General features: G+C 60.0%; 111 protein-coding genes, 1 tRNA gene and 1 other RNA gene (1 of these 113 cut by a window edge). 54 read left to right on the top strand and 59 right to left on the bottom strand.

Going from position 1 to position 111,196, the window contains the following annotated elements:
• The 13 genes from panF to acuI all read right to left on the bottom strand — a co-directional run.
• Nucleotides 1-1,035, bottom strand: partial view of a sodium/pantothenate symporter gene (panF, locus tag ACP39K_RS19665; protein ID WP_004936863.1) — the 5' portion only. Its footprint begins 411 nt before the window's first position; only the first 1,035 of its 1,446 coding nucleotides appear in the window; the start codon lies at nucleotides 1,033-1,035; its stop codon lies beyond the left edge, outside the window.
• The gene (locus tag ACP39K_RS19660; RefSeq protein ID WP_004936865.1) at nucleotides 1,025-1,267 is read right to left on the bottom strand and encodes a YhdT family protein; all 243 of its coding nucleotides are present in this window, start codon (nucleotides 1,265-1,267) and stop codon (nucleotides 1,025-1,027) included. The genes panF and ACP39K_RS19660 overlap by 11 nt, the downstream gene beginning before the upstream one ends.
• A gap of 219 nt (nucleotides 1,268-1,486) precedes the next feature.
• A tRNA-OTHER gene (locus ACP39K_RS19655) sits at nucleotides 1,487-1,563 on the bottom strand.
• Between the two features lie 196 nt (nucleotides 1,564-1,759).
• Complete coding sequence (locus tag ACP39K_RS19650; RefSeq protein ID WP_197818225.1) at nucleotides 1,760-2,965, bottom strand: MDR family MFS transporter; 1,206 nt, start codon at nucleotides 2,963-2,965, stop codon at nucleotides 1,760-1,762.
• A gap of 47 nt (nucleotides 2,966-3,012) precedes the next feature.
• Nucleotides 3,013-5,244, bottom strand: a complete 2,232-nt coding sequence (locus tag ACP39K_RS19645) for a cell envelope integrity TolA family protein (protein ID WP_197787783.1) — start codon at nucleotides 5,242-5,244, stop codon at nucleotides 3,013-3,015.
• Nucleotides 5,244-6,197 (bottom strand): lactate/malate family dehydrogenase, encoded by a 954-nt coding sequence (locus ACP39K_RS19640; RefSeq protein WP_033639284.1) that lies wholly within the window; start codon nucleotides 6,195-6,197, stop codon nucleotides 5,244-5,246. The genes ACP39K_RS19645 and ACP39K_RS19640 overlap by 1 nt, the downstream gene beginning before the upstream one ends.
• A gap of 25 nt (nucleotides 6,198-6,222) precedes the next feature.
• On the bottom strand, nucleotides 6,223-7,290 hold the full coding sequence (locus ACP39K_RS19635; RefSeq protein ID WP_028127541.1) for a cupin domain-containing protein: 1,068 nt from the start codon (nucleotides 7,288-7,290) through the stop codon (nucleotides 6,223-6,225).
• Between the two features lie 418 nt (nucleotides 7,291-7,708).
• Nucleotides 7,709-9,058, bottom strand: coding sequence for an acetyl-CoA carboxylase biotin carboxylase subunit (gene accC, locus ACP39K_RS19630; protein WP_004936886.1), 1,350 nt, complete (start codon nucleotides 9,056-9,058; stop codon nucleotides 7,709-7,711).
• A gap of 12 nt (nucleotides 9,059-9,070) precedes the next feature.
• Nucleotides 9,071-9,538, bottom strand: coding sequence for an acetyl-CoA carboxylase biotin carboxyl carrier protein (accB, locus tag ACP39K_RS19625; RefSeq protein ID WP_004936889.1), 468 nt, complete (start codon nucleotides 9,536-9,538; stop codon nucleotides 9,071-9,073).
• 32 nt (nucleotides 9,539-9,570) lie between these two features.
• On the bottom strand, nucleotides 9,571-10,023 hold the full coding sequence (gene aroQ / locus ACP39K_RS19620) for a type II 3-dehydroquinate dehydratase (RefSeq protein ID WP_004936891.1): 453 nt from the start codon (nucleotides 10,021-10,023) through the stop codon (nucleotides 9,571-9,573).
• 287 nt (nucleotides 10,024-10,310) lie between these two features.
• Nucleotides 10,311-10,910: a protein-methionine-sulfoxide reductase heme-binding subunit MsrQ gene (msrQ, locus tag ACP39K_RS19615; RefSeq protein WP_060445051.1), complete on the bottom strand. Its 600-nt coding sequence runs from the start codon at nucleotides 10,908-10,910 to the stop codon at nucleotides 10,311-10,313.
• Nucleotides 10,911-11,912, bottom strand: coding sequence for a protein-methionine-sulfoxide reductase catalytic subunit MsrP (gene msrP / locus ACP39K_RS19610; protein ID WP_033639286.1), 1,002 nt, complete (start codon nucleotides 11,910-11,912; stop codon nucleotides 10,911-10,913).
• Between the two features lie 159 nt (nucleotides 11,913-12,071).
• Complete coding sequence (acuI, locus tag ACP39K_RS19605; RefSeq protein ID WP_497008775.1) at nucleotides 12,072-13,049, bottom strand: acrylyl-CoA reductase (NADPH); 978 nt, start codon at nucleotides 13,047-13,049, stop codon at nucleotides 12,072-12,074.
• A 203-nt stretch (nucleotides 13,050-13,252) separates the two neighbouring features.
• Between acuI and csrD the strand changes: the two genes are divergently transcribed.
• From csrD to ACP39K_RS19555, 10 genes are all read left to right on the top strand, one after another.
• Nucleotides 13,253-15,187: an RNase E specificity factor CsrD gene (gene csrD, locus ACP39K_RS19600; RefSeq protein ID WP_033639287.1), complete on the top strand. Its 1,935-nt coding sequence runs from the start codon at nucleotides 13,253-13,255 to the stop codon at nucleotides 15,185-15,187.
• 412 nt (nucleotides 15,188-15,599) lie between these two features.
• Nucleotides 15,600-16,643, top strand: a complete 1,044-nt coding sequence (mreB, locus tag ACP39K_RS19595) for a rod shape-determining protein MreB (protein WP_003855260.1) — start codon at nucleotides 15,600-15,602, stop codon at nucleotides 16,641-16,643.
• A gap of 94 nt (nucleotides 16,644-16,737) precedes the next feature.
• Nucleotides 16,738-17,763: a rod shape-determining protein MreC gene (gene mreC / locus ACP39K_RS19590; protein WP_028127540.1), complete on the top strand. Its 1,026-nt coding sequence runs from the start codon at nucleotides 16,738-16,740 to the stop codon at nucleotides 17,761-17,763.
• On the top strand, nucleotides 17,760-18,248 hold the full coding sequence (mreD, locus tag ACP39K_RS19585; protein ID WP_004936918.1) for a rod shape-determining protein MreD: 489 nt from the start codon (nucleotides 17,760-17,762) through the stop codon (nucleotides 18,246-18,248). The genes mreC and mreD overlap by 4 nt, the downstream gene beginning before the upstream one ends.
• A 10-nt stretch (nucleotides 18,249-18,258) precedes the next feature.
• Nucleotides 18,259-18,843 carry a Maf family protein gene (locus ACP39K_RS19580; protein WP_004936921.1) on the top strand — a complete coding sequence of 195 codons (585 nt, stop codon included), beginning with the start codon at nucleotides 18,259-18,261 and terminating at the stop codon, nucleotides 18,841-18,843.
• Nucleotides 18,844-18,881: 38 nt separating this feature from the next.
• A complete protein-coding gene (rng, locus tag ACP39K_RS19575; protein WP_016930237.1) occupies nucleotides 18,882-20,351 on the top strand; it encodes a ribonuclease G in 1,470 nt (489 codons plus the stop codon).
• Between the two features lie 88 nt (nucleotides 20,352-20,439).
• A complete protein-coding gene (gene yhdP / locus ACP39K_RS19570) occupies nucleotides 20,440-24,243 on the top strand; it encodes an AsmA2 domain-containing protein YhdP (RefSeq protein ID WP_033639288.1) in 3,804 nt (1,267 codons plus the stop codon).
• Nucleotides 24,240-25,100 carry a deaminated glutathione amidase gene (gene nit1 / locus ACP39K_RS19565; RefSeq protein WP_033639289.1) on the top strand — a complete coding sequence of 287 codons (861 nt, stop codon included), beginning with the start codon at nucleotides 24,240-24,242 and terminating at the stop codon, nucleotides 25,098-25,100. The genes yhdP and nit1 overlap by 4 nt, the downstream gene beginning before the upstream one ends.
• 7 nt (nucleotides 25,101-25,107) lie before the next feature.
• Nucleotides 25,108-26,553 carry a metalloprotease TldD gene (gene tldD, locus ACP39K_RS19560; protein WP_048797193.1) on the top strand — a complete coding sequence of 482 codons (1,446 nt, stop codon included), beginning with the start codon at nucleotides 25,108-25,110 and terminating at the stop codon, nucleotides 26,551-26,553.
• A 151-nt stretch (nucleotides 26,554-26,704) separates the two neighbouring features.
• Entirely contained in the window at nucleotides 26,705-27,469 is a 765-nt protein-coding gene (locus ACP39K_RS19555; RefSeq protein WP_033639291.1) for a CDP-diacylglycerol diphosphatase, read from the top strand.
• A gap of 59 nt (nucleotides 27,470-27,528) precedes the next feature.
• Here ACP39K_RS19555 and ACP39K_RS19550 read toward each other — a convergent pair whose 3' ends face one another.
• Together ACP39K_RS19550 and uriH are read right to left on the bottom strand one after the other, a co-directional pair.
• Nucleotides 27,529-29,211 carry a PglL family O-oligosaccharyltransferase gene (locus ACP39K_RS19550; RefSeq protein WP_497008772.1) on the bottom strand — a complete coding sequence of 561 codons (1,683 nt, stop codon included), beginning with the start codon at nucleotides 29,209-29,211 and terminating at the stop codon, nucleotides 27,529-27,531.
• A gap of 691 nt (nucleotides 29,212-29,902) precedes the next feature.
• Nucleotides 29,903-30,844, bottom strand: a complete 942-nt coding sequence (gene uriH / locus ACP39K_RS19545) for a uridine-preferring nucleoside hydrolase UriH (RefSeq protein ID WP_016930231.1) — start codon at nucleotides 30,842-30,844, stop codon at nucleotides 29,903-29,905.
• A 207-nt stretch (nucleotides 30,845-31,051) separates the two neighbouring features.
• Here uriH and ACP39K_RS19540 point away from each other — a divergent pair, with 207 nt between their 5' ends.
• Together ACP39K_RS19540 and ACP39K_RS19535 are read left to right on the top strand one after the other, a co-directional pair.
• Nucleotides 31,052-31,327 carry a zinc ribbon domain-containing protein gene (locus tag ACP39K_RS19540; RefSeq protein WP_016930230.1) on the top strand — a complete coding sequence of 92 codons (276 nt, stop codon included), beginning with the start codon at nucleotides 31,052-31,054 and terminating at the stop codon, nucleotides 31,325-31,327.
• Nucleotides 31,324-31,668 (top strand): hypothetical protein, encoded by a 345-nt coding sequence (locus ACP39K_RS19535; protein WP_033639293.1) that lies wholly within the window; start codon nucleotides 31,324-31,326, stop codon nucleotides 31,666-31,668. The genes ACP39K_RS19540 and ACP39K_RS19535 overlap by 4 nt, the downstream gene beginning before the upstream one ends.
• Here the strand turns inward: ACP39K_RS19535 and aaeR are convergent.
• Entirely contained in the window at nucleotides 31,659-32,570 is a 912-nt protein-coding gene (gene aaeR, locus ACP39K_RS19530; RefSeq protein ID WP_033639294.1) for an HTH-type transcriptional activator AaeR, read from the bottom strand. The two genes, ACP39K_RS19535 and aaeR, sit on opposite strands and share 10 nt — an antisense overlap.
• Before the next feature lie 314 nt (nucleotides 32,571-32,884).
• On the opposite strand from aaeR, the gene aaeX reads away from it, so the two are divergent.
• The 5 genes from aaeX to ACP39K_RS19505 all read left to right on the top strand — a co-directional run bounded on the left by aaeX (nucleotide 32,885) and on the right by ACP39K_RS19505 (nucleotide 37,051).
• On the top strand, nucleotides 32,885-33,088 hold the full coding sequence (aaeX, locus tag ACP39K_RS19525) for a p-hydroxybenzoic acid efflux pump operon protein AaeX (RefSeq protein WP_004936952.1): 204 nt from the start codon (nucleotides 32,885-32,887) through the stop codon (nucleotides 33,086-33,088).
• Between the two features lie 7 nt (nucleotides 33,089-33,095).
• Nucleotides 33,096-34,031, top strand: a complete 936-nt coding sequence (gene aaeA / locus ACP39K_RS19520; RefSeq protein WP_028127537.1) for a p-hydroxybenzoic acid efflux pump subunit AaeA — start codon at nucleotides 33,096-33,098, stop codon at nucleotides 34,029-34,031.
• Nucleotides 34,031-35,998, top strand: coding sequence for a p-hydroxybenzoic acid efflux pump subunit AaeB (aaeB, locus tag ACP39K_RS19515; RefSeq protein ID WP_016930226.1), 1,968 nt, complete (start codon nucleotides 34,031-34,033; stop codon nucleotides 35,996-35,998). Before aaeA ends, aaeB begins: the two co-directional genes overlap by 1 nt.
• Before the next feature lie 280 nt (nucleotides 35,999-36,278).
• Nucleotides 36,279-36,746 carry a ribonuclease gene (locus ACP39K_RS19510; protein WP_004936959.1) on the top strand — a complete coding sequence of 156 codons (468 nt, stop codon included), beginning with the start codon at nucleotides 36,279-36,281 and terminating at the stop codon, nucleotides 36,744-36,746.
• Between the two features lie 5 nt (nucleotides 36,747-36,751).
• Entirely contained in the window at nucleotides 36,752-37,051 is a 300-nt protein-coding gene (locus tag ACP39K_RS19505; protein WP_004936963.1) for a barstar family protein, read from the top strand.
• 27 nt (nucleotides 37,052-37,078) lie between these two features.
• Here ACP39K_RS19505 and yjgA read toward each other — a convergent pair whose 3' ends face one another.
• Nucleotides 37,079-37,627 (bottom strand): ribosome biogenesis factor YjgA, encoded by a 549-nt coding sequence (gene yjgA, locus ACP39K_RS19500; RefSeq protein WP_004936968.1) that lies wholly within the window; start codon nucleotides 37,625-37,627, stop codon nucleotides 37,079-37,081.
• A 179-nt stretch (nucleotides 37,628-37,806) separates the two neighbouring features.
• Here yjgA and pmbA point away from each other — a divergent pair, with 179 nt between their 5' ends.
• The gene (gene pmbA, locus ACP39K_RS19495; protein ID WP_033639296.1) at nucleotides 37,807-39,147 is read left to right on the top strand and encodes a metalloprotease PmbA; all 1,341 of its coding nucleotides are present in this window, start codon (nucleotides 37,807-37,809) and stop codon (nucleotides 39,145-39,147) included.
• 138 nt (nucleotides 39,148-39,285) lie between these two features.
• Nucleotides 39,286-39,672, top strand: coding sequence for a cytochrome b562 (gene cybC / locus ACP39K_RS19490; RefSeq protein ID WP_016930224.1), 387 nt, complete (start codon nucleotides 39,286-39,288; stop codon nucleotides 39,670-39,672).
• Nucleotides 39,673-39,676: 4 nt separating this feature from the next.
• Here the strand turns inward: cybC and ACP39K_RS19485 are convergent, their stop codons facing one another.
• Nucleotides 39,677-40,459: an AraC family transcriptional regulator gene (locus tag ACP39K_RS19485; protein WP_033639297.1), complete on the bottom strand. Its 783-nt coding sequence runs from the start codon at nucleotides 40,457-40,459 to the stop codon at nucleotides 39,677-39,679.
• A gap of 283 nt (nucleotides 40,460-40,742) precedes the next feature.
• Between ACP39K_RS19485 and ACP39K_RS19480 the strand changes: the two genes are divergently transcribed.
• Genes ACP39K_RS19480 through ACP39K_RS19470 form a run of 3 tightly spaced genes read left to right on the top strand, consistent with a single transcriptional unit; the run spans nucleotide 40,743 to nucleotide 43,856 of the window.
• The gene (locus tag ACP39K_RS19480; protein ID WP_497008771.1) at nucleotides 40,743-42,197 is read left to right on the top strand and encodes an FAD/NAD(P)-binding protein; all 1,455 of its coding nucleotides are present in this window, start codon (nucleotides 40,743-40,745) and stop codon (nucleotides 42,195-42,197) included.
• A complete protein-coding gene (locus tag ACP39K_RS19475) occupies nucleotides 42,194-43,075 on the top strand; it encodes a formyltransferase family protein (RefSeq protein WP_033639299.1) in 882 nt (293 codons plus the stop codon). Before ACP39K_RS19480 ends, ACP39K_RS19475 begins: the two co-directional genes overlap by 4 nt.
• On the top strand, nucleotides 43,068-43,856 hold the full coding sequence (locus ACP39K_RS19470; protein WP_016930220.1) for a sulfite exporter TauE/SafE family protein: 789 nt from the start codon (nucleotides 43,068-43,070) through the stop codon (nucleotides 43,854-43,856). The genes ACP39K_RS19475 and ACP39K_RS19470 overlap by 8 nt, the downstream gene beginning before the upstream one ends.
• A gap of 37 nt (nucleotides 43,857-43,893) precedes the next feature.
• Here the strand turns inward: ACP39K_RS19470 and rnk are convergent, their stop codons facing one another.
• A complete protein-coding gene (gene rnk, locus ACP39K_RS19465) occupies nucleotides 43,894-44,304 on the bottom strand; it encodes a nucleoside diphosphate kinase regulator (protein WP_004936993.1) in 411 nt (136 codons plus the stop codon).
• A 445-nt stretch (nucleotides 44,305-44,749) separates the two neighbouring features.
• Here rnk and ACP39K_RS19460 point away from each other — a divergent pair, with 445 nt between their 5' ends.
• The 10 genes from ACP39K_RS19460 to ACP39K_RS19415 all read left to right on the top strand — a co-directional run bounded on the left by ACP39K_RS19460 (nucleotide 44,750) and on the right by ACP39K_RS19415 (nucleotide 53,741).
• Nucleotides 44,750-45,076, top strand: coding sequence for a glycine dehydrogenase (locus tag ACP39K_RS19460; RefSeq protein WP_086013604.1), 327 nt, complete (start codon nucleotides 44,750-44,752; stop codon nucleotides 45,074-45,076).
• A gap of 36 nt (nucleotides 45,077-45,112) precedes the next feature.
• Entirely contained in the window at nucleotides 45,113-45,478 is a 366-nt protein-coding gene (locus ACP39K_RS19455; protein ID WP_004937000.1) for a glycine-rich SFCGS family protein, read from the top strand.
• The gene (locus tag ACP39K_RS19450; protein ID WP_004937003.1) at nucleotides 45,478-45,774 is read left to right on the top strand and encodes a DUF4312 family protein; all 297 of its coding nucleotides are present in this window, start codon (nucleotides 45,478-45,480) and stop codon (nucleotides 45,772-45,774) included. Before ACP39K_RS19455 ends, ACP39K_RS19450 begins: the two co-directional genes overlap by 1 nt.
• 30 nt (nucleotides 45,775-45,804) lie before the next feature.
• Complete coding sequence (locus tag ACP39K_RS19445) at nucleotides 45,805-46,581, top strand: DUF4311 domain-containing protein (protein ID WP_004937006.1); 777 nt, start codon at nucleotides 45,805-45,807, stop codon at nucleotides 46,579-46,581.
• A gap of 11 nt (nucleotides 46,582-46,592) precedes the next feature.
• A complete protein-coding gene (locus tag ACP39K_RS19440; RefSeq protein WP_004937013.1) occupies nucleotides 46,593-47,243 on the top strand; it encodes a DUF4310 family protein in 651 nt (216 codons plus the stop codon).
• A 60-nt stretch (nucleotides 47,244-47,303) separates the two neighbouring features.
• A complete protein-coding gene (locus ACP39K_RS19435; RefSeq protein WP_033639300.1) occupies nucleotides 47,304-48,443 on the top strand; it encodes an amidohydrolase/deacetylase family metallohydrolase in 1,140 nt (379 codons plus the stop codon).
• Entirely contained in the window at nucleotides 48,427-49,545 is a 1,119-nt protein-coding gene (locus tag ACP39K_RS19430) for a DgaE family pyridoxal phosphate-dependent ammonia lyase (protein ID WP_212562735.1), read from the top strand. Before ACP39K_RS19435 ends, ACP39K_RS19430 begins: the two co-directional genes overlap by 17 nt.
• A complete protein-coding gene (dagF, locus tag ACP39K_RS19425; protein WP_016930215.1) occupies nucleotides 49,542-50,282 on the top strand; it encodes a 2-dehydro-3-deoxy-phosphogluconate aldolase in 741 nt (246 codons plus the stop codon). The genes ACP39K_RS19430 and dagF overlap by 4 nt, the downstream gene beginning before the upstream one ends.
• 276 nt (nucleotides 50,283-50,558) lie before the next feature.
• Nucleotides 50,559-51,773 (top strand): beta-propeller fold lactonase family protein, encoded by a 1,215-nt coding sequence (locus ACP39K_RS19420; protein ID WP_197829459.1) that lies wholly within the window; start codon nucleotides 50,559-50,561, stop codon nucleotides 51,771-51,773.
• A gap of 51 nt (nucleotides 51,774-51,824) precedes the next feature.
• Entirely contained in the window at nucleotides 51,825-53,741 is a 1,917-nt protein-coding gene (locus tag ACP39K_RS19415) for a BglG family transcription antiterminator (RefSeq protein WP_115116433.1), read from the top strand.
• A gap of 3 nt (nucleotides 53,742-53,744) precedes the next feature.
• Here the strand turns inward: ACP39K_RS19415 and ACP39K_RS19410 are convergent, their stop codons facing one another.
• The 13 genes from ACP39K_RS19410 to ACP39K_RS19350 form a co-directional block, all read right to left on the bottom strand.
• On the bottom strand, nucleotides 53,745-54,167 hold the full coding sequence (locus ACP39K_RS19410) for a helix-turn-helix domain-containing protein (RefSeq protein ID WP_015379178.1): 423 nt from the start codon (nucleotides 54,165-54,167) through the stop codon (nucleotides 53,745-53,747).
• On the bottom strand, nucleotides 54,164-54,475 hold the full coding sequence (locus tag ACP39K_RS19405) for a type II toxin-antitoxin system HigB family toxin (RefSeq protein ID WP_497008789.1): 312 nt from the start codon (nucleotides 54,473-54,475) through the stop codon (nucleotides 54,164-54,166). The genes ACP39K_RS19410 and ACP39K_RS19405 overlap by 4 nt, the downstream gene beginning before the upstream one ends.
• A 294-nt stretch (nucleotides 54,476-54,769) precedes the next feature.
• Nucleotides 54,770-55,042: a PTS phosphocarrier protein NPr gene (gene npr, locus ACP39K_RS19400; protein WP_004937034.1), complete on the bottom strand. Its 273-nt coding sequence runs from the start codon at nucleotides 55,040-55,042 to the stop codon at nucleotides 54,770-54,772.
• Nucleotides 55,039-55,893, bottom strand: coding sequence for an RNase adapter RapZ (gene rapZ / locus ACP39K_RS19395; RefSeq protein ID WP_015379177.1), 855 nt, complete (start codon nucleotides 55,891-55,893; stop codon nucleotides 55,039-55,041). Before rapZ ends, npr begins: the two co-directional genes overlap by 4 nt.
• 129 nt (nucleotides 55,894-56,022) lie before the next feature.
• Nucleotides 56,023-56,484 carry a PTS IIA-like nitrogen regulatory protein PtsN gene (gene ptsN, locus ACP39K_RS19390; protein WP_016930212.1) on the bottom strand — a complete coding sequence of 154 codons (462 nt, stop codon included), beginning with the start codon at nucleotides 56,482-56,484 and terminating at the stop codon, nucleotides 56,023-56,025.
• Between the two features lie 155 nt (nucleotides 56,485-56,639).
• The gene (gene hpf / locus ACP39K_RS19385) at nucleotides 56,640-56,927 is read right to left on the bottom strand and encodes a ribosome hibernation promoting factor (RefSeq protein ID WP_497008770.1); all 288 of its coding nucleotides are present in this window, start codon (nucleotides 56,925-56,927) and stop codon (nucleotides 56,640-56,642) included.
• A 23-nt stretch (nucleotides 56,928-56,950) separates the two neighbouring features.
• Nucleotides 56,951-58,384: an RNA polymerase factor sigma-54 gene (gene rpoN, locus ACP39K_RS19380; protein WP_016930211.1), complete on the bottom strand. Its 1,434-nt coding sequence runs from the start codon at nucleotides 58,382-58,384 to the stop codon at nucleotides 56,951-56,953.
• Between the two features lie 52 nt (nucleotides 58,385-58,436).
• Nucleotides 58,437-59,162 carry an LPS export ABC transporter ATP-binding protein gene (gene lptB, locus ACP39K_RS19375; protein WP_004937040.1) on the bottom strand — a complete coding sequence of 242 codons (726 nt, stop codon included), beginning with the start codon at nucleotides 59,160-59,162 and terminating at the stop codon, nucleotides 58,437-58,439.
• Nucleotides 59,163-59,168: 6 nt separating this feature from the next.
• Complete coding sequence (gene lptA, locus ACP39K_RS19370; protein ID WP_028127535.1) at nucleotides 59,169-59,708, bottom strand: lipopolysaccharide ABC transporter substrate-binding protein LptA; 540 nt, start codon at nucleotides 59,706-59,708, stop codon at nucleotides 59,169-59,171.
• Nucleotides 59,677-60,255 (bottom strand): LPS export ABC transporter periplasmic protein LptC, encoded by a 579-nt coding sequence (gene lptC / locus ACP39K_RS19365; RefSeq protein ID WP_016930209.1) that lies wholly within the window; start codon nucleotides 60,253-60,255, stop codon nucleotides 59,677-59,679. Before lptC ends, lptA begins: the two co-directional genes overlap by 32 nt.
• Nucleotides 60,252-60,806 (bottom strand): 3-deoxy-manno-octulosonate-8-phosphatase KdsC, encoded by a 555-nt coding sequence (kdsC, locus tag ACP39K_RS19360; protein ID WP_021505108.1) that lies wholly within the window; start codon nucleotides 60,804-60,806, stop codon nucleotides 60,252-60,254. The genes lptC and kdsC overlap by 4 nt, the downstream gene beginning before the upstream one ends.
• A 17-nt stretch (nucleotides 60,807-60,823) precedes the next feature.
• The gene (gene kdsD, locus ACP39K_RS19355; protein WP_016930207.1) at nucleotides 60,824-61,810 is read right to left on the bottom strand and encodes an arabinose-5-phosphate isomerase KdsD; all 987 of its coding nucleotides are present in this window, start codon (nucleotides 61,808-61,810) and stop codon (nucleotides 60,824-60,826) included.
• 16 nt (nucleotides 61,811-61,826) lie between these two features.
• The gene (locus ACP39K_RS19350; RefSeq protein WP_028127534.1) at nucleotides 61,827-62,804 is read right to left on the bottom strand and encodes a calcium/sodium antiporter; all 978 of its coding nucleotides are present in this window, start codon (nucleotides 62,802-62,804) and stop codon (nucleotides 61,827-61,829) included.
• Between the two features lie 303 nt (nucleotides 62,805-63,107).
• On the opposite strand from ACP39K_RS19350, the gene mlaF reads away from it, so the two are divergent.
• The 7 genes from mlaF to murA all read left to right on the top strand — a co-directional run bounded on the left by mlaF (nucleotide 63,108) and on the right by murA (nucleotide 67,919).
• Nucleotides 63,108-63,923, top strand: a complete 816-nt coding sequence (gene mlaF / locus ACP39K_RS19345; protein ID WP_028127533.1) for a phospholipid ABC transporter ATP-binding protein MlaF — start codon at nucleotides 63,108-63,110, stop codon at nucleotides 63,921-63,923.
• A 4-nt stretch (nucleotides 63,924-63,927) separates the two neighbouring features.
• A complete protein-coding gene (gene mlaE / locus ACP39K_RS19340; protein WP_004937059.1) occupies nucleotides 63,928-64,710 on the top strand; it encodes a lipid asymmetry maintenance ABC transporter permease subunit MlaE in 783 nt (260 codons plus the stop codon).
• A 4-nt stretch (nucleotides 64,711-64,714) separates the two neighbouring features.
• Entirely contained in the window at nucleotides 64,715-65,263 is a 549-nt protein-coding gene (gene mlaD, locus ACP39K_RS19335; RefSeq protein WP_004937061.1) for an outer membrane lipid asymmetry maintenance protein MlaD, read from the top strand.
• Nucleotides 65,264-65,277: 14 nt separating this feature from the next.
• On the top strand, nucleotides 65,278-65,907 hold the full coding sequence (gene mlaC, locus ACP39K_RS19330; RefSeq protein WP_004937063.1) for a phospholipid-binding protein MlaC: 630 nt from the start codon (nucleotides 65,278-65,280) through the stop codon (nucleotides 65,905-65,907).
• The gene (gene mlaB, locus ACP39K_RS19325; protein WP_497008769.1) at nucleotides 65,907-66,209 is read left to right on the top strand and encodes a lipid asymmetry maintenance protein MlaB; all 303 of its coding nucleotides are present in this window, start codon (nucleotides 65,907-65,909) and stop codon (nucleotides 66,207-66,209) included. Before mlaC ends, mlaB begins: the two co-directional genes overlap by 1 nt.
• Nucleotides 66,210-66,349: 140 nt before the next feature.
• Nucleotides 66,350-66,604, top strand: a complete 255-nt coding sequence (gene ibaG / locus ACP39K_RS19320) for a BolA family iron metabolism protein IbaG (protein ID WP_004937066.1) — start codon at nucleotides 66,350-66,352, stop codon at nucleotides 66,602-66,604.
• Between the two features lie 55 nt (nucleotides 66,605-66,659).
• Nucleotides 66,660-67,919 carry a UDP-N-acetylglucosamine 1-carboxyvinyltransferase gene (murA, locus tag ACP39K_RS19315; RefSeq protein WP_004937068.1) on the top strand — a complete coding sequence of 420 codons (1,260 nt, stop codon included), beginning with the start codon at nucleotides 66,660-66,662 and terminating at the stop codon, nucleotides 67,917-67,919.
• A 71-nt stretch (nucleotides 67,920-67,990) separates the two neighbouring features.
• Here murA and degS read toward each other — a convergent pair whose 3' ends face one another.
• From degS to zapG, 3 genes are all read right to left on the bottom strand, one after another.
• A complete protein-coding gene (gene degS / locus ACP39K_RS19310; protein ID WP_049299901.1) occupies nucleotides 67,991-69,049 on the bottom strand; it encodes an outer membrane-stress sensor serine endopeptidase DegS in 1,059 nt (352 codons plus the stop codon).
• A gap of 88 nt (nucleotides 69,050-69,137) precedes the next feature.
• Nucleotides 69,138-70,508, bottom strand: coding sequence for a serine endoprotease DegQ (degQ, locus tag ACP39K_RS19305; RefSeq protein ID WP_004937072.1), 1,371 nt, complete (start codon nucleotides 70,506-70,508; stop codon nucleotides 69,138-69,140).
• A 180-nt stretch (nucleotides 70,509-70,688) separates the two neighbouring features.
• Entirely contained in the window at nucleotides 70,689-71,090 is a 402-nt protein-coding gene (gene zapG, locus ACP39K_RS19300; RefSeq protein WP_004937074.1) for a Z-ring associated protein ZapG, read from the bottom strand.
• A gap of 231 nt (nucleotides 71,091-71,321) precedes the next feature.
• On the opposite strand from zapG, the gene zapE reads away from it, so the two are divergent.
• The 5 genes from zapE to sspB all read left to right on the top strand — a co-directional run bounded on the left by zapE (nucleotide 71,322) and on the right by sspB (nucleotide 75,023).
• The gene (zapE, locus tag ACP39K_RS19295; protein ID WP_016930199.1) at nucleotides 71,322-72,449 is read left to right on the top strand and encodes a cell division protein ZapE; all 1,128 of its coding nucleotides are present in this window, start codon (nucleotides 71,322-71,324) and stop codon (nucleotides 72,447-72,449) included.
• 264 nt (nucleotides 72,450-72,713) lie between these two features.
• Complete coding sequence (gene rplM / locus ACP39K_RS19290; protein WP_004937079.1) at nucleotides 72,714-73,142, top strand: 50S ribosomal protein L13; 429 nt, start codon at nucleotides 72,714-72,716, stop codon at nucleotides 73,140-73,142.
• A gap of 15 nt (nucleotides 73,143-73,157) precedes the next feature.
• Nucleotides 73,158-73,550: a 30S ribosomal protein S9 gene (rpsI, locus tag ACP39K_RS19285; protein WP_004937080.1), complete on the top strand. Its 393-nt coding sequence runs from the start codon at nucleotides 73,158-73,160 to the stop codon at nucleotides 73,548-73,550.
• 325 nt (nucleotides 73,551-73,875) lie between these two features.
• A complete protein-coding gene (gene sspA, locus ACP39K_RS19280; protein ID WP_004937082.1) occupies nucleotides 73,876-74,517 on the top strand; it encodes a stringent starvation protein SspA in 642 nt (213 codons plus the stop codon).
• Nucleotides 74,518-74,522: 5 nt separating this feature from the next.
• Nucleotides 74,523-75,023 (top strand): ClpXP protease specificity-enhancing factor, encoded by a 501-nt coding sequence (gene sspB, locus ACP39K_RS19275; RefSeq protein ID WP_004937084.1) that lies wholly within the window; start codon nucleotides 74,523-74,525, stop codon nucleotides 75,021-75,023.
• Between the two features lie 62 nt (nucleotides 75,024-75,085).
• On the opposite strand, the gene ACP39K_RS19270 is transcribed toward sspB, so the two are convergent.
• From ACP39K_RS19270 to gltB, 3 genes are all read right to left on the bottom strand, one after another.
• Nucleotides 75,086-75,565, bottom strand: a complete 480-nt coding sequence (locus ACP39K_RS19270) for a hypothetical protein (RefSeq protein WP_033639306.1) — start codon at nucleotides 75,563-75,565, stop codon at nucleotides 75,086-75,088.
• Nucleotides 75,566-75,730: 165 nt separating this feature from the next.
• Nucleotides 75,731-77,149: a glutamate synthase small subunit gene (locus tag ACP39K_RS19265; RefSeq protein WP_016930196.1), complete on the bottom strand. Its 1,419-nt coding sequence runs from the start codon at nucleotides 77,147-77,149 to the stop codon at nucleotides 75,731-75,733.
• A gap of 14 nt (nucleotides 77,150-77,163) precedes the next feature.
• Nucleotides 77,164-81,624 (bottom strand): glutamate synthase large subunit, encoded by a 4,461-nt coding sequence (gltB, locus tag ACP39K_RS19260; RefSeq protein WP_048794650.1) that lies wholly within the window; start codon nucleotides 81,622-81,624, stop codon nucleotides 77,164-77,166.
• 691 nt (nucleotides 81,625-82,315) lie between these two features.
• Here gltB and mnmL point away from each other — a divergent pair.
• The 4 genes from mnmL (at nucleotide 82,316) to mtgA (ending at nucleotide 87,305) form a co-directional block, all read left to right on the top strand.
• Entirely contained in the window at nucleotides 82,316-83,254 is a 939-nt protein-coding gene (gene mnmL, locus ACP39K_RS19255; protein WP_497008768.1) for a tRNA modification radical SAM protein MnmL/YtqA, read from the top strand.
• 92 nt (nucleotides 83,255-83,346) lie between these two features.
• Nucleotides 83,347-85,686, top strand: coding sequence for an aerobic respiration two-component sensor histidine kinase ArcB (arcB, locus tag ACP39K_RS19250; RefSeq protein ID WP_015379167.1), 2,340 nt, complete (start codon nucleotides 83,347-83,349; stop codon nucleotides 85,684-85,686).
• Nucleotides 85,687-85,923: 237 nt separating this feature from the next.
• Nucleotides 85,924-86,577 (top strand): isoprenoid biosynthesis glyoxalase ElbB, encoded by a 654-nt coding sequence (gene elbB, locus ACP39K_RS19245; RefSeq protein WP_060445063.1) that lies wholly within the window; start codon nucleotides 85,924-85,926, stop codon nucleotides 86,575-86,577.
• Nucleotides 86,574-87,305, top strand: a complete 732-nt coding sequence (mtgA, locus tag ACP39K_RS19240; RefSeq protein WP_004937100.1) for a monofunctional biosynthetic peptidoglycan transglycosylase — start codon at nucleotides 86,574-86,576, stop codon at nucleotides 87,303-87,305. The genes elbB and mtgA overlap by 4 nt, the downstream gene beginning before the upstream one ends.
• 39 nt (nucleotides 87,306-87,344) lie before the next feature.
• Here the strand turns inward: mtgA and dolP are convergent, their stop codons facing one another.
• Genes dolP through ACP39K_RS19220 form a run of 4 tightly spaced genes read right to left on the bottom strand, consistent with a single transcriptional unit; the run spans nucleotide 87,345 to nucleotide 90,961 of the window.
• Nucleotides 87,345-87,920, bottom strand: a complete 576-nt coding sequence (gene dolP / locus ACP39K_RS19235) for a division/outer membrane stress-associated lipid-binding lipoprotein (RefSeq protein WP_004937101.1) — start codon at nucleotides 87,918-87,920, stop codon at nucleotides 87,345-87,347.
• A 9-nt stretch (nucleotides 87,921-87,929) separates the two neighbouring features.
• Nucleotides 87,930-88,520 (bottom strand): DnaA initiator-associating protein DiaA, encoded by a 591-nt coding sequence (gene diaA, locus ACP39K_RS19230; RefSeq protein WP_004937103.1) that lies wholly within the window; start codon nucleotides 88,518-88,520, stop codon nucleotides 87,930-87,932.
• Nucleotides 88,521-88,571: 51 nt separating this feature from the next.
• Nucleotides 88,572-88,925, bottom strand: coding sequence for a YraN family protein (locus ACP39K_RS19225; RefSeq protein ID WP_015379164.1), 354 nt, complete (start codon nucleotides 88,923-88,925; stop codon nucleotides 88,572-88,574).
• On the bottom strand, nucleotides 88,922-90,961 hold the full coding sequence (locus ACP39K_RS19220) for a penicillin-binding protein activator (RefSeq protein ID WP_243810651.1): 2,040 nt from the start codon (nucleotides 90,959-90,961) through the stop codon (nucleotides 88,922-88,924). Before ACP39K_RS19220 ends, ACP39K_RS19225 begins: the two co-directional genes overlap by 4 nt.
• 62 nt (nucleotides 90,962-91,023) lie before the next feature.
• Between ACP39K_RS19220 and rsmI the strand changes: the two genes are divergently transcribed.
• On the top strand, nucleotides 91,024-91,887 hold the full coding sequence (gene rsmI, locus ACP39K_RS19215) for a 16S rRNA (cytidine(1402)-2'-O)-methyltransferase (RefSeq protein ID WP_497008767.1): 864 nt from the start codon (nucleotides 91,024-91,026) through the stop codon (nucleotides 91,885-91,887).
• Nucleotides 91,888-91,928: 41 nt separating this feature from the next.
• Nucleotides 91,929-92,306: RNase P RNA component class A (rnpB, locus tag ACP39K_RS19210), an RNA gene on the top strand.
• Between the two features lie 57 nt (nucleotides 92,307-92,363).
• On the opposite strand, the gene ACP39K_RS19205 is transcribed toward rnpB, so the two are convergent.
• A complete protein-coding gene (locus tag ACP39K_RS19205; protein WP_048794646.1) occupies nucleotides 92,364-93,065 on the bottom strand; it encodes a pirin family protein in 702 nt (233 codons plus the stop codon).
• 107 nt (nucleotides 93,066-93,172) lie between these two features.
• Here ACP39K_RS19205 and ACP39K_RS19200 point away from each other — a divergent pair, with 107 nt between their 5' ends.
• A complete protein-coding gene (locus ACP39K_RS19200) occupies nucleotides 93,173-94,069 on the top strand; it encodes a LysR family transcriptional regulator (RefSeq protein ID WP_004937113.1) in 897 nt (298 codons plus the stop codon).
• 51 nt (nucleotides 94,070-94,120) lie between these two features.
• Here the strand turns inward: ACP39K_RS19200 and ACP39K_RS19195 are convergent, their stop codons facing one another.
• From ACP39K_RS19195 to ACP39K_RS19145, 11 genes are all read right to left on the bottom strand, one after another.
• Nucleotides 94,121-95,107, bottom strand: coding sequence for a glutathione S-transferase family protein (locus tag ACP39K_RS19195; RefSeq protein ID WP_497008766.1), 987 nt, complete (start codon nucleotides 95,105-95,107; stop codon nucleotides 94,121-94,123).
• A gap of 70 nt (nucleotides 95,108-95,177) precedes the next feature.
• Nucleotides 95,178-95,573, bottom strand: a complete 396-nt coding sequence (locus ACP39K_RS19190) for a DoxX family protein (protein WP_016930186.1) — start codon at nucleotides 95,571-95,573, stop codon at nucleotides 95,178-95,180.
• A gap of 295 nt (nucleotides 95,574-95,868) precedes the next feature.
• Nucleotides 95,869-96,156, bottom strand: a complete 288-nt coding sequence (locus ACP39K_RS19185; RefSeq protein ID WP_016930185.1) for a YqjK-like family protein — start codon at nucleotides 96,154-96,156, stop codon at nucleotides 95,869-95,871.
• Entirely contained in the window at nucleotides 96,153-96,554 is a 402-nt protein-coding gene (locus ACP39K_RS19180) for a phage holin family protein (RefSeq protein ID WP_015379160.1), read from the bottom strand. Before ACP39K_RS19180 ends, ACP39K_RS19185 begins: the two co-directional genes overlap by 4 nt.
• Nucleotides 96,555-96,556: 2 nt before the next feature.
• On the bottom strand, nucleotides 96,557-96,862 hold the full coding sequence (locus ACP39K_RS19175) for an ElaB/YgaM/YqjD family protein (protein WP_004937125.1): 306 nt from the start codon (nucleotides 96,860-96,862) through the stop codon (nucleotides 96,557-96,559).
• A gap of 163 nt (nucleotides 96,863-97,025) precedes the next feature.
• The gene (locus ACP39K_RS19170) at nucleotides 97,026-97,397 is read right to left on the bottom strand and encodes a DUF1090 domain-containing protein (protein WP_048794645.1); all 372 of its coding nucleotides are present in this window, start codon (nucleotides 97,395-97,397) and stop codon (nucleotides 97,026-97,028) included.
• Between the two features lie 242 nt (nucleotides 97,398-97,639).
• Nucleotides 97,640-98,014 carry an EnvZ/OmpR regulon moderator MzrA gene (gene mzrA, locus ACP39K_RS19165; RefSeq protein ID WP_004937130.1) on the bottom strand — a complete coding sequence of 125 codons (375 nt, stop codon included), beginning with the start codon at nucleotides 98,012-98,014 and terminating at the stop codon, nucleotides 97,640-97,642.
• Nucleotides 98,011-98,691, bottom strand: a complete 681-nt coding sequence (locus ACP39K_RS19160; protein WP_004937132.1) for a DedA family protein — start codon at nucleotides 98,689-98,691, stop codon at nucleotides 98,011-98,013. The genes mzrA and ACP39K_RS19160 overlap by 4 nt, the downstream gene beginning before the upstream one ends.
• 136 nt (nucleotides 98,692-98,827) lie before the next feature.
• Nucleotides 98,828-99,274, bottom strand: coding sequence for a hypothetical protein (locus ACP39K_RS19155; RefSeq protein WP_004937135.1), 447 nt, complete (start codon nucleotides 99,272-99,274; stop codon nucleotides 98,828-98,830).
• A gap of 186 nt (nucleotides 99,275-99,460) precedes the next feature.
• Nucleotides 99,461-100,237 carry a transcriptional regulator ExuR gene (gene exuR, locus ACP39K_RS19150; protein ID WP_004937137.1) on the bottom strand — a complete coding sequence of 259 codons (777 nt, stop codon included), beginning with the start codon at nucleotides 100,235-100,237 and terminating at the stop codon, nucleotides 99,461-99,463.
• Between the two features lie 119 nt (nucleotides 100,238-100,356).
• A complete protein-coding gene (locus ACP39K_RS19145) occupies nucleotides 100,357-101,655 on the bottom strand; it encodes an MFS transporter (RefSeq protein WP_015379157.1) in 1,299 nt (432 codons plus the stop codon).
• 284 nt (nucleotides 101,656-101,939) lie between these two features.
• Here ACP39K_RS19145 and uxaC point away from each other — a divergent pair, with 284 nt between their 5' ends.
• Both uxaC and ACP39K_RS19135 read left to right on the top strand, forming a co-directional pair.
• A complete protein-coding gene (gene uxaC / locus ACP39K_RS19140) occupies nucleotides 101,940-103,352 on the top strand; it encodes a glucuronate isomerase (protein ID WP_060445065.1) in 1,413 nt (470 codons plus the stop codon).
• Nucleotides 103,353-103,372: 20 nt separating this feature from the next.
• Nucleotides 103,373-104,860: a UxaA family hydrolase gene (locus tag ACP39K_RS19135; protein ID WP_033639314.1), complete on the top strand. Its 1,488-nt coding sequence runs from the start codon at nucleotides 103,373-103,375 to the stop codon at nucleotides 104,858-104,860.
• A 53-nt stretch (nucleotides 104,861-104,913) separates the two neighbouring features.
• Here the strand turns inward: ACP39K_RS19135 and sstT are convergent, their stop codons facing one another.
• From sstT to ACP39K_RS19110, 5 genes are all read right to left on the bottom strand, one after another.
• Nucleotides 104,914-106,149 carry a serine/threonine transporter SstT gene (gene sstT / locus ACP39K_RS19130; RefSeq protein ID WP_033639315.1) on the bottom strand — a complete coding sequence of 412 codons (1,236 nt, stop codon included), beginning with the start codon at nucleotides 106,147-106,149 and terminating at the stop codon, nucleotides 104,914-104,916.
• 262 nt (nucleotides 106,150-106,411) lie between these two features.
• Nucleotides 106,412-107,380, bottom strand: coding sequence for a TerC family protein (locus ACP39K_RS19125; RefSeq protein WP_016930179.1), 969 nt, complete (start codon nucleotides 107,378-107,380; stop codon nucleotides 106,412-106,414).
• Between the two features lie 252 nt (nucleotides 107,381-107,632).
• A complete protein-coding gene (locus ACP39K_RS19120) occupies nucleotides 107,633-108,364 on the bottom strand; it encodes a glutamine amidotransferase (RefSeq protein ID WP_033639317.1) in 732 nt (243 codons plus the stop codon).
• Between the two features lies 1 nt (nucleotide 108,365).
• Nucleotides 108,366-109,346 (bottom strand): Gfo/Idh/MocA family protein, encoded by a 981-nt coding sequence (locus ACP39K_RS19115; RefSeq protein WP_025304343.1) that lies wholly within the window; start codon nucleotides 109,344-109,346, stop codon nucleotides 108,366-108,368.
• Nucleotides 109,347-109,395: 49 nt separating this feature from the next.
• Nucleotides 109,396-109,902: a M48 metallopeptidase family protein gene (locus ACP39K_RS19110; protein ID WP_004937154.1), complete on the bottom strand. Its 507-nt coding sequence runs from the start codon at nucleotides 109,900-109,902 to the stop codon at nucleotides 109,396-109,398.
• A gap of 149 nt (nucleotides 109,903-110,051) precedes the next feature.
• Between ACP39K_RS19110 and rlmG the strand changes: the two genes are divergently transcribed.
• Nucleotides 110,052-111,191 carry a 23S rRNA (guanine(1835)-N(2))-methyltransferase RlmG gene (rlmG, locus tag ACP39K_RS19105; protein WP_048794640.1) on the top strand — a complete coding sequence of 380 codons (1,140 nt, stop codon included), beginning with the start codon at nucleotides 110,052-110,054 and terminating at the stop codon, nucleotides 111,189-111,191.
• Nucleotides 111,192-111,196 lie beyond the last annotated feature (5 nt).

The following is a 111,196-nucleotide window of genomic DNA, read 5'->3' as shown; positions in this document are numbered from 1 at the left end:
GGCGGAGGACTGCAGCAGTTGGGCGTTGATGGTCGACATGATCGCCGCCATCGGCGCCGCCAAAAAGATCCCGGCGGCGTACGGCGGCAACACGGTGATCATCAGCGTCGGGATCACCTGGTCGGGGATCTTGAGATCCGGCAACACCGCGCGGCCGAGCGCGCCGGCCAGGTGCATGCCGAACATCAGCACCGCCACCACCACGGTGCCGAGCAGAATGCCGCGATGCACCGCCTTGCTGTCCTTGTAGGAGATGCAGCGCACGGCGGTGTGCGGCAGGCCGATCACCCCGAAGCACACCAGGATCCAGAATGACGCCATAAACGGCAGACTGAGGATCTGATCGCCGCCCTGCGGCGACACCAGCGCCGGATCGATCTGCTGCAGTTTGCTCACAGCGCTGTCCAGTCCGCCGGCGGCATGGATCACCGCCACCAGCAGCAGCACGGTGCCGAGCAGCATCACCAGCCCCTGCATGGCGTCGTTCAGCACGCTGGCGCGGAAGCCGCCGAAGGCGGTGTACAGCGCGATGCTGATGCCGAAGATCAACAGGCCGGTGTCGTAAGGAATGCCGGCGGCGGTCTCCAGCAGGCGTGCGCCGCCGATGAACTGCACCGTCATGGCGCCGAGGAACGCCACCAGCAGGCTGAGGCTGGCCAGCCACACCAGCAGGCGGCTTTGGTAGCGGCCATACAGCATGTCATTGAGAGTAATGGCGTTGTAGCGCCGCGCCAGGATGGCGAATTTCTTGCCCAGCACGCCGAGCGACAGCCACACCGCCGGCAGTTGGATCATCGCCAGCAGCACCCAGCCCAGGCCATATTTGTAGGCGGCGCCAGGCCCGCCGATAAACGAACTGGCGCTGATGTAGGTGGCGGTCAGGGTCATCGCCAGCACAAAGCCGCCCATCGAGCGGTTGCCGAGGAAATATTCGCTGAGGAAGTTTCCGTTCTGGCGGCGCCGATAGGCGTACACCGACAGGCCGAACACCAGCAACAAGTAGGCGACCAGCGGCAGGATCACTTCAGTTTGCATCGCGGTCCTCCAGCGAAATGTCGCGGAACACCGTGCGCACCATCAGCCAGCACAGGCCGATGAACAGCAGCGGCACCAGCAGGCAGGCCATTTCGAACCAGTGCGGCAGTCCGGTGACGCCGATGGCGCTGTCCGGCAGGTAGGCCGCCAGCCCCCAGGCCAGCAGGTAGAGCAGCGTCAGCCCCAGCGCCCAGCGCGCTTCGCGGTGCGCCTGAATAAAGCGTTTGTCCATCAGTGTCCCCCATAGGTTTACGATGATGGCTTGTGACAAGAACAGATGAAGGAACAGGATTGTACGGAATGTGCGGCGTTTGGCTAATAAATTATTCACCTTTCCGGTGAACGCAACGGGGCGATGGAAAGAAAAGAGAGGGGTAAATATATAAATTTTTGCCGGTTTATTTCGATGAGAAAATAATTAAATAGAATGGGAAAGGAATGGATTTTATATTGGTTGGCGCAACCGGAATCGAACCAGGTGACCTCTGTGAAGTATGACACAGCGCTCTACCACTGAGCTACACGCCTGCAATAAACAAATTTATAACATCTCCTAATCATTCATGTAAATAGATTTCTTTTATTTTTTGGCATTAAATAAATCGTTCGATTAAATAATAACCTGCATATCCTTCGCTATTTATTTACTGTGATTAATATCACGATAAAGCCGCCCCGTTAATGTGCTTAAACAAGGGCGGCGTTAATTAGCGGATTAACAATGTCACACGGTTATCGTTCTTTTCTCAGATATTCTTTCTGAAATAGTATAAAGAACGATGATGCCGATGCATAAAAAGAACATCACGGCATACAGGGCGCCACCGCCACCTTGTTTTAACAGCAAACCGCCGACAAAAGGGGCGAGCGCCAGGCCAAATTCGTAAAACGTGGCGGCACCGAAGTAAGCCCCTTTTAGGTTAGCCGGCGCCATACGATCAATTTGTATATTGAGCGTAGGGAACAGGATGACTTCGCCGAGGCTGAGCAGGAACATGGCGACCAACCACAGCCCCCAGCTTTCACTGGAAACCAGCAGGAAGACAATTTGTGAAAGCGCGAGAAAGAACACGCCCAGGCTGGTTTTCAGTGCCAATGACATGCGACGGGTAAAGCGCTCGGTGAAATACTGCAGCGTTATCACCGTGGCTGCATTGATGAATATCAGCACGCTGAGCAGGTATTCGGGGTTGTGCACCTGGCTGATCATGAGGTATTGCGGCAGCGTCACGTCGATCTGCCCGTAGACCAGCATCACCAAAATGTTGGCGACAACCAAAACCTTGAACGCCTGATCGTTCCAGATAATCCGCAAAGAGCCAATGAACGAGAAGGTGGCGTTGCGCGTTTCTTTACCGTGCCCCGCTTTGAATACCGCGAGCACCAGCAGCAAATAGCAAAGGAACGACAATGCGGTGACGAAGAAGGTGGCCTTCTGCGCCGTCAGCCCGAGAGCGACACCCACTAATGGGCCTACGGCTGCGCCCACGTTCATCAGGAAGTAGCGGATGTTCAACGCGCGTTCTCGCTCTTGCCTGTCATGGAGAATATCGCCGATCACCGCTTTGCTGGCGGGTTCGATCAATGAGCGCGAAATGCCATTGAGTAAAATGCCGACAAAATACCACGCCGGTGAGTTGGCCAACGCAAGTACGCTAAATGAAATGATAGCGGCAATTGCACCGAGAATAATCAACGTGCGACGGCCATATTTGTCTGAAGCGCCACCGAAGAGATAGCCGAAAGAAATAGACACGATAAGTGATACGCTCATCATGACGCCGATTTCCACCGGAGTCATCGCGTAGTTATTTCTCATGAGAATGGTAATGAATGGCCAAATCATGAAAAAGCAGGCGCGCGTCAAAAACGTCCCGATAAAGATAACCCATATTTCTTTTGGGAAATAAGGGATGAATGTTGACCTCAAGGCGGTTTCTCCTTAAATGTTGCTCGTCGTCTGTTGAACCGAGTGTATTACACCTTTTCCAAACTTTCCTTTTCCCATCGGTTAGCCAGAGTGAGTAACGGCGTCACTCCGGCCTCTCTAATCCTCGCGATGAGATTTTTCCGCTGATCGAAGATAACCGGATGCGGGCTGATGCCTTGAATAATCGCGGCGACAGTCGCCGAGACTGGCGCGCTATGCGCCAGCGTTGGAATCGCCAGAACGTTCATGCAGTATTCAAACATGGAATCGACGGAGTTCAATTTACCCAACATCAAGAACGTCATTTCATCTCCGACGAGGGTAGCGCCAAGGCTGTCGAATATCATTTTGACTTGCGCCACGGGTTTCTCTTTCAGATGGAAACTGAGCAGTGCGCGGAACTGGTCGCGATTCAGACGGCCCTGTTTCATCTCGTCATTCAGCATGGCGAGTGCCTGGCGTACATAATTTTCCTCTTCGTTGAACAGATCTGCCGAAGCGCAGCGGAAATGCTGTTTGAGGAAATACCAGTGAAAGACATATTTGCCGTCGAATTCAAGGCGAACAACGTTGGTGAAGTCTTCCAGATCGTGTCGTTCCGGGTGGAAGTCGCTGAGATCGCAACGAATATCGATGCCGGAAGAGGAGGCGATTCGGCGGCAAATGGTGGCGATATCAGCTTCGCCCAATAGCGCTTGCAGCATATGCTGCATGTTGTTGCCGCCGGCGGCCAACTCGCAATAGGCGTCTTTGCCTGGCGTCAGGTATTTGATTCGGCTGTCGCGCGCATTGAGTGATGAGGCAATTTCAGCCCACTGGTTATGTACTTCCTGGCTTCTGATCGTTTCCAAACGAGGGTTTTTTTCATAGAACGCGATGACGCGCGGATCGACAGCCAGGCCGCTGCGTTTGAGTATTCCGGCGTCAAGCTGCGCGCTTGCTTGGTTTTTCACCAGGACATTGATGAAGTTGCGCAGCGAACTCTCCCCGCAATCTGAGAACGAGACGTCAGAATCCGGCGCGGGGCGGCAGGTTTTGGTGATGCACAGCGGCGGAAAATAGCGGCCGTACACTTCGCGATCGTAGTAGTCATGGCAGCGATCGGGGAAGTGCGTCTCGCCCGTCGCCGTTTCGCCGAACAGCTCCCCGCTCAGCTCCCGCAGTTGCTGCATGTAGGCGGTCAACTTGCCGAAGTTACCCTTGCATTTCAGCCACAGCGCCGCGTTGAGCAAATGAAACACCTCTCTGTCGTGCCCGGCGGTGCGGCTGGCCGCGATCAGTAAACGACATAAACTGTGCAACTCGGCCAGCAAGCTGTCGCGATCTGCACAGTGGATACCGACGTAATCCTGCACACGTCGCGGCAGATAGCGGTGATACTTGTTGAAAGGCAGATGCAATGCAATGAAGTCGGCGCTGAATCCCTCAGTTTGCAGCCGTGCGACGGTGCTTTCGGTAAAACTTTCCGCCAGCATGCTGGCGCGCAAGGTGGCTTCATCTTTTTGCCGGCGGGCATGTTCGACGGCGGCCTGCGCGTTTTGCCAGGCGGGGAGCAGGCCGGCTTGATGCACGGCTTCTTGCTGCGCCGCATTCACGCGTGCTTCCAGTTCGGCGATTTCGGCATTGAGCGCCAACAGTTGCGCCTCTTTATTTTCCGCAGCGCTCTTGCCCAGCGCTTTTTTACCGGCTTTTAGCGCGGCGATCGCGGTTCGCAGTGGCGGGATCCGTGACGGCTGCGCTTTGGCGGCATTTTCCGCCTGTTGCAGGATCTGGTTCAGCGCTTTTTCTTGCGCTTTCACATGGGCGCCGAGGGAGAGCGCTTCGCGTTCTGCGGCCGCGATCTGCGCTTTTGTGTCCTCGAACTGTTGCAGCACGCTGTCGCAAAGCCGGCGTATTTGCACAGAAAGCCGATGTTGCTGCTCAATGGCAGCGTGAAAGTCCGTTTCATCTCGTACATGCTGATATAACGAGGCGATATCATTGTCGGTGAAACGCTGGCTGCTCATGAAAGCCACCAGCCGTGCAAGGGTAGAGGGGGAAAACCAGGTGAACGGGTTCTTCACCTCTTTGCTTACGTCAAACTCGACCAGGTCAGTACGGTAGAACAACGCGCGCGCTACCTGGCCGATCGGGTGATCGGCGCCAAGAAAACGGTAATACTTTTCCGCGAGTTCGTTGTTGCACCAGAGCACCCCGTACAGTGGCGAAAGAAAACGATACTCAGGGCGTAACGGCATGTAGAGATCGCGGAAAGTCTGTCTGGTTTGATCGGTCGTCATCAGCTAAAACCTTGGATGATGTTTTTTAACTTGAGCGCCGCCTGGTGGATTTGTTGTTGTTCATCCTGATTGGGCATCAGCGACAGCGGCGTAAAGACGTCGTCGCGCAGAGCCAGCGGCCAGGACATGAACACGCCCAGTTCCGGCAGCCAGACCGAACCGCAGCAGGGGGTTTCGTCCCGTTGGATGATGCGCTCAAGCAAGATAAGAATGGAGGCGGACGGGCCATATTTAGGAGGGCGCCGCATTTTGTGAAATATGTCCAACCCTTGATTGCGGGTATCGGTGACGATTTGCGCCAGCGCCTGTGCCGAAAGTACCTGGTTCAACGGTCCCTCGTCGGTTGTTACCTGGCTGAGCAAGGGCACCAACCCGGCGCCGTGCTCGCCGCAGACTGTCAGGCTACGCGCGTCGATGCGCTGCATGTCGATCCCGGAAATGCGGCAGATGCTTTTCAGCAGCCTGGCGGTATTGTGCGCGGCGCCGATACCTATCACCCGGCAGCGAGAGTCGAGCAGGATTTTATCGATGTAATAGCTGATGCTATCCACCGGATTGACCGCATTGATGATGTGACAGCCGGGAGCAATGAAGGGTTTGGCTCGGCTAAAAATGGCCTCGCTGAGCCGTACGTGATCGTCCAGTAACGCCTGGCGGTCATGCATCGGAAAGGTTGAAGGCACGCCATAGCAACAGAGGATCACGCCAGCCCCCTCGATGTGGCGGTAGTCATCCGTCACAACAATCTTGGGTAAAGACGTTCGGTTATGGCGTGAGAAGAGCGCTTCCGCCAGCAGGCCATCAAGAATATCTTCGCAAACGGCTGAATACTTTTCGGTATTTCGGCAGATGATCACGACTTCTTTGACGCTGCCACGTCGCTCGGTCGTACTTAACAGCGCGTTTAGCGTCTCTTGCCCAATGCCGCCGAATCCCAATAAAACAATTTTCATGACCGCTCCTGATGACCTGCCCGGCTTATGCTTCGATCAGTTCGGCCAGTCTTGCATACTGCTTCTCAACCATACTCCACCCTTTATCGAGTACGGCTTTGACACGCTGGAATTGTTCTTCGGTCATCCCCTTGAAGAACGCTTTATCCACTTCCTGATGATCGCCATCGAATTCGGAGTGATCCTCGAAATGGTTCTGTTTGCTCGGATCGAACACGTGTTTGATGTTGTTATAGAAAACGAAAGCCGAACCTTCGATGACAAAGTGCACCAGGATAGCCTGTTCCAGATTATCCAGCGTGATCATCTGGTGGTTGAACCAGATGCACAGTGCTTCAAAGATCGCGTCTTCGCGAACTTGGAGGTTATCGCGGCTGTTGCGCAGCACCTCGTCATGGCCGAATTCTTCTTTCAGATGCTCACTGAAGAAACGTGAGAAGCGAACGTCTTCACACAGTGCGCTACGCAGCAGCACCATTTTTTGGAACTGATCGGACAGGATCTGCAGGTAGTCCAGGAACAAGGATTTTTTCGCCTCGGAGAACGTTTTATCCTTGGCGAATGCGGTAAAGATCTTGTTGTCCTGGTAGCGCTCGATGTAGCGGGCGTTATGCGCTTTAAGCTGATGGTAGTAAGCGTAGGGATCTTGATCGAAAGTCACCAGCGGCTTGCTTGGATCTTCATAGAGCCCGCGCTCCTCAAACTGGATTGACAGCCCCCAGTAGCCGTTGTCGCCCGCGCCGATGAAGCCGTGATCCGCGCCTGGCGGAATGCAGATGACATCGCCTGGAACGGCCCGGCGGTCAACGCCGTCTCCCAGCAGGATCGCTTCCCCTTCACAAATGATATACAGCGAAGATATTGGATGAACATGCACATCCAGCTTTTCGTTTTTCGCCAGACGCACCCAGCTTACTGCCAGGCGTGCCTGTTCGGGAATAAAGCGGTTCATTTCCTCATTGGCGCGGAAATTCTTCACTTCGCCCAAAAGCTTCTCAATCCCGTTTTCCTTAATGCTTTTTATGGTTTCCATGTCAGCACGGTGGTACTGGGAAAACACGGGCTTACGGTCGTATTCAGTTACATGGCTCATTAAGACATACTCATCTAAGTCAATAAAAAGGATAAATAAAAAGAGAAAAAGAGCGCGCTGCATTCGATCGACGGCGACAATAGCACGGGCTATCACCGAGCGGATGTGATCGGGGTCAAGCTTTGTAATTAATACGTTAATTTTGTTAAAGCTTATGGCGTGTGAAAATGCGAGGAGTTGAGTTTTTTTCTTGCTAATATTTATTTTAAAGCTATGGGTTAAATATTTTTAGTTTAAAAACAGTTTGTTATGTTTTTTGTGGTGAAGTGGGGGAGGCGCTCGATGAATGTGAAGAGAAAGTTATCTGTGAAGATTTGATTCTATTTTGCGCGATTGAATGAAAAAATCAGGCGGGCGTGAGAAAAGAAAAAGGCCGGTGATTAACCGGCCTTTCGTCAGACGATGCTGCGTGGCTGCCTTAGGTTTCCTGCAGACCCAGCTTCTTCTCCAGATAGTGGATGTTGGTGCCACCGTGCTGGAAGTTTTCGTCGTTCATGATCTTCTGCTGCAGCTCAACGTTGGTTTTGATGCCGTCGATGATCAGTTCAGCCAGGGCGTTTTTCATGCGGGCGATCGCCACGTCACGGTTTTCGCCGAAGGTGATCAGTTTGCCGATCATGGAGTCATAGTACGGCGGTACGGTATAACCGGCGTAGATATGAGATTCCCAACGCACGCCGAAACCGCCTGGCGCGTGGAAGCGGGTGATCTTGCCCGGGCTCGGCAGGAAGGTGTTCGGATCTTCGGCGTTGATGCGGCATTCTACCGCGTGGCCGTGGATCTTCACTTCTTCCTGTTTGATCGACAGCGGCTGACCGGCAGCGATGCGCAGCTGCTCTTTGATCAGGTCCACGCCGGTGATCATTTCGGTAACCGGGTGCTCTACCTGAATACGGGTGTTCATTTCGATGAAATAGAACTCGCCGTTTTCATACAGGAACTCGAAGGTGCCCGCACCGCGGTAGCCGATTTCCACGCAGGCTTTCGAGCAGCGCTCGCCGATGTAGCGGCGCATTTCGCTGGTGATGCCCGGCGCCGGCGCTTCTTCGACCACTTTCTGGTGGCGGCGCTGCATGGAGCAGTCGCGCTCGGCCAGATAGATGGCGTTGCCCTGGCCGTCGGCCAATACCTGAATCTCGATGTGACGCGGATTCTCCAGGTATTTTTCCATGTACACCATGTCGTTGTTGAAAGCCGCTTTGGCTTCCGCTTTCGTCATGTTGATGGACTGCTCAAGGTCTTTGTCGCTGCGCACCACGCGCATGCCGCGACCGCCGCCGCCGCCGGAGGCCTTGATGATCACCGGATAACCGATGCGCTTGGCGAAGGCACGGTTTTTATCCATGTCGTCGGTCAGCGGGCCGTCGGAGCCCGGCACGCATGGCACGCCGGCTTTTTTCATGGCGTTGATCGCGGAAACCTTGTCGCCCATCAGGCGGATGGTTTCGGCTTTCGGGCCGATGAAGATGAAACCGGAGCGTTCAACCTGCTCGGCGAAGTCGGCGTTCTCGGACAGGAAGCCGTAGCCAGGGTGGATCGCCACCGCGCCGGTGATTTCCGCCGCCGAGATGATGGCCGGGATGTTCAGGTAGCTTTTTACCGATGGCGCAGGACCGATGCAGACGGTCTCGTCGGCCAGCAGCACGTGTTTCAGATCGCGGTCGGCCGCGGAGTGAACCGCAACGGTCTTGATGCCCAGTTCTTTACAGGCACGCAGGATGCGAAGCGCGATCTCGCCGCGGTTGGCGATAACAATTTTATCAAGCATGGGGGCGCCTCGTTATTCGATGACGACCAGCGGCTCGTCATATTCGACCGGCTGGCCGTTTTCCACCAGGATGGCTTTCACGACGCCGGACTTGTCCGCTTCGATCTGGTTCATCATTTTCATGGCTTCAACGATGCACAGGGTATCGCCAGCGTTCACTTTCTGGCCCACTTCCACGAAGGCTTTCGCGTCCGGGCTTGGGGTGCGGTAGAAGGTGCCTACCATTGGGGAACGAACGACGTGGCCACTCACGGCCGCCGGTGCTGCAGGGGTTTCTGCCGCAGGCGCGGTGGCAACGGCGGTAGCCAGGGCTGGCTGCTGCTGTGCCGGCATCGCGTAAGCCTGCTGCATGACGGGATAAGCCTGCGCCGGTGCGGCACGGCTGATGCGAACCGATTCTTCGCCTTCAGAGATTTCCAGTTCAGAAATGCCTGATTCTTCAACCAGTTCGATCAGTTTCTTGATTTTACGAATATCCATGAGTGTGATTCCGTACTCTTTTTGTGGAGCAATTAGTGGGTTTTCGACAGACGGTTAACCGCTGCCTGTAAAGCGAAAGCGTAGCCATCCGCGCCGAGGCCGCAAATCACGCCTACCGCTACGTCTGAGAGATAAGAGTGATGGCGGAAAGGTTCGCGGGCGTGCACGTTGGACAGGTGGATCTCGATGAACGGGATCTGCACCGCCAGCAACGCATCGCGCAACGCCACGCTGGTGTGCGTGAACGCCGCCGGGTTTATCAGAATGAAATCGGTGTTGCCGCGCGCCTGATGGATGCGATCGATCAGCTGATGCTCGGCGTTGGACTGCAGATGGCTCAGGGTAATATCCAATGCGGATGCCTGGTTTTCCAATCCGTTAACAATCTCTGTCAGCGTCGTGCTGCCGTACTTCTCCGGCTCACGCGTCCCCAGCAGATTGAGATTGGGGCCGTTCAGAAGCAAAATGTGAAACTTATCCGCCATTGTGCTGGTATCTCCGGCAATAAAACCATCATCGTAGAAAATAACCCGATGTTACCGATTTGTCACCTGTTAAGGGGCAAATTCACCCTGAGAACAGAAACAAGGTCGGGCATTATAACGATATCGTAGCAATTCGCAGCTAAATACTGGTCTTATCAGCGAAGATATTCAACCCCAAATCGACCAACTCGGGGGGCCGCGACGGGAATATGAGCGCTGGAACACAGAAAAAGTTCCCGACGGCGGCGTGCGTTTTTCTACGGCGATAACGCGTATCGCCGTGCGATTCAGCGCCACCAGGCGCGGAATTTCTTGTAACGCAGGCCCAACAGCGCCACCGCCAACAGCGCGTAAATGAACGGCTGGGGAGAAAAGGTTTTGACCGACCACAGGTAGTGGATGGGGGCGAGGATCGCCGCCAGATAGACGAAGTTGTGCAACGTTTGCCATTTGGCGCCCAGTTTGCGCATCGCCCACAGCGTCGACGTGGCCGCCAGCGCCAGCAGGATCAGCCAGGTGAGGATGCCGAGCGTCAGATAGGGCCGGTTCACCAGTTCGCTGCCCAGCAGGCCGAGATTGCTCAGCCCCAGCTCCAGCGTGGAGTAGCTTATCAGGTGCAGCGTACCCCAGGCAAAGCACCACAGCCCCATCAGACGGCGGCAGCGGATCAGCAGCGGCTGGCGGGCGTAGCGCGCCAGCGGGGCGATAGCCAGCGTGGCCAGCAGCAGTTTCAGCGTCATCCTGCCGGTGAAATGCTGGATGTCCTTGGACGGATCGGCGCTGAACCAGCCTTGATCCACTGCCAGCACCAACCACAAAAAGGGCAAAAACGCCGCCAGATGCAGGGCGGCTTTCAGCCATTTGATATGAACAGGCGTCAGGCGCACTTAGAAATTCTCCCGCAGATCCATGCCGCGATACAGCGACGCTACCTGGTCGGCATAACCGTTGAACAGCAGCGTCGGTTGGCGTTTGACGTCGAGAATGCCGCCGGAGCCGATAAAGCGCTCGGTGGCCTGCGACCAGCGCGGATGATCGACGTGCGGATTCACGTTGGCGTAAAAACCGTACTCGTTCGGCGCGGATTGGTTCCAGGTAGTCGGTGGCTGATCGCGCACCAAACGCATATGCACGATCGATTTGATGCCTTTGAAGCCGTATTTCCACGGCGTGATCAGCCGCAGCGGCGCGCCGTTTTGCGGCGGCAGAGTTTTGCCGTACACGCCGACGGTCAGCAGCGCCAGCGGATGCATCGCCTCGTCCAGCCGCAGCCCTTCGACGTAGGGATATTTCAGGCCGCCGCCGATAAAGCGATCTTTCTGGCCGGGCATCTGCTCCGGATCGTACAGCGTCTGGAAGGCCACGTAGCGCGCGTTGCTGTTCGGTTCGGCCAGCTTGATCAGCTTGCCCAGTTCGAAACCGATCCACGGCACCACCATCGACCAGGCCTCGACGCAGCGCATGCGGTAAATGCGCTGTTCCAGCGGGAAACGCTTCATCAGATCGTCGATATCCAGCGTGATCGGTTTCGCCACTTCACCATCGATGCGCACTTTCCAGCCTTCGGTCTTTAGCCCGCCGGCGTTGGCGGCCGGATCGGCTTTGTCGAGGCCGAACTCATAGAAGTTGTTGTAGCCGGTCACCTTGTCTTCCGGCGTCATCGCCAGCTGCGCCTGCCAGGCGGCCGGTTTGCTGAATGCCAGCGCTTTGCCCGGCGGCGCCTTGGGGCGATCGTTGCCCTTGAACCACGACAGCAGGTCCGCCTGCGCGCCGGTAGGCAGCGCCAGCGTAGCGGCGGTGATGCCGAGCGCCTGCAGCACCTTGCGCCGCTGGTGGAACACGCTCTCCGGCGTGACGTCGGCCTCGGTTAATTTCGGGTTTTTGTTCATGCTTATGTTCTCCGCGACTGATGCCCGCCGTCCGCGAGCGGCTGACGGGTCTTCATGAAATAAGCATGGCGCTAAAGCCGGCCGGAAGCGAGGGGGCGCGGGAAAATATGAAATTTCGCAGAAGCGGGAGAACTCCCCCCGTTGTCGGGGGGGAGAAGGTCAGCGGATTTTCACCAGGGTGCGGCCGGTGATTTGGTTGTTCAGCAGCGCGGCGGCGGTGGCCGGCGCCTGCTCGAGGGCGATTTCATGCGTGGCCTGCTGATAGAAGCTGTCCGGCAAAATGCCGGCCAGCCGTTCCCAGGCGGTTTGGCGGCGATGCAGCGGCGTATGCACTGAATCCACGCCCTGCAGGCGCACGTTGCGCAGAATGAACGGCATCACGGTGGTCGGCAGCTGATAACCGCCCGCCAGGCCGCAGGCGGCGACGGTGCCGTTATAGTTCATCTGCGCCAGCACCCGCGCCAGCAGTTTGTCGCCGACGGTGTCAACTGCGCCGGCCCACAGCTGTTTCTCCAGCGGACGCGGCGTTTCGATATAGCCATCGCGCGACATCACCTCTTTGGCGCCGAGCGCTTTCAGGTACTCGGTATTGCTGTCGCGGCCGCTGATGGCGGTCACCCGGTAACCCAGCGCCGCCAGCAGGGCGATGGCGGTGCTGCCCACGCCGCCGCTGGCGCCGGTGACCAGGATATCGCCGTCGTCCGGGTGCACGCCGCCTTCCTCCAGCGCCATCACGCACAGCATGGCGGTAAAGCCGGCGGTGCCGATGATCATCGCCTTGCGCTCATCCAGCCCGTTCGGCAGCGGCACCAGCCACTCACCGGAGACGCGCGCCTGCTCGGCCAGGCCGCCCCAGTGGTGTTCGCCCACGCCCCAGCCGGTGAGCACCACGCTTTGCCCCTCTTTGAAGCGATCGTTGCGGCTGTGGCGCACGGTGCCGGCGAAATCGATGCCCGGCACCATCGGGAAGTTGCGCACGATCTTGCCTTTGCCGGTGATCGCCAGCGCATCCTTATAATTTAGGCTGGACCAGTTGATGTCGACGGTGACATCGCCTTCCGGCAACCGATCGCTGCCGATATCTTTGATATGAGCCAGAGTTTGGTCGTCTTGTTGTTCCAATAACAGTGCACGCATGTCACTCTTCCTCTCGTTTACACTTTTCTATCAATGGCTGAATCACATTTATTTGACTATATGCATAATAAGCGGCCCAAGTCCTGATAAAGGACAAAAACGGCGCTTGCAGGTTTTATTCCTCGGCAAGGCTTGTTAGGGTTGGACGGCTCCTTTTAGCTAAAGGGGCACACTCACTTAACCATAGCGGACAAGGCACAGGGATGCGATTTACCACCAAACTCTCTGCATTGATCACTCTGTTGGTCGCGCTGGCGATGTTTTTGATGCTGATGGGATGCTCATACAGCTTCTTTTACGTTACCCAGGATCGCCAGGAGCGCCGCTTTGATTCGCTGGCCACCTCTCTCGATCAAGCCATGTTGCATGAATCGCCGCGCGATCAGGAGAAGTGGTTGCCGATTGTCATGCGCCCGCTCGGCATTGTGTCGATCCGCGTAGAGGCCGGGACCAGCCAACTGCTCGACTATAAATTGCCGACGCTGAAAAAAGAGCCCTGGGATGCGCTGAACGGCTATCGTCAGGTCTCGCGAACTCTGTTGCAGCACCCGGGCAGTACGCTGCACATCACCTACCTCGATCCCTTCGCCAGCGACGTGCGCACGCTGCAATCCACCGCCGCCGTCACGCTGTCGATCGTCGTCATGGTGGTGATTTTGCTGTTCAGCCTGCGCTGGCTGCGTGAGCAGGCCGATGGCGAAGATCGTCTGGAACGCCGCGCGCGGCGCATTCTGAACGGCGAGCGTGAAAACGTCATGCAGGGCGACGTGCGTGAGTGGCCGGCCAACGTCAGCGGCGCGCTCGACCGCCTGCTGGCCGATCTGGCGGAAGCGCGGGAAGAGCGCAGCCGGGTCGATACGCTGATCCGCGCCTTCGCCGCGCAGGACGCCAAAACCGGGCTGAATAATCGCCTGTTCTTCGATAACCAATTGACCACTCAGCTGGAAGATGAAGGCTCGCACGGCATCGTGATGATGGTGCGGCTGCCCGATTTCGAGACCCTGCGCGAGACGCACGGCAGCGTGGCGGTGCAAGAGCTGATGTATTCGCTGGTCAACCTGCTGTCTACCTTCGTGATGCGCTACCCGTCGGCGCTGCTGGCGCGCTACTTCCACAGCGATTTTACCGTGCTGTTGCCGCATCGAACCCTGAAGGAAGCCGACGGCATCGCTTCACAGCTGGTCAACGCCATCGATGCCTTGCCTTCCACGGCGCTGATCGATCGCGAGGCCTTCCTGCACATCGGCATCGTGGCGTACCGCAGCGGTCAAACCACCGAGCAGGTGATCGACTATGCGGAGCAGGCGACGCGCCACGCTACGCTGCAGGGCGAAAACGGGTGGTATGTGTACGACAGCCAGGTGCCGGAAAAGGGGCGCGGCAGCGTCAAGTGGCGCACGCTGCTGGAACAGGTGCTGGCGCGCGGTGGCCCGCGGCTGTATCAGAAACCGGCGGTGACCGTGGAAGGCGAGGTGCACCATCGTGAGATCATGAGCCGGATCTATGACGGCACCCAGGAATTGCTGCCGGCGGAATATATGCCGCTGGTGCAGCAGCTCGGCTTGGCGGAGAGTTACGATCGCCAACAGGTGAGCCGCATCATTCCCTTGTTGGCGCAGTGGCCCGAGGAAACGCTGGCGTTTCCGCTATGCGTGGACTCGATTTTGCAGCGCTCTTTCCAGCGCTGGCTGCGCGATACGCTGTTGCAATGCGAAAAAAGCCAACGTCGGCGAATTCTGATTGAACTTGCGGAGGCAGATGTGTGTCAACATATCGACCGTTTGCGTCCGGTGCTGAGGCTGCTGTCAGGGCTGGGCTGCCGTCTCGCGGTGTCCAAAGCGGGTTTAACCGTGGTCAGTACGTCCTATATCAAGTCGCTGCAGGTGGAGATCGTCAAGCTCCACCCGGGGCTGGTGCGGAGCATCGATAAGCGGGATGAAAACCAGCTGTTCGTGCAGAGCCTGACCGGCGCCTGCGCGGGCACGCGCGCTCAGGTGTTCGCCGCCGGCGTACGCACGCGCAACGAATGGCAGACGCTGAAAGAGCGTGGGATCCATGGCGGGCAGGGCGACTTTTTCGCATCGCCGGAACCTATCGACGCGGGGCGTAAAAAATATTCACGTCGTTATCGCGTTTAAGCTGATTGACGGACAAAAATTGACGTAGAATGAGGGCCGGATCCATCTGGGCCTCGTTACCGTCTTTTTGGAGTTTTTTCCAAACTGCCTGCGACAACAACGCCTATTTGAGATAGGCTCTTGTCAGCTTTTATCTGGTTGGCGTTGGTAGGTGCTTACCATCGGCGGCAATCAGGGAATATGTTAGATTTTATGAGCTGTGTTACGCCGTTTCGTGCGTTGACAGGGTGGTAAACTGAGCCTTTGTTCAGGGAATTCAGGCCTCATCCAATTTCCGTGCATTCGAGCAGAAACAATACAGACTATTTTTCACCGAAGTAGAACGTTTTTGCGCCTTGTCGCTGCTTCGTGTGGTTGGTAAAGTAGGCGGATTTTATTTTCCGCCCCCAGCTTGCAGGATTATCCTTTCGTTATGTTTAAGAAATTTCGTGGCATGTTTTCCAACGACTTGTCCATCGACTTGGGTACCGCCAATACCCTGATTTATGTTAAAGGGCAAGGCATCGTACTGAATGAACCTTCGGTGGTTGCCATTCGTCAGGATCGTGCCGGCTCCCCAAAGAGCGTTGCGGCCGTCGGTCATGACGCCAAACAGATGCTGGGCCGCACCCCCGGCAACATCGCGGCTATTCGCCCGATGAAAGACGGCGTGATCGCCGACTTCTTCGTGACCGAAAAAATGCTGCAGCACTTTATCAAACAGGTTCACAGCAACAGCTTCATGCGCCCAAGCCCGCGCGTGCTGGTCTGTGTGCCGGTCGGCGCAACCCAGGTTGAACGCCGCGCGATCCGCGAATCCGCCCAAGGGGCCGGCGCGCGCGAAGTGTTTCTGATTGAAGAGCCGATGGCGGCGGCGATCGGCGCAGGTCTGCCGGTCTCCGAAGCGACAGGCTCCATGGTGGTGGATATCGGTGGCGGTACCACTGAAGTGGCGGTGATCTCGCTGAACGGCGTGGTGTACTCCTCTTCCGTGCGCATCGGCGGCGACCGCTTCGATGAAGCGATCATCAATTATGTGCGCCGCAACTACGGCTCGCTGATCGGCGAAGCCACCGCCGAGCGCATCAAGCACGAAATCGGTTCTGCCTATCCGGGCGACGAAGTGCGCGAAATCGAAGTCCGCGGCCGTAACCTGGCCGAAGGCGTACCGCGCGGCTTTACTCTGAACTCCAATGAAATCCTCGAAGCCCTGCAAGAGCCGCTGACCGGCATCGTCAGCGCGGTGATGGTGGCGCTGGAGCAGTGCCCGCCAGAATTGGCCTCCGACATTTCCGAACGCGGCATGGTATTGACCGGCGGCGGCGCGCTGCTGCGCAACCTCGATCGCCTGCTGATGGAAGAAACCGGCATCCCGGTCGTAGTGGCGGAAGATCCGCTGACCTGCGTGGCGCGCGGCGGCGGCAAGGCGTTGGAAATGATCGACATGCACGGCGGCGATTTGTTCAGCGAAGAATAGTCAGCCCCTGGAAGGAGGAATCGTATCGGATGAATGCGCACAGCGAGAATCGGGTACGGTTCCTCTTTCTGTTGTCGAGGAACTCGCATAATTTATGAAGCCGATTTTTAGCAGGGGGCCTTCCCTGCAACTGCGACTTTTTTTGGCGGTGATTGCGGCCATTGGCCTGATCGTTGCCGACAGCCGGCTCGGCACGTTCGTGAAGATACGCAACTACATGGACACCGCAGTCAGCCCTTTCTATTTTCTGGCCAACGGGCCACGTAAAGTTTTGGACAGCGTGTCAGAGACGCTGGCCACCCGCCAACAGCTGGAGCTGGAAAACCGCGCTCTGCGGCAGGAACTGCTGCTGAAAAACAGCGATATTCTTCTTCTTGGCCAATTCAAGCAGGAAAACGCCCGCTTGCGCGAGCTGCTGGGTTCTCCGCTGCGTCAGGACGAACACAAGATGGTCACCCAGGTGATCTCCACCGGTTCCGATCCGTATAGCGATCAGGTGGTGATCGACAAAGGGTCGGACAACGGCGTCTATGAAGGCCAGCCGGTCATCAGCGACAAGGGCGTGGTCGGTCAGGTGGTGGCGGTGGCGAAAGTCACCAGCCGCGTGCTGCTGATCTGCGACGCCTCGCATGCGCTGCCGATCCAGGTGCTGCGCAACGATATTCGGGTGATCGCCGCAGGCAGCGGCTGCGCCGACGATCTGCAACTGGAGCATCTGCCGAACAACACCGATATCCGCGTTGGCGACGTGCTGGTCACCTCCGGTCTCGGCGGCCGCTTCCCGGAAGGCTATCCGGTGGCGGTGGTCTCCTCGGTCAAGGTCGACAACCAGCGCGCTTACACTGTGATTCAGGCGCGGCCGACCGCCGGTCTGCAGCGCTTGCGTTACCTGTTGCTGCTGTGGGGCGCCGATCGCAACGGCGACATGCCGCTGCCGCCGGACGAAGTGCACCGCGTGGCCAATGAACGCCTGATGCAGATGATGCCGCAGGTGCTGCCGCCTGCCGGTTCCGTCGGGCCGCAACTGCCGGCTCCGGCCACCGGGGTGGCGCCGCAAACCACGGCTCCGGCCTCTGCTCAGCCTCAGGTTCAGCCCGCGGCGGCGGGGGTGGTGCAATGAACAGCTACCGCAGCCACGGGCGCTGGATAATCTGGCTGTCGTTCCTGGTGGCGTTGGTGCTGCAAATCATGCCGTGGCCGGAACAGATCTACATGTTCCGGCCTTCCTGGCTGGTGTTGATCCTGATCTACTGGGTGATGGCCTTGCCGCACCGGGTCAACGTCGGCACCGGCTTCGTGCTGGGGCTGATCATGGATCTGATCCTCGGTTCCACGCTGGGCGTGCGCGCGCTGGCGCTGGGCATCATCGCCTATCTGGTGGCGTTCAAATTCCAACTGTTCCGCAATATGGCGCTGTGGCAACAGGCGCTTATCGTCGTGCTGCTGTCGCTGTCGATGGATGTGGTGGTGTTCTGGGCTGAGTTTTTAGTGATCAACGTCTCTTTCCGCCCAGAGGTGTTCTGGAGTAGTGTGGTAAACGGCATTTTGTGGCCGTGGTTATTCCTGTTGATGCGCAAAATCCGCCGTCAGTTCGCCGTACAGTAAGGGTATATCAATGACTTCGCTTTATCTGGCCTCCGGCTCCCCACGTCGACGTGAACTGCTGACCCTGCTGGGCGTGTCGTTCGACATTCTGCTGACGCATACCGAAGAGCAGCGCCGGGAAGGCGAAGCCGCGGAGGCCTATGTGCGCCGCCTGGCGCAGGACAAGGCCAAAGCGGGCGTGGCGCTGGCGCAGGAAGATCGGCCGGTGCTGGGCGCCGACACCATCGTGGTGCTCAACGGCCGGGTGCTGGAGAAGCCGCGCGACGAAGCCCATGCGGCGGACATGCTGGCGGCCCTGTCCGGCAAGCAGCATCAGGTGATGACGGCAGTGGCGATCGCCGATCGCCACGACGTGCGTTGCCAACTGGTGGTGACCGACGTGACGTTCCGCAGCCTGTCACAACAGGATATCCGCGACTATATTGCTACGGGCGAACCGATGGATAAGGCGGGCGCCTATGGAATTCAAGGAAAGGGTGGTTGTTTCGTCAGAACGATAACCGGGAGTTATCACGCAGTGGTTGGTCTGCCGCTGGTCGAAACACATGAGCTGCTCAGTAATTTTGTCGCATTACGTGATGTAAGAACCGGTTGATGGGCGCTGCCATTATCGACCGGCTCTGAGGAGAAGGCATGACAGCTGAGCTACTGGTTAATATCACACCGTCTGAAACGCGGGTCGCCTATATCGATGGCGGCATTCTGCAAGAGATCCATATCGAACGCGAATCCAAACGCGGCATCGTCGGCAATATTTATAAAGGGCGCGTCAGCCGCGTCCTGCCGGGCATGCAGGCGGCGTTCGTCGACATCGGCCTGGACAAGGCCGCCTTCCTGCACGCCTCCGACATCATGCCGCATACCGAATGCGTCGCCGGCGACGAGCGGAAAAACTTCCACGTGCGCGACATCGCCGAGCTGGTGCGCCAGGGGCAAGACCTGATGGTGCAGGTGGTGAAAGATCCGCTTGGCACCAAGGGCGCGCGTCTGACCACCGATATCACGCTGCCTTCGCGTTATCTGGTCTTCATGCCGGGCGCGGCGCACGTCGGCGTGTCGCAGCGCATCGAAAGCGAAGCCGAGCGCGAGCGCCTGAAGGCGATCGTGGCGCCGCACTGCGACGAGCTGGGCGGTTTTATCATCCGCACCGCGGCGGAAGGCATCGGCGAGGAAGAGCTGGCGCAGGACGCCGCATTCCTCAAACGCCTGTGGACCAAGGTGATGGAGCGCAAGAAGCGCAACCAGACCAAATACAAGCTGTACGGCGAGCTGGCGTTGGCGCAGCGCATTTTGCGCGATTTCGCCGGCGCGGCGCTGGATCGCATTCGCGTCGATTCGCGGCTGACGCACGATCTGCTGGTGGAGTTCACCGGCGAGTACATTCCGGACATCACCAACAAGCTCGAGCTCTATACCGGCAGCCAGCCGATTTTCGATCTGTACGATGTGGAAAACGAGATCCAGCGCGCGCTGGAGCGCAAGGTGGAGCTGAAGTCCGGCGGCTATCTGATCATCGATCAGACCGAGGCGATGACCACGGTTGACATCAACACCGGCGCCTTCGTCGGCCACCGCAACCTCGACGAAACCATTTTCAATACCAACATCGAGGCGACGCAGGCCATCGCGCGCCAGCTGCGGCTGCGCAACCTGGGCGGCATCATCATCATCGACTTTATCGATATGAACAACGAAGAGCATCGCCGCCGGGTGCTGCACTCGCTGGAGCAGGCGTTGAGTAAAGATCGGGTAAAAACCACGATCAACGGCTTCTCTCAGCTAGGCTTAGTTGAAATGACGCGTAAACGCACGCGTGAAAGCATTGAACATGTGCTCTGTCACGATTGTCCTACTTGCAATGGGCGCGGCACCGTGAAAACGGTGGAAACCGTGTGCTACGAGATCCTGCGCGAGATTGTGCGCGTGCACCATGCTTACGATTCCGATCGCTTCCTGGTGTACGCCTCCGCGGCGGTCGGCGAAGCGCTGAAGAGCGAAGAGTCGCATGCGCTGGCCGAAGTGGAGATCTTCGTCGGCAAACAGGTGAAGGTGCAGATCGAACCGTTGTACAGCCAGGAGCAGTTCGACGTCGTCATGATGTAGCCCGCCCGACATCGGTAGGGGCCCGGCATGCCGGGCCCGTCAGTGCATAGATATTCCCGTTGCCAGGCAGCGGAGCAAGGAGAACTGCGTGAGGCGACTGCCTGGGATTCTGTTAGCAACAGGCGCCACCCTAATCGTGATTGTGGCGCTGCTGATCAGCGGGCTGCGCCTGATGCTGCCGAAGCTGAACGACTATCGTCCCCAACTGCTGGCGCAGGTGGAGAAGCTATCCGGTGTGCCTGTGCAGATGGATTTCCTGCAGGGCAGTTGGGAAACCTTCGGCCCACAGCTTGAAGTGCGCAACCTGAGCGTTACGCTGCCCAAAAGCGATGTGCATATCGAACGCGTGACGCTGGCGCTGGACGTGTGGCAATCGCTGCTGCATTGGCGCTGGCAGTTCCGCGATCTGACCTTCTATCAATTCCGCCTCGATCTGAACGCCACGCTGGGCGGCGATCGTGAGGGCGACGGCCTTGAGCCCGGTAAAATCAGCGATCTGATGCTGCGCCAGCTCGACCATTTCGATCTGCGCGACAGCCGTATCTCGTTCCTGACACCTGCCGGCGCGCGCGCCGAATTCGACATTCCCCAACTGACCTGGCTCAACGGCCGCGATCGCCATCGCGCCGAGGGGCAGATCAGCCTGTCGACGCTGAACGGCCAACACGGCGTGGTGCAGCTGCGCATGGACCTGCGCGATAATCAGGGCCTGCTGGACACCGGCACGGTCTATCTGCAGGCCGATAACATCGACATGAAACCCTGGTTTACCCGCTGGCTGCGCGCCAATACCGGGCTGGAAAGCGCCGACTTCAGCCTGGCGGCCTGGCTGCAGGTGCAGAACGGCGAAATCGCCGGCGGCCATGCGTTGCTCAAGCAGGGGGCGGCCAACTGGAATACCGGCGCCGCGCAGCACCGGCTGGACGTGGACAATCTGGCGCTGTCGTTGCGCCGCCAGGGCACCGGTTGGCAGCTCGACGTGCCGCAGCTGCGGTTGAGCACCGACGGCCAGGCCTGGCCGCAGGGCGCGCTTTCCGCGCTGTGGCTGCCGGAAAACACCGAATTCATGGGGCCGGCGCAGAATGAAGAGCTGCGGGTGCGCGCGACTCACCTTCAACTGGAGCGCCTGTCGGCGCTGCTGCCGACCTTCTCGTTCCTCAGTCCGGACGCGCTCGAGCGCTGGAACGATCTGCAGCCGCAGGGGCAGGTGGCAGCGCTGGCGCTGGACATCCCGCTCAAGCAGCCGGAAAAGAGCCGTTTTCAGGCGCTGTGGCGCGATGTCAGCTGGCAGCGTTGGGAACTGCTGCCGGGCGTCAACCACTTCTCCGGCGCGTTGAGCGGCGGGGTGGAGAACGGCCGCCTGACGCTGGGGCTCACTGACAGCACCCTGCCTTACGGCGACATGTTCCGCGCGCCGCTTGAAATCAGCAGCGCGCGCGGCGCGCTGACCTGGCGTTACAACGACCAAGGTTGGGAGCTGGCGAGCCAGGGGCTGGACGTCAAGGCGAAGTCGCTGTGGGTCAACGGTGATTTCCGTTATCAGCAGCCGGCCAAGGGCGAGCCGTGGCTGAACATTCTGGCGGGCATCCGCCTGTATGACGGCGCCGACGCCTGGCGCTATTTCCCGGAGCCGTTGATGGGCAAGCATCTGGTGGACTACCTGGGCGGCGCCATTCAGGGCGGCCAGGTGGATAACGCCACGCTGATTTATTCCGGCGATCCGCAGCATTTCCCGTACCGCAAAAACGAAGGGCAGTTCGAAGTCTTCGTGCCGCTGCGTCACGCCACCTTCCAGTTCCAACCGGGCTGGCCGGCGCTGACCGATTTGGCGATCGATCTCGATTTCGCCAACGAGGGATTGTGGATGCATGCGCCGCAAACCCGGTTGGGCAAGGTGGCGGGCAAAAATATCAGCGCGGTGATCCCGGATTACCTGAAAGAGCGGTTGCTGATCGACGCCGATGTCGCGGGGGCGGGCAGCGACGTACATGATTACTTCATGCAGACACCGTTGCACGATTCGCTGGGGGCGGCGCTGGAGCAGCTGCAGATTGGCGGTGATGTCAGTGGGCGCTTACATCTTGATATCCCCCTGGACGGCGAGCAGGTCAGAGCCACCGGCGAAGTGGCGCTGAACAACAATTCGTTGCTGATAAAACCGCTGGAAAGCGAGCTGCAGAAGCTCAGCGGCAAGTTCCGCTTCGACAATGGCAATCTGGAGAGCGACACCCTGTCGGCCAACTGGTTCGGGCAACCGGTGGCGGTCAACTTCACTACGCAGGAAGGCGAGCGTGACTACAAGGTCAACGTCGGCCTGAAAGGAGACTGGCAGCCGGGCAAGTTCCCCGGCCTGCCGAAAGAGGCCGCCGATGCGCTCAGCGGCAGCGCGCCCTGGCAGAGCCAGGTGGCCATCACGCTGCCGCACCAAGGTTCGGCCAGCTACGATATCGGCCTTGACGCAGACCTGAAGAAAGTGAGCAGTCACTTACCTTCACCGCTGGACAAGGCGCCGGGCGAAGCGCTGCCGGTGAACGTCAAGGTCAAAGGCGGTTTGAACGGCTTCATGTTGACCGGCAGCGCGGGCAAGCAGAACCGCTTCAACAGTGAATGGAACTTCGACAAGAAACAGGTGAATCTGGCGCGCGCCGCCTGGCAAACCAACGGTGGCGGCACCCCGCCGCTGCCGGCCGGCAAATCGATGACGCTGAACCTGCCGGCGCTGGACGGCGAGCAATGGCTGGCGCTGCTGGCGCCGGCGCTGAAACAGGGCGGCGGCAGCGGTCAGGTGGGCGGTTTCAGCTTCCCCACCACCGTGGCGCTGACCACGCCGCAGCTGCTGTTGGGCGGCCAGGCCTGGCATAAGCTGACGCTGTCGGCCGAAAAACAGCTTGGCGCTACCCTGGTGAGCGCCAAGAGCGACGAAGTGGACGGCAGCCTGCGGGTGGCCGATCGCGGGCCGTGGCGCGCCGATATCAACTACCTGTATTACAACCCACAGTTCGCTGAGACGAAAAACGCGGCGGGCGCGGCGGCGCCGTCGACCGAGAAACTTTCTTTCCGCGACTGGCCTTCGCTGATGCTGCGCTGCAAGTCGTGCTGGGTGCTGGGGCAGAACCTCGGCAGGGTCGAGGCGGATCTGACCAATCGGGGAGATACCCTGACGCTGGATCACGGCCTGGTCGACACCGGCAAAGGGCGCATGAGCGCCACCGGCCTGTGGAAACAAAATGCGCAGGAAGAGCGCAGCTCGCTGAAAGGCAAACTGCTCGGCGGCAAGATCGATGAAACCGCCGCCTTCTTCGGCATCACTATCCCGCTGAAAGGGGCGCCTTACGACGTGGACTTCGATCTGTACTGGCACGGCGCGCCGTGGCAGCCGCAGGTGAATACGTTGAGCGGCGCGCTGCAGGTCAAGATGGGCAAGGGCGAGATCGACAGCATGGGCGGCGGCCGCGCCGGCCAGCTGCTGCGGCTGGTCAGCTTCGACGCCCTGCTGCGCAAGCTGCAGTTTGATTTCAGCGATACCTTCGGCAAAGGTTTCTACTTTGATTCCATCCGCAGCACCGCCTGGCTGAAAGATGGCATAATGCATACTGATAATCTATTGATCGACGGCCTGGCGGCGGACATCGCCATGAGCGGCCAGATCGATCTGGCGCGCCGCCGCATCGATATGGAGGCGGTGGTGGCGCCGGCGATTTCGGCGACCGTCGGCGTGGCCACAGCGTTTGTCGTCAACCCGATCGTCGGCGCGGCGGTATTTGCCGCCTCGCAGGTGCTGGGGCCGCTGTGGAGCAAGATTTCGCTGATTCGCTACCATATCGGCGGCGATCTCGACCAGCCGAAGATCAATGAGGTACTTCGTAAGGCAAAGGAGGATAAGGCGTCATGAGGAATGCTAACGTTGCGTTGTTGCAGTTGTGCAGTGGCGATCAGGTGCGCGATAACCTGGCCCAGATTGAACAGCAGATCAAGCAGCTCAATGCCGGGGTAAAACTGGTCATGACGCCGGAGAACGCGCTGCTGTTCGCCAACTCCGCGGCCTACCGCCAACAGGCGGAAAAACAGGGCGATGGCCCGCTGCAGAACGCGGTGCGCGAGCTGGCGCGCCGCTATGGCGTGTGGTTGCTGGTGGGCTCGATGCCCTTGATCAGCCGTGAAAACCCGGAACTTATCACCACCAGCAGCCTGTTGTTCGACGAGCAGGGCGAGATCCGCGCCCGCTACGACAAGCTGCACATGTTCGATGTGGACATCAACGATGCGCACGGCCATTACCGCGAGTCGGATACCTACCAGCACGGGCAGCACCTGACGGTGGTGGATACGCCGGTCGGGCGTTTGGGCATGACCATATGTTACGATCTGCGCTTCCCTGCGCTGTTCCAGGCGCTGCGGGCGCAGGGCGCCGAACTGATTTCGGTGCCGGCGGCCTTTACCCGGGTGACCGGCGAGGCGCATTGGGAAATCCTGCTGCGCGCCCGGGCGATCGAAAACCAGTGCATGATCCTGGCGCCGGCGCAGGTGGGGCGCCACGGGCCGACCCGCCGCACCTGGGGCCACTCGATGGCTGTCGACGGCTGGGGCAAGGTGCTGGCCGAGAACGCGGACGCCGTGGCGGCACTGAAGGTGCGTGTGGACGCCGCAAGCCTGAAAAATATTCGTGCGCAGATGCCGGTGCTGCAGCACAACCGATTCCAGACGTCGCTGACGGCGCCGTCTGACAAGCTATCCTCCAATCAAGAGTGAAACCATTATGAGCCTGACGTTTGTCAGTGAGCAGTTACTCGCTACCAACAAGCTGAGTCATCAAGACCTGTACAGGGTACTGGGTCAACTGGCAGAACGCCGTATCGACTACGCCGATCTCTATTTCCAGTCCAGCTATCACGAAGCCTGGGTGATCGAGGACGGCATCATCAAGGATGGCTCTTACAATATCGACCAGGGCGTCGGCGTGCGCGCCGTCAGCGGTGAGAAGACCGGCTTCGCCTATGCCGATCAGATCACCCTGAATGCGCTGCAGCAGAGCGCCCAGGCGGCGCGCAGCATCGTGCGTGAGCAGGGCGACGGGCGGGCGCATACCCTGGGTGAGATCGGTTACCGGGCGCTGTATCCGCTGCTCGATCCGCTGCAAAGTCTGCCGCGCGAAGAGAAAATCGCCCTGCTGCACCGCGTCGACAAGGTGGCGCGCGCCGCCGATGCGCGAGTGCAGGAAGTGAACGCCAGCATTACCGGCGTTTACGAGCAGGTGTTGGTGGCCGCCACCGACGGCACGCTGGCGGCGGATGTTCGCCCGCTGGTGCGCCTCTCCGTCAGCGTGCTGGTGGAGCAGGACGGCAAGCGTGAGCGCGGCTCCAGCGGCGGCGGCGGTCGTTTCGGTTACGACTATTTCCTGGAAACCGTCGACGGCGACGTGCGCGCCGATGCCTACGCCAAAGAAGCGGTGCGCATGGCGCTGGTTAATCTTGGCGCGGTGGCGGCGCCGGCCGGCAATATGCCGGTAGTGTTGGGCGCCGGCTGGCCGGGCGTGCTGCTGCATGAGGCGGTGGGCCACGGCCTGGAAGGCGACTTCAACCGACGCGGCACCTCGGTGTTCAGCGGCCATATGGGCGAGCGGGTGGCGTCCGAACTGTGCACCGTGGTGGATGACGGCACTCTGCACGGGCGCCGCGGCTCGTTGGCGATCGACGACGAAGGCGTGCCGGGCCAGTACAACGTGCTGATTGAAAACGGCGTATTGAGAGGTTACATGCAGGACAAGCTCAACGCGCGGCTGATGGGCGTCGCCCCGACCGGCAACGGCCGCCGCGAGTCCTACGCGCATCTGCCGATGCCGCGCATGACCAACACCTACATGCTGGCGGGCCAATCGACGCCGGAAGAGATCATCGCCAGCGTCGAGTACGGTCTGTACGCGCCGAACTTTGGCGGCGGCCAGGTGGACATCACCTCCGGCAAGTTCGTGTTCTCCACCACCGAAGCCTACCTGATCGAAAAGGGCCGTATCACCAAGCCGGTGAAAGGGGCGACGCTGATCGGCTCCGGCATTGAGGCGATGCAGCAGATCTCGATGGTCGGCAACGATCTGGCGCTCGATAAAGGCGTGGGCGTGTGCGGCAAGGAAGGCCAGAGCGTGCCGGTAGGCGTCGGCCAACCGACGCTGAAACTGGATACGTTGACCGTCGGCGGCACGGCGTAATCTTTCCTCAAGGGGCCGCGCGTTGGCCCCTCAACCATTCTCCATTTTGCGGCCTTTCTCGCATTCGTAACGCTAAGCGCGGCAGGACGCCGTAGCCTGCACGACATAATGGAATAAAATTGACGTGGCGAAAAAACAGATCACTACGAGAATGACGCGCCTGGCTTTATCCGCCCGGCATTGGCTGCTGGTGCTGGGGGTTCTCTCTCTGACGGGGTGCGCCCGTTCCGATGCGTTGTGGGGCGTGGTCGATAAGCTCTGCATGGCCAACTATCAGCAAAAGCGCGATCCGGCCCCGTGTGAGCAGATTTATATGCCGCAGGGGAAAGCGCAGGGCTTCAGCGTGCTGCAAAACCCGCGTTATCCCTATCACTTCATCCTGGTGCCGACGGCGCCGCTCTCCGGCATCGAAAGCCCGCAGCTGCTGGCCGGGGAACGGACGGACTATTTTGGCTATGCATGGCTGATGCGTTACCGGCTGGCCGCTGAGTATGGCGGGCCGGTGCCGGATGATATGTTGGGCATGGCGATCAACTCCGCTTATGGCCGCAGCCAGAACCAATTGCATATTCACCTGACCTGTCTGCGCGAAGATGTGCGGCGCCAATTGCAGGCGGAACGCCCCTACATACAGGAGCAATGGCGGCCTTTGCCGGATAAGTTGTTACGCCACACCTATTATGCTCGCCGCGTGATGCAGCCAGCCGTGATGGGCATCTACCCGATTAAGGATTTGGCGGATTATTTCCATCTGTCGCCGCCGCAGCTGGCGGAATATGGCGTGGTCGTCGTTCCGACGACGTTTGCCGGCCGGCAAGGGTTTATTTTGCTGGCCTCGAAGCGCGGCTGGGACGTCGGCAATCGCGCGTCGGTAGAATCGCTGCTGGATAAAGAGTGCGCGATTTTGCCGCGTTAATTGTGCTACATAAATGACGCAGGTGAGAGCGACGAGGCATCGCTCTCACCTTGTTGTCCCTACCTAAACCGCGCATCCCGCGTAAACAGGAAAGCGGCTTCCCGCAGGCGAGCGTCGGCTTCCGCCTGGGCCCCCTGATAGCGCAAGATCATGATCAGCGTGGCGTAGACGTTGGCGTCGATACGGCGCTGCAGATAGGCATTGGCCCACTGCCGATAGCCGGTCAACAGGGCATCATCACGTGTCTGGTTATAGACCAGCAGCGCGTGAGATTGCTCGTCGAACGTTTTGCGCTCCCGGTAGATCCAGGCGGCTGGCGGCGGCATCTGCTCGATGCTGTCGATGTTGGCCAGCATAGTGCGTTCCGACTGAGTGAGCGCGATGCGCCCTTGCCAGGCGAAGACCGCCATCGCCAGCACGCCGACCGCCGCCATCGCCACCGGCAGGCTCAGGGCTTTGGCGAACGGCAGCGGGCGGGGCTCGCCGGTTTGGCCGTCCAGCAACGCCAGCAGCAACAGAAACGCCAGCCAGTGCGGCGCAGACAGATAGAAAGGGTATTCCAGCTGGGTATGCACCAGCATTGGCAGCAGCACCAGGAACAGCCCGACGCGCGCGCCGTCCCGCTGCGCGCGATCCCGTTGCCAGGCGCATTTCAGCAGCAGCGCGCCGGCGGCGAGGACGATCATGATACCCGCCAGCGCCGGCAGACCACCCTCAACCCACCACAGCAGGATTTCATTGTGCGGATGCCCGGCGACTTCCAGCACTTCTCGCCAGGGCATTTCCTGCAGGCGGAAGTGCGCGAAGCCGTATTCAAAACCGCCGTAACCCCAGCCCAGCAGCGGCTTGGCCAGGATCATGGCGCCGACGTCGTGCAGCATGGTCAGACGCGCGCTGTTGGATAGCCCCCGACCGATCAGGCCGGTGTGACCCTCCAGACCGAAACCGGTGAACAGCACCGTGAGGCCGATCGCCATACCCAACAGCAGCGCGCCGCCGGCCCTGCGGCTTGCGGCCGGGCGCTGGCGGGCAAAACGCCACAGCAGCAATGCCGCCGCCAAGGCGCCGCCGAGCCAGGCGGCGCGCGACTGGATCAGCACCAGCAGGGCGGAGAAAACGGCCAGCAGCGCGAGCAGCGGGATTTGCCGCCGCCGCATCGGCGCAGAGAGGGGAGCAAGCAGCAGCCAGAGCGCCAAAGCCAGCCCGGTGGCGATAAAGCTGCCCAGCACGTTCGGTTGCTGAAAGACGCCGTAGACCCGGCTTCCGTAAGGGGATACCCACGCCAGCGCGGGGGCGAACAGTTGCAGAGCCGCCAGCAGCGCCTGAACGCCAGCGGCGAACAGCAGACCGTACAGCAATAGGTTGCGCTGCCTGGGGGTTAGGCGCAGCTGCAGGCAGGCGACATAGAACAGCCAACCGCCGAGCAGGCCGGCGCAGCGCCACAGGGCGTCTTCGCGCCACTCGGGGCGGGTATACAGCAGCGGCAGCGCCAGCACGGCGATGCCGAGCAGCAATAGCCGGGCGGTGGGGGTAAGCGAAAGGCGGATGCGACCCAGGCAAACGGTAAACGTCACGATCAGCGTAGTGAGCGCCATGACGCCCCAGGCCTGAATGTTTTGCGGCAACGCCAGACCGTCGCCGCCCATATTGGGATGATAGATCGGCAGGAGCGCCGTCATCCAGATCAGCAGCAGGGGCAGCACGGCGATGGTCGCTGCGTTAGCGGGAGATTTATCGGCCATGGTTAACCTGCCAAGGCCTGATAGCGTTTATTGAATGCATGTTTTGATTATTCCCTATCCTTTATCCTGATGTTGAAATGTGTGTAATGTTCAATTCGAAAATGTCTTACGGAAATTTAAGTCGTCTTCATGGTGAAGCGATAAATAATATTTGCCCTGAGAATGCGTGAGGCTGTGCGCCTAAAGAAAGGTTAAGCCGTATTTTTCACCCGCAAAAAGCATTTTTGTTTTTTCAAAAACAGACGCGCTATTTTCTCAAATCTATTGCGATTCAGTCAATTTTTAATCTAACTATTGTTTTTATTTATTAAAATCAGTTGGTTGGTCTTTGTGTTGGCGTGTGTGAATATCGTGAGGCATCCCGGCAATGGCCTATATCGGCAGGTAATGTGAAGAATAAAATAGGTATCTGCTTGTTTAATTTGTTTCGTCAGCGGCGGCGTGACGGAGGAGGTTTATTTCATCGTTTCCTATTGCTGATTTTTAAATTAAAAGTGATTTTCATGGTTTTATTTTTATTAAGATTCTTCTTGTCTCTATCTTTTTATTTGGGTTTTTATAAAATGATTTATTGTTAGGATTGTTCTGCTGAATTGGAAATAAAGACGTTATGTCTTGAGCCTCCCCGTTGCCGCGGCAGAATACAGACTAACGCGCCTGCCCAAGCGCGTTAGTCTTGTCTCCCGTCCGCTTACTCCACCTCACCGATCCGCTTTAGCGCATCCACCACCAGATCCCAGAATTTATCCTGATCCAGTTTGACCGCGACCTGGGTGTGGCAGTCCGGCGGCGGCGGCGCGCGGAAGTCCGTGACCGTCATGCCCAACGTCAGGGTGCCGGTCAGTTCGATATCCACCGGCGCTTTGCGCACCGTCATGACGCTCGGGTCGATCACGTAGGCCACCGCGCAAGGATCGTGTACCGGCGGGGCGCTGAAGCCTTGCGCCTGTTGGTACATACGGCCAAAGAATGCCAGCAGTTCGCCGACGAAGGCGGCCGGCCGGGTGCCGAGGGCGGCGATGCGTTCGCAGACTGCCGGCGTGGCCAGCGCCTGATGGGTGAGATCCAGCCCGACCATGGTGAGCGGCCATTTTTCGTTGAACACGATGTGCGCCGCCTCGGGATCGATTTTGATATTGAACTCCGCCACCGCGCTCCAGTTGCCCACATGATAGCCGCCGCCCATCAGCACCACTTCCTTGACCCGTTCGGCAATGCGCGGCTCTTTACGCACCGCCATGGCGATATTGGTCAGGCCGCCGGTCGGCACCAGCGTCACGCTGCCCGGCGGGTGGGCCATCACGGTCTCGATGATCAGGTCTACCGCATGGCGTGAGTCCAACTGCAGGTGGGGTGCCGGCAGCACCGGGCCATCGAGGCCTGAGTCGCCGTGAATGTCGGGCGCCACTTCGATATTGCGCACCAGCGGGCGCGGGCAGCCGGCGGCGAAGGGGACGCCGGTGATATTGGCGATGCGGGCCACCGCCAGGGCGTTGCGCGTCACTTTGTCCAGCGTCTGGTTACCCACCACGGTGGTGACCGCCAGCAGGTCGATCTGCGGATTGCCCCAGGCCAGCAACAGAGCGATGGCGTCGTCATGCCCCGGGTCACAGTCCAGTATGATTTTTTTCATGGTTATTCCTGATGCAGGGAGAGGTTTCCGCAGCATAACGCAGCGCGGCGGCGTGGGATAATGCCGATGGTGCTTTTGTTAACGGCATCAAAGCCTTGCCACTTTTACGATGTAATGAAACGTAAATCCTGCTCGCCGGGCTTTACCCTGGAGTTTACTCCAGGGTTTACAGTGAGGTTCAGCGTCAATGCACAGAGGAGAGGCGGGATGAGCTTACTGAAACGGTTGTTGGGGCAAGGCGGTATTAACGGCGGTCATCAGCGCGCGGGCCACGGCGGCGGGCATCATGGCAACCGCTATAATCAGCATGGCGAGCCGGGGCCGCTGTGCCCGGAATGCCGGGCTGTGAATAAATCGGGCGCGCGTTATTGCCACCGCTGCGGTCAGCCGTTTGCCGCGGTGAGCGCCACCTGCGGCCAGTGCGCCGCGCCGTTGCCGTCGGGTAGCCGCTTTTGTCCGCAGTGCGGCGGCGGTGTGCCGTGAACCGGGGCGGTTGGACACTCGCGCTGCTGCTGGGCGCCATGGCGCTATGGACGCTGCTGGCCTGGGGCGTAGCCGGGGTGCTGGCCTGGCTCCCGGCGTTGGCGGAGGCAGCCGGGAATGCATCGTTGCCGGTGAACGGTGCGCTGAGCCTGGTGCCGCAGGCGGTGCTGGACGCCTGGCTGCCGTGGCTGAAACAGCTGGGCAGCGGGCTGGCGAGCTATTTTCCTGCGCTGCTGACCTGGGCGGGCTACGCCATCTGGCTGCTGTGGGGCTTCGGCATGGTGGCGCTGACGCTGCTGGCCGCGCTGGCGCGACGCTATTTGAGCGCTGCTCAGCGATAGCCCTGATAGACCGCCGCTACGCGTTCGAAATAGTCGGTTAAATAATTGATGCACACCTGCACCTTCAGCGGCAGTTTGTCCTTCTCGGTATAGAGCGCGTAGATCGGCCGTGGATCCGAATGGTAGCTTTTGAACAGGATCTCGATCTCGCCGCGTTTGATCTCTTCGATCACCCACATCAGCGGGGCGTAGGCGATGCCGGCGCCGTTTTTCAGCCAACGGATCATGGTGGAGGAGTCGTTGGTGACGAAGCGCCCCTGCGGGGAAATGCGCGTGGTGATGCCTTCCGGCGACATCAGTTCGAATTCGCTGTCGGGCCGCACGCTGTACTCCAGCCAGGAGAAGTTGACCATGTCGCTCGGCTTCTGCGGCGTGCCGTGCTGGATCAGGTAGCTTTTGGCGGCGCACACCACCATCGGCATCTGCCCCAGGCGGCGAGAGAACAGGCTGGAGTCCTGCAGCGCTCCTGTGCGGATCACCAGATCCAGCCCGTCGGTGATCAGATCCGGCGCCGGAATGCCGGTTACCAGGTTGACCGTCAGGCCCGGGTACTCTTTCATCATCTCGGCGGTCATGTTCGCCAGCACGTTTTGCGCCATGGTGGATGAGCTGCCGATGCGCAGCGTGCCGGCGGGCGTATTGTTAAACGCATACAGCTGTTCATGCACTTCGCTGACTTCCTGCAGCATGCGTCGGCAGCCCTGATAGTAGATTTTGCCAGCCTCGGTCAGGCCGATGCTGCGCGTGCTGCGGTTCAACAGCTTGACCTGCAGCTCATTTTCCAGTTTCGAGACGGTTTGGCTGATCGATGAAACGCTCATGCCGAGTTGGCGCGCGGCCGCGGTAAACGACCCGAACTCAACCACTTTGGCGAATACCGACATCCGTTTTAATCTTTCCATTATTCACTCTGGCTTAAAAGTGATTTAGATCACAGATTGTTGATGCCTTGATAGTAAGCAGGCTAATATAACGTGGTCGGGTGAATAGACCTTACCAACGTGCGAGAGCGATCGGCGACGTAATCCTGCCGCTCCTCCGGCACCCTCGCAATCCCTGTCGTGGACGTCTGCCCCAAAGTTTAACCTTTTTTCGGGTTCGTGACCTGGACAAGCTGTCTGGTCAAGATTTGTGGCGCGCGCACGCTAAAATGTAAAGAGAATGTGAATGGCGAGATGTGTCTTTCCCCGGCGCAGTGAACAATAAGGAAAAAGTGATGAGTTTGCTTCCGGTTATGGTCATCTTCGGACTGTCGTTTCCGCCGGTGTTTTTCGAGCTGCTGGTGTCGCTGGCGCTGTTTTTTCTCTTGCGCCGCCTGCTGCAGCCGACGGGGATTTACGATTTTGTCTGGCATCCGGCGCTGTTTAACACTGCGCTGTATTGCTGCTTGTTTTATCTGATTTCATGTCTTTTTGTTTGAGGTCGCTGTGAAAAATTTTTCGATAAAAATAACCCGAATCGCGATCACTTTGATTCTTGTGCTGTTGGGCATCGCCGCGATATTCAAGGCCTGGGTGTTCTACACCGAGTCGCCGTGGACGCGTGATGCCAAGTTTACCGCCGATGTGGTGGCGATCGCGCCGGACGTCAGCGGCCTGCTGACCGACGTGCCGGTGGTGGATAACCAACTGGTGAAGAAAGGCCAGGTGCTGTTCGTGGTCGATCGGCCGCGTTATGAGCAGGCGTTGGCGGAAGCCGGCGCCGATGTCGCCTACTATCAAGCGTTGGCGGCGGAAAAACGGCGCGAGGCCGGCCGCCGCGTGAAGCTGGGCGTGCAGGCGATGTCGCAGGAAGAGATTGACCAGTCGAACAACTCGCTGCAGACCGTGCAGCACCAGCTGGCGAAGGCCGTGGCGGCGCGCGAGCTGGCGCAGCTGGATCTGGAACGCACCACGGTGCGGGCTCCGGCCGATGGCTGGATCACCAACCTCAATGTCCATGCCGGCGAATACATCACCCGCGGCTCGGTGGCGGTGGCGCTGGTGAAGAAAGATTCCTTCTACATCCTGGCGTACCTGGAAGAAACCAAGCTGAATGGCCTGAATAAGGGCGATCGCGCGGAGATCACTCCGCTCGGCAGCAACCGCATCATGCACGGCACCGTCGACAGCGTGGCGGCGGCGGTGAACAACAGCAGCAGCACGGTGAACAACAAAGGGTTGGCCTCGATCGACAGCAACCTGGAGTGGGTGCGCCTGGCGCAGCGCGTGCCGGTGAAGATCCTGCTGGACGCCAAGGACCAACAGCATCCGTACCCGGCCGGCACCACCGCCACCGTGGTGATCGTCGGCAAGAACGATCGCAATGCCGACAGCGGCTCGCCTTTTGTGCGCCTGATGCACCGGCTGCGTGAGTTCGGCTAATGAGCAGCCCAACCTTTATCCGGCTGAGATTCGCCTTCAAACTCAGCTTCGCGATTGTGTTTGCGCTGTTCGTCGGCTTCCATCTCAATCTGGAAACCCCGCGCTGGTCGGCGATGACCGCCGCCATCGTCGCCGCCGGTCCGGCCTTTGCCGCCGGCGGCGAACCCTTCTCCGGCGCCATCCGCCACCGCGGCTGGCTGCGTATCATCGGCACCTTTATCGGCTGCTTCGTCGGCCTGATCATTATCATCACCACCGCCCGCGCGCCGGTGGTGATGCTGCTGCTGTGCTGCATCTGGGCCGGTTTCTGCACCTGGCTTTCTTCGCTCATCAAGGTGGAGAACTCCTATGCCTGGGGGCTGGCCGGGTATACCGCGCTGATCATCATCGTGACGGTCGCCACCAGCGAGTCTCATCTGCTGGAAGCGCCGCAGTTCGCCATCGAGCGTTGCAGCGAGATCGTGCTGGGGATCGTCAGCGCCGTGTTGGCGGATCTGTTGTTCTCGCCGCGTTCGATCAAACAGGACATCGATCGGGCGGTGGATCAGCTGCTGGTGGCTCAATACCGCCTGATGCAGATGTGCATCAGCAACGCCGACAAAGAGGATATCGACCGCGCCTGGAGCAATCTGGTGAAGAGCACCACGGCGCTGGACGGCATGCGCAACAATCTGATGATGGAGTCCTCGCGCTGGCAGAAGGTCAACCGCCGGGTAAAAGCGCTGCATACGCTGTCGCTGACGCTGATCACCCAGGCCTGCGAAACCTATCTGATTTTGGTGAATCACCCGGAGGCACTGAAAGACAGCCTGCGGGAGCAGCTGATGGTCCCGGCGGAAACCCCACAGGAGATCCACAAGCGCATGAAGCTGTTGCGCCAGGTGCTGACCACGCATCGTTCCGAGGAAACGCTGCCGACCATCACCGGTTGGGTCGGCGCGGCGACGCGCTACCTGCTGCTGTCGAAAGGCGTGCACGCCAACTGCAGCATCAGCGCGGTGGAAGAGGGGGTGTTGAGCAACGAAACCGTGGTCAAGCCGACTTCGGCGGAAGGGCATCACGCGATGATCAACGGCCTGCGCACCTTTGTGGCGACGGCCTTCGGCAGCCTGCTGTGGCTGTGGACCGGCTGGACGTCCGGCAGCGGTTTTATGGTGATCATCGCGGTGATCACCTCGCTGGCGATGCGCACCCCGGCGCCGCGCATGGTGGCGATGGATTTCGTGCTGGGCATGCTGGCGGCGATCCCGGTCGGTTCCCTGTTCTTCATGGTGATCCTGCCGGCGACGCAGCAGAGCATTTTACTGCTGTGTCTCAGCCTCGGCCTGCTGGCGTTTTTCATCGGCATCGAGGTGCAGAAGCGGCGGCTCGGTTCGCTGGGGCTGCTGGCCGGGACCATCAACATTCTGGTGCTGAGCAACCCGATGGAGTTCAACGTCACCCAGTTTCTCGACGGGGCGCTGGGCCAGTTCCTCGGCAGCTGCGTTGGGCTGATGGTGCTGCTGCTGATCCGCGACAATTCGCGTGAACGCACCGGGCGCACGTTGCTCAACCAGTTCGTCAGCAGCGCGGTGTCGGCGCTGACCACCAAGGCGGCGCGTCGTCGGCAAAACCATCTGCCTGCGCTGTATCAGCAGCTTAACCAACTGCTGATGATGTTCCCGAACGACATCGCCAAGTATCGTCTGGCGTTGAACCTGATCATTGCCCACCAGCGCATGCAGCGGGCGGAGATTCCGGTCAGCGAAGAGCTGTCGGCCTTCCACCGCCAGATCCGCAGCACCGCCGATCGGGTGGTCTCCGCCAAGAACGACGTCAAGCGCGCCTATTACTACGATCGCTTGCTGGGTGAAATGAACGAGTACCAGCAGAAGCTGGTGGACAATCAGGCGCCGCTCAGCGTCACCGGGCCGGTGAAACGCCTGGCCGACATGCTGCATCGCTATCGTCACGCCTTGATCGATTGATGCGTTCCCTCCTGTTGCGCCGCGTTGTGCGGCGCCTTCCCTGACTATACTGAAAGCAGTGCCTGACATGGCGGGCCGTCTCATGTGAGGCGGCCTGTTTTCAGAGAGACTCCGAGTGCCAGAACGACTGGAAAGTGGCATCATTGTCATGAATGGATGAAACGCTCACCGCCGCGAAAACGTGACGTGCCGGTCATCTTAGTTTCATCCAGGTCGACTATATACCTAACTAGCCTGGGGGAGCTGCGGCGCCTTCGGCGGCATAATTTCAGGGAATGTCATGAACAAGCGGATTCTGTTGGCGATTGTCATCGCCGTGGTCATCGCCGTCTTCAGCGCGCTGCGCGGCAACGAGCACCGTGCGATCGGCGGCAATGCGACGGTGGTGCAAGCGCCGGCGGGGCAACAGCAGAGCATCGATCGGCTCACGCAGCAGCAAACGGTGGTGAGCTACCTGCAGCAGCATCAGCGGCTGCCGGGCTATTACGTCACCAAGAAGCAGGCGCGCGAGCAGGGCTGGGACCCGCGTTCAGGCAACCTCTGTGCGGTATTACCGGGCAAGGCGATTGGCGGCGATCGATTCTCTAACCGTGAAGGACAACTGCCGAGCGCCGGCGGCCGGGTCTGGCGCGAAGCGGACATCAATTACCAGTGTGGCCGGCGCGGCGCCGATCGCCTGCTGTATTCGAGCGACGGTCTGATCTTCGTCACGCGCGACCATTACAAAAACTTCATTCGTGTGGAGTGAGTTTGATGGCAAAAGTAGAGTTTGATTTTGAACAGATCCAGGATGTGCCGACCTTCTACCGCGATTTTGCGCACAAGTTTGCGCTGGACGAGGGATTCGGCGCCAACCTCGACGCGCTGTGGGACGTAGTGACCGGCGATATCGGTCTGCCGGTGGAAATCGAGTTCACTCACCTGAATGCCCGCAGCAAGCGTCGTTTCGGCGCGATCATTCTGCTGTTTGAAGAGGCGGAAGAAGAGCTGGAAGGCAGCCTGCGCTTCAATATCCGCGAAAGCAGCGGCGAACCGGCGCATCACCGGGGATGAAACGGGTTCATCCCGGGATGGCGGCGCTTAGTCGGCCGCTTCGGCCAGCTCGCGCAGGTATTGGAAGATCTGGCGGTAAGCCTTAGGCGGCTTGTTGGCGGCCTTCTCTTTCTGCGCGTTGCGCACCAGTGAACGCAGCTGTTGGCGATCGGCGGCCGGATACAGATCCAGGATCGACGGAATGACGTCATCGCCTTCTTCGACCAGACGGTCGCGCAGCGCTTCCAGTTTATGGAACAGGGAAACCTGCTGGTTGTGGCGGTTTTTCAGCTTGTCGAGCGCGGTCTGGATCGGCTCGATATCGCGGGCGCGCAGCATTTTGCCGATCAGCTGCAGCTGACGGCGACGGCCCTCTTTCTTGATCTTCTGCGCCAGCTCGATGGCGGCGCGCAAATCTTCGTCCAACGGAATGCGGTCCAGCGCGTTTTTGCCCAGATCGACCATTTCGGCCCCCAGGTCTTTCAGCGCTTCGGCATCACGTTTAATTTCACTTTTACTGACCCAGATAATCTCGTCATCGTCCTCGTTTTCATTCTCCGGGACATCGTCGAGCCAGTCTTCAGGCTGTTTGTTCATGGTAGGCTCCGTTAAAAAGAGGCTAATCCTAACAGGTTGCCGGCTTTATGCGAAATTCAACGCGGTTCCTGTTAGACTCAACGGCAGAGATCTCAGGATTTTTGCGCGCCGCCCCGCGTGCACAACTACGCCGCTCCGGCACTTTTCTCAACGATTTTCTGATTAATTATGGCAGATTGATGAAAGTAGTCACTCAAGTTGCAGAACAGCGCAAGGCGCTGGAACAGGCCGTTTCTCAGGCGCTGGAGCTGGCCCGCGCCGGTTCCGACGCGGCGGAAGTCGCGGTCACCAAATCGACCGGCATCAGCGTCAGCACCCGCTTCGGCGAAGTGGAAAACGTCGAGTTCAACAGCGATGGCGCGCTGGGCATCACCGTGTATCACCGTCAGCGTAAAGGCAGCGCCTCTTCCACCGATCTCAGCCCGGATGCCATCGCCCGCACCGTACAGGCGGCGCTGGACATCGCGCGTTACACCTCTGAGGATCCCTGCGCCGGCCCGGCGGAGAAAGATCTGCTGGCGTTCGAGGCGCCGGATCTCGATCTGTTCCACCCGACCGAGCTGGACGCCGAGCGCGGCATCGAGCTGGCGGCGCGCGCCGAGCAGGCTTCGCTGGCGGCGGACAAACGCATTACCAACACCGAAGGCGGCAGTTTCAACAGCCACTACGGCATCAAGGTGTTCGGCAACAGCCACGGCATGCTGCAAAGCTACTGTTCCAGCCGTCATTCGCTGTCCAGCTGCGTCATTGCGGAGCAGGACGGCGACATGGAGCGGGATTACGCTTACACCATCGGCCGTGCGATGGGCGATCTGCACAGCCCCGAGTGGGTGGGGCAGGAGTGCGCCCGCCGCACGTTGGCGCGTCTCGCGCCGCGCAAATTGTCGACCATGAAGGCGCCGGTGCTGTTCGCCTCCGAGGTGGCCACCGGATTGTTCGGCCATCTGGTGGGCGCCATCAGCGGCAGCAGCGTTTATCGCAAATCTACCTTCCTGTTGGACTCGCTCGGCAAGCAGATCCTGCCGGAGTGGCTGACCGTCGAGGAGCATCCGCACCTGCTGAAAGGGCTGGCGTCGACGCCGTTCGACAGTGAGGGCGTGCGCACCCAGAGGCGCGATATCGTCAAGGACGGCGTGTTGCAAACCTGGCTGATGACCAGCTACTCGGCGCGCAAGCTGGGCCTGCACAGCACCGGCCATGCCGGCGGTATCCATAACTGGCGCATTGCCGGGCAGGGCGCGGACTTCGCCGGCATGCTGAAGCAGCTCGGCACCGGCCTGGTGGTCACCGAGTTGATGGGCCAGGGCGTCAGCGGCGTCACCGGCGATTACTCGCGCGGCGCCGCCGGTTTCTGGGTGGAAAACGGTGAGATCCAATATCCGGTCAGCGAGATCACCATCGCCGGCAACCTGAAAGACATGCTGCGCAACATCGTCAGCGTCGGCAGCGATATCGAAACCCGCAGCAATATCCAGTGCGGTTCGGTGCTGCTGCCGGAAATGAAGATCGCTGGCCAGTGATCCGCTGCGCGGCCGGCGCCCGCCGGCTGCGCGTTATCCCGTCTCAACCTTGCTTACAAATCTCCGGTTTCGATTTTTCCCGGCCTTGCCTATGGTAACGGTGGGTTAATTAAAACAATAACTGGAAGGTGAGCAAACATGCAGAATACCCTGAAAGCGCTGGCGGCGTTGACGCTGCTGGCAGCCAGTTCGCTGGCGGTCGCCGCCGATCTTGGCGACGATATGGACACCCTGGCGGAAAACTACAAAACGGTGCTGAATACCGACTCCGCCGCTACCCTCACACAGAGCCTGCAGAACATGCGCGCCGCCGCGCAGGATGCCAAACAGGGCACCCCGCCGAAGCTGGAAGACAAAGCCGCCGACAGCCCGGAGATGAAAGATTTCCGCAGCGGGTTGGATACCCTGATCGGCCAAATCGATCAGGCGCTGGCGCTGGCCAATCAGGGCAAAGTCGCCGAAGCGAAGCAGCTGGCGCAGGGCTTCAAGCAAACCCGCGACGCCAACCACAAGAAATTCCGCTAATCCGTCAACCGTCGCGCCCGTCTTCCGTCAGATAGGAGGAGGGCGCCTGCCCCAGCACGCGGCGGAACATGGTTGAGAACGCCGCGCTGCTGTCATACCCCATTTCCATCGCCACCTGTGTCACGCTGCGTCCTTCGGCCAGCAGCGCCAACGCCAGCACCACGCAGGCGCGCTGACGCCATTGCGAAAACGGCAGGCCGGTCTGCGCGCGAAAGAAGCGGCTGAAGGTGCGAATGCTCATGTACAGACGAGGCGCCCACCGCTGCGCGGAGTCGTGGGCGTCGGGGTGCTGCAAAAAGGCGCGGCACAGCTCACCCAGCCGAGGATCGGCGGGCAGCGGGATGTGCAACGGCAAGGGCTGCAGCCTGGCCAGCTCGTGCAGCAGCAGCGCCGCCAGCGCTCCGTCGCGGCCCTGTTGTTCATACTCCAGCGGCATATCCACCGCCGCCATCAACAGCTGGCGCATCAGCGGAGTGACGCTGACCACCTGACATACCTGCGGCCGTTCGGCGGGCAACGCGCTGGGTTCAAGGTACAGGCTGCGGGTGGTGACGCCGACCATCCGCACCGCGTGCGGCATCTGCGGCGGCAGCCACACCGCGTGCTGCGGCGGAACGACCCAATTGCCTTGCTGCGTGAAAACGTGCATGACGCCGGTAGCGCCGTACAGCAACTGCGCGCGCCGGTGGCTGTGCATTGGCAGCAGATGCCCCGGCGGATAATCGGTGCCGATGGCGATCACCGCGCGGGTTACGTGGTCGATGTCATCAATGCGGACGTTGCGCATGTGTTCCCTTTGGCGGGCAGATTGGCCGAAACGCAATGATAGTTGGCCCTTCATATAAAGCAAGCCAGCGACGGTCGCCCTACTATCGGGGCAGAAAAATAACGCTTGTTCGGGGCGCCGTTATTTTATCGGCCATGAAGCCCGTGCAAGTCTTCACACCAGGGTGGGACGAAGGTTCTCGTTCTCGCAATACAAGAAGTTAATAAGGAATAAAGCATCATTTTATTCCAACACCTGAAGCAATAGTTCTTAGCGCAGTTCAATGACTATAAGGTGATATTTCATGTATAAGTTCGGTGTGATTGGCGGCGGGGCCGCCGGCATCTCTTTTACGTATAACTTTATAAAAAATAAGTCGGTTAATCATTGCAAAAGGCCGCTTTCCCTGACGGTTTTCGACAAGCAGGGATTTAAAGGCGGCATGGCATACAGCAGCGATTTTGACAGCCATATATTAAATATGACGCCGGAAAATATGTCGGCGGATATTTTCGACGATGCGCACTTCGTTGATTGGATCGCCATGCATTTCCCGCAGTTTTGCCAGGATCGTTATCCGCCGCGCTGGCTGTATCGGGAATATCTCGATTTTATTCGCGACATGACAATATATATGGCGGCGGACAGTAACGTCGCGCTGAATTTCGTCACTGCCGAAGTGAATGCCATCGCGCCGCACGAAGCCGGCTATCGGCTGACCACCGCCTGCGGCGGCGCCGAGCAGATGAACGCGCTGGTGCTGTGTTCGGGGCACAACCCGCCGGAGTGCCTTTACCCGGTGGATGGGGTGATCGCTTATCAGGCCCATCAGGACTTGCCGCCGATCAACCCTTATTCGAGCATCGGCGTGATCGGCTGCAGCCTGACGGCGATTGACGCCATCGTTGAACTGATGGAGCGCCTGGGAGCGACCGACATCTGCGCCCTGTCGCGCTCGGGCCTGTTCCCCAGCGTGCAGCCGGCGGTGATGCGTCCGCCGCCGGAGGCGTTTGTTGAGGCGCTGCGGCGCTTTGTCGCCGGCCGCGATTTTATTGACGCGCATCAGCTGGTGCATGCGATCAACGCCGCGCTGGCGCGCCACTATCCGGGGCCGGAGCGGCTGACGGTGCTCTCGGCGCTGGGGGAAAGGCGCGATTGCTACCGCGATCTGGCGGACAGCCTCGATCGCGCGCGTTTTGCCCGGGAGCATATCTGCAGCTATCTGGCGGCGATCCACCCGGCAGTGTGCGCCGCCTGGGTCAAGATGGATGCCAACAACCGGCAGGTCTTCATGCGCTTTTACAACTCCTCCTGGATGCGCAATCGGCACGCCATGCCGATCAAGAATGCCAACAAGATCGTGGCGGCGCTGGAGAGCCAACGCCTGCGCGCCTGCGGCGGCCTGGTGGATATCAGCAAGGCAACGGACGGGTTTATCCTTCGTTGCCATGAGACGCGGGTGCGCGCGCAGTATCTGTTCAACTGCACCACGCCTTCCTATCAACTGCCGCCCAACCGCCTGAGCCAGCAGCTGCTGCAAGACGGGCTGGTGCAGGAGAACCTGTTCGGCGGCGTGAAGTGCAACCCGCATACGCTGAAAATCGCCGACCGACGCGGCCGTGAGCAGCATCTTTACTCGCTCGGCGCGCCCGCAAAGGGCGATCTTTTTTACACCTCGGCGATGGAATCCATCACGCGGGATATCAGCAAAATCGTGTTCAACAACCCTATTTTCAACGCAAAGAAGGCTGAAGTATGAAGAACGTAGCGCTCTTTGTCGGCAACGACATTTTCTCCTGGCTGGTGTGTCAGGATCTGATCGCCGCCCTGAAAGGCGAGTGTGCTTTTACGGTGTATTTCCCCCTGGCGAAAAGCGGCGGCCGCACCCAGGAGCCGGCGGTTCGCCGCCTGGGGCTGTATGAGCGCGAGGTGCTGAACGATTTTGTGTTCCCGTTCGTTGGCCGCAACGCCGCCGCCTGTGAGGGGGCCTATCAACCGCCGGCCCTGTTCCTGGCCGCCGCCGGGGTCAAGGCGCATCGCGTTCTCGACATCAATGACGCCACGTTTATCAGCAGCCTGGAGCATATGGACGCGGTGATCTCCCTGCGCTGCTATCAGAAATTCTCCGCCGACTATGTGCGCGCCTTCAGCCGACGCGGCAAGCTGCTGTGGAACCTGCACCCCGGCGACTTGCCGCGTTATCGCGGGGTGATGACGCTATTCCGCGCGATGATGAACGGTGACAAGGGCTGTGCGGTGACGCTGCATGAAATGGATGAACACTGGGACGCCGGCCCGGTGCTCGCCCGTCTGCCCGCCGAGCTGCGTCACGATCTGTCGTTCCTGGAAAACATGATGTTGCTGGGCGTGCAAAGCGGCACCTTCCTGGCGCGCCAGCTCATGCGGGCGGAACGGAGCGAAGCGATAGCGGCGGAAAAGCAGGGTGATTCGCGCTATTGGGGCTTCCCGGACGCACAGACGCTGGCGCGGGCGGAACAGGCGGGCATTGAACTGGTGGATCACGACGCCGTGCGCGAGCAGTATTTGGGGCTGTTCGTCGGCGAGCGATTCCACCCGCTGGCGGGGCAGTTCTGCGCCGGGTTCGACGACTTCGTGCGGGCGCACGGCCATGATTGAAACGTTGATTGTACTGGGCGCCGGTTTTCTGACCGGCATCACCACCATTCTGTTTGGCTTCGGCGGCGGCTTTGTGGTGGTGCCTTTCGTCTATCACCTGATCTCCGCCTCGGGCGAGCAGCCCGGCCAGGCGATGCATATTGCTGTAGCGACCTCGACAGCGGTGATGATCCTCAACGCGAGTTACGCCACCCTGACCAACTGGCGCAGCGGCAACCTGCTGCGAGAAACCATCGTGCCGCTGATCTTTTTCATCGGCATCGGCGCGGCGCTGGGCGCGTTCGCTTCCTCGCTGCTGGCGGACGGCGTGATCCGCGGGCTGTTTGTGGTCTATATGGCGGTGACCATCGCCGACTGTCTGTTCCGCCGGGGCTTCCTGATCAAACCGGCGCGCGCCGAACTGTCTCCCGCCACGTTGTGGGGCGGCGGGCCGCTGATCGGCGGCATCGCCACCCTGCTGGGGGTGGGCGGCAGCGTGATGACCGTGCCGCTGCTGCGCCGCCATGGTTACGACATGAAATATTGCGTCAGCGCCGCCAACCCGCTGTCGATCCCGGTGGCGGTGATCGGAGCGCTGATGTATATCGTGTTGGGATGGCGCGAGATGAGCGGGCCGCAGTATCTGGGTTACGTCAATCTGAACATTCTGGGGCTGCTGGTGGTGGCGGGGATTGCGGGGATCGTGTTTGCCAGGCGCTGTTTGCCGAAGGTGAGCGATGCGCTGCATGCCAAAATCTACGTGCTGCTGCTGATCGCCGTGCTGATCGCTATCTGCATCTGAGACAGAAAGGGCGGCCGGATGCCGCCCTGAAAACCGCTTAACGGTGGTATTCGCCCGCCGCTTCCGGCTGGTACAGCAATTCCAGCACTTCAATCCGCGCTTCTTCACCGTTCGGCAATTGCCAGGAGATCTGCTTGCCGACGTGCATGCCGAGCAGCGCTGCGCCCAGCGGCGCCATCACCGACAGCTGATCGTGGCTGTCTTTCAGCGAGGCTGGGTAGACCAGCGTGCGCACATGCTCTTCATCGGTGTGCAGATCGCGAAAACGCACGCGGCTGTTCATGGTCACCACGTTGGCCGGCATTTTCTCCGGCGGCAGGATTTCCGCGCGATCCAACTCGTCGTTCAGCGCGGCGGCGACGTCGGTGTTGGCAAAGGCCGGTTGTTCCAATAGCGCATCCAGGCGTTCCGCATCCAGCTCATTAATAGTAATGATGGGTTTGGTCATTCCACTCTCCAGTCAAATCAAAGGGCGCCAGTCTGTGCGCCCATAAATTCGGAAAAACAACACAAAGCAACACCCCCGCGCCAGAGGAGCGGGGGTGTGGGTAATGTCGATTTGTCCCATTGATAGTAGGCGGTTGGGGCGAGAAAAGAAAGAGATCCCGATCACGAAGGCTTTTATCGTCAATCGAGGCAAAAAAAAACCGTTAGCCGGGTTATGTAATTGTTATCTCATTTACTTTTTCGCCATAACGCCGTTTTGCGAAATGGATCCCCGCGCGTCATTCGATTTCCACTTCGAACTGGAAAAAACCGGTCTACACAGAAAATCTTGCCGGGGGTAGGGTAAAAACATCACAGAAAGCGGGTTATTCAGGTGATGCGCTTTACGGCTTACTGATTAATGTGGGATCTAGGGGTACTGAAAAGTGAATGATGGATCTGCTTCGATAAAAGAAATTGAACAATCCGATGTCAGCGAAGCCGGTGAGATCACCGCTCGGGTGCTGGCGGATATTACCGCGATGCTGAATGCTGAGAATATTTATACCAATGCGGTGCAGCAACAGATGCTGGAATCGCATATTCGCGCCATGGTGCTGCGTTCAATAACCGGTGAGCCGTTGCCGGAGGTGGATAAATCGCTTTTCGACGAAATTTCCGCCGAGTCCATGCAAATGGCGGAACGCGTGGTGAATCAGTTTGGCACATTGCCTATCGAAGAAGCCTATTTGCTGTCCGTGCACTTCGAAGTGGCGAAAGATAATAACGCATAGCGGTTAACGCATCGATTTCAATCAGGAGAATATACCATGGGTCAAATTACCGTAGTGATCGGCGATCGTTTGGGCAAAGGGCAAAAAGTCGGCCAGGGCGTTGAAAACGCAGGCGGAAAAGCGGTGGTCATCCCCGGCGTGGCGGCCGACATGAAGCTGGGCGACGTCATGAAAGCGGAAAACGCGCAGCTGGGCATCTCTTTTTGCGGCAGCGGCGGCGCAGGCGCGATTACCGCGCAAACCAAATACGGCTACAAGGCCAAATACGGCATGCGTTCGGTGGAAGAGGGCGTGACGGCAATTAACGAAGGCTGCAACGTGCTGGGTTTCGGCTTTATGGATAAAGAAGAGCTGGGCCAGAAACTGGTGGAAGCCTACGTCAAAAAACATGGCAACCCATAATGAAAGAGCAATATACCACATCGGTAAAGGTGGAGGGTAAAGGCGACAGCAAAGCGAAAGCTTTTGCTTCCGCCTTGGCTAATGTGCAGGGCGCGGTATTAAAGTCCACCAACAATATTCTGCTGCGCATCGAGCCGCAGGACGTCAGCGTAGTGAAGGCGGAAGAGAAAATAACTAAAGAGAAATTTCTTTTCTTCTTTTTGCCGCGCGAAAGAAAGAGCTATGCCGTTTCTCTGGAAATAACCGTGAACGTAACCATTATCAATACCGAGAAGGTTGTCTTCGTCACGAAATAAAAACGTTAGCATAAATGAAAGGGTATACTGATGTTTTTAATCATCTTATTTAAATCGATTATTATCGGTGGGCTGGTGGGGGTCGGCGTAGGGGCCGGCGCCGCACGCATGTTCCACGCGCCGACAACACAGGGCATGGGAGCGTTTCGCACCCTGGGCGAGCTGAACTCCTGCGAGGGCGATCCGGCTTCCCACTTCTCATTCGGTCTGGGCTTCTTCTTCAACGCCTGGGCGTCTTCCGTGGCGGCGGGCTCCTTCACGCAGGACGTCGATCACCGCATCATCCCGCACTGGGGCGCGGCGGCCCTGATGGTCAAGAACCGGAATCTGGCGCAAACGCTGCACGATCCGAAAAAAATGGCCATCGCCTGCGGCATCATCGGCATGCTGGTGGTGGCCTTCCTCAATACCACCGCTTCCGCCGTGCCTGCCGCGCTGCAGGTCACCGCCATCAAGGTGCTGGTGCCGGCGGCCAACCTGCTGGTGAACACCGTGATGCCGGTGATCTTCTGGCTGGCGGCGATCGACGCCGGGCGCCGTTCCGGCTTCTGGGGCACTATCTTCGGCGGCCTGGCGCAGCTGATCATGGGCAACGCCGTACCGGGCCTGGTGCTGGGCATTCTGATCGGCAAGGGCGTGGAAGAGAGCGGCTGGAACAAAATCACCAAGATCATGATGGCGGTGATCGTGCTGCTGTTCGTGCTGAGCGGCTTCTTCCGCGGCTTCGACATGAAAGTTCTCGAGTCCTTCAGCCTCGGCGTGCCGGGCTGGCTGGACGCTATTCACAACACCCTGAGCGGTAAATAAGGAGCGGGATGATGGAAGAGCAAACCCAAAAAGGCTTCTGGTACGCCGACTGGTCATTCCCGATTTTTGTTGGCCTGCTGTCCTCCGGCGTGTTCGCCGGGACGCACATGTACTACCTGTACGGCATCGGCGCCTTTAACGAAGTGGCGTTCGTCTCCATGCTGCGGGCGGGGATGGATACCGGCGTATACGGCGCGGTGGCGGCGTTCGGCGCGAGCTTCCTGTTCGCGCGCATCATCGAAGGCTCGCTGGTGGGCATCCTCGACATCGGCGGCGCGATCCAGACCGGCGTCGGGCTGGGCGTGCCGGCGCTGCTTTTGGGGGCCGGCATCGTGTTCCCGGTCGCCAACTTCGCCGCTTCGCTGGCCACCGGTCTGATCATCGGCCTGGCGATCGGTTACGTGATCATTCTGGCGCGCAAATTCACCATCAATCAGAGCAACTCCACCTACGGGGCGGACGTGATGATGGGGGCGGGCAACTCGTCGGGCCGTTTCCTCGGGCCGTTGATCATCCTGTCGGCGATGACTGCCTCGATCCCGATCGGCATCGGTTCGCTGCTCGGCGCGCTGCTGTTCTATATCTGGGGTAAACCGATCACCGGCGGAGCGATCCTCGGCGCGATGATCCTGGGGGCGATCTTCCCGGTAGCCATTTCTTAAGAGGCCTGCGCCAGGCGCCGCCCGATACGGCGGCACCCGGGCTAACAGGAGCAATGCGGTATGTATGACTTAGTAATCAGAGGCGCCAGACTGGCGGACGATACGCTGATCGATCTGGCGGTGAAAGACGGCAAAATAGCCTCGGTGGGGCGGTTGGCGGCGGACGTCAGCGCCGTTCGCCAGCTGGATTTGGCGGGCAACTGCCGCCTGAGCGCCGGTTGGATCGACGCGCACGTGCATTGCTATCCCGAATCGCCGATTTACCATGACGAGCCGGATCGGGTCGGCGTCGCCAGCGGCGTCACCAGCGTGGTCGATGCCGGCAGCACCGGCGCCGACGATATCGACGCCTTTTATCAGCTGACGCGCAGCGCCAAAACCAACGTTTTCGCCTTCCTCAATATCTCGCGCATCGGCCTGCTGCGGCAGAACGAGCTGGCGGAGATGACGGACATCGACAAGCGCGAGGCCGGCCAGGCCATCGCCAACCACCCCGGCTTTGTCATCGGCATCAAGGCGCGCATGAGCAGCAGCGTGGTGGGGAAAAACGGCACTCGCCCGCTGGTATTGGCCAAAGAGATCCAGCAGGAAAACCGCCAGTTGCCGCTGATGGTGCATATCGGCAATAACCCGCCGGATCTGGACGAGATCGCCGATCTGCTGACCCGCGGCGACATCATCACCCACTGCTACAACGGCAAACCGAACCGCATTCTGACGCCGGCGGGCACGCTGCGCGAGTCTATCCAGCGCGCGCTGCGGCGCGGCGTATTGCTCGACGTAGGGCACGGCACCGCCAGCTTCAGCTTCGAGGTGGCGCGCCAGGCGATCAAGCTGGGCATTTTGCCGCACACCATCAGCTCCGATATTTACTGCCGCAACCGCATGAACGGGCCGGTGCACAGCCTGGCGACGGTGATGTCCAAGTTCTTCAGCGTCGGCCTGACGCTGCCGCAGTTGATCGCCTGCGTGACGGAGAACGCCGCGTCGGCGCTGCAGCTGAGCGGCAAAGGGCGGCTGGAGCCGGGCTATGACGCCGATTTCACGCTGTTTGAACTGCGCCGCGAACCGCAGGTGTTCGCCGACGCCGAAGGGCAAACCGCCGAGGGCGAACGGCTGCTGGTGCCGCTGGCTGCGGTGGTGGCCGGGGAAATCCTATTAACCGAACAAGGGGAGGCAAGCCATGTCTTCGATTTATGAAAAATACGGTTTGAAGCAGGTGATCAACACCTCCGGCCGCATGACCATTCTCGGCGTTTCTACGCCGCGCCAGGACGTGATCGACGCCGTTGATTACGGCCTGAACCACTATTTCGAAATCAAGGATCTGGTCAACAAGACCGGCGCCTACATCGCCGATCTGCTCAACGTGGAGGATGCGGTGATCGTCTCCTGCGCCTCGGCGGGCATCGCCCAGTCGGTGGCGGCGGTGATCGTTAAAGATAACGCCAATCTGCTGGTGAACCTGCACTCGGCGCCGGTGACCGTGCCGCGCGAGATCGTGCTGCCGCGCGGTCACAACGTCAACTTCGGTGCGCCGGTGGACACCATGGTGGCGCTGGGCGGCGGCAAGGTGGTGGAGGCGGGGTACGCCAATGAATGTTCGCCGGAGCAGATTGAAGCCTGCATCACGCCGCAGACCGCGGCGATCCTGTACGTCAAATCGCACCACTGCGTGCAGAAAAGCATTCTGTCCGTCGAACAGGCGGCGGTGGTGGCGCGCAAACATAACCTGCCGCTGATCGTCGACGCTGCGGCGGAAGAAGATCTGATGTGTTACTACCAGATGGGGGCCGATCTGGTGATTTACAGCGGCGCCAAAGCCATCGAGGGGCCGACCAGCGGTCTCGTGATCGGCAAGAAACAGTTCGTCGAGTGGGTGAAGTTGCAATCCGGCGGCATCGGCCGGGCGATGAAGGTCGGCAAAGAGGGCATCCTCGGCCTGACGCAGGCGATTGAAAGCTATCTGACGCTTGAAAAAACCACCGGGCAACAGATGGTGGAGCGGATGACGCCATTCCTCGACAGCCTCAACACCCTGACCGGCGTCAGCGCCAAGACCGTCTGGGACAGCGCCGGCCGCGATATCGCTCGCGCCGAGATCACCTTTGATGAGGCGGTGCTGGGGCGGTCGACCTATGACATCGTCCAGGCGCTGAAAACCGGCGACATCGCCATCTACTTCCGCGGCTATAAGGCCAACGAGGGCAAGATTGAGGTCGACGTGCGCAGCGTCGACGAGCAACAGCTGATGACCGTCTTTACCTGTATCAAAAACCTGTTTACGGAGAAACAAGCATGAAGCTGCAGCCTAACTACTATCGCGACCGCGTCTGCCTGAACGTGCTGGCCGGCTCCAAAGCCAACGCGCAGGACATCTACGCCGCGGCGGAAGGCCATGTGCTGGTGGGCGTGCTCTCCAAGAACTACCCGGATGTCGATAGCGCGGTGACCGACATGCTGCGCTATGCGCGCCTGATTGAAAACGCGCTCTCGGTCGGCCTGGGCGCCGGCGATCCGAAGCAGTCGGCGATGGTCAGCCTGATCGCTCAGCAGGTGCAGCCGCAGCACGTTAACCAGGTGTTTACCGGCGTCGGCGCCAGCCGCGCGCTGCTGGGCCAGAACGACAGCGTGGTCAACGGCCTGGTGTCGCCGACCGGCCGCGTCGGTTGGGTGAAGATCTCTACCGGCCCATTGAGCGCCGCGGCGCCGGACGGCATCGTGCCGGTGGAAACCGCCATCGCCCTGCTGAAAGACATGGGCGGCAGCTCCATCAAGTATTTCCCGATGGGCGGCCTGAAGTGCAAGGACGAATACCAGTACGTCGCCAAGGCCTGCGCCGAGCATGACTTCATGCTGGAGCCGACCGGCGGCATCGATCTGGAGAACTTTGAGCCGATCGTCGAGATCGCGTTGGCGGCCGGCGTGAAACGCGTGATCCCGCATATCTACAGCTCGATCATCGACGCCGCCAGCGGCGACACGCGCCCGCAGGACGTGAAAACCCTGCTGGCGATGACCAAAACGCTGGTGGGCTGAACGCGTAATGGGATGAGGTAAACGCTGGGAGGCGAAGGTTTTCCCGTGGCGCGGCATGCCGCGCCGCCGTTACCTATAGCCTATAGCTTTCAAGTTGCAGCTAAGGAGCCCCAGGAGCTTACTTAAGTAAGTGACTGGGGTGAAAAATCTGCCGGGAGCAGATTTAAACGCTGCTTGCAGCGGCCCCGAAAGGGTGAGGCCCATGGATGGGCCGAGTAACTGCGCAGCCAACAACGCTGCGGCTTGAAAGATGACGGATATATACTGAGGATTACTATGCGAAACTGGCAGGTTCCAACCCGACGCTCCGCGTTGTTCCTGGCGCTGCTGGCCGTGACCGGCCCGGCGCTGCATGCTGAGGATGCAATGAACTCCACGTCATCTCATTTTGCCTATATCGGCACCTACAATCCCAACGGCGAAGGCGTTTACCGGGTGCAGGTCGATCCGGCCAGCGGCGCGCTGAGCCACGCCACGCTGGTCAGCAATGTGCCGAATCCGGCCCAGCTGACGTTGAGCGCTGACGGCAAGACGCTGTATGTCGCCAGCGAAGTGGCCGATTTCAACGGCGGCAAGCACGGCGGCATCACCGCCTACCGGATCAATCCGGCCGATGGCGCACTGACTCAGCTCAATCAGGTGGATTCGCAGGGGGCAGGGCCGGTGTATCTCTCCCCGACGCCGGACGGCCGCCATCTGCTGGTGGCGAACTACGTCAGCGGCAGCGTGGCGGCTTTCCCGATTGAAGCGGATGGCAGCCTGGGCGCCGCCAGCTCGGTGCAGCAACAGCAGGGGCCGGCGGGTGCGGCCAAACCGGCGGCGGCGGTGAACGGCAGCTTCGCCATCAGCGATCACAACGGCCCGCATGCCCATATGATCGCCAGCGATCCGAGCGGCAAGTTCGTGTTCTCCACGGATCTGGGGTTGGATCGCATCTACCAATGGCGCTTTGACGCCGCGAGCGGCCGCCTGACGCCGAACGATCCGCCGTGGATCGCCGCCTCTTCCGCCGGCGCCGGCCCGCGTCATTTTGTGTTCCACCCGGACGGCGACACCGTGCTGCTGGTGAACGAAGAAGCCTCGACGTTGACCAGCTACCGTTTTGATCGCCAAAAAGGTACTCTGAAACAACTGCATGCGGTTTCCGCGCTGCCCGCCGACTATCAGGGCACCAGCTTCGCCTCGGGGCTGGCGCTCAGCAAAAACGGCGGCACGCTGTACGTCGCCAACCGACTGCATAACAGCATTGCCCAGTTCAGCGTGGGCGCCGGCGGCGAGTTGAAACCGGTGGCGGAAACCTGGACCCGCGGCGATTATCCGCGTTCGCTGGCGCTGAGCCCGGATGGCCGCTATCTGTATGCGCTGAACCAGCGCAGCGATAACGTCACCCGCTTCAGCGTCAACCCGACGGACGGCAAACTCAGCTTTGTGGGCGGCTATCTGCCGATCGGCAGCCCCTCGCAAATGGCGTTTCTGCCGCCGGCGAAGTAACCCGTGGCCCGCCCGGTTCGCCGGGTGGGCTACCTGATTGACGGACACAGAATGGTGCGATTTCCTTACCCGCGTTTGGCTTACTTGTTCGATGCTTTGCAAACCGAGACTTTGCCGCAGGATGAGCTGGCGAAGCGTTTCGCCGTGTCCACCCGCACGGTGCGGGCGGATATCACCGCGCTGAACGAGATCCTGGATAAATATGGCGCGCGCTTCGTGCATAGCCGCGGGGCCGGCTATCGCCTGCAGGTCGATAACGCCGCGCTGTTCAGCGCCCTGCAGCATCAGGAACGCCGCAAACAGGCCACCCCGCGCAGCGCGCAGGAGCGGGTGCATTATCTGCTGGTGCGTTTTTTGACCTCAGCCTTCTCTCTCAAACTGGAAGATCTGGCCGACGAATGGTTCGTCAGCCGCGGCACGCTGCAAAACGACATGGCTGAGGTGAGAGAGCGTCTGGCGCATTATCAATTGACGATCGAAACCAAACCGCGTTACGGCATGAAGCTGTTCGGCGCGGAGATGGCGATCCGCGCCTGCCTGACCGATCTGCTGTTCCAGCTGCAGCTGGCCGACGCCGAGAACCCGTTGCTCAACAACGAGATCCTGTTGCAGCCGCAGGTGGCGGCGTTCGCCGGATTGCTGCACCCGCTGTTGTCGCAATACGCCATTCGCCTGACCGACGAGGGCGAGCAGTATCTGATCTTCTACTGCGCGGTGGCCCTGCGGCGCATCAACGACGGTTATCCGCTGCCGGACTTCGAGGTGGAGGACGGCGACGAGGCGGTGCGCCAGGTGTCGACCCGTCTGGCGGCGGAGCTGCGCGCGGCCTCCGGCAAAGAGATCTCGATGGCCGAAGAGGCCTATCTGCGGGTCAACATCGCCGCACGCCGCGTGCAGGACGTGCAACCGACCGAGATCAACGCCGACGATGAAGAAGCGTTGGTGGACTACATCCTGTCCTACATCAACGCACACTATAACTACAATCTGCAGGGCGACGAGCAGCTGCGGGCCGATCTGCTCACCCATATCAAGACCATGATTACGCGGGTGAAATACCAGATCAACATCCCCAATCCGCTGCTGGCCAACATCAAGCAGCACTATCCGATGGCTTACGACGTGACGCTGGCGGCGGTCTCCAGCTGGGGCAAATACACCCCCTATACCCTGAGTGAAAACGAGATCGGCTATCTGGTGTTGCACATCGGCGTGGGGCTGGAGCGGCATTACAACATCGGTTATGAACGCCACCCGCAGGTGATGCTGGTGTGCGATACCGGCAACTCGACGGTGCGCATGATCCAGGCGCAGATTGCGCGCAAGTATCCGCAACTGGTGATGACGCGCATCGTCTCGCTGCGCGATTATGAGATGCTTGCGCACATCGACGAAGACTTCGTGATTTCCAACGCCCGCATCGGCGAAAAGAACAAGCCGGTGGTGGTGATGTCGCCGTTCCCGACCGATTATCAGCTGGAGCAACTGGGCAAATTGGTGCTGGTGGATCGCACCAAACCGTACATGCTGGAGAAGTTCTTCGACGCCGAGCATTTCATGGTGCTCGACGAACCGCTGACGCAGGCGGAGCTGTTCAGCCGGGTATGCGGCCAGCTGGAGCGAGAAGGGTACGTCGGCGCGGACTTTTATCCGTCGGTGGTCGAACGCGAGGCGATCGTCTCCACGCTGCTGGGCGAGGGCATCGCGCTGCCGCATTCGCTGGGGCTGCTGGCGAAGAAGACCGTGGTGGTGACGCTGCTGGCGCCGCAGGGCGTCGCCTGGGGGGAAGGTGAGGTTGCGCACGTGATTTTCCTGCTGGCGATCAGCAAGAGCGATTATGAAGAGGCGATGGCGATCTACGAGCTGTTCGTCACCTTCGTGCGTGAACGTTCAATGAGCCGCCTGCTGGGCAGCGACAGCTTCGACAGCTTCAAAGCGGTGGCGCTGGACTGCCTGAGCCGGAGTTGAGGGCTAATCCGCTTCCGGCAGGAACAGGGCCGGGGGCAGATTGAAACGCTTGGCCAGCGCCATAATGTGCGGAATGGTCAGCGATCTTTTACCGTTCAGGATTTGGTTAACCAACGACTTTTTACCGATCTCATGTTCAAAATCACTTTGGCTGAGTTGGTGCTGTTCCATAAGGACGCGAAGCGCGGCTACCCCCTGTGGTAACTGGGCGATACGCTGGTTGAATGCGGTAAATTCGGCGCTGTTGTCTTCATATTCGGCGATCTTTTTTGCCAGCATGTCAATCAGCGGATGGTGTTCGTCGTTTTCCAGCAGGTATTCCACCAATTCAAGCGCTTCCCGGTAGTCTTGCTGAGCGCGGCTGCCCTGCAACAAGGGCACGGCGCGCAGTAGCGCATCGGCCGCCTTAATGGCATCTGTAATCATGATGAACTCCTTCGATAGTGCTGCATCAGCTTGTCGTATTCGGCGTGGCTAACGATATGCTTTATGAAGACTTTCTGTGTCTCGAAGCTGGCAAAGAACAAGATCCGCATGTGGTTGCCGCCGACGTCAATGACCCACCATTTCTCTTTGTATTTCATACGATCGAGCGAAGGAAAAAGCGCTTTTAACTCGTCCGGCGTGCGGAACTCGCCCCGTCGCAATGCTTTATAAATGGCCTCGAGAGCAGTGGCTTCATTGGGATATTGCTTCGTTGCGTTATTGAACGGTTCCCTGGAAATGATATGCATCGTTCCTTCGATTCCTACCCGGTGAACATTATAGCGACTGCCGGTGAAGTTCACAAATTGTAAACTTTTCGTTGTCCCGTAAGCAAAGCGTGGGGAAACACCCGCCTGTTGTCTGTTTTTGCGTTACACACTATTGCGATTATCGTGGTGGGGGTAAATCCATGACGTGAATTTACAGGCGGTTACGGCTGATTCTGGAAGCGGATTCGCAAAGTGAGAAACGGGAGGGCTACGTTATGGGAGGGGCGGAGGCAACACATGCGCCGAGGCGACGCATGGGGAGAGTCTCAACGACTAATCTTCATCAAACCCGGAGTTGAACAGCTCGACCACCGCCGCCAGCGCGTTGACTTCGTCGGGGCCGGTCGCTTCGACTTCGATATGCCGGCCCTGGGCGGAGTCCAGCATCAGCAGCGCGATGACGCTGCTGGCTTCGGCCTCGGTGCCGCTTTCGTTGCGCAGCATCACTTCCGCATCGAAGCTTTGCACCAGTTCGAACAGCTTCATCGCCGGGCGCGCGTGCATGCCCAGTTTGTTTTTGATTTCAACCGTCTGTTTGACCGTCATTGTTTACGCTTTTCCAGCGTGCGGTGGCGCGACTGCACGTTCTTGCCGCGCGAGCGGAAGTAATCGGCCAGCTGTTCCGCCACATACACCGAGCGGTGCTTGCCGCCGGTACAGCCGATGGCGACCGTCAGGTAGCTGCGGTTGTTGGTTTCCAGCATCGGCAGCCATTGCTCCAGGTAGCTGCGGGTCTGGTAGATGAAGTTGTGCACTTCGGTATGGCGATCGAGGAACGACGCTACCGGCTTGTCCAGACCGGTCATCGGCCGCAGCTTCGGATCCCAGTGCGGGTTCGGCAGGAAGCGCACGTCGAACACGTAGTCGGCGTCGATCGGGATGCCGTGTTTGAAACCGAAGGATTCGAACACCATGGTCAGTTCGCGCTCGCGCTTGCCCAGCAGGCGGGTGCGCAGCATTTCGGCCAGTTCGTGCACCGACATTTCCGAGGTGTCGATAATCAGGTCGGCCCGCGAGCGCAGCGGTTCGAGCAGATCGCTTTCTTCGTCGATCGCGCTTTCCAGCGACAGGTTTTTGCTGGAGAGCGGATGCAGGCGGCGGGTGTCGCTGTAACGGCGGATCAGCGTGTTGCGATCGGCGTCGAGGAACAGCAGCTGCGGTGAGAAGCTGTCCGGCAGCTGAGTCATCGCGTATTCGAACACTTCCGGCGATTCCGGCATGTTGCGCACGTCGATGCTGACCGCCGCGGAGATATTGCGTTCCGCCAGCGTATTGGCGAGCTGCGGCAGCAGGACCACCGGCAGGTTGTCAACGCAGTAAAAACCCATGTCTTCCAGCGCCCGCAAGGCGACGGATTTTCCGGAACCGGAACGGCCGCTGACAATCATCAGCACCATGTGGCAACTCCCCTGGCATCGCGGCGGCGTTCATCGCCACCGGTGGAAACTTTGTTATTCCGGCCGCAGCCGGATCCATCATCGTGAAACAGTAACGTTATCCGGGCTGGAAGTCACGCCGGCCGGGCATCACTCGGTGATGATTTGGTAAAGTTCTTCGTCGCTTTGCGCGGCGCGCAGGCGGCGACATACGGTTTTGTCGGCCAGGCGTTTGGCGACCAGCGACAGCGTATGCAAATGGGTTTTGCACTGATCGGCAGGCACCAATAGCGCGAACAGCAGGTCGACCGGCTGGTTGTCGATAGCGTCGAAAGCGATGGGTTGGTCGAGACGGATAAACACGCCAACGGCCCGCAGTGTGTCCTCTTCCAGTTTGCCGTGGGGAATGGCGATACCGTTGCCGATACCGGTGCTGCCCATGCGCTCCCGGGTGAGAACCGCGTCAAACACCACCTGCGAAGGCAGATTGAGCTGTTTGGCGGCCAGTTCGCTGATAATTTCCAAAGCCCGCTTCTTGCTGGTGCAGTGTACCGAGCTTTTGGTGCACTCGATGTTTAACACCGAGCTTAATTGCATATATTCGTTGTTCATCTCATCTTCACTTAAAACCGCGCCGCCGGGCGAACCCGGCAAGGCGGTTTTTCGTCGGTTTTAACCCTGATTACCGTTCGGCGCGTCACCCATGCGGGTCACGCGCCGAAGGGTGAGGCGGCGACGGATGCCGCCTCATGGAATGGGTTAGGGTGTCAGTGTTGCTTCAATTTGTCTTTATGTTTGTTCAATTGACGTGCCAATTTGTCGATCAGCGTATCAATTGCGGCATACATATTCTCGTCTTCCGAGGTGGCGTGCAACTCGCCTCCATTCACGTGCACCGTTGCTTCCGCAATTTGCTGCACTTTTTCCACACTTAATACAACATACACCTGATTGATGCGATCAAAATACTGTTCGAGTTTGGCGAACTTGCTGTTCACGAACTCGCGCAACGGATCGGTGATTTCGATGTGGTGTCCGGTAATGTTGAGCTGCATAGTGTCTTCCTTCTCAATAGAGGTCAAACCAACTGTTTACGCTGGTTCGACGGCGGGATGGACAAAGACTCTCGGTACTTGGCGACGGTGCGCCGCGCCACGATGATCCCCTGATCGGCGAGCAGGGTGGCCAGCTTGCTGTCGCTGAGTGGTTTGGCGGGGTTTTCCGCCGCAATCAATTTCTTCACCAATGCGCGGATCGCCGTCGAGGAGGCTTCGCCGCCGCTGTCGGTATTCACGTGGCTGGAGAAGAAATATTTCAATTCGAAAATGCCGCGCGGGCTGTGCAGAAACTTCTGCGTGGTGACGCGCGAGATCGTCGATTCATGCATTTCCACGGCCTGGGCGATATCCGCCAGCACCATGGGTTTCATAAATTCTTCGCCTTGCTCGAAGAACGCCTGCTGCTGATCGACGATGCAGCGGGTGACCTTCAGCAGCGTCTCGTTACGGCTCTCCAGGCTTTTAATCAGCCACTTGGCTTCCTGCAGGTTGCTGCGGATGAACTGGCCGTCGGCTTCGCTGCGGGCGCTGTTGCCCAGCGCTGCGTATTGCTGATTGATCTTCAAACGCGGCACGCTGTCGCCGTTGAGCTCGACCGTCCATTTGTTCTGCGTCTTGCGCACCAGCACGTCCGGGATCACGTATTCCGATTCGCCGGTATTGATCGACTGCCCCGGGCGCGGATCGAGCGACTGAATCAGCAGCATCGCTTCTTTCAGTGTATCTTCTTTTAGCCGGGTTGATCGCATCAGGCTGCGAAAGTCATGGTTGGCCAGCAGATCCAGATGGTCGCTGATGATCAGCCGCGCTTCGGCCAGGTAAGGGGTGTCTTTGGCGTATTGGGAGAGCTGCACCAGCAGGCAATCGCGCAGATCGCGCGCGGCGACGCCGATCGGATCGAAACGCTGCACGCGCTTCAACACCGCCTCGACTTCATCGAGGGTCACGTTTTCGTCGCCCAGGCTTTCCAGAATGTCTTCCAGCGGCACGGTGAGATAGCCGGTGTCGTCCACCGCGTCGACGATGGAGGTGGCGATGGCGGCGTCGGTATCGGAAAACGGCGTCAGATCCACCTGCCACATCAGGTAATCCTGCAGCGTTTGGGTGGTCTCGCCCTGATAGACCGGCAGCTCGTCGTCGCTGTAGTCGGTGCCGGTGCCGGACGGCGTGCCGGCGGTGTAGATCTCATCCCAGGTGGCGTCCAGCGGCAGCTCTTCCGGCATGTCTTTCTGTTCCAGCGCCTCGCGGGTATCGAGCCCCTCGGTCTCCTGGGTTTCTTTGGCGTCGATTTCGTCGTGCAGATCGGTCTGTTCAAGCAGCGGATTGCTCTCCAGCGCCAGCTGGATCTCTTGTTGAAGCTCAAGCGTGGACAACTGCAGCAGGCGGATCGCCTGCTGGAGCTGAGGAGTCATGGCCAGCTGTTGACTGAGCCTGAGTTGCAAACCTTGCTTCATAGTTTTCTGTCTACTTCCGTTAACGGTGTCGCCCCGCAGGGCGCGCCGGCGTTTAGAGGCGGAACTCTTCGCCCAGATAAACGCGTTTAACCTGCTCGTCGGCCAGAATAGCATCCGGCGTGCCGTGGGCAATCAGTTTGCCCTGGCTGACGATGTAGGCGCGTTCACACACGTCCAGCGTCTCGCGCACGTTGTGGTCGGTGATCAGCACGCCCAGGCCGCTGTCACGCAGGTGCTCGATGATTTTTTTGATGTCGATAACGGAAATCGGATCCACCCCGGCGAAGGGTTCGTCCAGCAGAATGAATTTCGGGTTGGCCGCCAGCGCGCGGGCGATTTCGACGCGGCGGCGTTCACCGCCGGACAGCGCCTGGCCGAGGCTGTCGCGCAGATGGGAGATATGGAACTCTTCCATCAGCTCTTTGGCGCGGTCTTCGCGCTGTTCGCTGGTGAGGTCGGGGCGAATCTCCAGCACCGCCATCAGGTTGTCGTACACGCTCAGGCGGCGGAAGATCGACGCTTCCTGCGGCAGGTAACCAATGCCGCGGCGCGCGCGGGCGTGCAGCGGCAGCAGGCTGATGTCTTCTTCGTCGATCACGATGCGCCCGGCGTCGCGCGGCACGATGCCGACCACCATGTAGAAGGTGGTGGTTTTACCGGCGCCGTTCGGGCCGAGCAGGCCGACGATCTCGCCGGATTTCACTTTCAGGCTGACGTCTTCGACAACTTTACGGCCCTTGTAGGCTTTCGCCAGGTTTTCTGCGATGAGTGTTGCCATAAGTGATTAGTTACTCTTTTTTTGCTCGTTTTTGTCTTGCAACTGCGACGGTACCAGAACCGTTGTCACGCGTTTGCCTTTATCGCTAAACGCCTGCATTTGCTGCTGTTGCACCAGATAGGTGATGCGATCGCCTTTCACGTTGCTGTCGAGCTGCTCCAGATAGGCGTTGCCCGTCAGGGTCACCAGCTGGGTCGCCACGTCGTAACGCACTTTCTGCGCGTGGCCTTTGACCGGCTTGCCGCTGTCCTGCATCTGGTAGAAGGTTACCGGGTTGCCGAACGCTTCAATATAGGTCTTATTCTGATCTCCGCCCGGGCGGGTGACGACCACCTTGTCGGCGCGAATATCGATGGTGCCCTGTTTGATCACCACGTTGTCGGTGAAGGTGCTGACGTTGCTTTGCATGTCCAACGACTGCTTGAGCGAGTCGATGCTGACCGGCTGGCTGGAGTCGGATTTCAGCGCCAGAGCGGGGGCGCTGGCGGCCAAAACTAAGCTGCCGAGCAACAGGTTACGGAGTTGTTTTTTGGTTCTGAATTTCATAGTTGGTCTTAACCTTATCAATCAGCTCAGCGGTTTTGGTCCGCAGGTTCCCACGCATTTTCATGCCGTTAGAGGTAAAATTGGTCCCGTAAAGCGTGACTTCGTCATCGGAGGTGACGTCTTGGGTGACCAGGTTTACCTGAGCGTTGTCCGTCTTAATTTTTTCCAGCTGCGAGGTGGTGGTCAGGCTGTTCACCTCGACGTGACCATACAGATACAGCATTCGGTCTTTAGTCAGTTTGGCGCGATCGGCGCGAACTGACCAGGTGGCCACCGCATTCTCATCGAACAGCGTCATCACCGGCTGGGTGAACCAGCTCAGCTCGCCGGCGGTGTAATACTTCGCGTCTTCCGCCACCAGTTTGTAATTCAGCTTGCCGGCCGGGTTGTACACCACGGTGACCGTGTGCTGGCTCTGGTAGGTCGGATCCTGATCGTTGACCGGGCCAGGGGCCGTGTCGTCGCTGAAGTCCGTCATGTTCCAGCCGATCAGCGCCAGAACGATCACCGTCAACAGGATGGTGATCCACAGTTTGGTTTTACTCATATCGACAGCCCTTTGGCGTCCTCCAGCTTATTTTGAGCCAAAAGAATGATGTCGCACAGTTCGCGCACCGCGCCGCGGCCGCCGGCAATGCGGGTGACGTAGTGGGCGCGCGGCGTCAGCAGCGGGTGGGCGTCCGCCACCGCGACCGCCAGGCCGACCTGCGCCATCACCGGCCAGTCGATCAGGTCATCGCCGATATAGGCGACCTGATCCGCCGTTAACGACAGTTTATCCAACAGTTCGCGGAAGGCCAAAAGCTTATCGGATTGCCCCTGATACAGATGGGTGATGCCGAGCGTCTGCGCGCGATCTTCCAGCAGCTTGGCGGAGCGACCGGTGATGATCGCCACCTCGATGTCCGAGGTTTTCAAGCAGCGGATGCCGTAACCGTCGCGCACGTTGAACGCCTTCAGTTCTTCACCGTTGTTGCCCATGAAGATCAGGCCGTCCGACAGCACGCCGTCAACGTCGCAAATCAACAGGCGGATGTTCCCGGCACGCGCCATAACCTCTTGTTCTACCGGCCCGTAGCAGGTTTCTACCATACCCATTCCGTTCTATTCCTTAATTAAACGACGCCGGCGCGCAGCATGTCATGCATATGTACCACACCCAGCAACTGGTCGCCATCGGCAACCAGCAGCGCGGTGATGTGGCGTTGTTGCATCAGGTTCAATGCATCGACCGCCAGGAGGTTGGGGCGCACCCGCACGCCGCCCGGCGTCATGACATCGGCGATCTTCGCCTCGTGCAGGTTGATGCCCATGTCGAACACCCGGCGCAGGTCGCCATCGGTAAAGATGCCGGCGATTTTCATCAAATCGTCGCAGATCACCGTCAGGCCCAGATTTTTGCGGGTAATTTCCAGCAACGCGTCGCGCAACGAGGCGTCGGCGCTGACGTGGGGTATTTCATCGCCGCTGTGCATGATATCGCTAACCCGCAGCAGCAGTTTGCGGCCGAGTGCGCCGCCCGGATGCGACAGCGCGAAATCTTCCGGCGTGAAACCGCGCGCTTTGAGCAGCGCGACGGCCAGCGCATCGCCCATCACCAGCGTGGCGGTGGTGCTGGTGGTCGGCGCCAGCCCCAGCGGGCACGCTTCCTGCGGCACCTTGATGCACAGGTGGATATCCGCCGCTTTACCCATCGCGCTTTCCGGATTGTTGGTCATACAGATGAGGGTGATCTGTTGGCGTTTCAACACCGGGATCAGCGCCAGGATCTCGCTGGACTCGCCGGAGTTGGAGATGGCGAGCACGATGTCCTGCGGGGTGACCATGCCCAAATCGCCATGGCTGGCCTCCGCCGGATGAACGAAGAATGAGGGCGTGCCGGTGCTGGCGAAGGTCGCGGCGATCTTGCAGCCGATATGGCCGGATTTGCCCATGCCCATCACCACCACTTTGCCGCCGCAGGCGGCGATGGTTTCGCAGGCGCGGGTGAAGTCTGCGTTGATGTAGCGATCGAGCTGGGCCAGCCCTTCACGCTCTATCTGAAGCACTTCCTTACCGGCCTGTTGAAAATCGAAGCCCGGTTGCAACTCAATGTTCGACATACTCATTCCCGTCGGTTTAGCCGAAAGTACTGAAAGGGTTAAAGAACAGCACCGCAAGATACGCAATAAAGCCGCATAATAACAGCGCGCCCGCCAGGTGGCCGATGCGATGTTTGCGGCCGATGCACAGCACGCTCAGCAGCACGCTGGCCGCCAGCATCACCCAGTAATCGCGCTGGAAGGCGGCGGTGTCTACGCTGCCCGGCGACAGCAGGGCGGGTACGCCCAGCACGATCACCGTGTTGAAAATATTGGAGCCGATGATATTACCAATCGCCATATCATCCTCGCCCTTCAGCGCCCCGGCGATGGAGGTGGCCAGTTCGGGCAGGCTGGTGCCGATGGCGATAATGGTCAAACCGACCACCAGTTCGCTCAGGCCGAAATAGTGCGCGATCACCGTCGCGTTATCGACCACCATTCTGGAAGAGAGCGGCAGAATGATAAACGCCAGCACCAGCCACAGCACCGCCACGGTATTGCTGCTGTCCTGCGGCAGCTCGGCGATCTGCTCCATAGTCAGGCTGTCGCTGCCCTCGCGCTGCGCCAGCCGGGCGATTTTCAGCATCAGCAGGATGAAGCCGGCGGCGGCGGCCAGCAGCAGCACGCCGTCCAGCCTGCTCAGGGTGCCGTCCATCAACACGAAACCGCATAATACTGTGACCGCTAACATCAGCGGCAGTTCGCGCCGCAGTATCTCAGAGCGCGCGGCCAGCGGGTGAATCAACGCCGCCACGCCCAGGATCAATAAAATGTTGGTGATGTTGGAACCTACTACGTTGCCAACGGCCATATCTATCTGCCCGTTCAGCGCGGCGGTGGTGGACACGATCAGCTCCGGCAGCGAAGTGCCGATGCCGACGATGGTCATGCCGATGATCAACGGCGGTACGCCGAGCGAGCGGGAAATCACGGCAGCACCATAAACTAAGCGGTCTGCACCGTACACCAGTAGAAATAAACCAACGATTAATAATGCTATCGCGAGAAACATGCAGGGTCCTTTGTCGGGTATTATCCCGGTTCGTTGGTTAAAGCCGTCAATGCGGCGGTATTGCTTGCCCTCCGTTGCGCGCGTTTGAGCCGCAGCAACGGTTTTCCCCGGCTAATAGTTGAACAGTTTCGTTTTTTTTCGTTATGGCGCCAATTTTGACCGGGTGGCGCGGAAAAGTAAAACCAATGGCACCATTGGTTGCGAAATGGCAGTAAGTTTTTGTAAAGATGAGACGGATTGCGCCCATTGCTTTAACATCACGGGTAGATTCAGCAAAAGATGAGTCGTAAAGGGTCCATTAACATGCTCCAAAAGGCAGATAATTTGGTCGAAGTGCGCGACATGAGCTTCTCGCGCGGCGACCGACGGATATTTGAAGACATCAACCTGACGGTGCCTCGCGGTAAGGTCACGGCGATCATGGGGCCATCGGGCATCGGCAAAACCACGCTGCTGCGCCTGATAGGCGGCCAGCTGGCGCCGGACAGCGGGGAGATTTGGTTCGACGGCGACAACATTCCCGCGTTGTCCCGCCGTCAGTTATACGACGCGCGCAAAAAAATGAGCATGCTGTTCCAGTCTGGCGCGCTGTTTACCGATTTGACCGTATTCGAAAACGTGGCCTACCCGCTGCGCGAGCACAGCAACCTGCCGGAGCCTTTGTTGCGCAGCACGGTGCTGATGAAGCTGGAAGCGGTGGGGCTGCGCGGCGCGGCTCAGCTGATGCCCAACGAGCTTTCCGGCGGCATGGCGCGCCGGGCGGCGTTGGCGCGCGCGATCGCGCTGGACCCGGAAATGATCATGTTCGACGAACCTTTCGTTGGCCAGGATCCGATCACCATGGGAGTGCTGGTCAAGCTGATCGATGAGCTTAACCATGCGCTGGGCATTACCTGCATCGTGGTGTCGCACGACGTGCCGGAGGTGCTGAGCATCGCCGACTACGCCTACATCGTGGCCGACCACCGGGTGATCGCCGAAGGCACCACGCAGCAATTGCAGAACAATCCTGATGCGCGCGTGCGCCAGTTCCTGGATGGTATAGCGGATGGGCCGGTGCCGTTCCGCTATCCGGCCGGGGATTATCAGACCGAACTGCTAGGCTTAGGGAGTAAATAAGCTCATGTTATTAAGAGCGTTAGCGTCGTTGGGGCGCAGTGGCATCAACACCAGCGCCAGCTTCGGCCGCGCCGGGTTGATGCTGTTCAACGCGTTGATTGGCCGGCCGGAACCCGGCAAGCAGTGGCCGCTGCTGTTGAAACAGCTCTACAGCGTCGGCGTGCAGTCGCTGCTGATCATCATGGTCTCCGGGCTGTTTATCGGCATGGTGCTGGGCCTGCAGGGCTATATCGTGCTCACCACCTACAGCGCCGAGGCCAGCCTCGGCATGATGGTGGCGCTGTCGCTGCTGCGCGAACTGGGGCCGGTGGTCACGGCGCTGCTGTTCGCCGGCCGCGCCGGTTCCGCGCTCACGGCGGAAATCGGCCTGATGAAGGCGACGGAGCAGATCTCCAGCCTGGAAATGATGGCGGTCGATCCGCTGCGGCGCATCGTGGCGCCGCGCTTCTGGGCCGGGCTGATCAGCATGCCGCTATTGACCATCATTTTCGTGGCGATCGGCATTTGGGGCGGCTCGGTGGTCGGCGTGGACTGGAAAGGCATCGACAGCGGCTTCTTCTGGTCGGCGATGCAGGGCGCCGTGGAGTGGAAAAAAGATCTGCTCAACTGCCTGATCAAAAGCGTGGTATTCGCCATTACCGTAACCTGGATTGCCATTTTCAATGGGTACGACGCCGTGCCTACCTCTGAAGGGATTAGCCGGGCGACGACGCGTACCGTGGTGCATTCGTCACTGGCGGTGTTGGGATTGGATTTCGTGCTGACCGCACTGATGTTTGGGAATTGATTCGATGCAAACGAAGAAGAGTGAAATCTGGGTTGGGGCATTTATGCTGATCGCGCTGTGCGCCATCGTGTTTATCTGCCTGCAGGTGGCGAACCTTAAATCGATCGGCAGCGAGCCGACCTACCGCATTTACGCGACGTTCGACAACATCGGCGGCCTGAAACCGCGTTCGCCGGTGAAGATTGGCGGCGTGGTGATCGGCCGCGTGGCGGACATCGAACTCGATTCGAAAACCTACACGCCGCGCGTGGCGCTGGATATCCAGAAAAAGTACGACCAAATCCCGGATACCAGCTCGCTGGCGATCCGCACCTCCGGCCTGCTGGGCGAGCAATATCTGGCGCTTAACGTGGGCTTCGAAGATCCTGATATGGGCACTACCATCCTGAAAGATGGCGGCACCATTCAGGACACCAAATCAGCCATGGTTCTGGAAGACCTGATCGGCCAGTTCCTGTATAAAAGCGGCGGTCAGGACAGCGCCAAATCGGGAGACGCGGCCGCTGAGCCGGCTGCCGGCGCCGCACCGCAACCCGCTGTTCCAAATCATTAAGAGAGGATACCTGCATGTTTAAACGTTTACTGATGGTGGCTCTGCTGGTGGTTGCACCGCTGGCGAGCGCAGCCGACCAAACCAATCCTTACAGCATGATGCAAGAAGCGGCGCAGAAGACTTTCAGCCGTTTGAAGAACGAACAGCCGAAGATCAAGCAGGACCCGAACTACCTGCGTGCCATCGTGCATCAGGAACTGATGCCGTTCGTTCAGGTGAAATACGCCGGTGCGCTGGTGCTGGGGCGTTACTACAAAGAGGCAACGCCTGCGCAGCGCGAAGCTTACTTCACCGCCTTCCAGGCTTACCTGGAGCAGGCTTACGGCCAGGCGCTGGCGATGTATCACGGCCAGACTTACCAGATCGCGCCTGAACAGCCGCTGGGCAATGCCGACATCGTGGCTATTCGCGTCACCATCATCGACAACGGTGGCCGTCCGCCGGTGCGTCTGGATTTCCAATGGCGCAAGAATAGCAAAACCGGCTACTGGCAGGCGTATGACATGATCGCCGAAGGCGTCAGCATGATTACCACCAAGCAAAATGAGTGGGCGTCTACGCTGCGCACTCAGGGCATCGACGGCCTGACCAAACAGCTGCAGGCCGCCGCCGCGCAGCCTATCACGCTGGACAAGAAAAACTGATGTCGGCAGCGCTCAGCTTCGAATCAGAGCAGCAGACGCTGATCCTGCGCGGTGAACTGGATCGGGAAACGCTGCAGCCGCTGTGGCGGCAGCGCGACGCGCTGATGGCGGATAAAACCGCGATCGACGTGGCGCAACTGCAGCGCGTGGACTCCGCCGGGCTGGCGCTGTTGCTGCATCTGCAGGAAGAGCTGCGCCAGCGCGGCGTAGCGCTGAAAATTTTCGGCGCCACCGAGCGCCTGAAAACGCTGATCGCGCTCTACAACCTGCAGGCGATAATGCCTGTCGATACCGCCGGTTAGCGGCGTTTTACGCCGCTCTTGCGTGGCAAAACGATACAAAGCCCCTGTTATGCAGGGGCTTTTTCTTTAGTTTAAGAAAACATCGTATTCCACTAAGATACTAGGCTGTTTATGATCCTTTAGCGGCAGAACTGGATACTATGGAAACCAACGAGATTAAAGACGTGCTGATGCAGGCATTGGCACTGGATGAAGTACATGTGACGGGCGACGGTAGCCATTTTCAGGCGATTGTGGTCGGTGAACTGTTCGCCGGCATGAGCCGCGTCAAAAAACAGCAGACGGTTTACGCACCGCTGATGGAATACATTGCGGACAACCGCATTCATGCCTTGTCTATTAAGGCGTACACCCCTGAAGAGTGGCAGCGAGACCGCAAACTCAACGGATTTTAAGGCTGTTTGCCCTGCCGGGCGGGCAGCTTCAGATTAGATAACAGAGAGTAGTCAGATGGATAAATTTCGTGTGCAGGGTCGGACCCGCCTGAGCGGTGAAGTGTCTATTTCCGGGGCCAAAAACGCCGCCCTGCCGATCCTGTTCGCCGCCCTGTTGGCGGAAGAGCCGGTCGAGCTGCAGAATGTCCCCAAGCTGAAGGACATCGACACCACCATTAAACTACTCAACCAGTTGGGTACCAAGATTGAGCGCAACGGTTCGGTCTTCGTGGACGCCAGCGGCGTGAACGAGTTTTGCGCCCCTTACGATCTGGTGAAAACCATGCGCGCCTCCATTTGGGCGCTGGGGCCGCTGGTGGCGCGTTTCGGCCGTGGCCAGGTTTCCCTGCCGGGCGGCTGCGCGATTGGCGCGCGTCCGGTCGATCTGCACATCACCGGCCTGGAGCAGTTGGGCGCCGAGATCAAGCTGGAAGAAGGCTACGTCAAGGCGTCCGTCGAGGGCCGTCTGAAGGGCGCGCACATCGTCATGGACAAGGTGAGCGTGGGCGCGACCGTGACCATCATGAGCGCTGCGACCCTGGCGACCGGCACCACCGTTATCGAAAACGCCGCGCGTGAGCCGGAAATTGTCGATACCGCCAACTTCCTCAACACGCTGGGCGCGAAGATCAGCGGCGCTGGCAGTGACAAGATCACCATCGAGGGCGTCGAACGTCTGGGCGGCGGCGTGTACCGCGTGCTGCCTGACCGCATCGAGACCGGCACCTTCCTGATCGCCGCCGCGGTTTCCGGCGGCAAAGTGATGTGCCGCAACACCCGTCCGGACACGCTGGATGCGGTGCTGGCCAAGCTGCGCGAAGCCGGTGCCGATATCGAAGTGGGCGAAGACTGGATCAGCCTGGACATGCACGGCAAACGCCCGAAAGCGGTCACCGTGCGCACCGCGCCGCACCCGGGCTTCCCGACCGACATGCAGGCCCAGTTCAGCCTGCTGAACCTGGTGGCGGAAGGCACTGGCGTTATCACCGAAACCATCTTCGAAAATCGCTTCATGCACGTGCCGGAATTGATCCGCATGGGCGCGCACGCGGAGATCGAGAGCAACACCGTGATCTGCCATGGCGTTGAACAGCTGTCCGGTGCTCAAGTGATGGCGACCGATCTGCGCGCTTCCGCCAGCCTGGTGATCGCCGGCTGCATCGCCGACGGCGTGACCGTCGTCGATCGCATCTATCACATCGATCGCGGCTATGAGCGTATTGAAGACAAGCTGCGCGCGCTGGGTGCGAACATCGAACGCGTGAAAGGCGAGTAAGTCATTAGCGCCGGCGCGGCTGCGTCGGCAGGATGAATAGCAAAGGGCCGGCTATCAATGCCGGCCCTTTTTTAATTGCTGTCTTCCGGGAATTCACCCACCGTCATTTTCAACGTAATGCGTTTGCCGTCGCGCAGCACGATAACCGGTATCTCGGTGCCCGGTCTGATCTCCGCCACCTGATCCATGGTCTCCAGCACGGACACCGCCGGTTTGTTATCCACGTTGATGATGATGTCGTTGATCTGGAAGCCGGCGTTGTTCGCCGGGCCGTTCGGCGTAATCTCGGTCACGATGATGCCCTGCAGGCGATCGATGCCGGAATTGGACGAGCGCAGCGGAATGATCTCCTTGCCCTGAATACCGAAATAGCCGCGGATAACGCGGCCGTCGCGGATCAGCTTGTCCATGATCTTGGTGGCCAGTTCGATCGGGATCGCAAAGCCCAGCCCTTCCGGCGTTTCGCCGTCGGTGATTTTGTCATAGGTCAGGGTGTTGATACCGATCAGCTCACCCAGCGAGTTGACCAGCGCGCCGCCGGAATTGCCGCGGTTGATTGAGGCGTCGGTCTGCAGGAACGTCTGCCGGCCGGTGGTGCTCATACTGATGCGCCCGGTGGCGCTGAGGATGCCCTGAGTGACGGTCTGCCCCAGGTTATACGGGTTGCCGATCGCCAGCACCACATCGCCGACGTGGGCAACGCGGTTTTTGTTGGTCGGGATCACCGGCAGGTTGCCGGGATCGATCTTCAGCACCGCCAAATCGGTCAGGCCGTCGGATCCCACCAGCAGCGCTTCGTAACGGCGGCCATCCTGCAACACCACGGTGATCTGCTGTGCGTCTTTGATCACGTGGCGGTTGGTGATGATATAGCCGCGTTCGTTCATGATCACGCCGGAACCGAGCGACAGCACGTTGGCGGCGCCGTTCAGGTTGCGGTTGTAGATGTTCACCACGGCAGGCGCGGCGCGGCGCACCGCCTTGTTGTAGCTCACCGGCGTTTCGTCGCTGGTATTCTCGGTTTTCTCTGCAAACAGACCGTTGGAAGAACGCAGCATGGGCAGAGCGGCCAACAGCAGGCCGGCAACGATGAGACCGATAACGACAGAACGCAAGAGCTTAGCAAACATGGAGTTTTCGTGGTGTGGTGAACGATGTTCGGAGGATAGCATGAGTTAACCGGGCGCAGTATGTCACCGAGCCCGGTTTTTGCACAAATTAACGCAGCAGCAGATAAATGGTTTCGTTACCGCGCACGATATTGAGCGCCATCACCGGCGGTTTGGCTTCCAGCACCTTGCGCAGTGCGGTGATACTGTCCACGCGCTGGCGGTTGACGCCGATGATCACGTCGCCTTTTTGCAGGCCGATTTGCGCCGCCGTCGAGCCTTTATCCACGTTCTCCACCTTCACGCCCTTGTCGCCGCTCGGCAGCGCGCCGTTGCTGAGGGATACCCCCTGCAGCGCCGGCGACAGCGTTTCGGCGTTGGTCGAGGCGCTCTCGCTGTTGTCCAGCGTGACCGAGACTTCCTGCGGTTTACCGTCGCGCAGCAGGCCTACCTTGAGGGTTTTGCCCGGTGCGGTGGTGCCGACCTTGGCGCGCAGTTCGGCAAAACTGTTCACCGGTTTGCCGTCGACGGAAACCAGAATATCCCCGGCTTTGATGCCGGCCTTGGCGGCGGCAGATTTCGGCAACACTTCGCTGACGAAGGCGCCGCGCTGCGCGTCGGTGTTGAAGGCTTTGGCCATGTCCGGGGTCATTTCACTGCCCTTGATGCCAAGCAGGCCGCGTTTCACTTCGCCGAATTCGATCAGCTGCTGGCTCAGGTTCTGCGCCATATTGCTCGGAATGGCGAAGCCGATGCCGACGTTGCCGCCGCTCGGCGCCAGAATGGCGGTATTGATGCCGATCAGTTCGCCGTTCAGGTTAACCAGCGCGCCGCCGGAGTTGCCGCGGTTGATGGAGGCGTCGGTCTGAATGAAGTTTTCCAGCCCTTCCAGATTCAGGCCGGTGCGGCCCAGCGCCGAGATGATGCCGGAGGTGGCGGTTTGGCCCAGGCCGAACGGGTTGCCGACCGCCACGGCGAAGTCGCCGACGCGCAGCTGGTCGGAATCGGCCATCTTGATGGCGGTCAGGTTTTTGGTATCGCTGAGCTGCAGCAGGGCGATGTCGGATTGTTCATCGCGCCCGACCAGCTTGGCGTCCAGCTCGCGGCCGTCGTTCAACTGCACGCGGATTTTGTCGGCGTTGTTAATGACGTGGTTGTTGGTCAGCACGTAGCCCTTGGCGGCGTCGATGATCACGCCGGATCCCAACCCTTCAAACGGGCGGGAGCTCTGCTGTTGGCCGGGGAAATTGGGGCCGAAGAAGCGTCTGAACTCTTCCGGCAGCTGTTGACGCTGCACCTGGGTGCCTGCGACATGCACGCTCACTACGGCGGGCAAGACTTTTTCCAGCATCGGCGCCAGGCTCGGCAGCGGCTGCCCCTGCACGGCGACGGGCAGGGCCGCGTTGGCCGCCGGTGCGGCGCTGAGCGCCAGGCCGAGGCTCATTGCCAATGCACTAAGAATTAACGACTTTTTCTTCATTGATGATAACTCTCTCAATACCTGCCGATGAAAATTTGATGATAAGGCAATCGCCTTGTCATAGTGAAGGGTAAGACCGTGAATTTGCGTGCAAAGTTCAGTAAAGGTAATGCGAAGGAAGGTCAATATGGCGCAAACGGGATTAACCCCGCGGGTGGCCCCGCGGGCGAAGAAGGAATATCAGTCGCGGCGTGCGCTTTGACCGCGCAGCAGGCCGGAGGCCCCTTCAGAATAGTCGCGCGGCATTTCCACCGGCGCCTGATCGTTGTCCGCTTCCGCTTCGGTCAGGCGATAGCGGAACGGGTTCTCCTGCATCGGCAGATCCGGCAGCAGGTTGTTGGAGCTTTTCGCCATGTGCTGATACAGCTGGCGATAATCGCGCGCCATGTTGTCCAGCAGCTCGGCGCTGCGGGCAAAGTGGCCGACCAGCTCCTGACGGTACTCTTCCAGCTCGGTTTTGCTCTTGTCCAGCTCGTTCTGCAGGACTTGTTGTTGACGTAATTTACGGTTGCCAAAACGCATCGCCACCGCACCAATCACGATACCGACGACCAAACCAATCAGCGCATACTCCCAGGTCATGATGACTCCTATTTTGACTTCGTTGTTCCGCAGGGATTTTTCACTTAATAATATCCACTATAACCGTTAACCTTGTCCGAGTGGAATCCTGATGCGCTTCCACCTGGTTTTCACAGGGTTTTCAGCGGCGCCCGCAGCGGGCATTTGTGGCGATAACGGTGCGAATCGGCATCAACTTGCCGCCAACGTTGGCTAAATAATTTCTAAGCGTTCTTAGGGAACATCGAACAGATGCAGGCACTATCACCGTTATCTCGCTACCAGCAGGCGCTGGAGGCGGGGGAATATCAGGCCGATGAGGTTCAACGCCGGGCCGTCACTCAACTGGATCGCATTTATCAGGCTCTGCTGCAAAAGCCGGCGGCGAGCGCGCCGGCCGGCGGGCTGCGCGGCAAGCTCAGCCGCTTGCTGGGCAAGGGCGGCGAAACGGCGCCTCAGCGCCCGGTGCAGGGGCTGTACATGTGGGGCGGCGTCGGGCGCGGCAAAACCTGGTTGATGGATATGTTCTTCCACAGTCTGCCGGGCGATCGCAAAATGCGCCTGCACTTCCACCGCTTCATGCTGCGGGTGCATGAAGAGCTGACCGAGTTGCAGGGGCGGGAAAACCCGCTGGAAATCGTCGCCGACGGCTTCAAGGCCGAGACCGACGTGTTGTGCTTCGACGAATTCTTCGTCTCCGACATCACCGACGCCATGCTGTTGGCCACGCTGCTGCAGGCGCTGTTCGCGCGCGGCATCACGCTGGTGGCCACGTCGAACATCCCGCCGGACGATCTGTACCGCAACGGCCTGCAGCGGGCGCGTTTCCTGCCGGCTATCGATCTGATCAACGAGTACTGCGACGTGATGAACGTCGACGCCGGCATCGACTATCGTCTGCGCACCCTGACCCAGGCGCACCTCTACCTGACGCCGCTGAGCGACCAGACGCGCGAGGCGCTGGATCGGATGTTCGTCAAGCTGGCGGGCAAGGCGGGGGAGGACGCGCCGGTGCTGCAGATCAACCATCGGCCGCTGCAGGCGATCCGTTCGGTGGACGGCGTGCTGGCGGTGGATTTCCACACGCTGTGCGAAGAGGCGCGCAGCCAACTGGACTACATCGCGCTGTCGCGGCTGTACCACAGCGTGATCCTGTATAATGTGCAGGTGATGGGGCCGCTGAAAGAGAATACCGCGCGCCGTTTCCTGGCGCTGGTGGATGAATTCTACGAGCGGCACATCAAGCTGGTGATCGGCGCCGAAGCGTCGATGTTCGAGATCTATCAGGGGGTGCAGCTGAAATTTGAATTCCAGCGCTGCCTGTCGCGCCTGCAGGAAATGCAGAGCGAAGAGTACCTCAAGCTGCCGCATCTGCCCTGAGCCCGCCGGGCCTATCGCCGGTTGTCCGCCGCCGGCGATAAATTTATTTTCCATTCAAAAACCGTTCGATCTTTGTGAACGACTTCTCTATAATCTTGCGACCCCACGTTACAACAAAGTTTTTTTTCCCAAAAACTTTATAGTGCCGGCAATGGCTATTCGAAGGGGTAGGTTTGCTGGACTTGTATGGTCGTGTGAGCCTCAACTGTTTTCGAGCGTTTGGGTGTTCACCAACGTGTAACTAATTATTGGGTAAGCTTTCTAATGAAAACTTTTACAGCTAAACCAGAAACCGTAAAACGCGACTGGTACGTTGTTGATGCAGATGGTAAAACTTTAGGCCGTCTCGCTACTGAACTGGCTCGTCGCCTGCGCGGCAAGCATAAAGCGGAATACACCCCGCACGTGGATACCGGTGATTACATCATCGTTCTGAACGCTGACAAAGTTGCTGTAACCGGCAACAAGCGTACAGACAAAGTGTACTACCACCACACCGGCCACATCGGTGGTATCAAGCAAGCGACCTTTGAAGAGATGATTGCCCGCCGTCCTGAGCGCGTGATTGAAATCGCGGTTAAAGGCATGCTGCCAAAGGGCCCGCTGGGTCGTGCTATGTTCCGTAAACTGAAAGTTTACGCGGGCACCGAGCACAATCACGCGGCACAGCAACCGCAAGTTCTGGACATTTAATCGGGATTAATGGCAATGGCTGAAAATCAATACTACGGCACTGGTCGCCGCAAAAGCTCCGCCGCTCGCGTCTTCATCAAGCCGGGCAACGGTAACATCGTTATCAACCAGCGCAGCCTGGAACAGTACTTCGGTCGCGAAACTGCCCGCATGGTAGTTCGTCAGCCGCTGGAACTGGTCGACATGGTTGGCAAACTGGACCTGTACATCACCGTTAAAGGTGGTGGTATCTCCGGTCAAGCTGGCGCTATCCGTCACGGTATCACCCGTGCACTGATGGAATACGATGAGACTCTGCGTTCTGAACTGCGTAAAGCTGGCTTCGTCACCCGTGACGCTCGTCAGGTTGAACGTAAGAAAGTCGGTCTGCGTAAAGCACGTCGTCGTCCGCAGTTCTCCAAGCGTTAATTTTCGCTGCTTCGGCAGTGCGATTTACGCAAAAAACCCGGTGCTTCACCGGGTTTTTTTATGCCTGAAATCCGCCGTCCCCGACTAAAATCTGTGGCATATCAGACAATTCAACATGAATTCGCCGCACCGTCCCCACAAAACAAGCAAAATCTGGTAAACTATCACCCACTTTTGCGCCTGTTCGCCGTGCAGTTGACCTCCTGGGCCGGTTTTTTATGGGCTCGGGTCGCGCTGCGTGCTGCCGGCCTGCGGCAAGATTATTCAGGATAGCAGCCTGTCAGTTGGCTATTCGCAGTATTTTCTAGATAACTTGGAGGTTTTCATGGCTGTCGCTGCCAACAAACGTTCGGTAATGACGCTGTTCTCTGGCCCGACCGACATTTTTAGCCATCAAGTACGCATCGTACTGGCGGAGAAAGGTGTCAGCGTCGAGATCGAGCAGGTCGAAATGGATAACCTGCCGCAAGATCTGATTGACCTCAACCCTTATCAGACGGTGCCTACGCTGGTCGATCGCGAACTGACCCTGTATGAATCCCGCATCATCATGGAATATCTGGATGAGCGCTTCCCGCACCCGCCGCTGATGCCGGTTTACCCGGTTGCCCGTGGTGAGAGCCGTCTGATGATGCTGCGCATCGAGAAGAACTGGTACTCGCTGATGGACAAGATCGAGAAGAGCAGCGGCCAGGAAGCGGAATCCGCCCGTCGCCAACTGCGCGAAGAGCTGCTGGCGATCGCGCCTATCTTCGGTCAGGCGCCGTATTTCATGAGCGAAGAGTTCAGCCTGGTGGATTGCTACCTGGCGCCGCTGTTGTGGCGTCTGCCGCAGCTGGGCATCGAATTGAGCGGCGCCGGTTCCAAAGAGCTGAAAGGCTACATGACCCGCGTCTTCGAACGCGACGCCTTCCTGGCTTCCCTGACCGAAGCCGAGCGTGAAATGCGCCTGCAGACCCGGGGCTAAGCGCGATGGACATGTCTCAGATGACGCCGCGTCGCCCGTATCTGCTGCGGGCGTTCTACGACTGGCTGCTGGATAACCAACTGACGCCGCACCTGGTGGTCGACGTGACTCGCCCGGACGTGCAGGTGCCGATGGAGTTCGCGCGCGATGGTCAGATCGTGCTGAATATCGCGCCGCGCGCGGTAGGCAACCTGGCGTTGGGTAACGAAGACGTGCAGTTCAACGCGCGCTTCGGCGGCGTGCCGCGTCAGGTTTCGGTGCCGATGGCCGCCGTGCTGGCGATTTATGCGCGTGAAAACGGCGCCGGCACGATGTTCGAACCGGAAGCCGCCTACGACGAGAGCGAAGGCGTGTTCGAAGGTCTGGACAATGAGACGATCCCTTCGGAAACTCTGATGTCGGTGATCGACGGCGATCGCCCGGATACCGCGGAAGACAACGGCCCGGATGACGAACCGCCGCAGCCGCCGCGCGGTGGCCGCCCGGCGCTGCGCGTGGTGAAATAACCCCGTGAGAACAAACGAAAAAGCACCCCATGGGGTGCTTTTTTTTTGCCCGGCAGACGCGCTCAGCCTTTCAACGCGGCAATGCAGGCGTCGCGCGGCGCGCTGAGATCGCCTACGCGCACGGTGGACAGCGCGTGGGCTGCACGCTCACGGAAGCTGGTGATGGCGGTGTCGCCTTGCACTTCCGGCGGCGCGGTGCAAATGTCATTGAGCGGCAGATCGTTGCCTTTGTTGAGCGCCTGCAACACCGCCGCCGGATTGTAGATCAGGGCTGCGGAGAGGGCCGATTTGATGCCGGCGGTAAAGCCGGCATTGCCGCCGCCGGCCAACTTGGGCGCCAGGGCAATCCAGCTGTCGTCCCCCAGCCGGATGCTGTTTTCCACGGCGCCGAACTGCCCGGCCTTGCCCAACTGCGCCACGACCGGGCGTGCGCCGCGCGCTTCGATATTGTAACCAACCTCCTGCGAATCCAGCGCCATGGCTGAAGCGCTGAAACTGACGGCCAGCAGCGCGCCGGCCAACAGGGAAATGGAGCATTTCATGTTCGCTATCCTTATCTCGGTGTCAGGCGCAGCCGCGCCCCGCAATGGTGCTAACTCAATACTATAGCGCGTTGAGGCGGTGGGGAGAGGGGAGGTTGTTACAAAGCGTGGCAGGCTAAAAACAGAGGCCCGGCAATATGCCGAGCCTCTGATGGTACGGAAGGTTTACACTTCCAGGTAGTTCATGATGCCGTCTGCCGCTTTACGGCCTTCGGCGATCGCCGTCACTACCAGGTCAGATCCGCGCACTGCGTCACCACCGGCGAAGATTTTCGGGTTGCTGGTCTGGAACGCGTTGTCGCTGCCTTCCGGCGCCAGGATGCGGCCCTGTTTATCGAGCTGCACGTCGTGTGCCGCCAGCCAGTCCATGCGGTGCGGGCGGAAGCCGAACGCCATCACCACCGCGTCCGCGTCGATCACGTGTTCGGAACCTGGCACCTGCTCCGCCGTCTGACGGCCATTGGCATCCGGCGCGCCCAGCTGAGTGCGCACCATTTTCACTCCAGCCACGCGGCCGGCGCTGTTCAGTTCGATGCTCAGCGGCTGCAGGTTGAACTGGAAGTCCACCCCTTCTTCCCGGGCGTTCTTCACTTCGCGTTTGGAGCCCGGCATGTTGGCTTCGTCGCGGCGGTAGGCGCAGATGACCTGCGTTGCGCCCTGACGCACCGAGGTGCGCACGCAGTCCATGGCGGTATCGCCGCCGCCCAGCACCACCACCCGTTTGCCTTCCATGCTGACGTAAGGCTCGTGCTGATCGGTTTCATACCCCATCAGCTGCTTGGTGTTGGCGATCAGGAACGGCAGTGCGTCGTACACGCCCTGCGCTTCCTCATTCTCCAGGCCGCCGCGCATCGACTGATAGGTGCCGACGCCGAGGAACACCGCATCGTACTCGCTCAGCAAGGTCTCCATGCTGACATCTTTGCCCACTTCGGTGTTCAACTGGAACTCGATGCCCATCTCGCTGAAGATGCCGCGGCGTTTGACCATCACTTCCTTTTCCAGCTTGAAGGCCGGGATGCCGAAGGTCAGCAGGCCGCCGATCTCTGGATGACGGTCATACACCACCGCTTTGACGCCGTTGCGGGTCAGCACGTCGGCGCAGGCCAGCCCGGCAGGGCCGGCACCGACGATCGCCACGCGCTTGCCGGTCGGCTGCACGTGCGACATGTCCGGCTTCCAGCCCATTTCGATGGCCTTATCGCTGATGTAGCGCTCGATATTGCCGATGGTGACCGCGCCGAACTCGTCGTTCAGGGTGCAGGAGCCTTCGCACAGGCGATCCTGCGGGCATACGCGGCCGCACACTTCCGGCAGGCTGTTGGTCTGATGCGCCAGGTCCGCCGCTTCCATGATGCGGCCTTCGTTGGCCAGTTTCAGCCAGTTCGGGATGTAGTTGTGCACCGGGCACTTCCACTCGCAATACGGGTTGCCGCAGGACAGACAGCGGTCCGCCTGGGCCTTGGCCTGGGTTTCCGAAAACGGTTCGTAGATCTCGACGAACTCGATTTTGCGGATCTTCAGCGGTTTCTTTGGCGGATCAACACGCTGCAGGTCGATAAATTGGTAAACGTTCTGGCTCATTAATGACCTACCTCTTACTGCGCCTGCACCCGCAGCTCGGCTGCGGAACGGCTACGGTGACCCAACAGCGCTTTGACATCGCTGGACTTCGGTTTGACCAGGGCGAACTTCGGCGCCCACTCCGGCCAGTTGGCCAGGATCTCTTCCGCGCGGGAAGAGCCGGTCGCCTGCACGTGTTCGGTGATCAGGCCGCGCAGGTGCTCCTCATGGATCGCCAGCTGATCGACATCCAGCACTTCCACCAGCTCCGGGTTTACGCGCTTGCGGAACTCGCCGTCTTCGTCCAGCACGTAGGCGAAGCCGCCGGTCATGCCGGCACCGAAGTTGATGCCGGTTTTACCCAGCACGCAGACGATGCCGCCGGTCATGTATTCGCAGCCGTTGTCGCCGATGCCTTCCACCACGGTGATGGCGCCGGAGTTGCGCACCGCGAAGCGTTCGCCCGCGCGGCCGGCGGCGAACAGCTTGCCGCCGGTGGCGCCGTACAGGCAGGTGTTGCCGACGATGCTGGCTTCATGGCTGCGGAAGGCGGAGCCGATCGGCGGACGCACCGCGATGCTGCCGCCGGCCATGCCTTTGCCGACATAGTCGTTGGCGTCGCCGGTCAGGGTCAACTCGACGCCGCCGGCGTTCCAGACGCCGAAGCTCTGCCCGGCGGTGCCGGAGAAGTGCGCCTTGATCGGATCGGCTGCCATCCCCTGATCGCCGTGTACGTTGGCGATCGCGCCGGACAGCATGGCGCCCACGGAGCGGTCGGTGTTGCGAATGTCGAAGTAGAAGGTTTTACCCTGCTTCGCTTCGATGTACGGTTCCGCCTGCGCCAGCAACTCTTTGTTCAGCAGACCCTTGTCGAACGCCGGGTTGCTGCTTTCGGTACAGTACACCGCTTTGCCCTGATGCGGCGTGGCGGTTGTCAGCAACGGCGACAGATCCAGCTTGTTCTGCTTGGCGGAAATGCCGTCCAGCTCGGTCAGGAACTCGGTGCGGCCGATCAGATCCACCAGTTGGCTCACGCCCAGTTGAGCCATGATCTCGCGGGTTTCACGCGCGATAAACTGGAAGTAATTCGTCACGCGTTCCGGCAGGCCGTGGTAGTGATCGCGGCGCAGCTTGTCGTCCTGAGTCGCGACGCCGGTCGCGCAGTTGTTGAGGTGGCAGATGCGCAGGTATTTGCAGCCCAGCGCCACCATCGGCCCGGTGCCGAAGCCGAAGCTTTCCGCGCCCAGGATCGCCGCTTTGACGATGTCCACGCCGGTTTTCAGACCGCCGTCCACCTGCAGGCGGATCTTGTGCCGCAGGCCGTTGGCCACCAGCGCCTGCTGGGTTTCCACCAGGCCCAGTTCCCATGGGCAGCCGGCATATTTTACCGAGGACAGCGGGCTGGCGCCGGTGCCGCCGTCGTAACCGGCGATGGTGATCAGATCGGCATAGGCTTTCGCCACCCCGGTGGCGATGGTGCCGACGCCCGGCTCGGACACCAGTTTCACCGAGATCACCGCCTTCGGGTTGACCTGCTTCAGATCGAAGATCAGCTGCGCCAGATCTTCGATCGAGTAGATGTCGTGGTGCGGCGGCGGGGAGATCAACGTCACGCCCGGCACCGAGTAACGCAGTCTGGCGATGTACGGGGTGACTTTATCGCCCGGCAACTGGCCGCCTTCGCCCGGCTTGGCGCCTTGCGCCACCTTAATCTGGATCACGTCGGCGTTCACCAGGTAGGCCGGCGTCACGCCGAAGCGGCCGGAGGCTACCTGTTTGATGCGCGACACCTTGTTGGTGCGGTAGCGCGCCGGATCTTCGCCGCCTTCGCCGGAGTTGGAGAAGCCGCCGAGGCCGTTCATGGCGATCGCCAGTGACTCGTGCGCTTCCGGGCTCAGCGCGCCGATCGACATCGCCGCCGTGTCGAAGCGTTTGAACAGCGATTCCGCCGGCTCGACCTGATCGACCGGGATCGGTTCGCCTTTCGGCGTGATGGCCAGCAGATCGCGCAGCATGGCGACCGGCCGCTCGTTCACCAGCTTGGCGTAGGCTTGGTAGTCGCTGTACTCGCCGCTGTGCACCGCTTTTTGCAGCGAGTTCACCACGTCCGGGTTGTAGGCGTGGTATTCGCCGCCGTGCACGAACTTCAGCAGGCCGCCTTGCTCCAGCGGCTTGCGTTTCAGCCAGGCGCGCTTGGAAAGGTTCTGCAGATCCTGCTGGAAGTCGCTGAAGCTGGCGCCGCCGATGCGGCTGACCACGCCCTGGAAGCACAGATCAGCCAGATCGCGGTGCAGGCCGACCGCTTCGAACAGCTTGGAACAGCGGTAAGAGGCGATGGTCGAGATGCCCATCTTGGACATGATCTTGTACAGGCCTTTGTTGATGCCGTTGCGGTAGTTCAGCATCACGTCGCGGTATTTCTTGTCGATCGCCTGGCTGTCCACCAGTTTGGCCAGGGTTTCATAGGCCAGATACGGGTAGATGGCGGTCGCGCCGAAGCCGAGCAGCACGGCGAAGTGGTGCGGATCGCGGGCGCTGGCGGTTTCAACGATCAGGTTGGCGTCGCAGCGCAGGCTTTTCTCCACCAGCCGGGTTTGCACGGCGCCAACGGCCATCGGGGCCGGTACCGGCAGGCGGCCGGGCGCGATGGCGCGGTCGGACAGCACCAACAGCACCGCGCCTTCGCGCACCTTGCGTTCCGCTTCGTCGCACAGGGCGCGAATGGTTTGCTCCAGATCCTGCTGCTGCGGATCGAAGGTCAGATCGAGCGTCTCGGCGCGATAGTATTCGCCTTCCAGCGTGGTGAGCTGTTTGAAATCGGAGTACAGCAGGATCGGCGATTTGAAGCTCAGGCGGTGCGCTTGGCCTTCGGCTTCGCAGAACACGTTCATTTCACGGCCGATACTGGTGGCCAGCGACATGACGTGCGCTTCGCGCAGCGGATCGATCGGCGGGTTGGTGACCTGCGCGAACTGCTGGCGGAAGTAGTCGTAAACGATGCGCGGCCGGCTGGAGAGCACGGCGAACGGGGTATCGTCGCCCATTGAGCCGGTGGCTTCCTGGCCAATCTCGCCCAGCACGCGGATCACCTGATCCAGCTCTTCGCTGCTGTAGCCGAACTGTTTCTGGTAGGTTTCGAGCTGCGCGTCGTCGAGCTCGCGGCTGCCGACCTGATCGTCCGGCAGATCTTCGAACGGCACCAGGCGTTTGACGTTTTTCTCCATCCACTCTTTATACGGGTGGCGGCTTTTCAGATCGTTGTCGGTTTCCGCCGAGTGCAGAATGCGGCCGCTGCGGGTGTCGATCACCATCAGCTCGCCGGGGCCGACGCGGCCTTTTTCCACCACTTCATCCGGCTGGTAATCCCAGATGCCGACTTCGGAGGCGCAGGTGATCAGCTTGTCTTTGGTGATCACGTAGCGCGCCGGGCGCAGGCCGTTGCGATCGAGGTTACAGGCGGCGTAGCGGCCGTCGGACATCACGATGCCGGCCGGGCCGTCCCACGGCTCCATGTGCATCGAGTTGAAGTCGAAGAAGGCGCGCAGATCGCCGTCCATGTCAGGGTTGTTCTGCCAGGCCGGCGGCACCAGCAGGCGCATGGCGCGGATGAGATCCATCCCGCCCGCCAGCAGCAGCTCCAGCATGTTGTCCAGCGAGCTGGAGTCGGAGCCGGTTTCGTTGACGAACGGCGCGGCGGCCTGCAGATCCGGGATCAGCGGCGTTTGGAATTTATAGGTACGGGCGCGCGCCCACTGGCGGTTGCCGGTGATGGTGTTGATTTCGCCGTTGTGCGCCAGGTAGCGGAACGGCTGAGCCAGCGGCCAGCGCGGGACGGTGTTGGTGGAGAAGCGCTGGTGGAACAGGCAAATGGCCGACTCCAGGCGCAGGTCCGCCAGATCGAGATAGAAGCGCGGCAGATCCGCAGGCATGCACAGGCCTTTATAGATCGTCACCAGGTTGGAGAAGCTGCAGACGTAGAAGCTGTCATCCTGCACCCGTTTCTCGATGCGGCGGCGCGCCACGAACAGGCGGCGCTCCATATCGCGCGGGCGCCAGCCGGCCGGGGCGTTAACGAAGATTTGCTCAATGCGCGGCAGGGAGGAGAGGGCGATTTCACCCAGCACGTCCGGGTTGGTCGGCACTTCACGCCAGCCGACGATCGACAGCGTTTCGTTTTGCAGCTCTTCTTCCACGATGCGGCGGCTGAGGCGCGCTTCCTCTTCATTCTGGCTGAGGAACATCATGCCGACGGCGTAGTTTTTGGCCAAACGCCAGCCGCGCTCTTCCGCCACCATGCGGAAGAAGCGATCGGGTTTTTGCAGCAACAGGCCGCAGCCGTCGCCGGTCTTGCCGTCGGCCAGGATCGCGCCGCGGTGCTGCATGCGGGCCAGCGCGTGAATGGCGGTGCGCACCACCTTGTGGCTAGGTTCGCCTTCTATATGGGCGATCAGGCCGAAACCACAGTTGTCCCTCTCTTGGGATTTATCGTACAACATATCGTGAACCTCCCCAGGCTCTGCGTGACTCTCACAACCTACTGCGAGGGGGCTTCCCAATTTCAGGCAGAAGTCCAATCAGCAAGTTAACCCCGCCAATCTGCTTTTCCGCCCTCCATCAATGGCCTCTCGTGACGGTCTCACAAGTGGTATAGGACTTGTTTTAAGAGGGAGTCTTCAATTACTGCATAAATATGACGAGACGTTTGCCCGTCCAGAAAGCTTCCAGCGGACTTCCAACTTAGCGAGAAAGAATTCGCAGGTCAAATGTGGGCTTAAGATAGATTCTTATCGAATTGGTGATGTTTATTTATTTGAAAAATAAGTGTTTTAATGCATTTTTGCACTATCGTGGGGCAACGCCGATCCCCGCAGAAGTGTGAGCTGTCTCACTATAGTGCAACCCCTTAATCTCTGCACCATGCTAGTGCGGGGGTTAATGCCAGAATTTTATTCTATAAGATATTGCTTGGCTGATGTTTATGACTATTTTTCACCGTGTTGTCATATTGCCGTTAACGGTTGCGTGACGATTAGAATAATTCATCAGAATTATAGTGAATTGATTTGCATTTATGATGAATAGTTATGCCTGGTGGCGCCTTGCGGGGAAAGCGTTGATCTCTGTCATCGCGGGAAAAACCGTTTCTTATTAGCATCGCGGCTTTGAACACAGAGAACCACCAAGATTATGCAGTTGCCGCAATTAGTCAATATGTTTGGCGCGGATCTCCAGCGCCGCTATGGCGAAAAAATCCATAAACTCACGCTGCACGGCGGATTCGGCTGCCCTAACCGCGACGGCACGTTGGGGCGCGGCGGCTGTACGTTCTGCAACGTCGCCTCGTTTGCCGATGAGGCGATGCAGCGCCAGAGCATCGGCGAACAGCTGGCGCAGCAGGCCGCGCGGGTCGATCGGGCGCGGCGCTATCTGGCCTATTTTCAGGCCTATACCAGCACCTATGCGGAGGTTGAACGGCTGGAGGCGATGTATCGGCAGGCGTTGGCGCAGAGCGCCATGGTCGGACTGTGCGTCGGCACCCGGCCGGACTGCGTGCCGGCCGCCGCGCTGGATCTGTTGACGGGATACCGCGAGCAAGGCTATGAGGTGTGGCTGGAGCTGGGGCTACAGACGGCGCATGATAAAACACTGAAGCGCATCAACCGCGGCCATGATTTTCGCTGTTATCAGCAGACTGCGCGGCTGGCCCGGCAGCGCGGGCTGAAGGTGTGCTGCCATCTGATCGTCGGGCTGCCGGGAGAAACCCCGCGCGATCATCTGCTCACGCTGCAGCGGGTGACGGAGACCGGCGTCGACGGCATCAAGCTGCATCCGCTGCACGTCGTCACCGGCAGTATCCTGGCGCGGGCGTGGCAGGCCGGGCGGTTGCCCGAACTGGCGCTGGAGGATTACGCCGCCAGCGCCGGGGAGATGATCCGCCATACGCCGGGCGAGGTGGTGTACCACCGTCTTTCCGCCAGCGCCCGGCGGCCGACGCTGCTGGCGCCGCTGTGGTGCGAAAACCGCTGGAGCGGCATGCAGGCGGTCGGCGCTTATCTGCAACGGCACGGCGGGCAGGGCAGCGCGCTGGATGAAAAACGGCGCTACCGGCCCGGCATGCCGCTCTGAAGTGCAATCTTTGCCACACTTCGGCGTTTGCCGCCTTATCTCACCGCTGTTTTACGGTATGATTCAAAAGATTGTGTCTGAAGGGAGCCGCTATGAAGCAAATCCGGGTGTTGGCCCAGTACTACGTTGATTTAATGGTGAAACTGGGGTTGGTGCGCTTCTCGCTGCTGCTGGCCTCGGCGCTGGTGGTGCTGGCGATGGTGGTGCAGATGGCGGTGACCATGCTGCTGCGCGGCGAAGTGGAAAGCATCGACGTGGTGCGTTCGATCTTCTTCGGCCTGTTGATCACCCCGTGGGCGGTCTATTTTCTCTCGGTGGTGGTGGAACAGTTGGAAGAGTCGCGCCAACGGCTGGCGCGGCTGGTGGACAAGCTCGAAGAGATGCGCCACCGCGATCTGGAGCTCAATCAGCAGCTCAAAGACAATATCAGCCAGCTGAATCAGGAGATCGCCGACCGTATCAAGGCGGAAGAAGAGCGCCTGCAGGTGATGGAAAAGCTGACCGAAGAGATGGAACAGCGCGAGCAGGCGCAGATTGAGCTGGGCCAGCAATCGGCGCTGCTGCGTTCCTTCCTCGATGCCTCGCCGGATCTGGTCTACTACCGCAACGAAGACAAAGAGTTTTCCGGCTGTAACCGCGCGATGGAACTGCTGACCGGCAAGAGCGAGAAACAGCTGATCGGCCTGACGCCGTTCGACGTCTACGGCCAGGAGATCGCCGAAAAGGTCATTGAGACCGACGAGAAGGTGTTCCGCCACAACGTTTCGCTAACCTACGAACAGTGGCTGGTGTATCCCGACGGCCGCAAGGCCTGTTTCGAGCTGCGCAAGGTGCCGTTTTACGACCGGGTGGGCAAACGCCACGGGCTGATGGGCTTCGGCCGCGATATTACCGAGCGTAAGCGCTACCAGGACGCGCTGGAGAACGCCAGCAGGGAGAAGACCACCTTTATTTCCACCATCAGCCACGAGCTGCGTACGCCGCTTAACGGTATCGTCGGCCTGAGCCGCATTTTGCTCGATACCGAGCTGAACGACGAGCAACTGAAATACCTGAAGACCATTCACGTCAGCGCCATCACCCTCGGCAATATCTTCAACGACATTATCGAAATGGACAAGCTCGAGCGGCGCAAGGTGCAGCTCGACAACCAGCCGGTGGACTTCACCGGCTTCCTGGCGGATCTGGAGAATCTCTCGGGCCTGCTGGCGCAGCCGAAAGGGCTGCAGTTCGTCATGGAGCCGCAGACGCCGCTGCCGCAGCAGATCGTGACCGACGGCACGCGCCTGCGGCAGATCTTGTGGAACCTGATCGGCAACGCGGTGAAATTTACCCAGCAGGGGCAAATTGTGGTGCGCGTGCGGCGCGAGGCGCAGGAGAAACTGGTGTTCGAGGTGGAAGATTCGGGCATGGGCATCCCGCAGGACGAGCAGGACAAAATCTTCGCCATGTATTACCAGGTGAAAGATCAGCGCGGCGGCCGCCCGGCCACCGGCACCGGCATCGGGCTGGCGGTCTCCAAGCGGCTGGCGCAGAGCATGGGCGGCGACATTACCGTGCGCAGCGAACAAGGGCACGGTTCTTGCTTTACCTTAACCATCAAGGCGCCGGCGGTGCAGGAAGCCGTCAGCGCGGCGCCGGAGGAAGAGGCGCTGCCGTTGCCGGCGCTGCACATCCTGCTGGTGGAGGATATCGAACTGAACGTGATCGTGGCGCGCTCGGTGCTGGAGAAGCTGGGCAACAGCGTCGACGTGGCGATGAACGGCCACGATGCGCTGGCGATGTTCGATCCGGACGAGTTCGATCTGGTGCTGCTGGACATTCAACTGCCGGACATGACCGGGCTGGACATCGCCCGGGCGCTGCGCGAGCGCTATGCCGGGCAGGCGCTGCCGCCGTTGGTGGCCCTGACCGCCAACGTGCTGAAAGACAAAAAAGAGTATCTCGAGGCGGGCATGGACGATGTGCTGAGCAAGCCGCTGTCGGTGCCGGCGCTGACCAAGGTCATCAAACACTATTGGGATCATCAACCTTCTCACACTTCAAAGAAAACGGAGCACAAGGCGATGCAGATTAATGAGTCGTTACTCGATACCGCGATGCTGGAACAGTACATGGATCTGGTTGGCCCGCAGTTGATCCACCAAAGCCTGGAGATGTTCGAACAGATGATGCCGGGCTATCTGGCGGTGCTGGACTCCAACATGACGGCGCGCGATCAGAAAGGCATCACTGAGGAAGGGCATAAGATCAAGGGCGCCGCCGGTTCGGTCGGTCTGCGCCATCTGCAGCAGCTGGCGCAGCAGATTCAAACGCCGACGCTGCCGGCCTGGTGGGATAACGTGCAGGATTGGGTAGATGAGCTGAAACAAGAGTGGCGCAACGACGTGCAGGTACTGCGGGCTTGGGTTGAGAACGCTGAAAAAAAATGACCCCGACCTAAGCCGGGGTGCGCGAATATTGCGCCAACACCAGGGAAATTGTGAACCTGCGTATTGGTTTCAGTGTTCTGGTCGAGCAGGTTGTTGCGAATTCCTAAACATCATACAGCCAACAACATAGCAAATGTAAGCGCTCTTGTTAGAAGATTCATTAAAATGTGTGATGTAGATTAGTGTTTGTCAACTCCGAGCACGAACCAGTTGACAGCAGCGACAGGAGTAAGAGTGATGAAAAAGGTGGGTGTAGTCCTCAGCGGCAGCGGCGTTTATGACGGTACGGAGATCCATGAAGCGGTGCTGACGCTGCTGGCGTTGGATCGTGCCGGCGCCCAGGCGGTGTGCTTTGCGCCTGATAAACCACAACGCCATGTTATTAATCACTTATCTGGTGAGGAGACGGCGGAGTCGCGCAATGTTCTGATTGAATCGGCGCGCATTGCCCGCGGTGCGGTGCAGCCGCTGGCGCTGGCGGAGGCCGCGCAGCTGGATGCGCTGATCGTGCCCGGCGGCTTTGGCGCCGCCAAGAACCTCAGCAATTTCGCCGAAGCCGGCGCGGAATGTTGGGTCGATGAAGATTTGGCGCGCCTGACGCGCGAGATGCATAAGTCCAACAAACCAATTGGCCTGATGTGCATCGCGCCGGCGCTGTTGCCGAAACTGCTGGATCAACAAGCGCGGCTCACCATTGGCAACGATCCGGATCTGGGGGAAGTGATTGACGCCATGGGCGGCGAACCGGTGATTTGCCCGGTGGACGACATCGTGGTGGATCGCGAACATAAGATCGTGACCACGCCGGCCTATATGCTGGCGCCGTCTATCGCGCAGGCGGCCCTGGGCATCGATAAGCTGGTGGCGCGGGTGCTGGAACTGGCTGAATGAGAAAATCGCTCGTCGGATGGCGGCGGCTGCGCCCGTGGTATTGGCTGAAGCGCGGCGTCATCGCGATTATCGGCCTGTGGGTGTTGGGCATTGTGCTCTTTGCCTTCCTGCCGGTGCCGTTTTCCGCCGTGATGGTGGAGCGGCAGGTCAGCGCCTGGCTGAGCGGCGACTTCGGCTATGTCGCCCATTCGGACTGGGTGTCGATGGACGACATCTCGCCGCAAATGGCGCTGGCGGTGATGGCGGCGGAAGATCAGAAGTTTCCCGACCATTGGGGCTTCGACGTGGCGGCCATTGAAAAGGCGCTCAGCCACAACGAGAAGCGCCCGACGCGCATTCGCGGCGCGTCCACGCTGTCGCAGCAAACCGCCAAGAACCTGTTTTTGTGGGATGGCCGCAGCTGGCTGCGCAAAGGATTGGAGGCCGGGCTGACGTCGGGCATCGAATTGGTGTGGACCAAGCGGCGTATTCTGACGGTGTACCTGAACATCGTCGAGTTCGGCGATGGGGTGTTCGGCGTGGAAGAGGCTTCACAGCGCTTTTTCCATAAGCCGGCCAAACGTCTGAGCGCGGCCGAAGCGGCGCTGCTGGCGGCGGTATTGCCGAATCCGCATCGCTTCAGGGCCGATGCGCCGTCCGGCTATGTGGTGCAGCGTCAACAGTGGATCATGCGGCAGATGCGGCAACTGGGCGGGGAAGCGTTTTTACGCGAGAACAAGCTGGATTAAACGGGCGGGAACGGCACGGCGCCGCTCCCGCCAGGCGGATTATTTCACGTAGGTAAAGGCGGTGGTGACGTGCTTCACGCCGCTGACCTGGCTGGCGATCTGCGCCGCCGACTGCCCTTCCTGCTGCGTGACCAGGCCCAGCAAGAACACTTCGCCGTTTTCGGTGGTGACCTTCACGTTGGACGATTTCACCGTATCGCTGGTCAACAACTGCGAACGCACCTTGGTGGTGATCCAGGTGTCGGAGGACGCGGTGCTCAGGCTGACCGGCGTGCCCTGACGGATTTCGTTATACACTTCGGTGGTGCCTTCCACGCCCATGGCGATCTGCTTGGCGCGCGCGGTGAGATCGGCGTTAGGCGACTGGCCGGTCAACAGCACCTTGCCCTGATAGGCGGTGGCGACCACCCGGGCATCTTTCTTCAACTGCTGGTCTTTGCTCAGGGCGCTTTCGACCCTGGCTTCCAGCGTGCCGTCATCCACCTGGGTCCCTACGCTGCGCGGGTCGGTGGCGGTTTTGGTCGCGACGGCCGCACTGCCGACGACGACGCCGGCGATACAGCCTTGCAACAGCAGGGCGCTGGACAGCACTGCAAATGTGGCTTTTAGCTTCATCTCAGTTCCTTAATCGTCCTGGTGGGGGAATAACGTATTGTCTATCAGGTCGCACAGGCAGTTTACGGTCAGCATATGCATTTCCTGAATGCGCGAGCTGCGGTGCGACGGGATGCGGATTTCGACATCCTGCTGGCCGAGCAGCCCGGCCAGCTCGCCGCCGTCGTAGCCGGTGAGCGCGACGATGGTCATATCGCGCGTAACGGCCGCCTCGACCGCTTTCACAATATCACGGCTGTTGCCGCGGGTGGAAATCGCCAGCAGCACGTCGCCGGTGTGCCCGAGCGCACGCACCTGCTTGGCGTACACTTCGTCGTGCAGCCGATCGTTGCTGATTGCCGTCAGCACCACGTTGTCGGCGTTGAGAGCGATGGCCGGCAGGCTGGGGCGCTCGGTTTCAAAACGGTTGATCATGCTGGCGGCGAAGTGCTGCGCGTTGGCTGCCGAGGTGCCGTTGCCGCAGCACAGGATTTTGTTGCCGTTGAGTAAGGATTGAACCAGCGTCATCGCAGCGCGGGAAATGGCGTCCGGCAGTGCTTCCGCCGCCGCGATCTGGGTTTGGATGCTTTCGGTGAAACAGACTTTAATTCTATCCAGCACGTTGTATTAATCCACTAAGTCAAAGGGCCGGTCTGCGCCGTAAAACCCCGATTAATCCGCATTGAAGGCGTTGGGTATCCATTCTAACTGGCTACCGGTAATGGCCAAAACATCAAAACGGCAAGATGATGTGTCAAAACTGGCTCCGCGCCCCGCCAGCCAGACGGCGGCGGCGTGCAGCAACCGCTGTTGTTTGCGAAAGGTGACGCTGGCGGCCGCGCCGCCGAAGGCGTCGTTGCGGCGGTAGCGCACTTCGACGAACACCCAGGTGGTGCCGTCGCGCATGATGAGGTCGAGCTCACCGCCGCGCACCGCGACATTGGCGGCGCAGAAGGTGAGCCCGGCGTGTTCCAGGTGACGGCGGGCCAGTAGCTCATAGCCCGCCCCTGAGGCGCGTGGGTTCAAGAGACTGGAACGACCGTGCCCTGACGGTATTGCAGCCAAGGCAGCTTACGGTTGATCACGCAGTTCGGCGACGCGCTCAGCGTGCCGGTGGTGCCGGAAACCTGGAAGCCCGGCAGCTGGCGCATTTCAGCAAAGTGGTTGGCCAATGTCCAGGCATCCATCCCCATTGCATACAGGCGCACCAGCGAGTAGTCGTTGCGGAAACGCGCGCTGGCCTGCTGCAACAGCTGAGGGTTTGAGCCGGCAAGCAGCGGGATGTCGCTGAACTGCAGGCCTTCCATTTCCAGACGGAAGTCCGGGCCGGCGCCTGCCTGGTAGCTGCGCGAACTGGCGTACATCGCCGGCTTGCCGCGCGAGCTGGTGGCCATGTCGATCATCGGTTTGATCAGCGTCAGCTGAGACTGCGTGGCGACGATATACACCGCGTCGACGCTGCCGCTGGTGGCGGCGGGCACGTCGCTCGGCGGCGCAGGAATGGTCAGCCCGGCGATGGTGACGCTCTGCGGCGCCGGGGCGCTCGACATCGGCGTGCCGGTCATGCGGATGCCACCGCTGTTCACCATCTGGCGCAGTTCACCGGCGGAGCCGATGTCCTGACGCAGCACGGTTTGCCCGCCTTGCTTCTGCCATTCCTGGTTAAAGGCCCTGGCGACGCGATCGCCGAAGGCGCCGCGCGGCACCAGCAGCAGCGGTTGACGCTTCTGCTGTTCCCAGATGTGGCGGGCGGCGTCGCGCGCTTCATCTTCCGGCGACAGGGCGAAGTAACAGATGTTCAGGTTGTCTTTCGGCGTTTCCGGTTGGTTGAGCGCCAGCACGTTCAGCGTGGTGGTGCTGGCGGACAACTGATCGACGTTCTCTTTCAGCAGCGGCCCGACCACCAGAGTGGCGCCATCCTGCTGCGCTTGGCTCAGCAAGGCGGCCAGCGGCTGGCTGGTGGTATCGTACACTTTGACCTGCGCGTTGGCGGCCTGCGGCGGCGTTATCGGCGCGCTGGACGGCGCAGCGGGTTGCGCGGCGGTCACGGCGGGCTGGCTCTCTTGCGCCGAAGGGCTGACAGCGCCGTTGGCGTTGATGTCACCCGCAGTGGCCTGATCGGCCGGCGCAGTTTGAGCCGGCGTGCTGGCCGGTTGCGCGGCTTGAGGCTGCGGCGCCGGCATGGAGCCGCCGTTTTTCGCCGCTTCGAAGCCTTGCTGGATGGCGTCGGCGAACACTTTCGCCTGGCCGTTCAACGGCAGCAGCAGGGCGATTTTCGAGGTGGAGGCCTGGGTGAAGTTCAGTACTTGGTTCAGGCGAGCCGGCAGCGTTTTGGCCGCCGGGTTCTTCGGATAACGGTTCTGCCAGTCTTTGATGCCGGCCTTCAGCAGATCGGGATCCTGCTTGTTGTCCTGATAGACGCGCAGCAGATCCAGCCAGCCTTGCAGCACGTTCTCATCGGCGTTGATCACCAGGCTGTTCATCTCCTGCGGCGGCAGTTGCAGCAGGGCCTGCCAGGTTTGATCCAGGTTGTCTTGGTGCGCCTTGCCGGTCAGCAACGGCTCCTGAGCGATATAGGCGCGGATCAGCGGCAGCGACGCTTTGCCCTGGTTGGCGGCGATCTGCGCCTGGTAGTAGCGCACCTTCTGATTCGGCGACAGCGCACCGCTGTCCAGGTGGCCCAGCGTGCTGCGGGCGCTGACGTAGCTCTTGTTGGCGATCTGCAGTTCGGCAGTCAGCAACTGGCGTTCAGTCTGCTGTGCGCCGCTGAGGTTTTTCGGCAGTTGATTCAACTGGTCGCCGGCCTGCGGCAGTTTTCCTTCACGCAGCAAGGCGCGAATAGCAAGTAATTGCCAGTCAGCCTTGTTATCATCGCTGCTTTGCTGCAACTGCTGCAGGTAGTAATCGGAGCTGGCGCTCGCTTCGTCCTGTATATTGGCGGGCGGCGTTTGCGGGGCCCGACTTGGACAGCCTGCCAGGAAAAGGGCGGCCGCGATGACTGCGGTAAGTCGGACAGGCTTGGAACGCCCTGCTTTGGTACGAACGAATGTTGAGGAAAGCATACTGTATCCAGTGATGTTTTTTTCAAGATGCTCAATATTAAATCGGCAACCCGGATGAAACAATGAATCAACACCAACAATCAGTCATTTCTGCATCAACGCTGTATGTGGTGCCCACCCCCATCGGCAATCTGGGCGATATCACCCACCGTGCGTTAGAGGTACTGAAAAGCGTTGATCTGATCGCGGCGGAAGACACGCGCCATACCGGATTGCTGCTGCAACACTTCGCGATTAACGCGCGTCTGTTCGCGCTGCACGATCACAACGAACAGCAAAAGGCCGATCGGCTGCTGGCGAAACTGCAGGAAGGCCAGAGCATCGCGCTGGTGTCCGACGCCGGCACGCCGCTGATCAACGATCCCGGTTATCACCTGGTGCGCTGCTGCCGTGAGGCCGGCATTCGCGTGGTGCCGCTGCCGGGCGCCTGCGCCGCCACCACCGCGCTGTGCGCCGCGGGCGTCGCTTCCGACCGTTTCTGCTACGAAGGCTTCCTGCCGGCGAAAACCAAGGGACGCAAGGATACGCTGATGGCGCTGGCGGAGGAACCGCGCACGCTGATTTTCTACGAATCCACCCATCGCCTGCTGGAAAGCCTGCAGGACATGGTCACCGTCTGGGGCCCGCAGCGCTATGTGGTGCTGGCGCGCGAGCTGACCAAAACCTGGGAATCCATCCACGGCGCGCCGGTGGGCGAGCTGCTGGCGTGGGTGCAGGAAGATGAAGTGCGCCGCCGCGGCGAGATGGTGCTGATCGTCGAAGGCCACAAGGCGCAGGAGGATGCGCTGCCGCTCGAGGCGCTGTGCACGCTGGCGCTGCTGCAAAAAGAGCTGCCGCTGAAAAAGGCGGCGGCGCTGGCGGCGGAAATCCACGGCGTGAAGAAAAATGCGCTGTATAAGCACGCGCTGGAGCAACAACAGCCGTAAAGCGGTTGACCTGCCGCCGCCGCGACGCTACTATCCGCGCCGGAGTTGACCAGACAGTCGCCGCTTCATTGCCGTCCTCTTCGGGGAGACAGATGGAGGGGAGGAAAGTCCGGGCTCCATAGGGCAGGGTGCCAGGTAACGCCTGGGAGGCGCAAGCCTACGACTAGTGCAACAGAGAGCAAACCGCCGATGGCCCGCGCAAGCGGGATCAGGTAAGGGTGAAAGGGTGCGGTAAGAGCGCACCGCGCGGCTGGCAACAGTTCGCGGCACGGTAAACTCCACCCGGAGCAAGGCCAAATAGGGGTTCACATGGTACGGCCCGTACTGAACCCGGGTAGGCTGCTTGAGCCAGTGAGCGATTGCTGGCCTAGAGGAATGACTGTCCACGACAGAACCCGGCTTACCGGTCAACTCCCTCGACAAAAGAAAACCCCGCGCAACGCCAGTTGCGCGGGGTTTTTCGTTTTTCGGTCGGCTTACACCGGCAGGTCAATCAGCAGCGCGCGCAGCGGCGTCTCGGCGCGGATCGTCAGGCGATTCTCCTCACGCACGAAGGCGCCGTCGCCGCAGGTCAGACGCTGTTCCTCGTGGCGCTCGCCGGTGGCGGCGATGGTGCCGTGAATCGACTGCAAATAGGCGCGCGGCCCGTTAATCGTCAGCGTTTGTTCTTCGCCCGGCTGCAGATCGAGATGGTGGATCCAAACCTGCTGGCGCAGCTGCAGGCTGCCCTGCGCGCCGTCCGGCGAGGCCAGCAGCAGGTTGCCTGCCGCCGGCAGCGCCAGGCGCTGCACCCGCTCGTTGTTGCGTTCCGGGCAGGCGTCCAGCCACAGCTGCAGGCGGGTCAGCGGCGTATCGCTGCTGACGTTCTGTTCGCTGTAACTCAGGCCCGGCTGGGTGGCCAACAGCAGCGCTTCACCGGCTTTGGCGCGCGCGGTGTTGCCGTCGCTGTCGCGGTATTCCGCCTCGCCCTGCAGGATCAGGTTCAGGATATCCACGCTGGGATAGGTGCGCGGCTGGAACGATGCGCCCGGTGCCAGCACCTCCTGATTCAACACCCGCAGCGACGCGTAGCCCATCAGTTTGGGATCGAAGTAGTGACCAAAGGAAAAGGTGTAGCGAGCCTGCAGCCAACCAAAGTCAGCTTGCCCGCATTGTTGTGCTGTTCTGCATGTAATCATGGCAATCGGCTCTCTAAATTCATTATCCAAATGGTAAGCATCTGGACGTCGGATTGTTAGCCAGTTAATCTGGTCGGCATATTCAAATTTCCTGACAGAGGGATGTGATGGCCAGAGATCGGGCGCTCACGCTTGAGGCGCTGAGAGTGATGGATGCGATCGACCGGCGTGGCAGTTTCGCCGCGGCCGCCGACGAATTGGGCCGGGTGCCGTCGGCGCTCAGCTACACCATGCAAAAATTGGAAGAAGAATTGGACGTGGTGCTGTTCGACCGTTCGGGCCACCGCACCAAGTTCACCAACGTCGGGCGCATGTTGCTGGAGCGCGGGCGGGTGCTGCTGGAAGCGGCCGATAAGCTGACCACCGACGCCGAGGCGCTGGCGCGTGGTTGGGAAACCCACCTGACCATCGTCAGTGAAGCGCTGTCGCCGCCGAGCCTGCTGTTCCCGCTGGTGGACAAGCTGGCGCTGAAGGCCAATACCCAGGTGTCGATTTTCACCGAAGTGCTGGCGGGCGCCTGGGAGCGGCTGGAACAGGGGCGCGCCGACATTGTGATCGCGCCGGACATGCATTTTCGCGCGTCGTCGGAGATCAACACCCGCAAACTGTACAAGGTCATGAGCGTTTATGTCGCCGCGCCGGATCATCCTATCCACCAGGAGCCGGAGCCGTTGTCCGAGGTGACCCGCGTGAAATACCGCGGCATCGCGGTGGCGGATACCGCTCGCGAGCGCCCGGTGTTGACCGTACAGCTGCTGGACAAGCAACAGCGCCTGACGGTGAGCACCATTGAAGACAAACGTCTGGCGCTGCTGGCCGGGTTGGGGGTGGCGACCATGCCGTATCCGATGGTGGAGAAAGATATCGAAGCCGGCCGGCTGCGCGTGGTGGGGCCGGAATACAGCCGCGAAGCCGACATCATCATGGCCTGGCGGCGCGACAGCATGGGGGAGGCGAAGGCCTGGTTCCTGCGCGAAATTCCGCGCCTGTTCGCGCAGCGTTAACGTCGGTGGGATGACATCCCCTTGCCGGGCGGCAAGGGGATTTTTTTCGCCTTAACCGAAGCGCTGGTCGCGGCCGTGCGGCTCGTCCAGATCCTGCGCCGGCCCGATGGAAATGATGCCGTGCGGGTTGATGGTGGCGTGGCTGCGGTAGTAGTGGTTGCGAATGTGCGGCAGGCTGACCGTCTCGGCGATGCCCGGCATCTGATAGATGTCGCGCAGGAAGCCGTACAGGTTCAGATAGTCGCTGATGCGGTGTTTGTCGCATTTGAAGTGGGTGACGTACACCGGATCGAAACGCACCAGCGTGGTCCACAGACGCAGGTCGGCTTCGGTCAGCCGATCGCCGGTCAGGTAGCGATGTTGCCCCAGGATCTGCTCAAGGCGCTCCAGCGCGTTGAATACCCCGTTGACCGCTTCGTCATAGGCTTCCTGGCTGGTGGCGAAACCGGCCTTGTACACGCCGTTGTTCACTTGATCGTAAATCCAGCCGTTCAGCTCATCGATCTTGCCGCGCAGATCGGTCGGGTAGTAGTCCCCAGCCCGAGCGCCGACGCCGTCAAACGCGCTGTTGAACATGCGGATGATGTCGGCGGATTCGTTGCTGACGATGGTTTGCCGCTGTTTATCCCACAGCACCGGCACGGTCACGCGCCCGCTGTAGTGCGGGTCTGCCCGCAGGTAGATCTGGTACAGGAAGTCGGCGTGATACAGCGGATCGCCGGTGGTTTCAGGAAAATCCTGGCCGAAGGTCCAGCCGTTTTCCAGCATCAGCGGGTGCACCACCGAGACCGGAATGATCTGCTCCAGCCCTTTCAATTTGCGCATCAGCAGCGTGCGGTGAGCCCAGGGGCAGGCGAGAGAAACGTACAGGTGATAACGGCCCGCTCCGGCCTGGAAGCCGCCCGCGCCGTGTTCGCCGGGCTGACCGTCGGCGGTCACCCAATTGCGAAACTGAGCGGTTGAACGTTTGAAACGGCCGCCGGTAGATTTCGTGTCATACCAGATGTCTTGCCAAACGCCATCGACGAGTTGTCCCATGGGAATCTCCTTGGTGTCCGAGTGAAAAACGACAGGGCCCGGCATGCCGGGCCCTGAATGACAGTTTAGATTACCATTTCTTGTTCAGAAGACGGTCGATGCTGAAGCCGCCCGGGCCTGCGACCGCCAATACGATGAAGCCGCCGGCGATGGTCAGGTTTTTCATGAACATCAGCTGGTTTACGCCTTCCGCAAAATCAGTGTGGAACAGCAGCGCGGTCAGGATGGTGAAACCGGCAGTGAACAGCGCCACGGTGCGGGTCAGGAAGCCGAACAGGATCGCCAGACCGCCGCCAAACTCCAGCAGAATGGTCAGCGGCAGCAAGAAGCCAGGCACGCCCATCGATTGCATGTACTGTTGAGTTCCGGCGTAAGCGTCACCCATTTTGCCGTAGCCTGCCACGATAAACAGGATTGGCATCAGGATACGAGCAACCAGCAAACCTGCATCTTCTAATTTTTTCATCATCTACTCCAAAGTGTTTTTGTGTGCCTGTTCGGCGGTAGTCATATCAACGGGCGGCGTAGCGGGTCTCTGACCCTGTCCGCTCCGTATCGTATTGATGGAGTGAATGTTAAGCGGGAAGTGCTCAGGTTGTTAGCAAGTAAAACTGTCGTAATTTTTCAAAAAATCTGAATCTTTAGCGTGCTAATAAAATACCGCCGATCAGCAGGTTGCCCGGCCCCGGGGTTAGACGCGTTGTATCAAGGCAGAAAATGCGGGCAGAGCAACAGGAGGTTTGAAGGAAAGGCTAAGTGGCTTACTTGGAGGAAAACGTCTTTTTAAACAGTCGAATAGCGCTCCAGGCGCCGAAAGCACGACGCGACCAGCGGATCATCTTGCTGGGGTGGCGGATGCCGTACAGCGCCATGACGCTGGAACCGAGTACCAGATAGCGGCGCAGGCCAAACACTGTCTGCCAGCCGCGGTCAATGCGTTCGGTCTTTTCCAGCCACAAAGACTTGTGTTCGGCCAGATCCAGACGCTGTTGCTGGATCTGGCGAATCAGCCTCTCTTTTTTCCATTCCAGGTAGCGGCGGCGGCTCATGGTTCGCGCTCCAGTTCGGCGCGGTCGAGTTCCAACTGCTTGCGCGTGGCGCCCAGCAGCGTGGTGCGACGAGCCTTGACCAGCGTCCAGATGGTGCCGACCACGGCCAGGAACAGCAGCACGCCGGTTGTTGCGCCCAGCGCCACCAGCCGGTAGACCGGATCGATGGCCCAGAAGATCAGGATCAGCAGGCTCATCAAACCGAAGGCGGTGAACAGCAGCGTCATGCCGGCCATGATCAGCAGCTGAATGAGGTTGGCTTTCTCCTCTTCCAGCTCGACTACCGCCAGCCGGACACGGGTTTCCACCATGCCGACCAGGATCGTGATGATGCGCTGACCGATATCCAGGACCCCTTTGGCGGGGCCCTGCGCGCGAACTTGCGGTTGTTCAGCCATGATTAACGACGCGCGAGCAGCACGCCCAGCACCACGCCGACCGCCGCGCCGATACCGATGCCGGTCCACGGGTTGTCGCGCACGTAGTCGTCGGCCTGGCCGGCGATCTGTTTGGTTTGCGAAGCCAGCTTGTCACCGGCGTCGCTCAGGCGAGCGCGGGTCTCTTTCAGCGCGCCTTCCGCTTTCGAACGCAGCTTCTCCAACTCGGCTTTCGGCTTGTCGGTGGAGGAGTTCAGCACTTCCTCCAGCGTATCGGCTAAGGACTTCAGTTCAGCGCGTAAGTTTTCTGCATTTGAATCATGTGCCATGTGATTATTCCTTAACGTTTATTTCGACAGACTTTTAACATAGCGGATTTTTTCGCCGGAGCAAAGGGGTGATGGTCAGCAGATAACACCAGACATCAATTCCATATGCTTAAGAAATCCCGTGCGATGGGGCTCTCATCGACAAATCCGCTGGTATAAAAAATTATTCCGCCTGGGCGCGTTTCAGCTCAGCCTGCGCTTCCGTCAGCTTTTGCTGTTTCTTGGCGACCTTGTCCAGCTTGCCGGTTTGCTGCGCTTCTTTCAGCTCCTGCCGGCGCTCGTCGACCTTGCGCTGTTTCTCTGCGATGTTTTTCTGGCGTTCGGCCTGCAGGCCGGCTTCGGTGCAGTGGGTCTGCACTTCGCTCAGCGCTTTTTTCAGCCCTTCCACGCGGCGGGTGTTGCCGTGTTGGGTGGCGTAGTCAATTTGCTGCTGGATGTCTTGCGCTTTGGCGGCGCAGCCGCCCTCAGCGGCCGAAGCGAGCGCCGGCAGTGTGCAGAGTGGCAACAGCAGTAACAGTGAGTGGCGTAATTTCATCTTTCAGTTCCTTTTCATGAGATGCCTGAACAGGCATCCGCTTTCCTGGCTGCCGAAGGCGGCAGCACGAGAGGAGGGCGTTCATCGCCGGCTGAAGTTACCCTTCAGCATAGTCATGAAACCGGCGAGCCCCCAAAGAATCAGCCGTGACCCAGTGCTGACTGATTAATTCTTGAGCTAATCGATGCGAATGAAAATGAAGATAATGGCAATGAAAGGAAACCCCTTCATATGAAGGGGGATTATCCCAGATTGAGCGGGGAACGCGCAAATTCGCGCACCCAATGCGACGGCACGGGGGACTCGCTCAATGCGATGTGGTAACCGGGCGGCAGAATGGTTTGCAACGCTTCGCGCGCCAGCAATTGCTGCTCCGGCGAATCCAGACGGATGACCAGGCCATCGCCTTCCGGCGTAATGCTTTTGATGCGGATGCCGCGTTCATCCAGGCGCTGGTAGACATAAAAGCCGTCGGGCAGCGACAGCCCTTGCTGGCTGGCGCGGATGCGCAGCTCGCTCTCGGTGCGCACCATACAGGGCACCAACAGCGTCGCCAACGCCAGCAGGGCGAGCGCGATCATCAGGACGTATTGCCAGCGCGGGCGCTTTGCTGTCACGCCCCTTTCCCCGGGTTCTGGCTGTTGGCGCGCTTCTTGCGCCACAACACGATCAGCGAGCCGACCAGCCCGACCACCAGCAATACCAGCGGCAGCATCATCAGGCAGAACATCAGCTGATCTTCATACTTGCGGAACACCGGAGTTTTCCCCAGGGCGAAGCCCAGCGTCGTCAGGATCAAGACCCACAGCAGGCCGCTCATCCAGTTGAAGAACTGGAAGCGTGCGTTGCTCAGGCCGGACAGGCCGGCGATGGTCGGCAGCAGGGTGCGCACGAAGGCCAGGAAGCGGCCGACCAGCAGGGCGGAAAGGCCGTGACGGTGGAACAGGTTATGTGCACGCTGATGGTAGTGGGCCGGCAGATGCGAAAGCCAGCCTTGCACCGTTCGCGTATTGCCGAGCCACCGGCCTTGTATATAACTGACCCAGCACCCCAGGCTGGCGGCGACGGTCAGGATAACGATGGTCAATGGGAAGCCCATGGTGCCTTTGGCGATCAGCACGCCGACCAGGATCAGCAGGCTGTCACCCGGCAGGAAAGCGGCCGGCAGCAGGCCGTTCTCCAAAAACAGGATCATGAACAGCAGGATGTAGAGGGTCCACACCAACGAAGGGTTCGCCAGCGTCTCAAAATCCTGCTGCCATAAGGCATGTATCAGTTCTTTAATGATGTCCATCCGGTGTTCCTAAAACGTCATTGTTTATTTTTATCTCAGCGGCGGAGCGGGCGTGAGCTGAAAGCGCGCGGCGATCCTGAGTGCTGATAACGATGAAACGGCGTTGCTTTAAGGTTTCTAAGCGGTGCGACACCGGTCATAGGTGGTAAGTCAGCGTGCCACGGTACTGCATGTTGCTTTCTTTCCAACCGGCCTGGCGACTCTGTTGCCTGGAAGCGTCCAGCATCCAGTCGACCTGGGCAAGCCGGTTGGGGGCCGGGGTGTCCTGGCGGGGGAAGCGAATTCGGTAACCCGGCTCTGCGGCCAGGGTATAGACCGGCGCCGGCAGGGAGGATGCGAGCAGCGAACCGGAGAAAGAGTGCGCTCTGGGCAGCAGCAGCGGCAACTTGCCGGGGGCTTTGCGGCGCGCTTCGGCCGGCGCCCGATACACATGATCATAGGGGGAAAGCGCCGGCTCCGCCAGCAGCGGCAGGCTGCTCAGCGCGCTGGGGGTTGGCTTGGGTGACGCCACGCATAGCTGTTGGCCGGAGACCGAACCGGTCCAGCAGAAAACAGCAATCAGCATGGCAAACAACCAGCGCATTTATTCGCGTCCCGCCCCCGCAGCAATGGGTAAAAAAGTGGGCTAACTCTACCAAAATAGCACGATTGGCAACAGGGAAATCTACGTTGCCGACGGTGAAATAGTACACGGCAAACGGCGGTTCCGGCATCGATTCAGCGGATTTTACATTACCTGACATAAGCCGACGGTTTTTGACCGCCGTGGCTATTTCGGCTCGTGGTTCACGCCATCCAGATGCACCACCGGATTCTCGGCGAACAGGTAGCGATCGGCGTTGTATTCGAAGTCATCGCTGGTGGCGTTGAACAGCATCTGTTTGGTGTTTTCCAGGTGCTGCCACATCGCCAGTTTGGCGGCGTAAGGATCTTTGCGCATCAGCGCCTTGAGGATCTGATCGTGATCGTCGCACCAGCTGGCGATCGAGCGTTCGTCGATATGCTCGTGCAGCTTTTTCCAGTAAGGGTTGTTGACCCGTTGCACCCACATTTTTTCCACGATGGTGGCCATGGCGGTGTTCTGGGTGGCCAGCGCCACCTGCACGTGGAACTTCAGATCCCACTGCGAGTCGCGGAAGCGATCCTCTTTACGGGCGTGCTCCTGGATCTCCATCAACTGCACGATATCTTGTTTGGTCACCTGGGTGGCGGCGAATTCGGCGATGTTGCTTTCTATCAGCTGGCGCGCCTGCAGCAGCTCAAACGGGCCGGCGGTGGCGAACTCGATGCTGTCGCCCGGCACCACCAGGTGCTTTTGCTGGTTGGACACCACGTGGATCCCGGATCCTTTGCGCACGTCCACATAGCCTTCCACCTCCAGCATGATGATCGCTTCGCGCACCACGGTGCGGCTGACATTCATCTCTTCGGCGATGTATCGCTCGGCCGGCAGCTTGTCGCCTACCGGGTAGCGGCCGCTTTCGATGCGTTGCTTGAGCTCGGCGGCCAGTTGCTGATACAGGCGTCTGGTTTCGGTGAATTCCATAGTGAATGCTCTATACGGTGCGGTGGGAAGGGGCGCGTGGCCATCGGATTTGTTATACCACTTATTCGGCACCGCTGCCAGAGGAGCAAGAGGCCCGGCGCGGCGGCCGGGCGGCGGGATCAGCTGCGCGCCGGGGCAGGCTGCAGCGTGGCCGGCTGCGTTTCGGCGGCCGGGCGGTTTTGCAACACCGTCCAGATGACGATGGCGCCGAGAATGTCGAAGACCGACAGCGCGGCGAACAGCGGGCTGAAGCCGAGGGTGTCCGCCAGGGCGCCGACCACCAGGGCGAACAGTGTGCTGGCTGTCCAGGCCGCCATGCCGGTCAACCCGTTGGCGGTCGCCACCTCATTGCGGCCGAATACGTCGGAAGAGAGGGTAATCAACGCGCCGGACAGCGCCTGATGGGCGAAGCCGCCGACGCACAGCAGCGCGATAGCCGCGTAAGGGCTGGTGAACAGGCCGATCATGCCGGGGCCGATCATCAACACCGCACCCATCGTCACCACCAGCTTGCGTGAGACGATCAGATTAACCTTGAAATACTTCTGGAACAGCGGCGGCAGGTAGCCGCCGACGATGCAGCCGAGATCGGCGAACAGCATCGGCATCCAGGCGAACATGGCAATCTCTTTCAGATTAAAACCGTAGGCCTTGAACATGAACAGCGGGATCCAGGCGTTGAAGGTGCCCCAGGCCGGTTCCGCCAGAAAGCGCGGCAGCGCGATGCCCCAGAACTGGCGGTTGCGCACGATCTGCCAGGCGGACATCTTTTTGGCGTTAGAGGTCTGGTGCTGCGCTTCCTGGCCTTCGAGGATGTAACGGCGCTCTTCCTGGCTCAGTTTCTTTTGATCTTTCGGGTGTTTGTAGAACAGCAGCCAACAAATGGCCCAGATCAGGCTCAGCACGCCGGTGATGATGAACGCCATTTCCCAGCTGTGCGCCACGATGGCCCATACCACCAGCGGCGGGGCGATCATGCCGCCGATCGATGAACCCACGTTGAAATAACCGACGGCGATCGAACGCTCTTTGGCCGGAAACCACTCGCTGCTGGCCTTCAGCCCGGCGGGGATCATCGCCGCCTCGGCCATGCCGACCGCGCCGCGCGCCAGCGCCAGGCCGCCCCAGCTGTTGGCCAGCGCGGTGCCCATGCAGAACAGCGCCCACAGAATGGCGAACATGGCGTAACCGACCTTGGTGCCCAGCACGTCCAGCACATAGCCCGCCACCGGTTGCATCACGGTGTAGCAGGCGGAATAGGCGGCGACGATATAGGAATACTGTTGGGTGGTGATGTGCAGCGTATCTTCCAGCGTCGGCGCCGCGACGGCGATGGCGTTGCGGGTCAGGTAGCCCAGCACGGTGCCGATGGTCACCAGTCCGATCATGTACCAGCGTAACCCTTTAATTTTACGCATCCGAAATGTCTCCCCGTTTGAAGGTGTGGCCGTCGATGCGGCTGGCGAGACAATAACCTGTCATACAGGTTTAAAAGTTGAGTGATATCACAAAAGGAATTATTCGCCTGAGCGATACTGTGGCCGGTGAAATAGGGCATTTTTGCCGGTAAATTGAGCGAAAAAGGGCGTGGAGAGAGGATGAACAGCAGACATCGGGAAAAATCTGCTGGACGCTAGTTAAAATTGGTGTGATAACTTTTGTGATTCGAACCCCGTGCCGCACGGCAAGTAAGGAGCCCGAGATGGCGACGTTTTTGAGCGAAGATTTCCTGCTGGACAGCGAATTTGCCCGGCGCTTGTATCACGATTATGCGGCGCCGCAGCCGATTTTCGATTATCACTGCCATTTGCCGCCGCAGCAGATCGCGGAGAATACCCGCTTCAGCAACCTGTACGATATCTGGCTGCGGGGCGATCACTACAAATGGCGGGCGATGCGCACTAACGGCGTGGCGGAGCGGTTATGCACCGGCGATGCGGGCGATCGCGAGAAATTCGACGCCTGGGCCGCCACGGTGCCGCATACCATCGGCAACCCGCTCTATCACTGGACGCATCTGGAGCTGCGTCGGCCGTTCGGCATCACCGGCACGCTGCTGTCGCCGGCCACGGCGGATGAGATCTGGCAGCGCGGTAATGCGCTATTGGCGCAGGATGCGTTTCGCGCGCGCGGCATCATGCAGCAGATGAACGTGAAAATGGTCGGCACCACCGACGATCCGATCGACGATCTGCGCCACCATCGGGCGATCGCCGACGATCGTGGCTTCGATATCAAGGTATTGCCGAGCTGGCGGCCGGACAAGGCTTTCACCATCGATGCGCCCGGCTTCAACGACTATCTGCGGCAGCTGGAGGCGGCGGCGGACACCGCCATCGGCCGCTTCAGCACGCTGTGCGACGCGCTGTACAAGCGCATGGATCACTTCGCCGCCCACGGTTGCAAGGTGGCCGATCATGCGCTGGACGTGGTGGTGTTCGGCGAGGCCGATGAAGCGACGTTGGATGCGATCCTGCTGCGCCGCCTGAACGGCGAGCTGCCGACGCCGGAACAGAGCGCCCAGTTCAAAAGCGCGGTGCTGCTGTTCCTGGCCGGCGAATACCGGCGCCGCGGCTGGGTGCAACAGTATCACATCGGCGCGCTGCGCAATAACAACAGCCGCATGCTGGCCGCCGTCGGGCCGGATATCGGCTTCGACTCGATCAACGATCGGCCGCTGGCGGAACCGCTGTCGCGGCTGCTGGATGCCCAGGCGCGGCAGGGGGGCCTGCCGAAAACCATTCTCTACTGCCTCAACCCGCGCGATAACGAAGTAATCGGCACCATGATCGGCAATTTCCAGGGGGAAGGCACGCCGGGCAAGATGCAGTTCGGCTCCGGCTGGTGGTTCAACGATCAGAAGGACGGCATGCAGCGCCAAATGACGCAGCTGGCGCAGCTCGGGCTGCTGAGCCGCTTCGTCGGCATGCTGACCGACAGTCGCAGCTTCCTGTCGTATACGCGCCATGAATACTTCCGCCGTATCCTTTGCCAGATGATCGGTCGTTGGGTGGCGGACGGCGAAGCGCCGGCGGATATCGCGCTGCTGGGCGAGATGGTGAAAAACATCTGCTTCGACAACGCCAAAGACTATTTCGCCATTGAACTGGCGTAGCCGTTATCCGGGACCGGTTTATGCAAAGTACGATAAAGATTCATGAGCAGGATAACGTGGCGGTGGCGCTGCGCGATCTGGCTGCCGGAGAGTGCGTTGAGCTGGAAGGCGCGGTCATCCAACTGGCGCAGCCGGTGGCGCGCGGGCACAAATTTGCGCTCGGCCCGATCGCCGAGGGCGAAGACATCATCAAATACGGCCAGCCGATCGGCCATGCGCTCGCGGCCATTGCGCCTGGGGAGCACATTCATTCGCAAAACGTCAAAACCAACCTGAGCGATCTGGACAGCTACCGTTACCAGCCGCAGTTCCCGACGTTGCCGCCGCAGGCGGCGGATCGCGAGGTGCAGCTGTACCGCCGGGCCGGCGGCGAAGTGGGGATCCGCAACGAGCTGTGGATCGTGCCGACCGTCGGCTGCGTCAACGGCATCGCCCGTCAGATCCAACAGCGCTTTTTGCAGCAAACGCAGGCGGACGGGATCGACGGCGTTCACCTGTTCAGCCATCCGTTCGGCTGCTCGCAGCTGGGGCAGGATCATGCCAATACTCGCATCATGCTGCAAAATCTGGCGCGCCATCCCAACGCCGGCGCGGTGCTGGTGATCGGGCTGGGTTGCGAGAACAATCAGGTGGATGCCTTTCGCGCCACGTTGGGGATAGAGGACGAGCGGCGGCTGCGCTTTATGGTGTGCCAACAACAGGACGACGAAGTGGAGGCCGGGCTGGCGCTGTTGCACGAGCTGTACCGGGAGATGCGCCACGATCGCCGCGAGCCGGGCCGCCTGAGCGAGCTGAAGTTCGGCCTGGAGTGCGGCGGTTCGGACGGATTGTCGGGTATCACCGCCAACCCGCTGCTGGGGCGGTTCTCCGATTATGCGATCGCCAACGGCGGCACCACGGTGCTGACCGAAGTGCCGGAGATGTTCGGCGCCGAGCGCATTCTGATGAGCCGCTGTCGCGATGGGGAGACCTTCGGCAAAACCGTCGACATGATCAACGATTTCAAACGCTATTTCATTGCCCATCAGCAGCCGATTTATGAGAATCCGTCGCCGGGCAACAAGGCCGGTGGCATCACCACGCTGGAGGAGAAGTCGCTTGGCTGCACCCAAAAGGCGGGGCTAAGCCAGGTGGTGGACGTGTTGAAATACGGCGAGCGGCTGCGCGTGCCGGGGCTGAATCTGCTCAGCGCGCCAGGCAACGATGCGGTGGCGACCAGCGCGCTGGCCGGCGCCGGCTGTCATATGGTGCTGTTCAGCACCGGGCGCGGCACGCCGTACGGCGGCTTTGTGCCGACGGTGAAGTTGGCGACCAACAGCGAGCTGGCGGCGAAGAAACCGCACTGGATCGATTTCGACGCCGGCGGCCTGGTTCACGGCGTGGCGATGGAGACGTTGCTCAGCCGCTTCATCGACCTGATTGTCGAGATCGCCAACGGGCGTCCGGCGCGTAATGAAACCAACGACTTCCGCGAGCTGGCGATATTTAAAAGCGGGGTGACGCTGTAAGGCTGATAAAAAAGGCGCTCGAGGGAGCGCCTTTTTGATGAGGCAAGGCGGGGTTAACGCACCTTCAGCGGGTCTTCGTTCGCCAGCCGCTGGTCTTCCGCCTGGCAGGCCGCGGCGGTGAACAGCACGTCGGTGGAGGAGTTGAGGGCGGTTTCCGCCGAATCCTGCAGCACGCCGATGATAAAGCCGACCGCCACCACCTGCATCGCCACGTCGTTCGGAATGCCGAACATGTTGCACGCCAGCGGGATCAGCAGCAGCGAGCCGCCGGCCACGCCGGAGGCGCCGCAGGCGCAGAGGGCGGCCACCACGCTCAGCAACAGGGCGGTCGGGACGTCTACCGCGATGCCCAGCGTGTTTACTGCCGCCAGCGTCAGCACGGTGATGGTGATCGCCGCGCCGGCCATGTTGATGGTGGCGCCCAGCGGGATGGAAACCGAGTAGGTGTCCTCATTCAGGTTCAGCTTTTTGCACAGCTCCATGTTCACCGGGATGTTGGCGGCGGAGCTGCGGGTGAAGAAGGCGGTCACGCCGCTCTCGCGCAGGCAGGCGAACACCAGCGGATACGGGTTGCGGCGGATCTTCCAGTACACGATCAGCGGGTTGAGCACCAGCGCTACCAGCAGCATGCAGCCGATTAACACCATCAGCAGTTGCGCATAGCCCCACAGCGCGCCGAAGCCGGTTTCCGCCAGCGTAGAGGCCACCAGGCCGAAGATGCCGAGCGGCGCACAGCGGATCACCGCGCGCACCACCAGCGTGACCGCATGGGACATGTCGTTGATCAGCCCCTTGGTGGTCTCGGAAGCGTGGCGCAGCGCCAGCCCCAGCCCGACGGCCCACGCCAGAATGCCGATGTAGTTGGCGTTAATCAGCGCATGGAACGGGTTGGCCACCACGCTCATCAACAGGCCCTTCATCACCTCCACAATGCCGCCCGGCGGGGTAATGTCGGTCGCGCCGGTGGTCAGCGCCAGCGTGGAAGGGAAGATAAAGCTGACGACGACCGCCACCAGCGCTGCGGCGAAGGTGCCCAGCAGGTAGAGGAACAGGATCGGGCGAATGTTGGTTTTCTGCCCCTGTTTATGGTTGGCGATCGAGGCCATCACCAGAATCAGCACCAGCACCGGCGCCACCGCTTTCAGCGCGCCGACGAACAGGGAACCGAGCAGGCCGACCGCCGCCGCGGCCGCCGGCGAAACCAGCGCCACCAGAATGCCGGCCACCAGGCCGGCCATGATTTGTTTGACCAGGCTGCCCTGCGTGATCTTTTGTAGTAGTTTTTGCATAGTGCTTTCTTCCTGATGTTATCTGGCCGCCGCGGCGGGAACGACGCCGGGCAGCTTTATATGATTCTGTAACTAAGTGTGTTTGCCGAATCAGTATTCAGCAATCGAATGAGGTTGGAAAGAGGCGAGGGTGAAATTCTGAGCGCGGATCAACACTTGATAACATACTGGTTACATTTGTGTGATCGCAATAACGTTTGGCGTTTTGGGGGAATTGCCAAACAATCGCGGGGCGGCTAGCGCCCCGGATAACAGATTATGGTTATTTCTTCGCCAGGCGATCGTTGCGGCGATTGACCCAGGCGTTGATCAGCAAGGTGAGCGTCAGGATGCCCGCCACCACGCCGAGCGATATGCCGATCGGGATGTGGAAGAAGTCGATTATCAGCATCTTGATACCGATAAACACCAGGATCACCGACAGGCCGTATTTCAGCATCGAGAAACGTTCCGCCACGTTGGCCAGCAGGAAGTACATGGCGCGCAGGCCCATGATGGCGAACAGGTTAGAGGTCAGCACGATGAACGGATCGGTGGTCACGGCGAAGATCGCCGGAATGCTGTCCACCGCGAAAATCACGTCGCTCAGTTCCACCAGGATCAGCACCAGCACCAGCGGGGTGGCGAACAGGATGCCGTTGCGGCGCACGAAGAAACGCTCGCCTTCCAGGCTGTCGGTCATGCGCAAGCGGCTGCGCAGCCATTTCACCAGCGGTTTGTCGCCGATCGCCGAGTCATCTTCCTTCGCCAGCGCCATTTTAATACCGGTGAACAACAGGAAAGCGCCGAACAGATACAGCAGCCACTGGAACTGGCTGACCAGCCAGCTGCCGGCGAAGATCATGATGGTGCGCAGCACGATTGCGCCCAGCACGCCGTAGATCAGCACCCGCCGTTGCAGGTTGGCCGGCACGGCGAAGTAGCTGAACAGCATCAGCCAGACGAACACATTATCTACCGCCAGCGCTTTTTCGATCAGGTAACCGGTCAGGAAGGCCAGCGCCTGGGTATCGGCGACGGCGCGCCCGGCGGTTTCATTCAGGTAGTACCAGAAACCGAAGTTGAACAGCAGGGAGAGGCTGACCCACACCAGCGACCAACTGGCTGCCTGCTTCATAGTCATGGTGTGCGCGCCTTTACGGCCCTGCAACAGGAGATCGATTGCGAGCATCACGACTATGACGGCGGCGAAGCTGCCCCATAACCACGGTGTGCCAACGGAATTCATCATCAGAGGTATCCTTCAAAAACAAAAACGGCCAACGTCGGAAGACGCCAGCCGCTCTGTGAACGCTGCAAGCAAACCTCGCCTTCCGGCAAGGTCTCACTTACAACGTTGATGAAGGTGGTTACACCTTTGACATCAGGTTGCCCGGTAACCGGATGCTTGCGCATCGTAATGACGATTGACCGGCAATGAAGTTACTCCCCTTTGCAGAGCAGAAAGTAATGCAAAATGTGTCGGCGGTCAACGTGAATCGCGTTAGCCGGCCAACGCTTTTTGCGCGCCCAGGCTGACGACGAATCCCTGCAGCAGCAGGCGGCTGAACGGCGTGTCGCTAACCTGTTGTTGTTGCTGGTGGTAGCGGGCTTGCTGCTCGGGATGCAGCTCGCCGAGCCACTGCAGATACTGGCTCATCACCGCGCCGTTGAATTCCGGGTGGAACTGGGTGGTCAGGGCATGATCGCCATAGCGCAGGATCTGGTGCGCGTCCTGCTGCGAACGCGCCAGCGTCTGCGCGCCGGCGGGCGGCGTGAGCACGCTCTGCGAGTGGATCAGATTGGCTTTGAAGCGCGGCGGCAGCAGGGTGAGCCGCCGATCGTCGGCCGCGGCGGGCAGCAGTTCGATCTCCAGCGTGCCGACTTCCATGCCCTGCGGATGGTAACCCACTTCGCCGCCGAGCGCGTAGGCCAACAGCTGATGGCCGTAGCAGACGCCGAACAGCGGCAGTTTGATCGCCATCGCCTGGCGCAGCCACTCGGCGGCCTCCTCGCTCCACGGCAGCCGTTCGGTCACCATCGCCGGCGAGCCGGTGATGACCACGCCGCAATAGGCGGCCGGCGGCAACGGCCGTTCGCCGGCGGGCAGATGCACGATGTGCGCGCGTTCGGCGTCGATATTCCCCTGTTGCAGGAACATGCCTTCAAAGTTTGCCAATTCCTGACGAATGGCCTGCGGCGCGTCGCCGGTTTGCATCACGAGCAGCGGTTTCATCTCATTCTCCGTCGGCGGGGAAGACGACGCCGGTCTGGCGGCGGATATCGGTCAGCAGGCGGGCGACGATCAGCGAATTCTCCAGCCCCGGATGTTCCACCTGACGCTTCTCAACCAACTCGGCGAAGGCCAGCGCCTCATACAGCATGGTGTTGATGTGCTGCGGCTGGCTCAGATCCTGGCGGTTGCCGCCGCGCGGCGTCAGCGCCACGCCCTGGCACTCGGAGATTTTGTCGATAATCAGCGTGCCTTCTTCTCCCTGGATCTCGCTGGGGATCGCCGAGTCGCTGACCTTGGAATGGGAAAGCGTGACGTCGAAATCGCCGTAGTTCAGGCAGACGGTGCCGTGGGCGTCCACACCGGTATCGAGCAGCGTGGCGCTGGCGAGCACCGACTGCGGCGCGCCGAACAGCGCCACCGCGCTGGCCAGGCAGTAGTAGCCGATGTCCATGATCGAGCCGTTGGAGAACTGCGGATTAAACGTGTTGGGGTTCTCGCCGGCCAGGTAGCGCGGGTAGCGCGAAGAGTATTGGCAATAGTTGATGAAGGCTTTGCGCAGCCGGCCGATTTTCGGCAATGCCTGTTGCAGCGCCAGAAAATTCGGCAGATAGGCGCTTTTGAACGCCTCGAACAGCACCACCTGGTTTTCCCGCGCGCAGGCTACCAGCTGTTCCGCTTCGCGCTGGTTGGAGGCCAGCGGTTTTTCGCAGATCACATGCTTTTTATGGCGCAGGAACAGCAGCGATTGCGGGCAGTGCAGGGAGTTGGGGCTGGCGATATACACCGCGTCTATGGCGTCGGACTGGGCCATCGCCTCGAGAGAGTCGAAAAACTGCGTGACCTGATAGTTGGCGCCAAACGCCTGCGCCTGTTCCAGCGAGCGTGAATACACGGCGCTCAACTTGAGTTTGCCGCTTTCATGGGCGGCATCGATAAAACGTTCCGTAATCCAGTTGGTGCCGACGACGGCAAAGCGAATCATGGCGAGCTCCGGTCCAGCCTAAAACCGCAGATTATCACGCCCTCACGCGCTATGCATACAGCTCGCCGAACAGCGAAAGGTGCGTCAGATACAGCCGGGTATCGAACTCCAACTGGTGGTAATCCGGCTCCATATGGCAGCACAGGCTGTAGAACGCCTTGTTGTGATCTTTCTCTTTCAGGTGCGCCAGCTCATGCACCACGATCATGCGCAGGAACGGTTCGGGCGCGACCTTGAACACCGTCGCCACGCGGATTTCCGCCTTGGCCTTCAGCTTGCCGCCCTGCACGCGCGAGATAGCGGTATGCAGGCCGAGCGCGTGCTTCATGACGTGGATCTTGCTGTCGTAGGCCACCTTGCTCAGCGGCTGGGCGTTGCGCAGATACTGGTTTTTCAGATCGACGGTAAACTGATACAGCGATTTGTCGGTGGTGCAGTCGTGCACCTGCGGATAGCGCTGCAGCAGCACGTCCCCCAGCCGATTCTGATGGATCAGTTGCTGCACCTGGCTTTGCAGATGCGTTGGGTAGCCTTGCAGGTAGGTCAATTCAGACATTCTTGTTCCGTATCAACGGCCATTCAGCCGGTCATTCTATGCTGTTTTTTCGCTCAAATCCTGACATACGCAATTTATCCGAAAAAACATTTTACTGACGGGCGTTTTTAGGGGATAAACAGCCCAAATTTTATCAGTCAGGAGGGGCAATGAGCCAACTCGATCTGGGAACACAGCAACTTGAGCTGGAGCGTTATCCCCAACAGGAAGAATCCACCCAACTTCAGGCGTGGGAAGCGGCGGACGAATATCTGCTGCAACAGCTTGAAAACGTAGATATCGGCGGCCGCCCGGTGCTGATTTTCAACGATAACTTCGGCACCCTGGCCTGTGCGTTGCACGCGCATCGCCCTTACAGCGTCAGCGATTCGTACATGAGCCAGCTGGCGACGCGCCACAACCTCAAGCTCAACGGTCTGGATCCCGAGCAGATCACGCTGCTGGACAGCCTGGCCGAGCTGCCGGCGGCGCCGGCGGTGGTGCTGATTCGCGTGCCGAAAGCGCTGGCGCTGCTGGAACAGCAGCTGCGCGCGCTGCGCCACGTCGTGACCGAAGACACGCTGATCGTTGCCGGCGCCAAAGCGCGCGACGTGCACACCTCGACGATGCAGCTGTTTGAAAAAGTGCTGGGCCCAACGCGCACCAGCCTGGCGTGGAAGAAGGCGCGCCTGATCTTCTGCCAGGCGGCGGACATCGTTCCGCCGGCGGCAGCGGAAACCACCAACTGGACGCTGGACGGCACCGATTGGCTGATCCACAACCACGCCAACGTCTTCTCGCGCGGCAGCCTGGATATCGGCGCGCGCCTGTTTATGGAGCATCTGCCGCGCGGCTTGAACGGCCATATCGTCGATCTGGGCTGCGGCAACGGCGTGATTGGTTTGACGGCGCTGGCGCAAAACCCGGAAGCGCAGGTGACCTTTGTCGATGAATCTTACATGGCGGTGGCCTCCAGCGAGCTGAACGTGGAGCACAACCTGCCGCAAGAGCTGGATCGCTGTCAGTTTGAGGTGAACAACGCGCTGGCGGGCATCGAGCGCGAAAGCGTGCAGGCGGTGCTGTGCAACCCGCCGTTCCACCAGCAACACGCCATTACCGATCACACCGCCTGGCAGATGTTCTGCGACGCCAAGCGCTGCCTGCAGGTGGGCGGCGAATTGCGCATCGTCGGCAACCGTCACCTCGACTACCATCAGAAACTCAAGCGCCTGTTCGGCAACTGCACGCTGGTGGCCTCGAACAAGAAGTTCGTGATCCTTCGAGCGGTGAAATCCGGCGCGCGTCGCTGAGCGTG

The organism is Serratia sp. EC4 (assembly GCF_059652115.1).
This window is presented reverse-complemented; position numbering and strand designations above follow the sequence as displayed.

Excerpts from the sequence above, each read along its gene's own strand:
- ACP39K_RS19660 (WP_004936865.1), bottom strand. The coding sequence starts at position 1,267 with ATGGACAAACGCTTTATTCAGGCGCACCGCGAAGCGCGCTGGGCGCTG.
- ACP39K_RS19645 (WP_197787783.1), bottom strand. The coding sequence starts at position 5,244 with ATGACGACCGATCAAACCAGACAGACTTTCCGCGATCTCTACATGCCG.
- ACP39K_RS19640 (WP_033639284.1), bottom strand. The coding sequence starts at position 6,197 with ATGAAAATTGTTTTATTGGGATTCGGCGGCATTGGGCAAGAGACGCTA.
- ACP39K_RS19635 (WP_028127541.1), bottom strand. The coding sequence starts at position 7,290 with ATGAGCCATGTAACTGAATACGACCGTAAGCCCGTGTTTTCCCAGTAC.
- accC (WP_004936886.1), bottom strand. The coding sequence starts at position 9,058 with ATGCTTGATAAAATTGTTATCGCCAACCGCGGCGAGATCGCGCTTCGC.
- accB (WP_004936889.1), bottom strand. The coding sequence starts at position 9,538 with ATGGATATTCGTAAAATCAAGAAACTGATCGAACTGGTTGAAGAATCA.
- aroQ (WP_004936891.1), bottom strand. The coding sequence starts at position 10,023 with ATGGCGGATAAGTTTCACATTTTGCTTCTGAACGGCCCCAATCTCAAT.
- msrP (WP_033639286.1), bottom strand. The coding sequence starts at position 11,912 with ATGAACAAAAACCCGAAATTAACCGAGGCCGACGTCACGCCGGAGAGC.
- acuI (WP_497008775.1), bottom strand. The coding sequence starts at position 13,049 with ATGCGTGCACTGTTATTGGAACAACAAGACGACCAAACTCTGGCTCAT.
- csrD (WP_033639287.1), top strand. The coding sequence starts at position 13,253 with ATGCGATTTACCACCAAACTCTCTGCATTGATCACTCTGTTGGTCGCG.
- mreB (WP_003855260.1), top strand. The coding sequence starts at position 15,600 with ATGTTTAAGAAATTTCGTGGCATGTTTTCCAACGACTTGTCCATCGAC.
- mreC (WP_028127540.1), top strand. The coding sequence starts at position 16,738 with ATGAAGCCGATTTTTAGCAGGGGGCCTTCCCTGCAACTGCGACTTTTT.
- mreD (WP_004936918.1), top strand. The coding sequence starts at position 17,760 with ATGAACAGCTACCGCAGCCACGGGCGCTGGATAATCTGGCTGTCGTTC.
- ACP39K_RS19580 (WP_004936921.1), top strand. The coding sequence starts at position 18,259 with ATGACTTCGCTTTATCTGGCCTCCGGCTCCCCACGTCGACGTGAACTG.
- rng (WP_016930237.1), top strand. The coding sequence starts at position 18,882 with ATGACAGCTGAGCTACTGGTTAATATCACACCGTCTGAAACGCGGGTC.
- nit1 (WP_033639289.1), top strand. The coding sequence starts at position 24,240 with ATGAGGAATGCTAACGTTGCGTTGTTGCAGTTGTGCAGTGGCGATCAG.
- tldD (WP_048797193.1), top strand. The coding sequence starts at position 25,108 with ATGAGCCTGACGTTTGTCAGTGAGCAGTTACTCGCTACCAACAAGCTG.
- ACP39K_RS19555 (WP_033639291.1), top strand. The coding sequence starts at position 26,705 with ATGACGCGCCTGGCTTTATCCGCCCGGCATTGGCTGCTGGTGCTGGGG.
- ACP39K_RS19550 (WP_497008772.1), bottom strand. The coding sequence starts at position 29,211 with ATGGCCGATAAATCTCCCGCTAACGCAGCGACCATCGCCGTGCTGCCC.
- uriH (WP_016930231.1), bottom strand. The coding sequence starts at position 30,844 with ATGAAAAAAATCATACTGGACTGTGACCCGGGGCATGACGACGCCATC.
- ACP39K_RS19540 (WP_016930230.1), top strand. The coding sequence starts at position 31,052 with ATGAGCTTACTGAAACGGTTGTTGGGGCAAGGCGGTATTAACGGCGGT.
- aaeR (WP_033639294.1), bottom strand. The coding sequence starts at position 32,570 with ATGGAAAGATTAAAACGGATGTCGGTATTCGCCAAAGTGGTTGAGTTC.
- aaeX (WP_004936952.1), top strand. The coding sequence starts at position 32,885 with ATGAGTTTGCTTCCGGTTATGGTCATCTTCGGACTGTCGTTTCCGCCG.
- aaeB (WP_016930226.1), top strand. The coding sequence starts at position 34,031 with ATGAGCAGCCCAACCTTTATCCGGCTGAGATTCGCCTTCAAACTCAGC.
- ACP39K_RS19510 (WP_004936959.1), top strand. The coding sequence starts at position 36,279 with ATGAACAAGCGGATTCTGTTGGCGATTGTCATCGCCGTGGTCATCGCC.
- ACP39K_RS19505 (WP_004936963.1), top strand. The coding sequence starts at position 36,752 with ATGGCAAAAGTAGAGTTTGATTTTGAACAGATCCAGGATGTGCCGACC.
- yjgA (WP_004936968.1), bottom strand. The coding sequence starts at position 37,627 with ATGAACAAACAGCCTGAAGACTGGCTCGACGATGTCCCGGAGAATGAA.
- pmbA (WP_033639296.1), top strand. The coding sequence starts at position 37,807 with ATGAAAGTAGTCACTCAAGTTGCAGAACAGCGCAAGGCGCTGGAACAG.
- cybC (WP_016930224.1), top strand. The coding sequence starts at position 39,286 with ATGCAGAATACCCTGAAAGCGCTGGCGGCGTTGACGCTGCTGGCAGCC.
- ACP39K_RS19485 (WP_033639297.1), bottom strand. The coding sequence starts at position 40,459 with ATGCGCAACGTCCGCATTGATGACATCGACCACGTAACCCGCGCGGTG.
- ACP39K_RS19480 (WP_497008771.1), top strand. The coding sequence starts at position 40,743 with ATGTATAAGTTCGGTGTGATTGGCGGCGGGGCCGCCGGCATCTCTTTT.
- ACP39K_RS19475 (WP_033639299.1), top strand. The coding sequence starts at position 42,194 with ATGAAGAACGTAGCGCTCTTTGTCGGCAACGACATTTTCTCCTGGCTG.
- ACP39K_RS19470 (WP_016930220.1), top strand. The coding sequence starts at position 43,068 with ATGATTGAAACGTTGATTGTACTGGGCGCCGGTTTTCTGACCGGCATC.
- rnk (WP_004936993.1), bottom strand. The coding sequence starts at position 44,304 with ATGACCAAACCCATCATTACTATTAATGAGCTGGATGCGGAACGCCTG.
- ACP39K_RS19455 (WP_004937000.1), top strand. The coding sequence starts at position 45,113 with ATGGGTCAAATTACCGTAGTGATCGGCGATCGTTTGGGCAAAGGGCAA.
- ACP39K_RS19450 (WP_004937003.1), top strand. The coding sequence starts at position 45,478 with ATGAAAGAGCAATATACCACATCGGTAAAGGTGGAGGGTAAAGGCGAC.
- ACP39K_RS19445 (WP_004937006.1), top strand. The coding sequence starts at position 45,805 with ATGTTTTTAATCATCTTATTTAAATCGATTATTATCGGTGGGCTGGTG.
- ACP39K_RS19440 (WP_004937013.1), top strand. The coding sequence starts at position 46,593 with ATGGAAGAGCAAACCCAAAAAGGCTTCTGGTACGCCGACTGGTCATTC.
- ACP39K_RS19435 (WP_033639300.1), top strand. The coding sequence starts at position 47,304 with ATGTATGACTTAGTAATCAGAGGCGCCAGACTGGCGGACGATACGCTG.
- ACP39K_RS19430 (WP_212562735.1), top strand. The coding sequence starts at position 48,427 with ATGTCTTCGATTTATGAAAAATACGGTTTGAAGCAGGTGATCAACACC.
- dagF (WP_016930215.1), top strand. The coding sequence starts at position 49,542 with ATGAAGCTGCAGCCTAACTACTATCGCGACCGCGTCTGCCTGAACGTG.
- ACP39K_RS19420 (WP_197829459.1), top strand. The coding sequence starts at position 50,559 with ATGCGAAACTGGCAGGTTCCAACCCGACGCTCCGCGTTGTTCCTGGCG.
- ACP39K_RS19415 (WP_115116433.1), top strand. The coding sequence starts at position 51,825 with ATGGTGCGATTTCCTTACCCGCGTTTGGCTTACTTGTTCGATGCTTTG.
- ACP39K_RS19410 (WP_015379178.1), bottom strand. The coding sequence starts at position 54,167 with ATGATTACAGATGCCATTAAGGCGGCCGATGCGCTACTGCGCGCCGTG.
- ACP39K_RS19405 (WP_497008789.1), bottom strand. The coding sequence starts at position 54,475 with ATGCATATCATTTCCAGGGAACCGTTCAATAACGCAACGAAGCAATAT.
- npr (WP_004937034.1), bottom strand. The coding sequence starts at position 55,042 with ATGACGGTCAAACAGACGGTTGAAATCAAAAACAAACTGGGCATGCAC.
- rapZ (WP_015379177.1), bottom strand. The coding sequence starts at position 55,893 with ATGGTGCTGATGATTGTCAGCGGCCGTTCCGGTTCCGGAAAATCCGTC.
- ptsN (WP_016930212.1), bottom strand. The coding sequence starts at position 56,484 with ATGAACAACGAATATATGCAATTAAGCTCGGTGTTAAACATCGAGTGC.
- hpf (WP_497008770.1), bottom strand. The coding sequence starts at position 56,927 with ATGCAGCTCAACATTACCGGACACCACATCGAAATCACCGATCCGTTG.
- rpoN (WP_016930211.1), bottom strand. The coding sequence starts at position 58,384 with ATGAAGCAAGGTTTGCAACTCAGGCTCAGTCAACAGCTGGCCATGACT.
- lptB (WP_004937040.1), bottom strand. The coding sequence starts at position 59,162 with ATGGCAACACTCATCGCAGAAAACCTGGCGAAAGCCTACAAGGGCCGT.
- lptA (WP_028127535.1), bottom strand. The coding sequence starts at position 59,708 with ATGAAATTCAGAACCAAAAAACAACTCCGTAACCTGTTGCTCGGCAGC.
- lptC (WP_016930209.1), bottom strand. The coding sequence starts at position 60,255 with ATGAGTAAAACCAAACTGTGGATCACCATCCTGTTGACGGTGATCGTT.
- kdsC (WP_021505108.1), bottom strand. The coding sequence starts at position 60,806 with ATGGGTATGGTAGAAACCTGCTACGGGCCGGTAGAACAAGAGGTTATG.
- kdsD (WP_016930207.1), bottom strand. The coding sequence starts at position 61,810 with ATGTCGAACATTGAGTTGCAACCGGGCTTCGATTTTCAACAGGCCGGT.
- ACP39K_RS19350 (WP_028127534.1), bottom strand. The coding sequence starts at position 62,804 with ATGTTTCTCGCGATAGCATTATTAATCGTTGGTTTATTTCTACTGGTG.
- mlaF (WP_028127533.1), top strand. The coding sequence starts at position 63,108 with ATGCTCCAAAAGGCAGATAATTTGGTCGAAGTGCGCGACATGAGCTTC.
- mlaE (WP_004937059.1), top strand. The coding sequence starts at position 63,928 with ATGTTATTAAGAGCGTTAGCGTCGTTGGGGCGCAGTGGCATCAACACC.
- mlaD (WP_004937061.1), top strand. The coding sequence starts at position 64,715 with ATGCAAACGAAGAAGAGTGAAATCTGGGTTGGGGCATTTATGCTGATC.
- mlaC (WP_004937063.1), top strand. The coding sequence starts at position 65,278 with ATGTTTAAACGTTTACTGATGGTGGCTCTGCTGGTGGTTGCACCGCTG.
- mlaB (WP_497008769.1), top strand. The coding sequence starts at position 65,907 with ATGTCGGCAGCGCTCAGCTTCGAATCAGAGCAGCAGACGCTGATCCTG.
- ibaG (WP_004937066.1), top strand. The coding sequence starts at position 66,350 with ATGGAAACCAACGAGATTAAAGACGTGCTGATGCAGGCATTGGCACTG.
- murA (WP_004937068.1), top strand. The coding sequence starts at position 66,660 with ATGGATAAATTTCGTGTGCAGGGTCGGACCCGCCTGAGCGGTGAAGTG.
- degS (WP_049299901.1), bottom strand. The coding sequence starts at position 69,049 with ATGTTTGCTAAGCTCTTGCGTTCTGTCGTTATCGGTCTCATCGTTGCC.
- degQ (WP_004937072.1), bottom strand. The coding sequence starts at position 70,508 with ATGAAGAAAAAGTCGTTAATTCTTAGTGCATTGGCAATGAGCCTCGGC.
- zapG (WP_004937074.1), bottom strand. The coding sequence starts at position 71,090 with ATGACCTGGGAGTATGCGCTGATTGGTTTGGTCGTCGGTATCGTGATT.
- zapE (WP_016930199.1), top strand. The coding sequence starts at position 71,322 with ATGCAGGCACTATCACCGTTATCTCGCTACCAGCAGGCGCTGGAGGCG.
- rplM (WP_004937079.1), top strand. The coding sequence starts at position 72,714 with ATGAAAACTTTTACAGCTAAACCAGAAACCGTAAAACGCGACTGGTAC.
- rpsI (WP_004937080.1), top strand. The coding sequence starts at position 73,158 with ATGGCTGAAAATCAATACTACGGCACTGGTCGCCGCAAAAGCTCCGCC.
- sspA (WP_004937082.1), top strand. The coding sequence starts at position 73,876 with ATGGCTGTCGCTGCCAACAAACGTTCGGTAATGACGCTGTTCTCTGGC.
- sspB (WP_004937084.1), top strand. The coding sequence starts at position 74,523 with ATGGACATGTCTCAGATGACGCCGCGTCGCCCGTATCTGCTGCGGGCG.
- ACP39K_RS19270 (WP_033639306.1), bottom strand. The coding sequence starts at position 75,565 with ATGAAATGCTCCATTTCCCTGTTGGCCGGCGCGCTGCTGGCCGTCAGT.
- ACP39K_RS19265 (WP_016930196.1), bottom strand. The coding sequence starts at position 77,149 with ATGAGCCAGAACGTTTACCAATTTATCGACCTGCAGCGTGTTGATCCG.
- gltB (WP_048794650.1), bottom strand. The coding sequence starts at position 81,624 with ATGTTGTACGATAAATCCCAAGAGAGGGACAACTGTGGTTTCGGCCTG.
- mnmL (WP_497008768.1), top strand. The coding sequence starts at position 82,316 with ATGCAGTTGCCGCAATTAGTCAATATGTTTGGCGCGGATCTCCAGCGC.
- arcB (WP_015379167.1), top strand. The coding sequence starts at position 83,347 with ATGAAGCAAATCCGGGTGTTGGCCCAGTACTACGTTGATTTAATGGTG.
- elbB (WP_060445063.1), top strand. The coding sequence starts at position 85,924 with ATGAAAAAGGTGGGTGTAGTCCTCAGCGGCAGCGGCGTTTATGACGGT.
- mtgA (WP_004937100.1), top strand. The coding sequence starts at position 86,574 with ATGAGAAAATCGCTCGTCGGATGGCGGCGGCTGCGCCCGTGGTATTGG.
- dolP (WP_004937101.1), bottom strand. The coding sequence starts at position 87,920 with ATGAAGCTAAAAGCCACATTTGCAGTGCTGTCCAGCGCCCTGCTGTTG.
- ACP39K_RS19220 (WP_243810651.1), bottom strand. The coding sequence starts at position 90,961 with ATGCTTTCCTCAACATTCGTTCGTACCAAAGCAGGGCGTTCCAAGCCT.
- rsmI (WP_497008767.1), top strand. The coding sequence starts at position 91,024 with ATGAATCAACACCAACAATCAGTCATTTCTGCATCAACGCTGTATGTG.
- ACP39K_RS19205 (WP_048794646.1), bottom strand. The coding sequence starts at position 93,065 with ATGATTACATGCAGAACAGCACAACAATGCGGGCAAGCTGACTTTGGT.
- ACP39K_RS19200 (WP_004937113.1), top strand. The coding sequence starts at position 93,173 with ATGGCCAGAGATCGGGCGCTCACGCTTGAGGCGCTGAGAGTGATGGAT.
- ACP39K_RS19195 (WP_497008766.1), bottom strand. The coding sequence starts at position 95,107 with ATGGGACAACTCGTCGATGGCGTTTGGCAAGACATCTGGTATGACACG.
- ACP39K_RS19190 (WP_016930186.1), bottom strand. The coding sequence starts at position 95,573 with ATGAAAAAATTAGAAGATGCAGGTTTGCTGGTTGCTCGTATCCTGATG.
- ACP39K_RS19185 (WP_016930185.1), bottom strand. The coding sequence starts at position 96,156 with ATGAGCCGCCGCCGCTACCTGGAATGGAAAAAAGAGAGGCTGATTCGC.
- ACP39K_RS19180 (WP_015379160.1), bottom strand. The coding sequence starts at position 96,554 with ATGGCTGAACAACCGCAAGTTCGCGCGCAGGGCCCCGCCAAAGGGGTC.
- ACP39K_RS19175 (WP_004937125.1), bottom strand. The coding sequence starts at position 96,862 with ATGGCACATGATTCAAATGCAGAAAACTTACGCGCTGAACTGAAGTCC.
- ACP39K_RS19170 (WP_048794645.1), bottom strand. The coding sequence starts at position 97,397 with ATGAAATTACGCCACTCACTGTTACTGCTGTTGCCACTCTGCACACTG.
- ACP39K_RS19160 (WP_004937132.1), bottom strand. The coding sequence starts at position 98,691 with ATGGACATCATTAAAGAACTGATACATGCCTTATGGCAGCAGGATTTT.
- ACP39K_RS19155 (WP_004937135.1), bottom strand. The coding sequence starts at position 99,274 with ATGCGCTGGTTGTTTGCCATGCTGATTGCTGTTTTCTGCTGGACCGGT.
- exuR (WP_004937137.1), bottom strand. The coding sequence starts at position 100,237 with ATGGAATTCACCGAAACCAGACGCCTGTATCAGCAACTGGCCGCCGAG.
- ACP39K_RS19145 (WP_015379157.1), bottom strand. The coding sequence starts at position 101,655 with ATGCGTAAAATTAAAGGGTTACGCTGGTACATGATCGGACTGGTGACC.
- uxaC (WP_060445065.1), top strand. The coding sequence starts at position 101,940 with ATGGCGACGTTTTTGAGCGAAGATTTCCTGCTGGACAGCGAATTTGCC.
- ACP39K_RS19135 (WP_033639314.1), top strand. The coding sequence starts at position 103,373 with ATGCAAAGTACGATAAAGATTCATGAGCAGGATAACGTGGCGGTGGCG.
- sstT (WP_033639315.1), bottom strand. The coding sequence starts at position 106,149 with ATGCAAAAACTACTACAAAAGATCACGCAGGGCAGCCTGGTCAAACAA.
- ACP39K_RS19125 (WP_016930179.1), bottom strand. The coding sequence starts at position 107,380 with ATGATGAATTCCGTTGGCACACCGTGGTTATGGGGCAGCTTCGCCGCC.
- ACP39K_RS19120 (WP_033639317.1), bottom strand. The coding sequence starts at position 108,364 with ATGAAACCGCTGCTCGTGATGCAAACCGGCGACGCGCCGCAGGCCATT.
- ACP39K_RS19115 (WP_025304343.1), bottom strand. The coding sequence starts at position 109,346 with ATGATTCGCTTTGCCGTCGTCGGCACCAACTGGATTACGGAACGTTTT.
- ACP39K_RS19110 (WP_004937154.1), bottom strand. The coding sequence starts at position 109,902 with ATGTCTGAATTGACCTACCTGCAAGGCTACCCAACGCATCTGCAAAGC.
- rlmG (WP_048794640.1), top strand. The coding sequence starts at position 110,052 with ATGAGCCAACTCGATCTGGGAACACAGCAACTTGAGCTGGAGCGTTAT.